The sequence below is a fragment of the Streptomyces sp. NBC_01241 genome, from assembly GCF_041435435.1.
GTDB lineage: Bacteria > Actinomycetota > Actinomycetes > Streptomycetales > Streptomycetaceae > Streptomyces.
Map to the genome: position 1 here is coordinate 3098778 of NZ_CP108494.1, position 115343 is coordinate 3214120.

The 115343-nt window shown below is 70.1% G+C and carries 95 protein-coding genes, 1 tRNA gene, 1 other RNA gene and 2 pseudogenes (2 of these 99 cut by a window edge); 35 read left to right on the forward strand and 64 right to left on the reverse strand.

Going from position 1 to position 115343, the window contains the following annotated elements:
* From OG306_RS13555 to clpS, 4 genes are all read right to left on the reverse strand, one after another.
* Nucleotides 1-261: the 5' portion of a M67 family metallopeptidase gene (locus OG306_RS13555; protein WP_266746434.1), read on the reverse strand. Its footprint begins 171 nt before the window's first position; only the first 261 of its 432 coding nucleotides appear in the window; the start codon lies at nt 259-261; the stop codon falls past the left edge of the window.
* A 135-nt stretch (nt 262-396) separates the two neighbouring features.
* Nucleotides 397-1836: an amino acid permease gene (locus tag OG306_RS13560; protein WP_266746435.1), complete on the reverse strand. Its 1440-nt coding sequence runs from the start codon at nt 1834-1836 to the stop codon at nt 397-399.
* Between the two features lie 323 nt (nt 1837-2159).
* Nucleotides 2160-2744 (reverse strand): DUF2017 domain-containing protein, encoded by a 585-nt coding sequence (locus OG306_RS13565; protein ID WP_266746436.1) that lies wholly within the window; start codon nt 2742-2744, stop codon nt 2160-2162.
* Nucleotides 2745-2831: 87 nt separating this feature from the next.
* The gene (clpS, locus tag OG306_RS13570) at nt 2832-3146 is read right to left on the reverse strand and encodes an ATP-dependent Clp protease adapter ClpS (protein WP_266906545.1); all 315 of its coding nucleotides are present in this window, start codon (nt 3144-3146) and stop codon (nt 2832-2834) included.
* Nucleotides 3147-3224: 78 nt separating this feature from the next.
* Between clpS and OG306_RS13575 the strand changes: the two genes are divergently transcribed.
* Both OG306_RS13575 and OG306_RS13580 read left to right on the forward strand, forming a co-directional pair.
* The gene (locus OG306_RS13575) at nt 3225-4553 is read left to right on the forward strand and encodes a nicotinate phosphoribosyltransferase (RefSeq protein ID WP_371665339.1); all 1329 of its coding nucleotides are present in this window, start codon (nt 3225-3227) and stop codon (nt 4551-4553) included.
* 235 nt (nt 4554-4788) lie between these two features.
* Nucleotides 4789-5373, forward strand: coding sequence for a nicotinamidase (locus tag OG306_RS13580; protein ID WP_327349778.1), 585 nt, complete (start codon nt 4789-4791; stop codon nt 5371-5373).
* Nucleotides 5374-5443: 70 nt separating this feature from the next.
* Here the strand turns inward: OG306_RS13580 and OG306_RS13585 are convergent, their stop codons facing one another.
* Both OG306_RS13585 and OG306_RS13590 read right to left on the reverse strand, forming a co-directional pair.
* Nucleotides 5444-5842 (reverse strand): hypothetical protein, encoded by a 399-nt coding sequence (locus OG306_RS13585; RefSeq protein ID WP_266906539.1) that lies wholly within the window; start codon nt 5840-5842, stop codon nt 5444-5446.
* Between the two features lie 124 nt (nt 5843-5966).
* On the reverse strand, nt 5967-8366 hold the full coding sequence (locus OG306_RS13590; RefSeq protein WP_371665340.1) for an immune inhibitor A domain-containing protein: 2400 nt from the start codon (nt 8364-8366) through the stop codon (nt 5967-5969).
* 371 nt (nt 8367-8737) lie between these two features.
* On the opposite strand from OG306_RS13590, the gene OG306_RS13595 reads away from it, so the two are divergent.
* Nucleotides 8738-9103: a hypothetical protein gene (locus tag OG306_RS13595; RefSeq protein ID WP_266746442.1), complete on the forward strand. Its 366-nt coding sequence runs from the start codon at nt 8738-8740 to the stop codon at nt 9101-9103.
* Nucleotides 9104-9184: 81 nt separating this feature from the next.
* Here OG306_RS13595 and OG306_RS13600 read toward each other — a convergent pair whose 3' ends face one another.
* Nucleotides 9185-9919: an RDD family protein gene (locus OG306_RS13600; protein ID WP_371665341.1), complete on the reverse strand. Its 735-nt coding sequence runs from the start codon at nt 9917-9919 to the stop codon at nt 9185-9187.
* 299 nt (nt 9920-10218) lie between these two features.
* Entirely contained in the window at nt 10219-11874 is a 1656-nt protein-coding gene (locus OG306_RS13605; RefSeq protein ID WP_371665342.1) for an RDD family protein, read from the reverse strand.
* 212 nt (nt 11875-12086) lie between these two features.
* Here OG306_RS13605 and OG306_RS13610 point away from each other — a divergent pair, with 212 nt between their 5' ends.
* On the forward strand, nt 12087-12563 hold the full coding sequence (locus tag OG306_RS13610; protein WP_266746445.1) for an SsgA family sporulation/cell division regulator: 477 nt from the start codon (nt 12087-12089) through the stop codon (nt 12561-12563).
* Between the two features lie 29 nt (nt 12564-12592).
* Here the strand turns inward: OG306_RS13610 and OG306_RS13615 are convergent, their stop codons facing one another.
* A complete protein-coding gene (locus tag OG306_RS13615) occupies nt 12593-13960 on the reverse strand; it encodes an FAD-binding oxidoreductase (RefSeq protein ID WP_266906532.1) in 1368 nt (455 codons plus the stop codon).
* A 97-nt stretch (nt 13961-14057) separates the two neighbouring features.
* Here OG306_RS13615 and OG306_RS13620 point away from each other — a divergent pair, with 97 nt between their 5' ends.
* Nucleotides 14058-15683, forward strand: coding sequence for a tetratricopeptide repeat protein (locus tag OG306_RS13620; RefSeq protein WP_371665343.1), 1626 nt, complete (start codon nt 14058-14060; stop codon nt 15681-15683).
* Between the two features lie 239 nt (nt 15684-15922).
* Here the strand turns inward: OG306_RS13620 and OG306_RS13625 are convergent, their stop codons facing one another.
* The 4 genes from OG306_RS13625 to hppD form a co-directional block, all read right to left on the reverse strand.
* Entirely contained in the window at nt 15923-17410 is a 1488-nt protein-coding gene (locus tag OG306_RS13625; protein WP_266746447.1) for a multicopper oxidase family protein, read from the reverse strand.
* 264 nt (nt 17411-17674) lie between these two features.
* Complete coding sequence (locus tag OG306_RS13630; RefSeq protein ID WP_406735274.1) at nt 17675-19531, reverse strand: DUF305 domain-containing protein; 1857 nt, start codon at nt 19529-19531, stop codon at nt 17675-17677.
* 388 nt (nt 19532-19919) lie between these two features.
* Nucleotides 19920-20834: a GNAT family N-acetyltransferase gene (locus tag OG306_RS13635; RefSeq protein WP_371665345.1), complete on the reverse strand. Its 915-nt coding sequence runs from the start codon at nt 20832-20834 to the stop codon at nt 19920-19922.
* A 129-nt stretch (nt 20835-20963) separates the two neighbouring features.
* Nucleotides 20964-22109, reverse strand: coding sequence for a 4-hydroxyphenylpyruvate dioxygenase (gene hppD, locus OG306_RS13640; RefSeq protein WP_266746450.1), 1146 nt, complete (start codon nt 22107-22109; stop codon nt 20964-20966).
* Between the two features lie 134 nt (nt 22110-22243).
* Between hppD and OG306_RS13645 the strand changes: the two genes are divergently transcribed.
* The 8 genes from OG306_RS13645 to OG306_RS13680 all read left to right on the forward strand — a co-directional run bounded on the left by OG306_RS13645 (nt 22244) and on the right by OG306_RS13680 (nt 28921).
* The gene (locus OG306_RS13645) at nt 22244-22717 is read left to right on the forward strand and encodes an Lrp/AsnC family transcriptional regulator (RefSeq protein ID WP_266746451.1); all 474 of its coding nucleotides are present in this window, start codon (nt 22244-22246) and stop codon (nt 22715-22717) included.
* Between the two features lie 15 nt (nt 22718-22732).
* A complete protein-coding gene (locus OG306_RS13650) occupies nt 22733-23380 on the forward strand; it encodes an ABC transporter permease (protein WP_266746452.1) in 648 nt (215 codons plus the stop codon).
* A gap of 88 nt (nt 23381-23468) precedes the next feature.
* The gene (locus OG306_RS13655; RefSeq protein ID WP_266752193.1) at nt 23469-24668 is read left to right on the forward strand and encodes an ABC transporter ATP-binding protein; all 1200 of its coding nucleotides are present in this window, start codon (nt 23469-23471) and stop codon (nt 24666-24668) included.
* Entirely contained in the window at nt 24665-25564 is a 900-nt protein-coding gene (locus tag OG306_RS13660) for an ABC transporter permease (RefSeq protein WP_266746453.1), read from the forward strand. The genes OG306_RS13655 and OG306_RS13660 overlap by 4 nt, the downstream gene beginning before the upstream one ends.
* 64 nt (nt 25565-25628) lie before the next feature.
* Nucleotides 25629-26579 carry a glycine betaine ABC transporter substrate-binding protein gene (locus OG306_RS13665; protein ID WP_371666234.1) on the forward strand — a complete coding sequence of 317 codons (951 nt, stop codon included), beginning with the start codon at nt 25629-25631 and terminating at the stop codon, nt 26577-26579.
* Between the two features lie 104 nt (nt 26580-26683).
* On the forward strand, nt 26684-27292 hold the full coding sequence (locus tag OG306_RS13670; protein ID WP_266746454.1) for a winged helix-turn-helix domain-containing protein: 609 nt from the start codon (nt 26684-26686) through the stop codon (nt 27290-27292).
* Nucleotides 27293-27315: 23 nt separating this feature from the next.
* On the forward strand, nt 27316-27513 hold the full coding sequence (locus OG306_RS13675; RefSeq protein ID WP_266746455.1) for a hypothetical protein: 198 nt from the start codon (nt 27316-27318) through the stop codon (nt 27511-27513).
* 136 nt (nt 27514-27649) lie between these two features.
* The gene (locus OG306_RS13680) at nt 27650-28921 is read left to right on the forward strand and encodes an MFS transporter (RefSeq protein WP_371666235.1); all 1272 of its coding nucleotides are present in this window, start codon (nt 27650-27652) and stop codon (nt 28919-28921) included.
* Here the strand turns inward: OG306_RS13680 and OG306_RS13685 are convergent.
* The 4 genes from OG306_RS13685 to OG306_RS13700 all read right to left on the reverse strand — a co-directional run bounded on the left by OG306_RS13685 (nt 28911) and on the right by OG306_RS13700 (nt 34768).
* Nucleotides 28911-29699, reverse strand: a complete 789-nt coding sequence (locus OG306_RS13685; protein ID WP_266746456.1) for a S16 family serine protease — start codon at nt 29697-29699, stop codon at nt 28911-28913. The genes OG306_RS13680 and OG306_RS13685 overlap by 11 nt on opposite strands.
* 303 nt (nt 29700-30002) lie before the next feature.
* On the reverse strand, nt 30003-30644 hold the full coding sequence (locus tag OG306_RS13690; protein WP_266746457.1) for an IclR family transcriptional regulator: 642 nt from the start codon (nt 30642-30644) through the stop codon (nt 30003-30005).
* A 333-nt stretch (nt 30645-30977) separates the two neighbouring features.
* Nucleotides 30978-32948, reverse strand: a complete 1971-nt coding sequence (locus OG306_RS13695) for a hypothetical protein (protein WP_266746458.1) — start codon at nt 32946-32948, stop codon at nt 30978-30980.
* Between the two features lie 203 nt (nt 32949-33151).
* Nucleotides 33152-34768, reverse strand: a complete 1617-nt coding sequence (locus tag OG306_RS13700) for a WxL domain-containing protein (protein WP_266746459.1) — start codon at nt 34766-34768, stop codon at nt 33152-33154.
* Nucleotides 34769-35080: 312 nt separating this feature from the next.
* Between OG306_RS13700 and OG306_RS13705 the strand changes: the two genes are divergently transcribed.
* Nucleotides 35081-35659: a hypothetical protein gene (locus OG306_RS13705; RefSeq protein WP_266906513.1), complete on the forward strand. Its 579-nt coding sequence runs from the start codon at nt 35081-35083 to the stop codon at nt 35657-35659.
* A gap of 181 nt (nt 35660-35840) precedes the next feature.
* Here OG306_RS13705 and OG306_RS13710 read toward each other — a convergent pair whose 3' ends face one another.
* From OG306_RS13710 to OG306_RS13725, 4 genes are all read right to left on the reverse strand, one after another.
* Nucleotides 35841-37622, reverse strand: a complete 1782-nt coding sequence (locus OG306_RS13710) for a DEAD/DEAH box helicase (RefSeq protein ID WP_266746461.1) — start codon at nt 37620-37622, stop codon at nt 35841-35843.
* A 151-nt stretch (nt 37623-37773) separates the two neighbouring features.
* Complete coding sequence (locus tag OG306_RS13715; RefSeq protein ID WP_266746462.1) at nt 37774-38163, reverse strand: type II toxin-antitoxin system death-on-curing family toxin; 390 nt, start codon at nt 38161-38163, stop codon at nt 37774-37776.
* Complete coding sequence (locus tag OG306_RS13720) at nt 38160-38360, reverse strand: ribbon-helix-helix protein, CopG family (RefSeq protein ID WP_026290595.1); 201 nt, start codon at nt 38358-38360, stop codon at nt 38160-38162. Before OG306_RS13720 ends, OG306_RS13715 begins: the two co-directional genes overlap by 4 nt.
* A gap of 40 nt (nt 38361-38400) precedes the next feature.
* Entirely contained in the window at nt 38401-39879 is a 1479-nt protein-coding gene (locus tag OG306_RS13725; RefSeq protein ID WP_266746463.1) for an MFS transporter, read from the reverse strand.
* 186 nt (nt 39880-40065) lie between these two features.
* Here OG306_RS13725 and OG306_RS13730 point away from each other — a divergent pair.
* A tRNA-Cys gene (locus tag OG306_RS13730) sits at nt 40066-40140 on the forward strand.
* A gap of 97 nt (nt 40141-40237) precedes the next feature.
* Here OG306_RS13730 and OG306_RS13735 read toward each other — a convergent pair.
* Together OG306_RS13735 and OG306_RS13740 are read right to left on the reverse strand one after the other, a co-directional pair.
* Complete coding sequence (locus OG306_RS13735) at nt 40238-41098, reverse strand: alkaline phosphatase family protein (RefSeq protein ID WP_323183858.1); 861 nt, start codon at nt 41096-41098, stop codon at nt 40238-40240.
* A 43-nt stretch (nt 41099-41141) separates the two neighbouring features.
* Nucleotides 41142-43259 (reverse strand): alpha-galactosidase, encoded by a 2118-nt coding sequence (locus tag OG306_RS13740; RefSeq protein WP_266746464.1) that lies wholly within the window; start codon nt 43257-43259, stop codon nt 41142-41144.
* A 155-nt stretch (nt 43260-43414) separates the two neighbouring features.
* On the opposite strand from OG306_RS13740, the gene OG306_RS13745 reads away from it, so the two are divergent.
* The 9 genes and pseudogenes from OG306_RS13745 to OG306_RS13785 all read left to right on the forward strand — a co-directional run.
* The gene (locus tag OG306_RS13745) at nt 43415-44572 is read left to right on the forward strand and encodes an ROK family transcriptional regulator (RefSeq protein ID WP_266746465.1); all 1158 of its coding nucleotides are present in this window, start codon (nt 43415-43417) and stop codon (nt 44570-44572) included.
* A gap of 138 nt (nt 44573-44710) precedes the next feature.
* Complete coding sequence (locus OG306_RS13750; RefSeq protein ID WP_266746466.1) at nt 44711-45988, forward strand: ABC transporter substrate-binding protein; 1278 nt, start codon at nt 44711-44713, stop codon at nt 45986-45988.
* Entirely contained in the window at nt 45985-46974 is a 990-nt protein-coding gene (locus OG306_RS13755; RefSeq protein ID WP_266746467.1) for a carbohydrate ABC transporter permease, read from the forward strand. The genes OG306_RS13750 and OG306_RS13755 overlap by 4 nt, the downstream gene beginning before the upstream one ends.
* Before the next feature lie 5 nt (nt 46975-46979).
* Nucleotides 46980-47825 (forward strand): carbohydrate ABC transporter permease, encoded by an 846-nt coding sequence (locus OG306_RS13760; RefSeq protein WP_266746468.1) that lies wholly within the window; start codon nt 46980-46982, stop codon nt 47823-47825.
* 83 nt (nt 47826-47908) lie between these two features.
* A complete protein-coding gene (locus OG306_RS13765) occupies nt 47909-49873 on the forward strand; it encodes a glycoside hydrolase family 5 protein (protein WP_266746469.1) in 1965 nt (654 codons plus the stop codon).
* Nucleotides 49874-49939: 66 nt separating this feature from the next.
* Nucleotides 49940-51694: a glycoside hydrolase family 35 protein gene (locus tag OG306_RS13770; RefSeq protein ID WP_266746470.1), complete on the forward strand. Its 1755-nt coding sequence runs from the start codon at nt 49940-49942 to the stop codon at nt 51692-51694.
* 81 nt (nt 51695-51775) lie between these two features.
* Entirely contained in the window at nt 51776-52039 is a 264-nt protein-coding gene (locus tag OG306_RS13775) for a hypothetical protein (protein ID WP_371666236.1), read from the forward strand.
* Between the two features lie 79 nt (nt 52040-52118).
* Nucleotides 52119-55160 (forward strand): alpha-mannosidase, encoded by a 3042-nt coding sequence (locus OG306_RS13780; protein ID WP_327259195.1) that lies wholly within the window; start codon nt 52119-52121, stop codon nt 55158-55160.
* Nucleotides 55161-55276: 116 nt separating this feature from the next.
* Nucleotides 55277-55825 (forward strand): annotated as a pseudogene (locus tag OG306_RS13785) (HAD family hydrolase); the annotation flags it as partial.
* 141 nt (nt 55826-55966) lie between these two features.
* Here OG306_RS13785 and OG306_RS13790 read toward each other — a convergent pair.
* The 5 genes from OG306_RS13790 to OG306_RS13810 all read right to left on the reverse strand — a co-directional run bounded on the left by OG306_RS13790 (nt 55967) and on the right by OG306_RS13810 (nt 58861).
* Entirely contained in the window at nt 55967-56377 is a 411-nt protein-coding gene (locus OG306_RS13790) for a RidA family protein (RefSeq protein WP_371665346.1), read from the reverse strand.
* A gap of 273 nt (nt 56378-56650) precedes the next feature.
* The gene (locus tag OG306_RS13795) at nt 56651-57166 is read right to left on the reverse strand and encodes a DUF1269 domain-containing protein (RefSeq protein WP_266746473.1); all 516 of its coding nucleotides are present in this window, start codon (nt 57164-57166) and stop codon (nt 56651-56653) included.
* A 98-nt stretch (nt 57167-57264) separates the two neighbouring features.
* Nucleotides 57265-57828, reverse strand: coding sequence for an AAA family ATPase (locus tag OG306_RS13800; protein WP_266746474.1), 564 nt, complete (start codon nt 57826-57828; stop codon nt 57265-57267).
* 11 nt (nt 57829-57839) lie between these two features.
* On the reverse strand, nt 57840-58088 hold the full coding sequence (locus OG306_RS13805) for a DUF397 domain-containing protein (RefSeq protein WP_266746475.1): 249 nt from the start codon (nt 58086-58088) through the stop codon (nt 57840-57842).
* The gene (locus OG306_RS13810; protein ID WP_266746476.1) at nt 58085-58861 is read right to left on the reverse strand and encodes a helix-turn-helix domain-containing protein; all 777 of its coding nucleotides are present in this window, start codon (nt 58859-58861) and stop codon (nt 58085-58087) included. Before OG306_RS13810 ends, OG306_RS13805 begins: the two co-directional genes overlap by 4 nt.
* 123 nt (nt 58862-58984) lie before the next feature.
* Between OG306_RS13810 and OG306_RS13815 the strand changes: the two genes are divergently transcribed.
* Complete coding sequence (locus OG306_RS13815) at nt 58985-59410, forward strand: hypothetical protein (RefSeq protein WP_266746477.1); 426 nt, start codon at nt 58985-58987, stop codon at nt 59408-59410.
* A 260-nt stretch (nt 59411-59670) separates the two neighbouring features.
* Here the strand turns inward: OG306_RS13815 and OG306_RS13820 are convergent, their stop codons facing one another.
* The 12 genes from OG306_RS13820 to OG306_RS13875 form a co-directional block, all read right to left on the reverse strand.
* Entirely contained in the window at nt 59671-60516 is an 846-nt protein-coding gene (locus OG306_RS13820) for a hypothetical protein (protein ID WP_327349767.1), read from the reverse strand.
* Nucleotides 60517-60629: 113 nt separating this feature from the next.
* Nucleotides 60630-61067, reverse strand: a complete 438-nt coding sequence (locus OG306_RS13825) for an alpha/beta hydrolase (protein WP_327349766.1) — start codon at nt 61065-61067, stop codon at nt 60630-60632.
* 72 nt (nt 61068-61139) lie between these two features.
* Nucleotides 61140-61757, reverse strand: coding sequence for a hypothetical protein (locus OG306_RS13830; RefSeq protein WP_371665347.1), 618 nt, complete (start codon nt 61755-61757; stop codon nt 61140-61142).
* A gap of 5 nt (nt 61758-61762) precedes the next feature.
* A complete protein-coding gene (locus OG306_RS13835; RefSeq protein WP_327350195.1) occupies nt 61763-62317 on the reverse strand; it encodes an alpha/beta hydrolase in 555 nt (184 codons plus the stop codon).
* A 32-nt stretch (nt 62318-62349) separates the two neighbouring features.
* Complete coding sequence (locus OG306_RS13840) at nt 62350-62829, reverse strand: hypothetical protein (RefSeq protein WP_327349764.1); 480 nt, start codon at nt 62827-62829, stop codon at nt 62350-62352.
* Nucleotides 62830-62921: 92 nt separating this feature from the next.
* Nucleotides 62922-64724 carry an alpha/beta hydrolase gene (locus tag OG306_RS13845; RefSeq protein WP_327349763.1) on the reverse strand — a complete coding sequence of 601 codons (1803 nt, stop codon included), beginning with the start codon at nt 64722-64724 and terminating at the stop codon, nt 62922-62924.
* Nucleotides 64721-64891, reverse strand: coding sequence for a hypothetical protein (locus OG306_RS13850; RefSeq protein WP_327349762.1), 171 nt, complete (start codon nt 64889-64891; stop codon nt 64721-64723). The genes OG306_RS13845 and OG306_RS13850 overlap by 4 nt, the downstream gene beginning before the upstream one ends.
* Before the next feature lie 630 nt (nt 64892-65521).
* Entirely contained in the window at nt 65522-65701 is a 180-nt protein-coding gene (locus tag OG306_RS13855; RefSeq protein WP_327259191.1) for a hypothetical protein, read from the reverse strand.
* A 125-nt stretch (nt 65702-65826) separates the two neighbouring features.
* Nucleotides 65827-68163, reverse strand: coding sequence for a xanthine dehydrogenase family protein molybdopterin-binding subunit (locus OG306_RS13860; RefSeq protein WP_266746483.1), 2337 nt, complete (start codon nt 68161-68163; stop codon nt 65827-65829).
* Nucleotides 68160-70064 (reverse strand): (2Fe-2S)-binding protein, encoded by a 1905-nt coding sequence (locus OG306_RS13865; protein ID WP_327259189.1) that lies wholly within the window; start codon nt 70062-70064, stop codon nt 68160-68162. The genes OG306_RS13860 and OG306_RS13865 overlap by 4 nt, the downstream gene beginning before the upstream one ends.
* A complete protein-coding gene (locus tag OG306_RS13870) occupies nt 70061-70957 on the reverse strand; it encodes an FAD binding domain-containing protein (RefSeq protein ID WP_266746485.1) in 897 nt (298 codons plus the stop codon). Before OG306_RS13870 ends, OG306_RS13865 begins: the two co-directional genes overlap by 4 nt.
* A 321-nt stretch (nt 70958-71278) precedes the next feature.
* Complete coding sequence (locus OG306_RS13875; protein ID WP_266746486.1) at nt 71279-72904, reverse strand: beta-N-acetylhexosaminidase; 1626 nt, start codon at nt 72902-72904, stop codon at nt 71279-71281.
* Nucleotides 72905-73316: 412 nt separating this feature from the next.
* Here OG306_RS13875 and OG306_RS13880 point away from each other — a divergent pair, with 412 nt between their 5' ends.
* Nucleotides 73317-74603 carry an RNA-guided endonuclease InsQ/TnpB family protein gene (locus OG306_RS13880; protein ID WP_266746487.1) on the forward strand — a complete coding sequence of 429 codons (1287 nt, stop codon included), beginning with the start codon at nt 73317-73319 and terminating at the stop codon, nt 74601-74603.
* Between the two features lie 40 nt (nt 74604-74643).
* Here the strand turns inward: OG306_RS13880 and OG306_RS13885 are convergent, their stop codons facing one another.
* Together OG306_RS13885 and OG306_RS13890 are read right to left on the reverse strand one after the other, a co-directional pair.
* Nucleotides 74644-74937, reverse strand: a complete 294-nt coding sequence (locus OG306_RS13885; RefSeq protein ID WP_093900254.1) for a DUF3039 domain-containing protein — start codon at nt 74935-74937, stop codon at nt 74644-74646.
* Nucleotides 74938-74967: 30 nt separating this feature from the next.
* Nucleotides 74968-75528 carry a YqgE/AlgH family protein gene (locus OG306_RS13890; RefSeq protein ID WP_266746488.1) on the reverse strand — a complete coding sequence of 187 codons (561 nt, stop codon included), beginning with the start codon at nt 75526-75528 and terminating at the stop codon, nt 74968-74970.
* Between the two features lie 287 nt (nt 75529-75815).
* On the opposite strand from OG306_RS13890, the gene murA reads away from it, so the two are divergent.
* Nucleotides 75816-77156, forward strand: a complete 1341-nt coding sequence (gene murA / locus OG306_RS13895; protein ID WP_266746489.1) for a UDP-N-acetylglucosamine 1-carboxyvinyltransferase — start codon at nt 75816-75818, stop codon at nt 77154-77156.
* Between the two features lie 273 nt (nt 77157-77429).
* On the opposite strand, the gene OG306_RS13900 is transcribed toward murA, so the two are convergent.
* The 9 genes and pseudogenes from OG306_RS13900 to OG306_RS13940 all read right to left on the reverse strand — a co-directional run bounded on the left by OG306_RS13900 (nt 77430) and on the right by OG306_RS13940 (nt 87121).
* Nucleotides 77430-77711 carry an HU family DNA-binding protein gene (locus OG306_RS13900; RefSeq protein ID WP_003968811.1) on the reverse strand — a complete coding sequence of 94 codons (282 nt, stop codon included), beginning with the start codon at nt 77709-77711 and terminating at the stop codon, nt 77430-77432.
* Nucleotides 77712-78024: 313 nt separating this feature from the next.
* Nucleotides 78025-79458, reverse strand: a complete 1434-nt coding sequence (locus OG306_RS13905; RefSeq protein WP_266746490.1) for an NAD-dependent malic enzyme — start codon at nt 79456-79458, stop codon at nt 78025-78027.
* A gap of 460 nt (nt 79459-79918) precedes the next feature.
* Complete coding sequence (locus OG306_RS13910; protein ID WP_327349759.1) at nt 79919-82372, reverse strand: HelD family protein; 2454 nt, start codon at nt 82370-82372, stop codon at nt 79919-79921.
* Between the two features lie 78 nt (nt 82373-82450).
* On the reverse strand, nt 82451-83302 hold the full coding sequence (locus tag OG306_RS13915; RefSeq protein WP_327259187.1) for a zf-HC2 domain-containing protein: 852 nt from the start codon (nt 83300-83302) through the stop codon (nt 82451-82453).
* Nucleotides 83299-83892 (reverse strand): sigma-70 family RNA polymerase sigma factor, encoded by a 594-nt coding sequence (locus OG306_RS13920; protein WP_266746493.1) that lies wholly within the window; start codon nt 83890-83892, stop codon nt 83299-83301. Before OG306_RS13920 ends, OG306_RS13915 begins: the two co-directional genes overlap by 4 nt.
* 217 nt (nt 83893-84109) lie before the next feature.
* Nucleotides 84110-84766 carry a CGNR zinc finger domain-containing protein gene (locus OG306_RS13925; protein WP_266746494.1) on the reverse strand — a complete coding sequence of 219 codons (657 nt, stop codon included), beginning with the start codon at nt 84764-84766 and terminating at the stop codon, nt 84110-84112.
* A gap of 260 nt (nt 84767-85026) precedes the next feature.
* Nucleotides 85027-85593, reverse strand: coding sequence for a GNAT family N-acetyltransferase (locus OG306_RS13930; protein ID WP_266746495.1), 567 nt, complete (start codon nt 85591-85593; stop codon nt 85027-85029).
* Between the two features lie 23 nt (nt 85594-85616).
* A pseudogene (locus OG306_RS13935) lies at nt 85617-86081 on the reverse strand (winged helix-turn-helix domain-containing protein); the annotation flags it as partial.
* 38 nt (nt 86082-86119) lie between these two features.
* A complete protein-coding gene (locus tag OG306_RS13940) occupies nt 86120-87121 on the reverse strand; it encodes a LysR family transcriptional regulator (protein ID WP_266746496.1) in 1002 nt (333 codons plus the stop codon).
* Nucleotides 87122-87204: 83 nt separating this feature from the next.
* On the opposite strand from OG306_RS13940, the gene OG306_RS13945 reads away from it, so the two are divergent.
* Nucleotides 87205-88461 (forward strand): MFS transporter, encoded by a 1257-nt coding sequence (locus OG306_RS13945; protein ID WP_266746497.1) that lies wholly within the window; start codon nt 87205-87207, stop codon nt 88459-88461.
* A 98-nt stretch (nt 88462-88559) separates the two neighbouring features.
* On the opposite strand, the gene ssrA is transcribed toward OG306_RS13945, so the two are convergent.
* The 5 genes from ssrA to ftsE form a co-directional block, all read right to left on the reverse strand.
* Nucleotides 88560-88948: a transfer-messenger RNA gene (gene ssrA, locus OG306_RS13950) on the reverse strand.
* Nucleotides 88949-89083: 135 nt separating this feature from the next.
* A complete protein-coding gene (gene smpB, locus OG306_RS13955) occupies nt 89084-89572 on the reverse strand; it encodes an SsrA-binding protein SmpB (protein ID WP_266746498.1) in 489 nt (162 codons plus the stop codon).
* Nucleotides 89573-89590: 18 nt separating this feature from the next.
* Nucleotides 89591-90778 (reverse strand): S41 family peptidase, encoded by a 1188-nt coding sequence (locus tag OG306_RS13960; RefSeq protein WP_266746499.1) that lies wholly within the window; start codon nt 90776-90778, stop codon nt 89591-89593.
* Nucleotides 90779-90845: 67 nt separating this feature from the next.
* On the reverse strand, nt 90846-91763 hold the full coding sequence (ftsX, locus tag OG306_RS13965) for a permease-like cell division protein FtsX (RefSeq protein WP_266746500.1): 918 nt from the start codon (nt 91761-91763) through the stop codon (nt 90846-90848).
* Nucleotides 91764-91786: 23 nt separating this feature from the next.
* A complete protein-coding gene (gene ftsE, locus OG306_RS13970; RefSeq protein ID WP_266746501.1) occupies nt 91787-92476 on the reverse strand; it encodes a cell division ATP-binding protein FtsE in 690 nt (229 codons plus the stop codon).
* Nucleotides 92477-92744: 268 nt separating this feature from the next.
* Here ftsE and OG306_RS13975 point away from each other — a divergent pair, with 268 nt between their 5' ends.
* Entirely contained in the window at nt 92745-92945 is a 201-nt protein-coding gene (locus OG306_RS13975; RefSeq protein ID WP_266746502.1) for a hypothetical protein, read from the forward strand.
* Nucleotides 92946-93065: 120 nt separating this feature from the next.
* Here the strand turns inward: OG306_RS13975 and OG306_RS13980 are convergent, their stop codons facing one another.
* The 4 genes from OG306_RS13980 to OG306_RS13995 form a co-directional block, all read right to left on the reverse strand.
* Nucleotides 93066-93854, reverse strand: a complete 789-nt coding sequence (locus OG306_RS13980) for an LPXTG cell wall anchor domain-containing protein (RefSeq protein ID WP_371665348.1) — start codon at nt 93852-93854, stop codon at nt 93066-93068.
* Between the two features lie 404 nt (nt 93855-94258).
* The gene (prfB, locus tag OG306_RS13985; protein WP_266746504.1) at nt 94259-95365 is read right to left on the reverse strand and encodes a peptide chain release factor 2; all 1107 of its coding nucleotides are present in this window, start codon (nt 95363-95365) and stop codon (nt 94259-94261) included.
* A gap of 161 nt (nt 95366-95526) precedes the next feature.
* Nucleotides 95527-96768, reverse strand: coding sequence for a serine/threonine-protein kinase (locus OG306_RS13990; protein WP_266746505.1), 1242 nt, complete (start codon nt 96766-96768; stop codon nt 95527-95529).
* A gap of 180 nt (nt 96769-96948) precedes the next feature.
* Nucleotides 96949-98604: a serine/threonine-protein kinase gene (locus tag OG306_RS13995; RefSeq protein ID WP_371666237.1), complete on the reverse strand. Its 1656-nt coding sequence runs from the start codon at nt 98602-98604 to the stop codon at nt 96949-96951.
* 479 nt (nt 98605-99083) lie between these two features.
* On the opposite strand from OG306_RS13995, the gene OG306_RS14000 reads away from it, so the two are divergent.
* The 6 genes from OG306_RS14000 to OG306_RS14025 all read left to right on the forward strand — a co-directional run bounded on the left by OG306_RS14000 (nt 99084) and on the right by OG306_RS14025 (nt 111309).
* Complete coding sequence (locus tag OG306_RS14000; protein WP_266746506.1) at nt 99084-102740, forward strand: FHA domain-containing protein; 3657 nt, start codon at nt 99084-99086, stop codon at nt 102738-102740.
* A gap of 139 nt (nt 102741-102879) precedes the next feature.
* Complete coding sequence (locus OG306_RS14005) at nt 102880-104244, forward strand: ABC transporter substrate-binding protein (protein ID WP_266746507.1); 1365 nt, start codon at nt 102880-102882, stop codon at nt 104242-104244.
* A gap of 4 nt (nt 104245-104248) precedes the next feature.
* The gene (locus OG306_RS14010; RefSeq protein ID WP_266746508.1) at nt 104249-105667 is read left to right on the forward strand and encodes a carbohydrate ABC transporter permease; all 1419 of its coding nucleotides are present in this window, start codon (nt 104249-104251) and stop codon (nt 105665-105667) included.
* Nucleotides 105664-106575 carry a carbohydrate ABC transporter permease gene (locus OG306_RS14015; RefSeq protein ID WP_266746509.1) on the forward strand — a complete coding sequence of 304 codons (912 nt, stop codon included), beginning with the start codon at nt 105664-105666 and terminating at the stop codon, nt 106573-106575. The genes OG306_RS14010 and OG306_RS14015 overlap by 4 nt, the downstream gene beginning before the upstream one ends.
* Nucleotides 106576-106755: 180 nt before the next feature.
* Complete coding sequence (locus tag OG306_RS14020) at nt 106756-109074, forward strand: bifunctional glycosyltransferase/CDP-glycerol:glycerophosphate glycerophosphotransferase (RefSeq protein WP_266906487.1); 2319 nt, start codon at nt 106756-106758, stop codon at nt 109072-109074.
* A 51-nt stretch (nt 109075-109125) separates the two neighbouring features.
* Nucleotides 109126-111309, forward strand: a complete 2184-nt coding sequence (locus OG306_RS14025; protein WP_266746511.1) for a bifunctional glycosyltransferase/CDP-glycerol:glycerophosphate glycerophosphotransferase — start codon at nt 109126-109128, stop codon at nt 111307-111309.
* Between the two features lie 27 nt (nt 111310-111336).
* On the opposite strand, the gene OG306_RS14030 is transcribed toward OG306_RS14025, so the two are convergent.
* The 4 genes from OG306_RS14030 to OG306_RS14045 all read right to left on the reverse strand — a co-directional run.
* Entirely contained in the window at nt 111337-111705 is a 369-nt protein-coding gene (locus tag OG306_RS14030) for an EamA family transporter (RefSeq protein ID WP_266746512.1), read from the reverse strand.
* Nucleotides 111706-111775: 70 nt separating this feature from the next.
* Nucleotides 111776-113290: a methyltransferase domain-containing protein gene (locus tag OG306_RS14035; RefSeq protein ID WP_371665349.1), complete on the reverse strand. Its 1515-nt coding sequence runs from the start codon at nt 113288-113290 to the stop codon at nt 111776-111778.
* 71 nt (nt 113291-113361) lie between these two features.
* A complete protein-coding gene (locus OG306_RS14040; RefSeq protein WP_266746514.1) occupies nt 113362-114570 on the reverse strand; it encodes a hypothetical protein in 1209 nt (402 codons plus the stop codon).
* 157 nt (nt 114571-114727) lie between these two features.
* Nucleotides 114728-115343: the final stretch of a bifunctional glycosyltransferase/CDP-glycerol:glycerophosphate glycerophosphotransferase gene (locus tag OG306_RS14045; RefSeq protein ID WP_371666238.1), read on the reverse strand. Its footprint extends 2990 nt past the window's final position; 616 of the gene's 3606 nt are visible here — the last part of the coding sequence; the start codon falls outside the window, past its right edge; it ends in the stop codon at nt 114728-114730.

Sequence of the window (115343 nt, forward strand, 5' to 3'; positions counted from 1 at the left end):
ATAGGCCTCGGTCGCGGTGTGGGAGTGGTAGATGATCACCGGCTCCTCGTCGCGGTCGTCCAGCTCGCGGTAGAGCTTGAGGAGGTCGGCCGAGTCGAACTCGTAGAAGGTGGGCGAGCGGGCGGCGTTGAGCATGGGGATGAACCGTTCGGCCCGGCCGGTTCCGGCCGGGCCCGCGACCACGCCGCACGCCTCGTCGGGGTGGTCGGCGCGGGAATGCGCGACGATCTGGTCGTAGAGCGCCTGGGTGATGGTCAGCATGGCGCCAGGATAGGCATGCGGGCCCCGGCGTACCGAGGGGTGGTACGCGGAGGCCCGCATGGTGGACGCGACTGCGGGGCGGCCGGTACGCCGGGGCGGCTCGACGGTGGATCGGGGGCTCGCCCACGGGTGGTCTCAGCTCTTCTCGAAGGCCTTGTTCGCGGGGTTGCGGGCTTTGAGCACCACGTACGAGATGCCGAGCAGGAGCGCCCAGAGCGGGGCACAGTACAGCGAGATCCTGGTGTCCTTGTCGATGCCCATCATCACGATGACCAAGCCGATGAAGGCCAGTGCGAAGACGCTGGTGTACGGGGCGCCTGGGGCCCGGAACGTGGACCGCGGGAGCACGCCGCGGTCGGCGAGGCCGCGGTAGCGGATCTGGCAGCAGAGGATCATGATCCAGGCCCACATGCCGGAGATGGTGGCGAAGGAGACGACGTAGGTGAAGGCGTCGCCGGGCCACTGGTAGTTGATCCAGACGCCGACGAGCATCAGGGCGGCGGAGAAGGTGGTGCCGATGAGCGGGGTGCCGCTCCCGGTGAGCCGGGTGAAGAACTGCGGGCCCTGGCCGTTGAGCGCGAGGTCGCGGAGCATGCGGCCGGTGGAGTACATGCCGGAGTTGCAGGAGGAGAGGGCCGCGGTCAGCACGACGAAGTTGACGATTCCGGCGCCGACGACGAGGCCCATTTCCTCGAACGCGGCGACGAACGGTGAGATGCCGGGCTTGAACGCGGTCCACGGGACCACGGAGAGGATCATGACGAGGGCGCCGACGTAGAAGACGGCGATGCGCCACGGCACGGTGTTGATGGCCTTGGGCAGGACGGTCTTCGGGTCCTTGGACTCACCCGCGGTGACGCCGACGAGTTCCACGGCGAGGAAGGCGAACATCACGATCTGCAGGGTCATCAGGGTGCCCTTGATGCCGTGCGGGAAGAAGCCGCCGTCGGCCCAGAGGTGGGTGACGGACGCGGTGTCCCCGGCGTCGGAGAAGCCGAGGGTGAGAATCCCGGCGCAGATGAGGATCATGCCGACGATGGCGGTCACCTTGACCATCGAGAACCAGAATTCGAGTTCCCCGAAGAGCTTTACGGAGATCAGGTTCACGCCGTACAGAATGACCGTGAAGACCAGTGCCGAGACCCATTGCGGAAGGGCGAACCAGAACGTCATGTACTGGGCTGCCGCGGTGACTTCGGTGATTCCGGTGACGACCCAGAACAGCCAGTAGGTCCACCCGGTGACAAAGCCGGCGAAGGGGCCGATGAATTCGCGGGCGTACTCCGAGAAGGAGCCCGACACCGGGCGGTACATGAGGAGTTCGCCCAGGGCGCGCATGATGAAGAAGATCACCAGACCCGCGACGGCATAGGCCAGGACGAGACTGGGTCCGGCTTTCGAGATCGCCTTTCCCGCACCGAGGAAGAGGCCGGTGCCGATGGCTCCGCCGATGGCGATCATCTGGATCTGCCGGGCGCCGAGGGCCCGCCGGTATCCCTCGCCCGCCGGGCCGGCATCCGTGACCGCCGCGGCCGGCCGGCCGTCCTGTCCCTCGTCCACCTGCGCCGATGTCATGTGCCGCTCCCCACCGATCCGTGCCGTGCCCTTGGGAACAGGGTCGGTGTCCTCGGGCGACCGTGAACACTTGTCGGAGGCAGACGGGTGACGCACCGGACGTGGTCCGGCCTACGGCGAGGGAAGAACGACCGGGAATTTCCGGTCACCATGAAAGTGGCCGTTCAGGTGGCCGTTCAGGTGACGCGTACGCCCATCGCGTGCACGAGCACCCGTCGCGCGGCCTCGGGACATCCACGCGCAACCAGGGAACTGCGGAACCGCGAACCCGCAGAACTACGAAATCCGGAACTATGGAACTGCGGAACTATGGAACTGCGGAACTACGGCATCAGGGTTTCCACGAGGGTTTCCTGGAGCGCGCCGAGCCAGAGATAGGCCATGACCATCGGCTTGCGCGGATCGCTGTCGGGCAGCCGGTAGAGGGAGCCTGCCTCTCCCTCGTCGTCGTCGGTGACCTCCAGTCGGGTGCCGATGGTCAGCCGGAGGTCGTTGAGGGCGCCGAGCCAGTTGCGGCATTCGTCGGCGGAGAGAGTGAGTACGGCGCCGCCGTCCCTCTCGGCCGTGAGGGCGTCCAGGGTGCGTACGACCGTGAGGGCGTCCTCGCGCTTGCGGGCGCGCAGATCGTTCTCGGTGAAGCGGCGGAACTCGGCGGACGCGGCGCGCACCTCGGTGTCCTCGTCGCCGTACGCCTCGGGGAAGAGGCGGGCCAGGGCGGGGTCGGCGGGCGGTTCGCTGGGTCCCTCGGCGAAGAGCGCGGCGAGCGGGTCCTCGCCCTCGGCGGGTTCGTCGCCGGGGCCGATCAGTTCCAGCAGCTGGACGGCGAGGGAGCGCAGGATCGCGATCTCCACCTCGTCGAGCGCGACGGCCGCGCCGCCGTCGGGGGTGGCCTTGAAGTGGCCGGCCATGGGTTCTCTCCGATGGTGGGTCGGGCGGGGCAGAGGAGGATCGGACCGGCCCGGCACCCCTGCGGGCACACCTGGCCGGTCACGGCACTAGTTGCGGTCCTGGGTGAGGGTGGCCCACAGTCCGTAGCGGTGCATGGCCTGGACGTCGCGTTCCATCTCCTCGCGGCTGCCGCTGGAGACGACGGCCCGGCCCTTGTGGTGGACGTCCAGCATCAGCTTGTGGGCCTTGTCCTTGGAGTAGCCGAAGTAGGCCTGGAAGACATAGGTCACATAGCTCATGAGATTGACCGGGTCGTTGTGGACCAGCGTCACCCAGGGGACGTCGGGCTCGGGGACGACGCGGCTGTCCTCGGCCGATTCGGGACGCTCGATCTCTGTAGGGGCGACACTCACCCACCCCATGCTGCCACCCAGGAGGGGTCATCGCACAAACGACCCGAGATCTCGTCACTCTGACGAAATAGGGGTAGCATCCGGACCATGAACTCTGCGGACCTTGGGCGACGGGTCGGTGTGCCGTCGACCGCGCTCTTCACCGACCAGTACGAGCTCACGATGGTGCAGGCCGCGCTGAAGGCCGGTACGGCCGAGCGGCACTCGGTCTTCGAGGCGTTCACCCGCCGGCTGCCGGAGGGGCGCCGCTACGGCGTCGTCGCGGGCATCGGACGCGTGCTGGACGCGGTGGAGAACTTCCACTTCGACGACGAGATGCTCACCTTCCTGCGCGAACAGGACGTCGTCGACGGACCCACGCTCGACTGGCTGGCCGACAACCGCTTCAGCGGTGACATCTGGGGCTACCCGGAGGGCGAGGTGTACTTCCCCGGCTCGCCCATCCTGCGGGTCGAGGGCTCCTTCGCCGAGTGTGTGCTGCTGGAGACGGTGATCCTGTCGATCCTCAACCACGACTCGGCGATCGCCGCCGCTGCGTCGCGGATGTCCGCCGCCGCGGGCGGCCGCGGGCTGATCGAGATGGGTGCACGGCGCACCCACGAGCTGTCGGCGGTGGCCTCCGCGCGTGCCGCGTACATCGGCGGCTTCGACACCACCTCCGACCTGGCCGCAGGCTTCCGCTACAACATCCCGACCGTCGGGACGAGCGCCCACGCCTTCACGCTGCTCCACGACACCGAGCGCGACGCGTTCCGGGCGCAGGTGGACTCGCTGGGCCGGGGCACGACGCTGCTGGTCGACACGTACGACGTCGCCGAGGCGGTCCGTACGGCGGTCGAGGTCGCCGGGACGGAACTGGGTGCGGTACGGATCGACTCCGGGGACCTGCTGCTGGTCGCGCACCGGGTGCGGCAGCAACTGGACGAGCTGGGCGCCACCGGGACGAAGATCGTGGTGACGTCCGATCTGGACGAGTACGCGATCGCCTCGCTGGCCGCCGCCCCGGTCGACGCGTACGGGGTGGGCACGCAGCTGGTGACCGGCAGCGGGCAGCCGACCTGCTCGATGGTCTACAAGCTGGTCGCCCGCGCCGGATCGGCCGACCCGGCGGAGCCGCTGCGCGCGGTCGCCAAGAAGTCGCTCAGTTCGAAGTCGTCGGTGGGCGGTCGCAAGTGGGCGGCGCGCCGGCTGGACGAGAGCGGGGTGGCCGAGGCCGAGGTGATCGGCACCGGTCCCGTACCGGCGGAGCTGGCCGAGCGGCAGCTGCTGGTCGAACTGGTCAGGGGCGGTGAGGTGATCGCCCGCGAGCCGTTGGACGCGGCGCGCGAGCGGCACATGGCGGCGCGGGCGGGGCTGCCGATGTCCGCGATGCAGCTGTCCCGCGGCGAGCCCGTCATTCCCACGGAGTACATCTGAGTACGTCTGTGTACATCCGACGGAGCCGGGAACGGGGGCGGGGACGGGGCGGGTGAGCCGGAACGGGACTGGTGAGGAGGGTGCGACCGGGGCCGTTCGGTGGCCGGTTCGTCTGCGATCGCCGGAATCACCGCAGACGCTTGACTACGTCACCTCCCGTAGCCGCTCCCGAGTCTCTAGGCTCGAATACGCCCCCCATGACCCGCCGACCGTCCCCCACCGAAGGACACCCGCCATGCACCGCGCCTTGATCGTCGTGGACGTACAGAACGACTTCTGCGAGGGCGGGAGTCTCGCCGTGGCGGGGGGCTCCGATGTCGCCGCCGCCATCACCGACCTGATCGGCGAGGCCCAGGCCGGGTACCGCCACGTGGTGGCCACCCGCGACCACCACATCGACCCGGGCAGCCACTTCTCCGACCAGCCGGACTTCGAGCGCTCCTGGCCGCCGCACTGCGTCGCCGGTACGGAGGGGGTGGGCTTCCACCCGAATTTCGCCCCCGCGGTCGCGTCGGGGGCGATCGACGCGGTGTTCGACAAGGGGGCCTACGCCGCGGCGTACAGCGGCTTCGAGGGCCTCGACGAGAACGGCGTCGGGCTGGCGGACTGGCTGCGGGACCGCCGGGTCACCGAGGTCGACGTGGTCGGCATCGCGACCGACCACTGCGTGCGGGCGACGGCGCTGGACGCGGTCCGGGCGGGCTTCACCACGCATGTGCTGCTCGACCTGACCGCCGGGGTCGCCGAGGCGTCCACGGACCGGGCACTGGAGGAGCTCCGCAGGGTGGGCGTGAAGCTCTCCGGCAAGCCGGTGGTGTAAGAGCCCTCACGCCCCGCACGGAGCGCGCCGCCCGCGCCCCCACGGCGCCTCATCAGGCATCAGGCTCAGCTCAGGCCGGACGGCGGGCGGGTAGGGCGCGCATGCCCGGCACGGACGCCCCCGCAGGCCCGGGCGACACGGCCGTCACGGCCGTTACGGCCGGGCGGAGCAGCGCGCGGATCGGGTGCCAGAGCTCCTGGGCCCGCTCCGGTCTCGCCCGCCAGAGCACCCCGTCCGGGTGGTGCAGCACGGCGGTGATCTCGTCCGGGGTGGGCGGCTCGGCGTTGCCCCGCAGGTAGACGGCGCGCAGGCCCAGATTGCGCAGCCGGGTCAGCGCGCGGGCCCGGTTGACCGCGTGCACCAGGACCCGGATCGGGGCGCCCGGACCCGCTCCGTCCGTCGGGCCGGTCAGGGTGATCGCGACGACCACGCTGCCGTTCGGCAGCTTGCTGAACCCTCCGCCTGCCATGTTCTGCGCTCCCCCGTGAGACGTCGTGTCAATAAGGATCTGACCAAGAGGCACCTAAACACGATCGGCCGCCGCCCGCTAGAGGGCGACGGCCGATCAAGCTCTGACCTGTGGTGATGCCGGACTACTTGTGCGAGGCCTCAACCTTGACGATCATCTTCGAGCCGTCGTTCGGCTCGCTGACGACCGTGATCCGGGTGTTCGTGTCAGTGACCTGAACACTTCCGGTCTTGTTCTCCTCGTACCAGTAGGTTCCCTTGTGGTCGTCGAAGACCGGGACGCCGGGCTGCGACTTGATCTGCACCGGCACGTCGGCGTTGTGCAGCGTGAAGCCGTCGGTCGCGCGCTGGCTGAAGGGCGCGTCGAAGGGCTGGATCTTGTTGCGGATGACCGTGCCGTTCGCCCACTTCAGCGGCTTGGCGTGCGCGTCGATCGGCAGGATCAGGCCCTTGCCCGGATGGGTGGAGACGTTGTTGTCCTTCTGGGAGGTGTCCCACTGCCAGATGAGCAGACCGTTCTGGTACGGGTAGTGCTCGACCCAGTCCGGACGGGTCGTGGAGAAGCCGAAGTTGTACGGGCCGACCTTGAGGGTCTGGTCGTAGCTGACGTACTGGCGGTTCTCCGCGATGTAGTACTGCGGGTAGTCCTTGGTGAACGAGTCGCCGACGCGGGAGAAGCCCTTGGCGGTCCAGCCGTTGTCGTCGCCCTCGGCGTTGTCCGAGAAGATCACGGTGCCGTCGGCGGTGACCGAGATGGTGTCGGCCGCGAAGCCGATGCCGCCCGCGCCGCCGTCGGTGGTGTACCGGAAGCGGATGTCGATCTTCTTGCCCGCGTAGGCGTCCAGCGGGTAGGAGAGCTGCTGGTACGTGCCGGAGACGTCGGTCAGGGCCGGCTTGTCACTGGCGTCGCGCGGGATCGCCTTGCCGTCGGCCGTGCCGTCGATCGCGGTCCAGCTGGTGCCGCCGTTGTCCGACACCTCGGTGTAGAGGAAGTCGTAGTCCTTCTCGATGTCCCAGAAGCCCGCGAGGTCCAGGGATGCCTTGGACTTGCCGGTCAGGTCGACCGAACGGGTGAGGGTGTTGTTCAGGTTGTCGCCCATGTCGCTCCACCACTGCTTGGAGCCCTCGGCGGGCTTCGTGACAGCGGTGGTGACGGGCTTTTCGGGCAGCGTGACGAGGAGCGCCTGCTTGTCCTTGGTGTTGTACTCGGACACGCCCAGCTTGTGGGTGGACTTCGTCGCGGCCTTGGCCTCGTCGTAGTCGAGCCAGCCCAGTTGGAGCTTGTCCCAGGCGGTCATGTCGCCGGGCGTGTCACCGATCTGGCCCTTGCCCGTGCCGAGCCAGGAGCCGGCCGACATCAGGGACCAGAATCCGACCGAGTTCTCGGCGCGGTTGGTGGTGTCGTACAGGTCGGGCAGGCCCAGGTCGTGGCCGTACTCGTGGGCGAAGACACCCAGGCCGCCGTTCTCGGGCTGCGCGGTGTAGTCGCCGACCCACATGCCGGTGTCACCGATCTCGGTGCCGCCGGCCTTGTTGTAGGCCGGGCCGGTCGCGCCGGCGTCGGTGCCGTAGGCGTACCAGCGGTGCGCCCAGACGGCGTCGGTGCCCTGCACGCCGCCGCCCGCGGACTCGTCCTCACCGGCGTGGACGATCTGGAAGTGGTCGATGTAGCCGTCCGGCTCGTTGAAGTCGCCGTCGTTGTCGTAGTCGTAGCGGTCCCACTGGTCGTACTGCGCCAGGTCGGCCTTGATCTGGTCCGCGGTACGGCCCTTGGCCTTCTGGTCGGCGGCCCAGGCGTTCACGCCGTCGCGGACCATGTCCCAGACGCTGGCGCAGTTGGTCGAGCCGCAGTAGTTGGACCCGTAACGAGCCTCGTTGTACGGCACCTTGACCCAGTCGGAGACCTGGCCGTCGACCGAGTAGCGCCCGGAGGACGTCTTCTCGTAGTACGTCTTCAGCGAGTTCTTGCCGGCACCCGTACCGAAGTAGAGGTCCTGGAAGTGCGCCTGGTTGTAGTCGGCCTGCCAGGCGGTGCTGTTGTCCTTCTTGGGGTCCGGCTTGGCTATCTGGTTGTGCGCCGGGCCGGGCGTGCCGCCGTACTTCGGAACGGCCGGCGCGGGGCCGTCGCCGTCCGGGTCGTACATGGTCGTGTTGTCGACCTTGTCGCCGAAGTCGACCAGGATCGTGAAGATCTTGTCGGTCTTCTCGCGGCCGAGTTCGACGTACTTCTTGTCGTCGAGCTTGACGACCTTGGAGCCGTCGCGGGTCGACACCTTCTTGTCGCCCGCTATGACCTGCTCCAGGGCGGCCTGACGCTGGGCGTCCTGCTGCTTGCTGAAGGGGCCCTGCAGGTCGTGCGAGTCGCCCTTGGCCGAGCCCGGATCGCGGCGCTCGACCACGGGTGCCTTCGCCCCCGACGTGTGGTCATCTGCCTGGGCTGTGGCGAAAGCCGACGCCGTAGCGGCGGTCGCGGCCATGGCCACGACAACCGCAGCGGCGCGAAGCGCCCGTCTGTTACTGGTCACTTGATGCAGTCCTCCCCGGCGCCCGCGGCTGCGGCCTGGCGTGGAGTAGAGGGGCCGCGCGCGGATACGCGTCACAAGTGACGACATTCGACCGGAGTTGCGAGAGAAAAGACAGATCTTGACTTGAACAGACCAAGTGCACTATGCAGGAGCACATTTCCGTTATTCGAACGCTCCCCATGCGGGCAACCGGCGCGTCATAGCCGAGGGTTGAAGCACGGAATGACTCCGTGCGCCCCCCGTGCACCGGTACCGTGGGTTAGGCGATGCTTACTACCGGTTCCGCTCGGGCATCCACCGTCGTAGAGTCGCTTGACAGTGCGACCGTGTCGAGAGACTGCCCATCCGATGCCCCGAGGACGGATACCGCCATGCCGCGTATCACTGCCGCACAGCTCTCCTACGGTTCGGCCACCGTCGTCTTCTCGACCCTCGCCATGCTGCTGCTCTCCCGTACGGGTTCGGGCCTCGGCATCGCCGTCATCGGGACCGTAGCTCTCGCGCTCGGCCTGCTGGTGGCCGTGACCGTACCCCACCCGTCCCAGGCGAAAACAACGAAGTCCGCGAAGGCCGGGGCCGCAGCGCGCACGAACCACGATCCGGTCTCCGCCGCCGTCGAGGCCGAGGGCCTCGCCCGCGACGACGTCCGGGCCCCGGTCCCGCAGGCCCGCACGGCCGGACAGCGCGCCGCGGCGCGGGCGGACGAGCTGATGGGCGAGCATTCCCTGCGGCGCTGAGCACGGACACGGCCCCGGTCTCCGTACGGGCTCGATGACCGAGCCGGTACGGAGACCGAGGCCGTAGGGCGCGGCAGCGACTCAGTCCGTCTGGACGACCACCGTCTTCGCCGCCTTGTCGTGAAGGCCCTGCCGGTACGGCTTGTCCGTGAACATGAACACGATGTTGATCAGCCACCACACGCAGAAGCAGCACAGCAGCGCCGGCAGCCACAGCACCACGGCCCGCAGAAACGCCGACCCGGTGTCCGGCGCCCGGCCGTCGTTGAGCATCGCGACCCGCAGCTTCAGCAGCCGCTTGCCGACGGTCCGGCCGTCCTTGTGCGTGAAGTACGTGTCGTACGCGACGTAGGCCACCAGACCGATCAGCGACCAGAGCAGCTGGTGCCCGCTGTACGTCTGGCTGAAGACATTGCTGACGCCGTTGTTGCTGCTGTTGTCGTTCATCTCGACCGCCCCGCCCCACGGCAGCGAGATCAGATACAGCGGAATCGAGATGATGAGGAAGTCGATCAGCCGGGCCAGAATCCGCTTGCCGGGCTCGCCCAGCGGCGGCATACCGGCCAGCGGATCCACACCCCCGTACGGGCCACCGCCGCCGTAGGCACCGGGACCGTACGGCGGCGGTGGCCCCGGCGGCGTCCCGGGCGGCGGAGGCGGCGGAGTGCCCCCGTAGGGCGAGCCCGACGACGGCCCCTGCGGCTCTTTCGGTCCTTGGGGCCCCTGCGGCCCCTCCGGCCCTTGAGACCCCTGGGACTTCTTGAGGAACGGGTCCTCCTCGGGCGGCTGACCGGACGTCGGCTGATCGTTGCTCATGGGGGCAGTGCACCCCGGCCCGGAGGTGCCCGCAACGGCTCAGGTGCGTTCGGGGGAACGGGGCATCCGCCGCAGGTCCTCACCCAATGGGCCGTCCGCCGGAGGAGTGCCCTCCACGGGCCGGGGCACGGAGTCAGAGGCTGTCGGGCGACCTCCGGTCGGAAAGCGGACGCGGTCTGGTGCGTGCGATTCCAAGGCGCCGGGATGTCCTCGTAGCGGAGCTACTAGGGCATTTCGGCAACGCGGGAAGCGTGCGTGCCAGGGCGTGGCCGCCCGATCGGAGGTCGCCCGACAGCCTCTCAGCCGGCGACGAAGGTGCGCGCCGCCTTGTCGTGCCAGCACTGGCGCCACGGCCGGTCGATCAGGCACCACAGCACGTTGACCACCCCGACCACCAGGACGCCCAGCAGGCCGTAGACCAGCCAGCGGCGCAGCGCGGCGGCGAAGGACGGGGTCTCGTGGGACTCGATGTCCCGCACGTCGAGTCCGCAGAGCTTCTTGCCGAGCGTACGGCCCCACTTCGCGGTCGGTAGTGCCTCCAGCAGCACACCGAGCACGAAGAACGCGCCGAGCACCGCACCGAACAGACCGGCCGTGGTGGAGTCCACCAGCCAGACGGTGACCGTCTCACCGGACAGCTTCGCCGCGTTGATCTTCTCGTCGATGTGGTCCATCGCGTGTGAGAGGAGCGGGAAGCCGATCGCGCCGACGAGTGCGCCCAGCACGACCGTGTCGACGAGCCGCGCGGCGAACCGCTTCCCGAGCCCGGCGGGCCTGGCCGCCGCCTGGGCCTGTACGAGCTGCTGGAAGGGGTCGTCGACCGGCGGCTTCCAGGGCACGACAGGCTGATCGGGCTGCCCGCCCTGCGCACCGAACTGGGGGTGGGGTTGCCGCGGCTGCAGGGACTGCTGGGGTTGGTGAGCCTGGGGTTGCTGGGGTTGGTGAACCTGGGGCTGCTGGGGTTGGTGAGTCTGTGGCTGGGGGCGGGCCATCTGGTCGGGCTGGGCGAGCTGGTGGACCTGCTGCGCCCAGGGGGTGGCACCGCCGGGGCCGGAAGCGGGGTTCGGGGCGGGGGCGGGAGCGGGAGCGGCGGATTGCGCGGGGGGCTGGGCCGCCGTGCGCCGTGGCACCTGCGGTGGTGTCTGCGCGGGGGTGCCGGGTCCGATCGCGCGGATCGCCATCGTCCCGTCCGCGGGCGCCTGTTCCGCCGACCGGGAAGCAGGTGCGCGGCCCGGGCGGTCGACCCGGATCGCGACGGTGTTCTCGGGGATCTGGCCGCCGCCGTCGCGCAGGGCGGGCAGCGCACCGCCCGTCGGCTCCGGCGAAGCCGGCCGACGCGGGTCCACGGGGGTGAGGTCGGCGGGTGTCCGGAGCGCGGGGGCACGGTCGGCCGGGACCGGATCGGCCGGGGCACGGACCGCGGGGACACGGCCGGCGGGGGTGCGGTCCGCAGGTGTACGCGGATCCCGCCCGGACTCCGCCACCGAGCCGGACTCCGGCGCCGACGGCTCACGCTGATCGCCCTGCCGGTCCGGGTCGCCCTGCCGGTCCGGGTCGCCCTGTGCACCGGCCTGCCCGGTGCCGCCCCAGGAGACCCGTCGGTCGCGTTCGCCGCCGAAGCCGGTCTGCCGGGAGGCGTCGGCCTGCCAAGCGGTGGCCGGTTCCCGGTGGTTGTCCGCGTGCGGTTCCTCGTCGAGGTAGACCGGACCGGTCTCGTCCACCGGCGCGTCGGCCGGCGCGGGCGCCGCGACCGACGGCTGCGGGCTCGGCGGCGGTTCGGCCGCCGCTCCGGCGGGCGAACCGGGCATCGACTCGCCCTGCTGGGGGGCGGGCCGGCTCGTGCCGGGAACCCACGAAGCGCCGTTCCAGTACCGGACATATCCGGGAATGGACGGGTCGGGGTAATACCCCTCATGGGGGCTTTCGTCACCGGGTGCCGGGGTTGGGGCGCTCATCACCGTGGTCCCGTATCTCTTCGAGGCCTCAATACAACGGGTCCACATCTATCAGACGTCCGCCCACCCCCGGGCCGGTCCAGGGGTTTGGACCACTTTTCGGTCACCCGGAAATTCTTTCCGGAAGTCGCGTCATAGTTGGCGTGGAGGGCGCTCTCTCCCTGTGCGGACCGGTCGCGGGACCGGCCCACAGGCACCGAAAGGACGCACTCATGCACACCGTCGTGGAGCGCGAGCTGCAGCTCAAGCTGGTTCTGTCGCCCGATCACAGCATTCCCGTTCCCACCCTGCTGACGTACCGCACGGCGGATCCGTACGCCGTGCACATCGCCTTTCACATCGGCTCCGACTTCCCCGTCCACTGGACGTTCGCCCGCGATCTGCTCATCGAGGGCGTGTTCCGGCCGTGCGGTCACGGGGACGTGCAGATCTGGCCGACGAAGGCCGACCGGCGCAACGTCCTCTTCGTGGCGCTGACTTCGCCCGACGGCGACGCCCTGCTGGAGGTGCCGTCCGCCGCCGTGGCCGCCTGGGTGGAGCGGACCCTGCGGCTGGTTCCGCCGGGTACGGAGACCGAGCGGCTCGGCATCGACGAAGGTCTCGCCGAGCTGCTCGCGCCGCAGCCGGCCGACGACCTGTGGCTCAGCGACCCGTGGGTGGCGGACGATTCGCAGGGCGGCGACGCGTGAGCAGGCGTGGCCGCGCTCCCCGTCGGCCGTCAGAACACCTTGCCCGGGTTGAGCAGCCCCAGCGGGTCGAAGACCTGCTTGATGCCCCGGTGCAGTTCGACGCCCACCTCACCGAGCTCACGCGCGAGCCACTCCTTCTTCAGTACGCCGACGCCGTGTTCACCCGTGATCGTGCCGCCGAGTTCCAGGCCGAGCCCCATGATCTCGTCGAAGGATTCGCGGGCCCGCCGGGACTCGTCGGCGTCCGTGTGGTCGAAGCAGACGACGGGGTGGGTGTTGCCGTCGCCCGCGTGCGCGCAGACGCCGATGGTGAGGCCGTACTTCTCGGCAATGGCGGCGGTGCCTTCGAGCATCGCACCGAGCTTCGAGCGCGGTACGCAGACGTCGTCGATCATCGTGGCCGACTTGACGGTCTCCAGCGCGGTGAGCGACATCCGCCGGGCCTGGAGCAGCATTTCGGACTCGGCGGCATCCTGGGCCGGGACCACCTCGGTGGCGCCCGCCGCGGTGCACAGCTCGCCGACGGCGGCCAGGTCGGCCGACGGGTCCGGGGTGTCGAAGGCGGCGAGCAGGAGTGCCTCGGTGGTGTCGGGCAGGCCCATGTTGGCCATCTTGTTGACGGCGCGGATCGTCGTACGGTCCATCAGTTCGAGGAGTGACGGAGTGTGACCGCGCTCCATGATCCGGCAGATCGCGTCGCACGCGGTCGCCGCGCTCGGGAACTCGGCGGCCAGCACCAGCTGCTGCGGCGGCCGGGGCTTCAGCGCGAGCACGGCCTTGACGACGATGCCGAGGCTGCCCTCCGAGCCGACGAAGAGCCGGGTGAGGTCGTATCCCGCGACGCCCTTCGCGGTGCGGCGGCCGGTGGTGAGCAGGCGCCCGTCGGCGAGGACGACCTCCAGGCCGAGTACGTACTCGGCGGTGACCCCGTACTTCACGCAGCACAGGCCGCCGGACGCGGTGCCGATGTTGCCGCCGATGGTGCACATCTCCCAGCTGGAGGGGTCCGGCGGGTAGTACAGACCCTGTTCGTCGACCGCCCGCGAAAGCACCGCGTTGACGACACCGGGCTCGACGACCGCGATCCGGTCGACCGGGTTGATCTCCAGGATCCGGTCCATCTTCACGAGGGACAGCACGATGCAGCCGTCGGAGGCGTTGGCCGCGCCCGACAGACCGGTACGGGCGCCCTGCGGGACGACCGGGACGCGCAGGGCCGTTGCCGTGCGCATGACGTGCTGGACCTGCTCGACCGTGCGCGGGAGCACGACGACGGCGGGCGTCCCCGCCTCACAGAAGCTCGCCATGTCGTGGGCGTACGAAACAGTGACATCCGGATCGGTGATCAGGGCCTCGGCCGGCAGCCCCGCACGCAGGTGTTCGAGAAGTCCATTCATGATCCAAGCGTGGCACCCGGGCCCATTGGTGTGAACCCGTCTGCGGCAGCCTTCGCAAGGCGCGGTGTGCTCTTCATACTGACGCAGAGTGATCGGCATGGATGTCATGCCGCAGCAGCCCCCCGAGTCCGTCGATTCGACGAAGCCTCCCCCTGACTCTCCCCCTGGCCCGCCCCTTGGCCCTCCCCCTGAGCCCGCAGGAACCGACCCCGTACCCATGGACCCGGCGCCCCTGGACCTGGCGTCCCCGGACCCGGCATCCATGGACCCGGCGCCGCTGGACCTGGCGTCCCCGGACCCGGTGTCGTCGGCCGAGCTGCCGCCCCTCTCGCTGCGTACGACGCTGCGCAGGGCGGCCATGGGTGTGGTGGCGGGGGCGGTGCTGGTGACCGGTGCGGTGGTGGCCGTGCCGGAGGACGAGAAGAAGTCCGCGCCGCCGCCCGCGCCGGGTCCGGTTTCGCGTGCCCTGAAGGCGTCGGACATGGGCTATCCCGCCTCGCTCTCCGATCTGACGGCGCTGATCGGGGACCGGCAGCAGTGGGTGGGTACGCATCCTGCCGACGCGAAGTCGTGGGCGCTGCTCGGCACGGCCTTCGTGGAGTGGGGGCAGCGGTCCGCGGACGAGGCGTACTTCGGCCGGGCCGAGGAGGCGCTGAAGCGCTCGCTGAACGTCGAGCCGGGTGAGAACGGGAACACGGCGGCCTTGGTGGGGCTCGCGACGCTCGCCAACGCCCGGCGCGACTTCGCCCTGGCGAAGAAGTGGGGCGAGACGGTACGGGCGCAGCAGCCGAAGCAGTGGACGGTGTACCCGGCGCTGATCGACGCGTACAACGGCCTCGGCGACTACAAGGCCTCGCGCACGGCGGTGGAGCGGTTCGCGGCACTGCGCCCCGGCGCCGCGGCGCTCCTGCGGACGGCGCGGATGGACCGGGACCGCGGCTGGCGCGAGAACGCGCTGGCGGGCGCGCAGGACGCGGCGGACCGGGCCACCACGGCGGCGCAGAAGGCGCAGTGCCTGCATCTGCTGGGCCAACTGGCCTGGGAACGGGGCGAGCCCGAGGAGGCGGTCACGCAGTACAGCGCGGCGCTGCGGACCGACCGCGACCACTACGCGTCGCTCGCGGGCCGGGCCGCGGCGCTGGCGGCGCTCGGCCGCACGGACGACGCGGAACGCGACTACAAGGCGGCGCTGGCCGGTCTGCCCCGGCCCGAATACCTGCTGGACCTGGGCGAGTTGTACGAGTCGCTGGGCCGGGACGAGGATGCCCAAAGCCAGTACGCGCAGCTCCGCGAGGCTCTCGCGCGCGGCGACGGCCAGGGCGTGGACAACGCCCTCCTGCGCGGCCGTTTCGAGGCCGCTCACGGGGACCCGGCGGCGGCGGTGACCGTGCTGAACGCGGAGTGGGCCCGGCAGCACCGCAGCGCGGCGATGGCGGACGCGCTGGGCTGGGCGCTGCATCTGTCCGGCGACTCGTCCGATGCCCTGCCGTACGCGACGCGTGCGGTCGGCGCGGGGAAGCAGATCGCCTCGTACGCGTCCCATCTGGGCGCGATCCAGCAGGCGTTGAAGGACTACGGCCCGGCGCGCCGCAATCTGGCGGAGGCCCTGCGCATCAACCCGCACTTCTCACCGCTGGAGGGCCCGGCGGCCAAGGAGGCCCTGGACCTGCTGGGCGGCCCTCCGGCGGGCGGCCCTCCGGCCATGGCGCCCGCGAAGCCGTAGCGCGCTTCAGCGGCGCCGAGTCGTCGCTGACGGCGGCCGATCGGTTCGGTCGCCGGAGGGCCCACGATGCGCGGGCCCTCCGGCGGCCTCCCTTCCATGCCACCGGGACCGGCTCGCCGGGAGCGGTGACGTAGCGGGGGCGGCTTCCAGGTCGGGGTGGCCCGCATCGTGGCGTCGGCAGGAGCTGCGTGGATCCCCGGTCCGGCGGCTGAGGCTCGTGTGCCGTCGGCCATCAGCGGTCACTTGCCGGGCGTCTCCTGGTGACGGGCGCGGGGCGGGGCGATGTCGAGGACGGCCATCATGCCCATGTCCTCGTGGTTGAGGATGTGGCAGTGCAGCACCGTCCTGCCGGTGAAATGCGTGAAGTGGACGCGGAGAACGATGGCACCGCGCCTGGGCACGTTCACCGTGTCGTACACGCTGTGGGAGGGATCCTCGGCCTTCCCGTTGGTGCTCATCAACTGGAAGTGGTCGGTGTGCAGGTGGAAGCTGTGGTCCTCGTCGCTGTCGTTGCGGACGGTCCACTCCTCGACGGTGCCGAGGGTGGAGGTGAAGTCGGTCCGTTTCGGGTCGAACGTCCGGCCGTTGATGTAGAAGACCGTGCCCGCCGTGTTCTCCGTGTAGACCATCGTCTTGCGGGCCGCGATCTTCGCGTTGCTCAGGTCCTCCTGCGGGGCGAAACGGCTCGGGATCGCCGCCCGGGGCATGGGCGTGCCGCCGGTGACGACGGTCGCGAGGTCGACCTGGGGGAACTGGTTTCCCGCCGGGCCCGTGTTGTACGGCAGCGTCTCCAGTCGAGCCGTGCCGGGAGCGCCGCCCTGGACCAGAACGTCGAAGCGTGAGGCGGCGGGGATGAGCAGGGTGTCCTTGGCGTAGGTCCTGCGTACTGGAGCACCGTCCTGGGCGATCACATGGAAGCGAGTGCCCGGCAGGTGCAGCTTGTAGTAGATGTTCGCGCCGATGTTGGCCAGACGCCACAGCTGGGTCTCCCCCGGCCGGATGTGGATCACCGGGTTCTGCTGGCCGTTGACCGTGCGGTTGGTGGACGCCCCGATACTCAAGGGGTGGGTCTTGATCGCGTCGCCCTCGACCTGGTCGTCCTTGAGCGCGATGGTGTGCTCGGTGATGCGGCGCAGCGACGGTGGCAGGTACCGCTTCAGGCCCTCGACGACGATGATGCCCGACTCCCCACCGGCGACCTGGGCGGCGGACAGCATGTCGGCGTGTGAGTGGTACCAGAAGGTGCCGGTGGGGTGATCCCGCGGGAGCTGGTAGGCGTAGTGGTACGAGTGCCCGTACTTGATGGAGATGAAGATGTCGTCGGCGGGGGCGCGTGGCGAGACCATGAGTCCGTGCGTGTGCAGGTTGGTGTACTTGTCGGTCTTGTTGACCATGGTCAGGTCGATGCGGTCGCCCGGCCGCACGCGCAAGGTGGGCGGCATGTAGGCACCGTTGTACGTCGTCGCGTACAACTGGCGGTCGCCGACCTGGACCTTGCGCCGCTCCACGACGATGGTCGTCTTGAGCAGGCCACCGCGGCTGACGACCTCCGGCGGGTCCTTGAGCAGAGGGCCGACGCCTCCTTGGGCGGAGCCGGCCGTCGCCGCGAGACCGTACGGGGTGTGGGAGTACTCCGTCGGTGTGTGCCCCGCGCCGCCCGACAGTCCGGCAACGGCGAGCACCGTGACCGTCAGGGGCAGCGGGAAACGGGTGTTGGACCGGGTCACGTCTCTCCCAAGGGGTCCGTGCGGCCGGGCGGGTGACTGCCCAGCCGGGAGCGAATGTCACACTATTGGCGGATCGTATGAATGGCGGGGGTGTCGATGCGCCCAGCCGCACCTGGACGGTGCCGCCGTTCACTCGAATTGCCCTGGCGGCGATCGCCCGTCGGGGATGGGGATTCTCCTGCCTCGTGGGGAGGTTGGAGGGATGGACGGCCTTCACGGTGCCGGTGATACAGGTGATCACACGGTCAACAAGGTGACTGCGCCTCAGCGCCGTATTGCACCCGCGGCGGGGGCCGGTTCCGGTGACGGGCCCGGTGGGGTCGGCATGGAACGGGAGCTCTCCTGCACGGCGACCGGTGTGTCGCTGCCTGCCAGGGTGATGACGAGGAAGCGTCGGCTGGGCTCGGACTTCCCTGGCCCGGGCGGCGTCAGCACCTCGCGGAGCAGCCCGACCGACTGACTGACCTGTGCACCCGCGGCGTTGGCGGTGAACATGGTGAGCGCCTGCTTGTGACCGAAGGGCGCAGTGCGGTGCTCCGTGAGCCAGAGTGTGTACGTCTTACCGGGCGCCAGTCCCGTCGCCGCGGCCTGGAGCAGGTCGAGGGCGCCGAGCGCGTTGACCGAGACGGTGGCATGCGCGCGCCCGCCCTCACCCTTGGGCGCGGAGAGCGTGAGGTGGCCGGCCTGGCCCGCGGTCCCGAGGGGTTGCAGGTTCGCCGTGCCCTTGCCGTACGGGACGGCGTTCGGTACGTACAGCAACTGTTGTGGTTGCTGGCCCACTGGGATCGTGGCGATCACCTTGTTCTTGACGGTGTCGACGGCCGCGACGGCGTCCTGGTTCTCCAGGCCGACGTAGACCCGCGTGCCGTCGCCGGAGCCCCAGATGCCGTGCGGCAGGTCGCCGGTGGGAATGGTGGCCACCAGGGCCGGGGTCCGGCCGCGCCGGTAGACCTTGACCACGTTCTCGCCGCCCACGGTCACGTAGGCGAATCGGCCGGCACGGTTGTCGACGAGTGTGGCGTGGTTGGATATCGGCCCGCTGTCGATGGTCGCGAGGATACGGAAGGGCGGACGGGCACTCATCACCTGGGTCTTGCCACTGTCCTTGAGCGTGAACCACACCTCAGTGCCGTCCCGGCTCACCGCCAGGTTGGGTGAGAACGGACTGGCCTGCGGCACCCGGGCCACGACCCGGTAAGTCCTGGTGTCCACGACGTCCAGCTCCGGGGTGAAGCTGGAGGGCACGAAGGCGTACCTGCCGTCCGGCCGGAACAGAACCATGCCCGGCCCGTTGGCCGTGGTGACGCGGCGCTTCTCCCGTATTCGCACGGGATCGATCACCGACACATAGCTCTCGCCTCGGACGGTGGCCCACAGTTCCTTGCCGTCGGGCGTGAAGAACGCCTCGTGCGGGGAACGGCCGACGTACACGACGCCCTTGACCTTGTTGGTCGCCGTGTCGATGAGGGTCACCGAGTTGGAGCCGATGGAGACGGCGGCCAGCGTCCGGTGGTCCGGGGAGAAGCCCCCACCGTGGACGAGCAGTTGATTGCGGTACAACGGGCTGAGCGATCCGGGCACCGGATCACCTAGGCGAATCACCCCCAGAAGCCGGTTGGCGGCAGGGTCGATCACCGAGACAGTGTTGGAGGTCTGATCGGAGGTGTAGACACGATCCCGGCCCGATATGGGGATCACCCCCGGTGGCTCACCCGGGTCGGCTTCCGGCGCGGGCCTTTCCCTCCCCCCTCGCGTCACTGCCTGAGACGCGTCCCGGTGAGCCACGGGCGTTGCCGCCAGGCGGCTCCTCATCACACCGATCTCCTGCTGCTGGGTGACGATGATCTCCTCGGCCAGCCTGCGCAGGACGGGATCCTTGCCGTGCTCCAGAACCGCCTTGGCCATGGCGATGGCCCCTTGGTGGTGAGGGACCATCATGGCCGCGAAGTCACGGTCGGTGTCACCGGTCATGGGAGCGTCCGCCATGGCCTTCGCCATGGTCTCCATGCTCGCGTCCATCTCTGCGGCGAAGGGGCTGTGCGAGCTGCTCGCGTGAGCCATGTGCGCAGGTGGTGAGTCGGGCGCCTGTCCGGCCTGGCAGGCGATGAGGCCCCACACCATGACTCCCGCTATACCGGTGATACGGAGCCGACGATATGCGCTGTATGCCACAATTTTCTCCCTGCCTTCCGCGCCTGCGTACGGAGCGGCGTCCTGACATCCCCGGACTGAGGGCTGAAACGCCAGTCTTTTCGGTCGCCGAAGGGTTGTCGCCTTCAGGCGCGCAGGCAGGTGACCCGCGGGGCCGCACATGCGAGCCCGCCTCCGATCGGGCTGCACGGACTGCCGGCGCACCAGGCACCAGCCCGCGTCGCTGACCCGGCGCCCCCCCCGGTGATCTCGAATGTCCGCCCGAGCGGATCAGGCGCAGTGGCGGCAGAGAAAGGCCTACGTAGGCTGAGCGGCGTTCCGGCAGCACCGAGCCCACAGCGATGTCTGCGGAGCGGTCCTATACGCCGAGGTCCTTGCGGAAGACCGTGGAGCTGTGCCGGACCGTCATGCCGACTCGTAGATAGAGGTCGAGCGCGCCGGTGTCCGAGTGGGTCCACAGGGTGCAGGAGCAAAGGCCCGTGCGATGGAAGGCGCGGAACGTGTGGCGCAGCAGGAGCCGGGCGATGCCGCGGCCGCGGTGGTCGCGGCGTACGGCGACCTGTTCGAGGTAGCCCTCGTTCGTGCCCGGCACGTCCAGCGCCAGGGCCGCGCCCACCAGCTGATCACCGGCGAAGGCCAGGGCGGACCGCTGAGGGGCGAACGTGGGCCGCTCCACGGTGTGGGCGGCCCACTCCTCGTACGTCTGCCGCCGTTCCTGCCACTCGTCGAACGCGTCCTGGACCAGTACGTGCGTGGCGGGCCCGTCGCCGGTGCGGAAGGGTCGCACCGTGATGCCCGCCGGGGGTTCGGGCACCGCGGGCTCGGCCGGCATGGCGAACTCCAGCAGCCAGGCCGTCACCAGCGGCTCGTACCCGTGCGCGCGCAGCAGCGCCACGGCGCCCGTGTCCGCGTCCGGCACGGTCTGCACGACGCGGGCGGTGCCGGCCTGCCGGGCCCGCGCCAGCGTCCAGGCAAGGAGCGCGGCGCCCAGGCCCCGGCCCCGGTGCTCCGGATGCACGTCCACCTCGGAGCGCCGGTCCACCCAGGCGCGGGCGACGAGGCGACCGGCCGGGTCGAGAACGAGGACGGTGTCCGACTCCGGCACCAGGCCCGGCCGCGCGAGATCCGCGGCGACAGCCCCGGCATCGCTCCGACCCCGCCCGTACACCTCCCGCTCGCAGGACGTGACCAGCGCGTGAATCGCCGGGACGTCGTCGGTGGTCGTGGGCCGCGAACGGTAGCCGGGCGGCAGGGACGGGACGAGGGAAGGCACCGGCGGAGGGTAGCCGTGCGCCGGATTTCCTCACAAGAGGGCGAACGTCGCCCGATACGGCACCAGCGACAGTTGAATAGGCGAGCCCACCAGTACCGGGACCCCAGTCCGCCGCCCCGCCCCGGAGGCTCAGAGGTTGCCGCGCCTCTCCTGCTCGCGCTCGATCGCCTCGAACAGGGCCTTGAAGTTGCCCTTGCCGAAGCCCATCGAGCCGTGGCGTTCGATCATCTCGAAGAAGACGGTCGGGCGGTCCTGGACCGGCTTGGTGAAGATCTGGAGCAGGTAGCCGTCCTCGTCGCGGTCGACGAGGATCTTGAGCTCGCGCAGGGTCTCCACGGGGACCCGGGTCTCGCCCGCCCACTCGCCGAGGGTGTCGTAGTACGAGTCGGGGGTGTCCAGGAACTGGACGCCGGCCGCCCGCATCGCGCGTACCGAGGCGACGATGTCGTTCGTGGCGAGCGCGATGTGCTGGACGCCCGCGCCGCCGTAGAACTCCAGGTACTCGTCGATCTGGGACTTCTTCTTGGCGACGGCCGGTTCGTTGATCGGGAACTTGACCTTGAGCGTGCCGTCGGCGACGACCTTGGACATCAGCGCGGAGTACTCGGTGGCGATGTCGTCGCCCACGAACTCCTTCATGTTGGTGAAGCCCATGACGGAGTTGTAGAAGGCGACCCACTCGTTCATCCGGCCGAGTTCCACATTGCCGACGCAGTGGTCGATGGCCTGGAAGAAACGCTTGGCCGGCGGCTCGACGATCGGGGCCGCGGCGACGAATCCGGGGAGGTACGGGCCGTCGTAGCCGGTGCGCTCGACGAGGGTGTGGCGGGTCTTGCCGTACGTGGCGATGGCGGCGAGGACGACCGTGCCGTGCTCGTCCTTGACCTCGTGCGGCTCGGCGAGGCCGAGGGCGCCGTGCTCGACCGCGTACGCGTAGGCCGCGCGGGCGTCCGGGACCTCGATGGCCAGGTCGACGACGCCGTCGCCGTGCTCGGCCACGTGGTCGGCGAGGAAGCGGCCGTGGTCGGTGGACGCCTTGATGACGGAGGTGAGGACGAACCGGGCCGAGCCGTTGGTCAGGACGTAACTCGCCGTCTCACGGCTGCCGTTCTCCGGTCCGGAGTAGGCGACCAGCTTCATGCCGAAGGCCGTCGAGTAGTAGTGCGCGGCCTGCTTGGCGTTGCCGACGGCGAAGACGACCGCGTCCATTCCCTTCACCGGGAAGGGGTCGGCCTGCCGGGCAGTGTCGGGGGTGGTGTGCAGAGTCTCAGTCATGTCCGAAGGCTCTCGCCGCTTCGCAAGGTGCGCAACAGTTCGCGAATCCGCTGGGCAATCTGCACAGTGGATGGGCATGATGGCCGGGCTATCTGTACATGATGACCATCACAATGACCCCCCGGAGGCGCACCATGGCGATCGACCATCTGGACGGCCGGCTCATCGTACTGCTGGCGCGCGAACCCCGCATCGGCGTCCTGGAGGCCTCGCGCCGGCTCGGCGTGGCGCGGGGGACGGTGCAGGCGCGCCTCGACCGTCTTCAGTCGAATGGAGTCATCCGCGGATTCGGCCCGACCGTCGATCCGGCGGCGCTCGGCTACCCGGTCACGGCGTTCGCCACGCTGGAGATCAAGCAGGGTCAAGGGGCGGACGTACGGGCGCACTTGGCCGGTGTTCCGGAGGTGCTGGAGCTGCACACCACCACCGGGCACGGCGACATGCTCTGCCGGCTCGTGGCGCGTTCCAACGCCGATCTCCAGCGGGTGATCGACCGGGTTGTCGGTTTTGATGGCATCGTCCGGGCCTCCACGGCCATCGTCATGGAGAACCCGGTCCCGCTGCGCGTCATCCCGCTCGTCGAGCAGGCCGCGGAGGACGACGACTGAGCCGAGGAGTGGCGTGTGAGCTTCTGGGAGTATCTGGGCAACCGGCACCAACAGCTGCTCACCGACGCGTTCCAGCACATCAGCGCGGTGTTCCAGTGCATGGTCATCGCCACCGTGCTGGGCATCCTGATCGGGGTCGTCACCTATCGCAGCGGGTGGGCGGGGGCGCTGGCGATCACGTCGACGGCGACGATCCTCACCATTCCGTCCCTCGCCGCGATCGGTCTGCTCATCCCGCTGGTCGGGCTGGGGGTCCCGCCGACGGTGGTCACTCTGACGCTGTACGGGCTGCTGCCGATCGTCCGCAACTCCATCGTGGGGCTGCGCGGGGTCGATCCGGCGCTCGTCGACGCGGCGAAGGGCATCGGGATGTCGCGGCCCGCCCGGCTGTTCCGGGTGGAGCTGCCGATCGCCTGGCCGCCGATCCTCACCGGCATCCGGGTCTCCACCCAGATGCTGATGGGCATCGCCGCCATCGCCGCGTACGCGTCGGGCCCGGGCCTGGGCAATGAGATCTTCCGCGGCATCGCCTCGCTGGGCAGCGCCAACGCGATCAATCAGGTGCTCGCGGGCACGCTCGGCATCGTCATCCTCGCCCTGCTGTTCGACGCCGCGTACGTCCTGCTCGGACGGCTCACCATTCCCAGGGGGATTCGTGCCTGAGAGCGCCGACGCCGGGACGACGGGGTCCGGGCCCGCCGGGAGCACCGCCTACCGTGCCGGGACGACACACACCACCTCCGGCGCCACCATCCATCTGGACAATCTGACCAAGCGCTACCCGGGCAATCCGAACCCGGCGGTGGACAACGTCACGCTGGACATCAAGGCGGGCGAGACCGTGATCTTCGTCGGCCCGTCCGGCTGCGGGAAGTCCACCACCCTGAAGATGATCAACAGGCTGATCGAGCCGACGTCCGGGCGGATCAGGATCAACGACGAGGACGTCACCGACATCGACCCGGTGAGGCTGCGCCGCAAGATCGGTTACGCGATCCAGTCGTCCGGGCTCTTCCCGCACATGACGGTCGCGGAGAACATCGCCCTGGTACCGAAGATGGTGGGCTGGTCGAAGTCGAAGGTGAAGGACCGGGTCGAGGAGATGCTCGATCTCGTCGGCCTCGATCCCCGGGAGTTCCACGGCCGCTACCCGCGTGCGCTCTCCGGCGGACAGCAGCAGCGGGTGGGCGTGGCAAGGGCCCTGGCGGCCGACCCGCCGGTGCTGCTGATGGACGAGCCGTTCGGCGCGGTCGACCCGATCACCCGCGACCATCTCCAGGACGAGCTGATCCGGCTCCAGCACGAGCTGCACAAGACGATCGTCTTCGTCACCCACGACTTCGACGAGGCGATCAAGCTGGGTGACCGGATCGCCGTACTGCGGGAGCGTTCGCACATCGCACAGTTCGACACCCCGGAGGCGATCCTCACCAACCCGACGGACGACTTCGTCTCGGGTTTCGTCGGTGCCGGGGCGGCGCTGAAACGGCTCAACCTCACCCGCGTACGGGATGTGGAGATCGCCCAGTTCCCGACGGTGACGGTCGACGACCCGCTCCAGTCGATCTTCAACACGCTGCGCAGCAGTCTGCACAACGAGCTCCTGATGCTGGACCGCAGGAACCGCCCGTACAAGTGGCTGCGGCGCGGCGATCTGATGCGGGCCCGGGGTTCGCTGGCGCGGGCCGGGCAGCTGGTCCATGACACGGTGACGCGCGACGCGACGCTGCACGACGCGCTGGAGGCGGTGCTGATCGACAGCGGGGGGCGGGTCGCGGTGACCGGGCGGCGCGGCGAGTTCATCGGGGTCGTCGACATGCACACCCTGATGAATTCCGTCCATGAGCTGCTGGAGGCCGACCGGCTCACCGCCATCGAGCACCAGCACGACCTGGAGGAACTCCGCTCCCACCAGACCGAACAGGAGCTGGAGGGTGGTGCGGAAGCATGAATCCCAACTCCCCGCTCGATTCCGGTTCGGCGCGTACGGCGCGCTCACCCCGCCGGGCGCCCGCGTCCGACAAGGACCGTCCGCCCGGCGAGCACGACGTCAAGGGCCACGCCTTCCGCGACGAGGAGCAGGAACCCCCGCCGCCACCGGAACGGCAGCGGCGCCGGATCACCTGGCAGAAGCTGGTGCTGCTGCCGGCCGCGCTCGTGGTCGTCCTGGTCATCACCTATCTGTGGATCACCAACATCCCCCTCGACTCGATCGCGAGGAATTCACTCACCGGCGGCAATGTGCAGTTGCGCTGGTGGCAGCATGTGAGGCTGACCGCGATCTCGACGTTCTGGGTGCTGATCATCGCCATCCCGCTGGGGATCGCGATGACCCGGCGCAGGCTGCGCGGGGGCGCCCCGCTGGTCACGGCGCTCGCCAACATCGGGCAGGCGACCCCGGCGATCGGTCTGCTGGCGCTGCTGGTGATCTGGCTGGGCATCGGCCCGTCGACGGCGATCATCGGCATGGTGATCTACGCGGTGCTGCCGGTGTTCTCCAACACGGTGGCCGGTCTGAAGGCGATCGCACCGGACCTGGTGGAGGCCTCGCGCGGCATCGGTATGTCGGCGATGGGGACGCTCGCGAAGGTCGAACTGCCGCTCGCCGTCCCGCTGATCCTGGCCGGTGTACGGACGGCGCTGGTGCTCAATGTCGGCACCGCGACCCTGGCCACCTTCGTCGGCGGCGGCGGCCTCGGGGACCTGATCACCTCGGGCATCCAGACCCAGCGGATGCCGGTGCTGGTGCTCGGTTCCGTACTGACGGTGGTGCTGGCGCTGCTGGTGGACTGGCTGGCGTCGCTGGTCGAGGTGGCGCTGACCCCGCGCGGGCTGGAGGTGGGGTGAGATGGGCGCCGGGACGAGGCGAAGTGCGACGGCCCGGTGGAGGGTGCGTGCCGGGCTCGTCGGAATGGTGGCGCTGACGCTGACGCTCGCCGGGTGCGGGCTGAAGAGCGGCTCACCGATGGTGGACGACGTGGTGCCGGGCTCCGTCGGCCGGGGAAGGCCGCTGGACGGTGCCTCGTTGACCGTCGCCTCCAAGAACTTCAGCGAGAACATCGTCCTGGGCCAGATGATCGGCCTGGTCTTCAAGGCGGCCGGGGCGGAGGTCCTGGACCGGACGAACCTGCCCGGTTCGATCAGTGCGCGCGAGGCGATCGTCAACGGCAGCGCGGACGCGATGTACGAGTACACGGGCACCGGCTGGATCACCTACCTGGGGCACGCGAAGCCGATCGCCGACCCGTTGAAGCAATGGGAGGCGGTCCGGGACGAGGACCGGAAGAACGGGGTGACGTGGCTGCCGCAGTCCACCCTCAACAACACCTACGCGCTCGCCATCAGCCGGAAGAACAACGCGAAATACCACCTGATGACGCTCTCCGACGTCGCCGCGCTGTCGAAGAAGAACCCGTCGGCGGTGACGATCTGCGTGGAGAACGAGTTCGCCTCGCGCGACGACGGACTGCTGGGCATGGAGAAGGCGTACGGGATGTCCCTCCCGGCCGCCAACATCAAGAAGATGGACGCCGGGATCATCTACACCCAGGTCTCGAAGTCGAACTCCTGCCTGCTGGGCGAGGTGTACACCACGGACGGCCGGATCAAGGCCATGGACCTGGAAGTGCTCGTGGACGACAAGCACTTCTTCCCCAACTACAATGCGGCGCCCGTCATCCACACCAAGACCTTCGAGAAGTACCCGCAGATCGCGGGTCTGCTCGACCCGCTCAGCAAGAAGCTGACGACGGAGGTCGCGCGGGAACTCAACGCGAAGGTGGACGTCGAAGGGCAGGACCCGCACGAGGTGGCGAAGGACTGGCTGATCCGGGAGGGGTTCATCGAGAACAAGAAGGGGTGAGAGGTAAGGGGATAAGGGCCGTCGGCGCGGGCTCCCCCGAGTTACAAAGAAGTCGATGCAAAGAAGAGGTTGCAAAGCTATCTTTGCAAGTCTACCGTTGAGGCATGGCAGCGACAGAAGCCGCCGGCCGCGACAACGCCGCCGACGATCCGAAGACCCTCAACATCGATGCCCGCACTCTGCGCGGGCTCGCCCATCCCCTGCGTCTCCGACTGCTCAGCGCACTCCGGGAGTTCGGCCCCGCCACCGCCTCCGGACTCGCCGACCGGCTCGGCGAGTCCAGCGGCGCCACGAGCTATCACCTGCGCCAGCTGGCCACGTACGGCTTCGTAGAGGACGACCCGACGCTCGGCAAGGGGCGCGAGCGGTGGTGGCGGGCGGCGCACTCCGACAGCTCCTTCGACACCAGGTTCATGCGGGACGCCGACCCCGAGGTCCGCGGCGCCATGAACGTCGTACTCCACGAGATCGCCACGACCCATGCCCAGGAGCTCAACACCTGGCTCGGCACGATGCACGAGTGGCCCGAGGAGTGGACCCAGAACTGGGACCTCAGCGACTTCAAGATCCGGCTCACCCCTGAGCTCACCAGCGAACTGGCCTACAAGATCCACGACCTGGTCAACAGCTATCGCGGACGTGTCCCCGAGGGCACCGAGGGCTCGGCCATGGTCCGTACGCACACACACCTCTTCCCCCGCCCCAACGCCTGAACCGACCGAAGGGACCCCTCGCCATGAACGCCGAGACGCACCTGCAGCTACACGCCGCCCGCTCCACCGAACTGCACCACCAGGCCGACGAGTCCCGCCTGGCGCCGCGCGCCCCGCGCAAGGACCTGCGGACCCAATTGGGCTGGACCATGGTCGAGTTGGGCCTGCACCTGATACCGAACCGGCCCACGCTGTCGGCTCACTCGCCTCGTACGGCCTAGAGCCATGGACGGGGGGAAGAACACACACGACAGCGCGCACGACAACACAGACACCGACACACCCGTCGACGCGCCCGCCGAGAGCCGTGACCGCAGGCCGCTCACTTCCGTTCTGGCGGCCAACTCAATCTCGACCATGGGGAGTTCACTCACCCTGATCGGCGTCCCGTGGTTCGTTCTGGAGACCACGGGCAGCGCGGGCCGGGCCGGTGTCGTCGCCTTCTGCGCGACGCTGCCGATCGTCGTCTCCGCACTGATCGGCGGCCCCGTCATCGACCGGATCGGCCGGCGCCGGGTCTCCGTCGCCTCCGACCTGGTGTGCGGCATCGCGGTCGCCGCCATCCCGCTGCTGCACTACGCGGACGCCCTCGCCTTCTGGATGCTGTGCGCGCTGATGGCGGTCAGCGGGCTCCTGCACACCCCCGGCAACACGGCCCGCTACGTCCTCGTACCGGATCTCGCCGAGTACGCCGGCACCACCCTCGCCCGCGCCGCCAGCCTCTTCGACGCCGTCTCACGCGGCGCCCGAATGGTCGGGGCGGCGCTGGCCGGCGTACTGATCGCCCTGGTCGGCGCCGAGACCGTCCTGCTCCTGGACGCCGCGACGTTCCTGACGTCCGCGCTGCTGATCGCCCTCGGGATACGGGGGCTGCGCGCGGCGGAGCCCCGCAAGGCCGCGGCGCCGGTCTCGCTGCGGGCGTACCGCAGCGAACTGCGCGAGGGATACGCCTACTTGCTGAGCAACCGGCTGCTGCTCGCGGTCGTGGTGATGGTCCTCTTCATGAACGGCACCGATCAGGGCTGGAACGCCGTCCTGCTGCCGGTGCACGCCTCCGCCGAGCTGGGCGGGGCCAGGGACATCGGGCTGCTCACCGCGCTGTTCGGCGCGGGCGGGCTGACCGGAGCGCTGCTGTACGGGGCGTTCGGGCACCGCTACTCGCGGCGGGCCGTGTTCACGGTGTGCGTGGTGCTGTGCGGCGCGCCCCGGTACGCGGTCGCGGCGCTGACCGGGACGACGCCGCCGCTCGCCGTGACCATGGCGTTGAGCGGGCTCGCGGGCGGGGTGCTGAACCCGGTCCTGACGACGGTGATCTACGGAAGCGTGCCCGATGAACTGCGCAGCCGGGTCTCCGGGGTCCTCACGGCGGGCGGCGAACTGGCCATGCCGGTGGGCGGTCTCGCGGCGGGCCTGCTGGTGGAGAGCGCGGGCGCGCGGGGTGCGCTGCTGGCGATGGGCGGGGTGTACCTGCTGGCGACGCTGAGCCCGCTGGTGTTCCCGGCGTGGCGCACGATGGACGGGGTGGGGGCGGGGACCGGGGACGAGGCCGGGATCGGGGACGGGGACGGGGACGGGGACGCGGCGGCGGAGGCTGCCGTACATTCCCCGGCAGCCCGGATCAGCAACTAGGGACCTTGCGTCCGTGCTCCAGCGCCTGGAGCGAGGACACCGCGCCCTTCAGGGTCGTGACCGGGATCAGCCGGAGCCCCTTGGGCAGCTCCGCGCCCGCCTCCCTGCACTCGGCCTTCGGGACGAGGAAGACGGTCGCACCGTCACGGCGCGCGGCCTGCGTCTTCAGTGACACCCCACCGACGGCCCCGACCTCGCCGTTCGCCTGGATCGTGCCGGTACCCGCGATGGTGCGGCCACCGGTCAGATCGCCGCCGGAGCCGTCGCCGTCGAGCTTGTCGACGATGCCGAGCGCGAAGAACAGGCCCGCGCTGGGGCCGCCCACGTCGGCGAGGTGCAGGGTGACGTCGACCGAGCCCTTGGGCTTGCCGAGGTAGTTGAGGGCCGCGTCTACGGCAAAGTTCTGCGACTTCCGCATGTCTTCGAGGTTGTGCTTCTCGATCTCCTTCTCGGAGCCGCCGGTCGGGTAGACGGACTCGCGGGGCAGGACCGCCCGGTCCGTACGGAACCAGCCGTCGATCACCTCGCCGACGCCGACATCGGCGTTCGGCCCGGTCGCGATGATCGTCGTCATCCGCAGCTCACCCTTGGTGGGGCGGGTGGGCGCGCCCTTGATGCTGATCACGGGGGTGCCGTGGTCCTTCCCGAGCACGTTCGCGGTCGTGCCGGGCTGCGCCAGTGTGAACGGCAGCGGCGCGAGGGCGGCCACGCCGAACAGGGCGAGGACGGGCAGAGCGCACAGGGCGAGGGTGCGGGGGCGCGAGTGACGAGTGAGCACCCGCCCAATCTAGCCGCCGGGGCGGGATGTGTGGGCCGGGTGGCGGGGCGTCCCGGCCCTGCCCGGACTGCCCGCGCTCCGTGAGCGGCCGGGGTCGTCCGGTCGGCCGCTTTGTCCTCAACCGCCGGACGGGCTTGATTTAGCCACCCCGCCGCAACACGCAACAGGCCGGGCACGCCCGACCCACCGTTTCGCCCCCAACCGCCGGACGGGCTTGATGTGGCCCGCCCGGCCGCAACACGCGACAGGCCGGGTAGGCCGGTCGGCCACGGCACATGCAACCGCCCGGCCCCACCGTTTGCCCTACCGCAGTGCGTCCGCGACCTCGCGGGCCGCGTCCACGACGCGGGGGCCGACGCGTTCGGGTACGGAGTCGGCGAGCATCACCACTCCGACGCTGCCCTCGACGCCCGTCACCCCGACCAGCGCGGCCGCCGCCCCGCTCGCCCCGGCCTCCAGTTCGCCGTGGGTGAGGGTGAAGGCGGTCTCACCCACCGGCTTCTGGCGGGCGGCGAGGATCGCCCGGCCCGCGGCGCCCCGGTCCAGCGGGTGGCGGAAGCCGGCCCGGTAGGCCACGTGGTAGTCGGTCCAGGTCGGCTCGACGACCGCGACGGCCAGCGCGTCGCTGCCGTCGACCAGCGTGAGGTGGGCAGTGGCCCCGATGTCCTCCGCGAGGGACCGCAGCGCGGGCAGCGCGGCTTCCCGTACGAGCGGATGGACCTGGCGGCCCAGGCGCAGCACGCCCAGGCCCACCCTGGCCCGGCCGCCCAGATCCCGGCGTATCAAGGCGTGTTGTTCCAGGGTGGCCAGCAGACGGTAGACCACGGTCCGGTTGACGCCGAGTTTGTTGGACAACTCGGTGACGGTCAGGCCGTGGTCGGTGTCGGCGAGCAGTTTGAGGACCCGTAGTCCCCGGTCGAGCGTCTGGGAGGTCTCCGCGGTCACGACGCCCTCTCCTCTGTGGTGAGCGGCGGCGGCTGGTCCCATGGAATGTACGCCGCCGGTCCCAGCGGCGACGTACGGAGAGGCCGCCGGCCTGGCCAAGGCACCGGCTGCGCTCCGCGGCGGCATTGCCACGGGGCGTTCATTTTTTGGGACAGTAGCGAGCCAGTCCGCTCAGCGGAAGACCTCGTCCAGAATCCGGGCGTCAGCGGAAGTGGAATTGTGGTGAAGAAGCATAAGCGCCGGTCAGTGGCGCGTCGGCCGACCTGAACGTCTACGCGCGTCCAGGTCGGCCGACGGCTCGGCAACACTCCGCACACCAGGCGTGAACGGCCGTTAACCCACCGTGAACGACTGCTGCACAATTTTTCCGTTCACGAGCACCTCGCAGGCCCTGATCGCCCTCGTCGCGGGGTCGCGGACGGTGAAGTTCAGGGCGAAAGTGCCGTCGAGTCCGATGACCCGGGTGACGTACGGGTCGGAGGTCTGCTTCCCGTCGGCGGTGCGGCCGGTCACCGACACCGTGGCGACGGGGGCGAAGCCCCGGCCGGTCACCTGGACCACCGTGCCGACGGGCCCCTCGGGCGGCGACAGCGCGAAGGCCGGCCCGGCGGGGGCGGTCCCGTCCTGGACGGTGAACGCCGCCGTCTCGGTGCGCGGGTTGACGAGGACCTCCCGGACCCGGATCGCGACGGTGTCGGCGGCGTTGACGGTGAAGGTCTGCGAGAAAGCCCCGTCCAGCCCGACCACCTTGGTCTTCGCCGGATCGGACGTCTGTGATCCGTCGGCCCGCAGCCCGACGATGGACACGGTGGCCACCTTCGCGAAGCCCTGGCCAAGGACGGTGACGGCGGTGCCCTTCGGGCCTGCCGACGGGGTGAGGACGACGAAGGTCGGGGCGACGGTCAGCGGGGTGAGGGCCTGCGCTCCCCCGGCGGTGACCTGGAGCGCGTACACGGCGCGCGGGGTGGATCCGGCCACGGTGACCGTACCGGCGAGCGTTCCGTCCGCGTTGATCCGGAGGGTGGAGCCGCTGATCCGGGCACTGTTGCAGGCGCTGCCGTCGGCGGCGCAGAGCGCGGCGGAGGGGGTGGTGCCGGTCGGCCAGTCGCCGCCCGAGAGGGTGATCGTCCCGCCGGGTTTGACCTTCGCCGCGCCCGCGGAGAGCGTCGCGGAGGCGTCGGTCACGGTGAACGGTGTGGTCAGTACGGTGTCCGGGTCGTTGCCCTCGTCGACCTGGATCGAGGTGATGGCCGGGTCGGAGACGGCGAAGTCGACGCTGAACGTGCCCTCGGCGGTGCTCTTCACGTAGACGGCGGTTTCGTCGAGCGTCGTGCCGCTCGCGTCCAGGCCGACGGTGTTGATCCACCGGTCCTGGAAGTAGTTGCTGCCGGTGACCTCGATGACGCTGCCCAGCGGGGCGCCGGAACGGGAGAGCGCGATGGTCCGCGGGCCGCCGGGGACGTACGCCTTGACGGTCAGGGGTGCGGTCGCCTCCTTCGTGCCGTCGCCGACCTTCACCAGGTACGAGCCGTCGGGCACCGTGCCCGCGGCAGCGAGCACCGCGTTTCCGGTCAGTTCGCCCGAGCCGCTGATCGCGAGGGTGCCGGAGACGAACTTGCCGGGGTCGCAGCCCCCGCCGTCCGCCGCGCACAGGGACGGTACGGGGGTGGCGCCGGCGGTCCACAGGCTGCCGGACAGGGTGACCGCGGTGGACGGCCGGACGGCGGTGGTCGGCGCGGTCAAAGTGGCGGGCAGGCCCGCGGTGCCCTCGGCGTCCACGGTGCCGATGGAGCCGCCGCCGCCGACCACGTCGCACGGGGTCTCGTAGGTGGAGCCGAGCACCTTCGTCCGTGTCAGATTGCGCACCGGGGTGAAGGAGATCGGTCCACTCGCGTTGGCGGGGATGATGAAGTCCCCTTCGTACGGCGGGATTTCGATGGGCTTCCCGGACGGGATGTTGAGGTTGATCTGGGGTCCGGTGACGGTGACCGTGCCGGTCGCGCCGCCCGACATGGCGAAGTCGATGCTGGGGGTGGTGGGCACATCGCTCAGGCTGAGTCCGCTGGTGGCGGGCGACGGGCCGAGGGTGACCTTGGCGTGGACCTTGCCGCCCGGGTCGACGACGGCCGGCGAGAGGTCGACGCTCATCTGCTGCGGACCGGTGGCCTGACCCTGACCGGCCGGCAGGGTGCAGTGGACGGTCGGCGTGACGGTGCCGGCGTGGGCGGCGGGGGCGAGTGCGACGGCTCCGCCGGTCCAGACGAGCACGGCTCCGGTGGTGAGGGCGACGGCCCGGCGAAACACCGCACCCGGCCTTTCCGTTCTTCTCGATCTCGGCAGTAACGACATGCGGCTCCTTGGTGATTACGGGAAATCTCCTGCTACGGGATCTCCGAATTCGACATGGGCGACGCCCGCCTGCTCCTTGCGAAACGGAGCGGGCGGGCGTCTCCGGGTACGCGCCTTTCCTTCCTTTCCCTGGCGGGCTCTCGGATCCCTGGCGGCCCTCAGAGAAGGGTGAGCGTCAGGGTGGCGCTGTAATCTCCGGGCCGGGTGGTTGTGGGTACCGTCAGTACGAGATCGGCGTCGGCGTCGAACCGGCCGCCGGTGAACGGGCGGGAGCCGTCCGGATTCATCCGGCAGAGACTCGCCGCCTCGCTCCCGAGCGAGGCGGGCGCTCCGGCCACCGGCACGCCCACGCTCCCGTTCTGCGCCGCGCACTTGGGCGTCCACCGGACGGCGCTCGCCGGGATGGTGTCCCCGCCGGCGCTGGTGAATCCGGTGAGGGTGGCGGTCAGGGACCAGCCGCTGTTGACGCCGCGGGCGTCCTCCACCTCGACCCGGTTGAGCCGGGCGCGCTGCACCCCGCTGCCGGTGCCCAGGACCGTCGTACCGAAGTCGACGGTGTCGCCGTCCTGGACCATGGACAGCGTCCCGGCCCGGACCGAGGTGTTCAGCTTCTGGTCGGCGCTGCCACCGCCCCCTCCCCCGTCCGTGGTGACGGTGAACGGGCTGGTCCGTACGGTGGCGGGGTCGTTGCCCTCGTCGGCCTGGACGGCGACGACGGCATCGGAGATCACGGTGAACTCGACGGCGAACGTGCCGTCCGAGGCGCTCTTGACGTACACCGCGCTGTCATCGAGCCCGGTGCCCGTCGCGTCGAGGCCGATGACATTGATCCAGCGGTCCGGGTTGTAGTTCTTTCCGCTGACCGTGATCACGCTGCCGACGGGTCCGCTGCTCCGCGAGAGCGAGATCTCGCGGTCGCCGGCCGCGACGGCCTTGACGGTGAGGGGAGCGGTGGCTTCCTTCGTGCCGTCGTTGACCTTCACCTCGTACGTGCCGTCCGGCACCGCCCCGGCCTCCGCGAGGGTGGCCGTGCCGTGCAGCGTTCCGTAGCTGTCGATGGTGAGGGTGTGGCTCCCGAACTTCAGCGGGTCGCAGCCGCCGCCGCCCTTCGCGCAGAGCGAGGGTACGGGGCTGCCGCCCGGCGTCCAGCCCGAACCACCCAGAGTGACAGGGGTGTTGGGGCGTACGGGGTCGGCGGGGGCAGTCAGGGTGGCGGGCTCGGAGCCGGTGCCCTCCGCCGTGACGGTGCCGATCGAGCCGCTGCCGTCGACCACGTCGCAGGGCGTCTCGAAGACCGAGCCGAGCACCTTGGTCTGCGTCAGCGTACGGACCGGGGCGAAGGAGATCTCCCCCGAGGCGTTCGCGGGGACCAGGAAGTCGCCCTCGTACGGCGGGATTTCGATGGGCGTCCCGGACGGGATGTCCATCGTGAACTCGGCGCCCCGCACGGTGACGGTGCCGGTGGCCCCGCCCGACATCGCGAGGTCGAGGCTGGGGATGGTCGGCACGTCTTCCAGCGGCAGACCACTGGTGGCGGGGGACGGACCCAGCGTGACCTTGGCGTGCACCTTGCCACCCGGAGCGACGACCGCGGGCGACAGCTCGACGGTCATCTCCTGCGGGCCGGTCGCCTCGCCCTGGCCGGCGGGCAGCGTGCAGTGGACGGTCGGGGTGACCGTACCGGCGGCCTGCGACTTCACCGCCCCGGCTGCCTGGGCGGTGGCCCCGACACAGCTCAGGCACAGTACGAAGCAGGCAGCGAGCAGACCGGTCACGCCAGGTCTTCGTCGTCGAATCACCAGACACCCCTCCATGGCCCATTGATTTGCGCACATTGAGGAGGTCGCACGCAGAGAAGTCAAGAGAGAATTGACTGATCGTCATCCGGAGACTGATCGTTATCTGAAATGCCCGAAAAGCATTTCCGCAGGTACTTTCCACGCACCTGTTGACATCTCTTGACATCTCTGAAGATCACAGTTTCACTGCACCCGACATGCCGGGCCCGGCACGCAGATCCGCAAGAAGATCGCAAACGGCGATTTCTTCGAATCCGCGGAATTCAACCGGAAGGAGTTCCTCCCGTCATGTCAATCCCTTCAGTACGGTCATCGGCCGTACGGACGGCGGCCCCGCACTCGCCGGGCCGAAGACGCCTCCCGTTGGTGCTGGCCGCAGCCTGTGCCGTGGTCGGCGCCCTCGCTCTGGCCCCGACGGCCCAGGCGGTGACCCCGGCTTACGTAACGGCCACTTACGACTGCGGAACCTGGGGCCACGGTCAGGCCAGACTGACCCCCGCCGACTCGGGCACGTCCAAGACCATCAAGATCACCTCCTCCGAGATCACCATGCCGCCCGGCACCAGTGCCGACCCGAACAGCATCACAGCGACGCTCAAGCTCACCAAGACCTCGGGCGGCGCCACCAGTCAGGTGCAGTTCTCCGGAAAGCTCAACCCCGGCATGGCCTACCCCAACCCGATCACCCTGGGGCCGCTGAAGCTCACCTCCGGCACCCTGGCCGCGGGTGACACCACGAACTCCGTGGTGCTGTCCGGTGCGCCGAGCGCCACCAACTGGTCACTGCAGATCGTGGCCTCGTCCCCGACGTCGGCCACGGTTCCGTGTGTGGCCACGACCATCCAGTCCGCACCGATCGTCTGGTAGCCGTCTCGACGTCCCGTCCGTTGTCCGTTCCCTGTCGCGTCCGGCTGCCGCACCCCTCCGCACCCGGTCCGTACGCGATCCGCACCTGACCCGCACCCCATCCGCACTGACGACGCCGGCCCGGGGCGAGGACTGTTGTCCCCGCCCCGGGCCGGCACCCGTACACCCCTGACGCGCCACCTCACGTCATGCGGGTGGCCCACTCCTGGACCTTCTGGATCCGCTGCTGGATCTGCCCGGCCGTCGCCTCCGCGCTCGGCGGCCCGCCACACACCCGGCGCAGCTCGGTGTGGATCACCCCGTGCGGCTTTCCGCTCTGATGCGTGTATGCCGACACCATCGTGTTGAGCTGCTTGCGCAGCCCCAGCAGCTGCTTGTGCGTGACCACCGGCCGCGCCTCGGCCGGCTTCTCCAGCAGGTCGGCCTCCCCGGCCGGCTTCTGGCGGCTGTGCGCGATCTGCCGGGTCTGCCGCTTCTGGAGCAGCAGCTGCACCTGGTCGGGTTCGAGCAGTCCGGGAATCCCCAGGTAGTCCTGCTCCTCCTCGCTCCCGGGGTGGGCCTGCATGCCGAATTCGGCACCGTCGTAGAGCACCCGGTCGAAGACCGCGTCGGATTCGAGGGCCTCGAAGGGCAGCTGCTCCTCGGTCTCCTCGTCCTCCAGCTTCTCGGCGTCGGAGAGGAGCTTGTCCTCCTCCGCGAACGGGTTCTCCTCGTCGCTGCCCTTCTTGGGCTTGTCGAGGACGTGGTCCCGTTCGACCTCCATCTCGTTGGCGAAGTCGAGCAGCATCGGGATGGTCGGCACGAAGACCGAGGCCGTCTCGCCGCGCCTGCGCGAACGCACGAAACGCCCGACGGCCTGCGCGAAGAAGAGCGGCGTGGAGATGGTGGTGGCGTACACGCCCACGGCGAGGCGCGGCACGTCGACGCCCTCCGACACCATGCGGACGGCGACCATCCAGCGCGATCCGTCCTCGCTGAACTTGTCGATCCTCTTCGACGCGGCCTTCTCGTCGGAGAGGACCACGGTGGCCTTCTCGCCGGTGACCTTCTTCAGGATCTTCGCGTACTCGCGCGCCGATTCCTGGTCGGTGGCGATGACGAGCCCACCCGCGTCCGGGATGCCCTTGCGGACCTCGGTCAGCCGCTTGTCGGCGGCGCTGAGCACATTGGGGATCCAGTCCCCGGTGGGCGACAGGGCGGTGCGCCAGGCCTGTCCGATGGCGTCCTTGGTCATCGGCTCGCCGAGCCGGGCCGCGATCTCGTCCCCGGCCTTGGTGCGCCAGCGCATGTTGCCGCTGTAGCTGAGGAAGATCACGGGCCGGACGACGCCGTCGGCGAGCGCGTTGCCGTAGCCATAGGTGTAGTCGGCCGAGGAGCGCCGGATGCCGTCGTTGCCCTCCTCGTACACGACGAAGGGGATCGGGTTGGTGTCGGACCGGAACGGCGTACCGGTGAGCGCGAGCCGCCGGGTGGCCGGGTCGAACGCCTCCTGGCAGGCCTCGCCCCAGGACTTCGAGTCACCGGCGTGGTGGATCTCGTCGAGGATCACGAGGGTCTTGCGCTGCTCGCACCGGTTGCGGTGCAGCATCGGCCGGACGCCGACACCCGCGTAGGTGACCGCGACGCCGTCGTACTCCTTGCTCAGCGGGCCCGCGCTGTACTCGGGGTCGAGCTTGATCCCTATCCGGGCCGCTGCCTCGGCCCACTGCTTCTTCAGATGCTCGGTCGGCGCGACGACGGTGATCTGCTGCACGACGTGGTGGTGCAGCAGCCATGACGCGAGGGTCAGCGCGAAGGTGGTCTTCCCCGCGCCGGGGGTGGCGACCGCGAGGAAGTCGCGCGGCTGCTCCTGGATGTACTTCTCCATGGCGCCCTGCTGCCAGGCTCGCAGCTTGCCGGCCGTGCCCCAGGGGGCGCGGCCGGGATAGGCGGGTGAGAGGTGGTGGGAGGCGGTAGTAGTCACGGTCTCCGGTTCGGGTCTCTCGGGTACGTGGGGCGCTGCCCGTACGGGCCGGGACGGACTCGTACGCGATACGACAACCGGGCCACCCTACCGGGGAGCCCGGCGTAAACCGTCTCGAACTACGTCGCCCCGCACGGAATTGCGATGGCTGTCACACCTCGTCGACGACCAGCGCGCGCAGCCCCTGAGAGATCGTTTTCACCTCGTCCATTTCCCCGGTGGCCACCGCGATGACCAGGCGCTCCGCTGCATCGATGTCCGGGCACAGATCTACCCCGTTCATCGCCAGGAAGGTCACGCACGACAGCCAGGCCGTGCGTTTGTTGCCATCGAAGAACGGACGGTTGATCGCCAAGGACTGCAGAAGCGCGGCGGCCTTGTCGATCAGGTCCGGGTAGGCCTCCTCACCGAACATGGCCGCGGAGGGGCGGTGTGCCGCCGATTCGAGGAGCCCGGCATCGCGTACGACGATGTGCATGTCCGCGCAGGCGTGCTCGGCGATGACGAGGATGTCCTCGGAAGTCAGGTAGACACAGTTCACTTGAGCCGCTCCATGAGCTCGCTCCACTTGGCCGCCTGCTCCTTGGCCGTCTTGCGGACGATGGCCTGCTGAGCGGTCCTGGCCAGGTAGTCGTCCACGGCCTGCAGCAGTATGGCGTGCATGCTGGTCCCCTCCTGCTCCGCGCGCTGCTTGAGGGCTTCGGTCTGATCGTCACGAAGACGCAGGTTCATGGCCATACCAAAACAGTACCACCGAGTGGGGCCAACTTGGTACCAGCTAGCGCGTCCGCACCCGCGCCGCCACCCACGCCCCCACCAGCGCCACCCCCGCCATCGGCAGGAAGACCACCGCGAACGCCCCCGGATGAGTCCCCGAGGCCCCCGCCTCCGCCGCCCCGTGCACGGCCCCCACGGCCCCGCCGCCGAGCGCGGCGAAGGCCGCCCCGCCCGCGGCCAGCAGCAGGACGTTCGACAGCCCGTCGGAGATCTGGAGCGCGGCCGAGTTCGCCCCCGCCTCCTCCGGCGCCGACAGCTTCAGCAGCAGCACGCTCGTCGACGCGATCACCATGCCCATGCCGAAGCACCCGAAGGCCCAGGCCACGGCGACGGTCCAGACCGGCACCGAGTCGATCAGCACGGACGGCGCGGCCGCGATCGCCGCGGCGACCAGCACCATGCCGCCCACCATCAGACGCTCCCGGTACGGTTCGAGGCGCGGCCGGGACTGTACGTACGAGCCGAGCGCCCAGGTCCCGCCCCCGGCCGCGAGCGAGAGCCCGGCCAGCGTGGGGCTCAGCCCGCGCTGGGTCACCAGCATCAGCGGTACGAACGACTCGGCGGCGATGAACGACCCGGCCGCGACCCCGCGCAGCAGCACCACCGAGGGCAGCCCGCGCGCCGCCCGGCCCGTGCCCGGGGGCAGCAGTCCGCGCACGGCGGGGACGAGCAGCCCGAACCCGACGACCGCCGGCAGCAGCGCGAACCAGTTCCGCTCCTGCCCGGCGTACTGGAGCAGCCCCGCCCCCAGCGAGATCCCGAGCGCGAGAAGGATGCGGCGCCGGTCGTACGGCTCGACGGGTGCCGCGGGATCGGCCGGCCCCGACGCCCGGCGCCGGATCGCGGGCAGCGCGAGCGCCAGCGGGAACACCACGAGGACGGGGATGCCGATGAAGACCCACCGCCACCCCAGGTGCTCGGTCACGCTCCCGGCGGCGAGCGGCCCGACGACGGACGGGATCACCCAGCTCGCGGCGAACGCGGCCATGATCGACGGCCGCAGGCGCTCCGGATAGGCCCGGCTGATCACCACGTACAACGCCACGATCACCAGCCCGCCGCCGAGCCCCTGGACGGCCCGCCCGGCGACGAACATCCACATGGCCCCGGCGGTCCCGGAGAGCAGCAGCCCGACCGCGAACGCGCTGATCCCGGCGGCGAGCGGCCCGAGCGGCCCCCGTCGGTCCGCCCACTGCCCGGACAGGACCATGGCGAACAGGCTGGTGGTGAAGTACGCGGAGAACGCGAACGCGTAGAGCGGAATGCCGTGCAGCTCACGGGCGGCGACCGGCATCGCGGTCCCCACGGCCGTCGCCTCGAAGGCGATCAGGAACACCACGGAGACGATGCCGACGCTGAGCGCCCGATAGGTCCGCCCGAGCACTCCGCCGGACGCGGCATCCGGAACGGGCGACGCCGCATCGGCATTGATCCCGGTGTCGGTGTCGGTGTCGGCGGCTCGTGGTTCCAGGGCACTCATGAGCCCAAGAGTAAGGGGCAAGATCTCGGTTGAGCCCTGTCGCGAGGCGGTCCGCCGCTCGTCCGTTGGTCGTAGGACCGCGGAGCCGATCGTGAACGGAACATGGCAGTCGCGTTGCGGCCCGGCCCGCGCTCTTGAGCAGCGCGGACACCCGCCCCTACGGTCGAACCACAACGAGGAACACACGGCCGTGTGCCCGAGTGGTTCAGGGGCTCGACTGCAACTCGAGTTACACCGGTTCGAATCCGGTCACGGCCTCCAGTTTCCGGCAGGTAACCGAAACGGCCGCCCCGGCGCGGGGCGGCCTTGTGGCCGGCTGCCGCGCCCGGGGTCGCCGGCCGGCGGTTTCCTGCCTGCGTCAGGCGGTCTGCGGTGTGAGGGAGGGGAAGGGCTGTCCGTCGAGCGTCCAGTGCGGGTCGGGCGTGATGCCCAGGGCGGCGTAGACGTGGGCGGCGACATCGGCGTGGCGGAGGCTGTCCGGTGGGGTGGTGGAGGCGATGCCGGGGCCGTTCGCAGCGATCCAGGCGGTGCGCTCCAATGTGCTGCGACCGCCGTGGCCGCCTTCGTCGCGGTGGCCGTGGTCGGTCACCACGATGACGGTCCACTCCTCGGACCGGGCGTCGGGACGTTCGCGTACCGCGGTGAGGAGCTGTCCGAGTCGTCGGTCGGCGGTCTCGATCGCGCGCTGGTACTCGGGGCCGCAGCCGAGGTAGTGGGCGGTCTCGTCGACGGCGCCGAGGTAGACGAAGGAGGCGTCCAGGTCTTCGCCGGAGCTGAGAACCCTTACGGCTTCGTCGGTCACGCTCTGGTCGCATTCCTCCCAGGCCTGCGGGGTGTCCTCGCGCGGGGCGATGTAGGCGAGCCTGCTCGGGGCCGCGAAGACCGGGCCGCCCTGCCGGGCCAGGAACAGGGGTTCCCAACCGCCGGCCGCGAAGGTCCGCTTCCCGCGCTCGGCGGCCAGCCGGGTGGTGAAGTCGGGGAACACCCCAAGCCGGTTTCCGGTGAAGTTGTTGCCCCAGACTCCGTGCTTGGCCACGCCGGCACCGGTGACGATCGTGGTCCAGCAGGGGCCCGACATGGTCGGTGTGTCGTCGTCGATGTGGACGGGCGCGAGGAAGCCGGCGTTCGCGACTTCGTCGAGGTTGGGCGTTTCCAGCATCGGCAGCAGATCGAGGCGGACGCCGTCGATTCCGACGACCAGGACGCGGGGTGTGGGCATGTTCTCGGTTCTTTCGTGGGTCGGGCAGAGAAGGGGGCGGCAGTCAGACGGTCCGGCGCAGCCGGATCAGACGGCTGGCGTAGTCGCCGGTGGGCAGCCGCAGGTCGATGCCCCGCCGGGTCAGGACGGCGCCGCTGTGGGTGCTGCCCTCGTCGATGTCGACGTAGTGCGCCGCGGGGTCCAGGGCCGGCAGCGCGAGCCCGCGGGGCTGGTGGCCGAAGCGGGTTGCGGGGCGCCAGGCAAGGACGGCGTGCTCGGTGTCGTCCTGGGACGCGTAGTGCACGGCTGTCACTCCGTCGAGGCCGTGGAGGCGGTGCTGGCGGCCGTGCTGGACCAGGGGACGGATCTGCTTGTACTGGGCAACGAGTGCGGTGGCCTCGTCGAGCTCCTCCTCGGACCAGGTGGTGAGGTCCCCGCCGATGCCGAGCGCTCCGGCCATGGCGGAGTGGAAGCGGAACCGGAGAGGGGTGGTGCGACCGGTGGTGATGTTGGGGTTGTCGGTCACCCAGGCGGCCATGGCCTGGGCGGGGAAGAGCTGGCTGAAGCCGTGCTGGATGCCGATCCGGTCGACGGGATCGGTGTTGTCGGAGGTCCAGGCCTGGTCGGTGCGGGCCAGGATGCCGAGGTCGACCCGTCCGCCGCCGCCCGCGCACGCCTCGATGCGAAGGCCGGGGTGGTCAGCGCGGAGGCGGTCCATGATCCGGTAGACGGCGCGGGTGTGGTCGATCCATAGCCGGTCGGGATCCGGGTGGCCGGCCCATCCGGCTTCGGTGACGACCCGGTTGGCATCCCACTTGAACCAGTCGATGCCGTTGTCGCGCACCAGCTGGTCCAGGGTCCGGTGGGCCCAGGCCTCGACCTCCGGGCGGGCGAAGTTCAGCATGAGCTGGTTGCGCAGTTCGGTGGCGTCCCGAGTCGGCGCGTGGACGACCCATTCGGGATGGGCGCGGTAGAGGTCACTGTCGGGGTTGACCATCTCCGGCTCGACCCACAGTCCGAACTCCATGCCCAGGCGGTGCACTTCGTCGGCCAGGGGGCGCAGTCCGTCGGGGAACGCCCCGGGCCGGGGGGTCCAGTCGCCGAGGCCCGCATGGTCGCTGGTACGGGCGCCGAACCAGCCGTCGTCGAGGACGAAGAGTTCGGCGCCCAGACGTGCGGCCAGCCCGGCCAGGCGCAGTTGGCCGGGCCCGTCCACGTCGAAGCCGGTGGCTTCCCACGAGTTGTAGAGGACGGGCCGGTCGCGTTCGGTGGCGGGCAGGACGGTGGTGCGGATGTGGTGGTGCCAGGCCCGGCTGGCGGCGCCGAAGCCGCCGGGGGTGTAGAGGCCGGCGAAGACGGGTGTGTGCAGGCTCTGGCCGGGCCGGACGGTCCAGCTGAGTCCTTCGTGGCCGAAGCCGCCGGTCCAGGTGGTCCGGCCGACCGGGTCGCGGTGCACGGTGATGCGCCAGCTTCCGCTCCAGGCCAGGGCGGTGCTCCAGACCTCGCCGTGTTCCTCGTCGGCGGTGCCGTCGTCGAGGGCGAGCCAGGGGTTGGCGTGGTGGCTGGTGACGCCGCGACGGCTGGTGAGCACGGTCTCGGTGACCGGGAGGCGGTCGCGGTTCAGCTGGAACTCGCTGTTCCAGCCGCCCACGAGGTGGCTGAGCCGGTAATCGGGAAGCGCCGGCAGCGTCCAGGAAGCCGAGTCCAGCCGGTCGACGGTGATGGGGTCCGAGTCGTCGGCTCCGGTGTGGGTGAGTTCCACCCAACGCTCGACGACGTCACTGCCGGGGCGGACGCGGTAGCACAGCTCAGCGGCCAACGGGTAGCGGCGGTCAGCCAGTTGCAGGCGGAGTTCTCCGTCCCGGACCGTGTGGCCGGTGAAGGTCCACTGGGCGCCGCGGGTGCCGTCGGCGAACCGTACCTGGAGGCCGGCCGGTCCGAACCGGGCACCGGTCTGCGGGGCCAGTTCGTCCGGGGCGGCATCCGCCTCGAAGCTGCTCGCGGCAGGCGAGTTGGCCACGAGCAGCTCACCGAGGGCTTCGGTGTCGAGCTTCTCCCCCCAGTGCAGATGCCGGGGGCTGCCGTCTGCGCCGATGCGCACGGCGTAGACGCTGTTCGGGGTCCGCAGGACCGCCAGCCCGCAGGCGGGATCGAAGGAAACGGACGAGGGCGTGGGAGGCACAGGAGGTCCCGAGGGGTGTCGAGCGTCGGTGAGGACCGGGCGGGCGGCCATGGCTAACAACAGTGACCGCACCCGGAGTTGGGCCAGAGCGTAGGACTTGCCGAACAGGAAAATCAATACTGGACGAAGTTATTTATTTATCGTAGGTTTCCGCCGTGTTTCCAAACCACTCTCGGCCACTGGTCACCGCACCGGCCGAAACCGCCATCCTCGCCCTGCTGTTGGCCGAGAGTCCGCTCAGCCGGGTGGAGCTGGCCCGCCGCACGGGTCTGTCCTCGACCGCTGTGACCAAGGCCGCGCGACCGCTCATCGACGACGGATACCTGCACGAACTCCCCCCGGAGCGCACCGCTCCAGGGGCCGGACGCCCCGTGAACCCGCTGGCCGTCACTCCCGACCGGGAGTTCGTCGTCGGTGTGAAGATCAGTGCCGACACCCTCTTCGGCGCGGTCTGCGACCTGCGGGCCCACATGCGCACCACCGCCAGCCGGCCGTTGGGCGACCGCGACCCGGCTGCCGTATGCGGGCTACTGGCCGATCTCGTCGCCGAACTTCTCGACGCGAAACCCGAGTACCGGGCCCGTACCCGGCATCTGGGCATCGCGGTCTCGGGCGACGTGGACCGCCCCGCCGGGCGGGTCCGCTACTCCGTGCTCCCCAGCTGGCGCGACGTGCCGCTGGCCGATACCCTCGCCGCGGCGACCGGCCTGACCGTCACCGTGGAGAACGACGTCAAGGCCATCACCGCGGCCGAGCACTGGTTCGGCGAGGGCATCGGTACCGAGTACTTCGCGCTGGTCACCATCGGAGCCGGGATCGGTTCCGGGATCGTCATCAACGGTGAGCTGGTCGCCGGCGCGTACGGTGTCGCCGGAGAGATGGGGCACATCAGCATCGACCCGGCCGGGCCGCGGTGCCACTGCGGCCAGGTCGGCTGCGTCGAGGCCATCGCCTCCAGCGACGCCATCCTCGCCGCCATCCGCTGCGCCACCGACGACCCGGACCTGGACTTCGACGGCGCCGTTCAGCTCGCCCGTGGTGGAGACCCCGCCGCGCAGAGCGCCTTCGCCAGAGCGGGCCACGCCATCGGCGTCGGCATAGCCACGCTGGTGAACCTCGTAGGTCCCGAGCGCGTCGTCGTCACCGGCGAGGGGCTCGACACCTACGACCTTTTCGGAATGCACATCAAGGACGCCTACGCCGCGCACTGCTTCAAAGCAGCGGCGAAATGCCCGCTGACCCTGCGTCCGCTCCCCTGGGAGGAGTGGGCCCGGGGCGCCGCCGTCGTCGGCATCCAGGCCCTCTTCCCCTGAGCAAGCGTCACCATCCCGATCGCCGGCCCGAGCTTCCGGCACGGCCGATGTCCGTCACCGTCTGCCAACTGTGAATGTCGGACACCGGCTGCGCCGGACAGCAACACGTACGCCCAACCCTCAACTGAAGGATGCCAAGTGAGCGCACAGAGCGCCAAGCTTAGCCGCAGAGGATTCCTCGGCGGATCCATTCTGTTCGTCGCCGGAGCGGCGGTCGGCTGCAGTTCCGACCCGGTCGGCGGGTCCTCCTCCGGGGCGAAGACCACCCTGAACGTCTGGTCCCACGCCTACGGCGAGGCCGGCACCCAGCAGGCCCTCACCCGTTATGCCAAGGCGTTCACCAAGGCCAACCCGGACATCGCGGTCAAGGTCACCTGGACCCCTGGCGACTACTCCGCCAAGCTCAACGCGACCCTGCTCACCGACTCCGCCCCGGACGTCTTCGAGATAGGCGACTTCAGCGAGAGCTTCGCCCGGCAGGGCCAGATAGCCCAGCTGGACGACATCTACGGCAGCGCCAAGTCCGACTTCAACCCGGGCGCCCGCGAGATGGTGACCGTCGACGGCAAGCTCTACGGCGTCAAGACCCTCGACGACGTCATGATGCTCTACTTCCGGAAGAGCGTGCTGTCCAAGGCCGGCATCACCCCGCCCGCCACCTTCGACGCGCTCGTCGACGCGGCCAAGGCCCTGAGCTCCAAGAAGACCAAGGGGCTGTTCGTCGGCCAGGACGGTCTGGGCGACAGCGCCATCCTGTCCGTGTTCTCCAACGGCGGTGACCTCGTTACCCACGACGGCAAGGCGGCCTTCGGCTCCGCCCAGGCCGCCGAGGCCGTGGCCGGGCTCAAGCGCCTCCACGACGACAAGTCCCTGCTGCTCGGATTCACCACCGACTGGTGGGATCCCGCCGCCCTCACCCAGAACGTCGTCCCGATGCAGTGGGGCGGCCTCTGGTCGATGCCCGCCATCAAGACCGCGCTCGGCGACGACTTCGGCGTCCTGCCCTGGCCCGCCTTCAAGTCCGGCGGCAAGCCCGCGGTCCGCGTCGGCGGCTGGAGCACCTGCGTCAACGCCAGGGGCAAGAACGTGGAAGCGGCCAAGAAGTTCGTCCAGTGGCTCTGGGTCCAGCAGACCGACCTCCAGACGGACTGGTCGCAGAGCTACGGCCTCCACATCCCGCCGCGCAAGTCCGTCGCCGCCACCGCCAGCAAGCTCACCCAGGGCCCCGCCAAGGAGACCGTCGAGCTGGCCGCCAAGTACGGCAGGAACAACCCCAGCACCTGGAACAAGACCGTGAGCGACCTCTTCGCCGCGGCTGCGGCGAAGATCGTCAACGGGCAGGGCGATGCGGAAAAGCTCCTGGCCGACGCGGCCAAGCGGGCCCAGAGTGACATCGACAAGCAGCGCGCATCATGACGTCCGCGCCTCCATCCACGCTTGACCACGAGCGTGTCGGGTGCCCCGCGGCTGAGCCGCGGGGCACCGCCCCCCTCCGCCGTTCCCACACGGACTGGCGTGCCTGGGGAGCGTTCGCGCTGCTCGCCGGACCCCTGCTGATCGGCCTGGGCCTCTTCAAGTACGTCGCCATCGGCTGGAGCTTCCTGCTCAGCCTCAGTGAGGCCCGCGGCACCATCTCCCTGGGGCACTGGGTCGGCCTGGACAACTACCAGACGCTGCTCTCCGATGCGGTGTTCCGCAAGTCGCTCGGCCAGATCCTGCTGTTCACGGTGTTCATCGTGCCGCTGACGTTCGCCGCCTCGCTGGGACTGGCGCTGCTGGTGCACCGGATCCGGCGCGGCCGGGCCGTACTGCGCACCGCCTTCCTGATCCCGGCCGCCGTCTCCTACGTCGCAGCCTCCCTGCTGTGGAAGATGAGCCTGTTCAACGGGTTGCCGAGCGGCATCGCCAACACCCTCGGCGGCTGGTTCGGCATGGACGCCCAACCATGGCTGCAGACCACCTCGCCGCCGCTGTACTGGGTCGCCCTCGTCACCCTCCGCCTCTGGCTCCAGGTCGGCTTCTACATGGTGCTCTTCCTGGCCGGACTCCAGGGCATCCCCAAGGAGATGTACGAGGCCGCCGCCCTCGACGGCGCCACCGGCCTGCGCCTGTTGCGCAGGATCACCCTGCCGATGCTGCGCAACACCTCGGTGGCCGTCCTGATGCTGCAGTTCATCGCCGCGTTCCAGGCGTTCGACGAGTTCTACAACCTGTTCAACAGCGGGCAGTCCGGCGGGTCGGGGGCCCCGGTCCGAACCCCGCTGGGCTATCTCTACGACACCGCGATGGGTTCCCAGAACTACGGCCTCGGGTCGGCCGGAGCCTTCGTGCTCACCGCCCTCATCGTCTGCGTGACCCTGATCCAGGGCCGGATCACCGGCTTCGGAAAGGGTGAGGAGTGAGCAACATGACAACCGCCCGACACCTGCCGCAGGTGCTGCGCCGGTCCGTGCGCGGCGTGCTGGCCGGCCTGCTGACGGCAGTGTTCCTGGCGCCCTTCTATCTGATGCTGCGTAATGCTCTGATGGACACACAGGGCCTGACGTCACCGCACTGGACCTGGTGGCCGTCGACGATGCACTGGGACAACTTCACCTCGCTCTTCAGCGATCCCACGCTGCACATGGGCCAGGCCCTCGGCAACTCGTTGCTGATCGCCGCGATCACCGCCCCGGTGTCGACGCTCCTCGCCTCGGCCGCCGGGTACGCCCTCGCGCGGATCCCGGTACCCGGACGGGGCGTCCTGCTCGCCCTGGTGGTGGCCACGCTGATGATCCCCGGCTCGGTGACGTTCGTCCCCACCTTCGTCGTCGTGGGCTCCATGGGCGGGGTCAACACCCTGTGGGGAATCATCGCGCCCGGGCTCTTCAACCCCTTCGCCGTTCTGCTCTTCCGAAACTTCTATCTCCAGTTCCCCAGCGAGATCGAGGAGGCCGGACGCCTGGACGGGCTGGGCTGGCTCGGCCTCTACCGCCGGATCGCGTTGCCGTCGTCCGGAGCAATGCTCGCCTCGCTCGGCGCGCTCGCCTTCATCGACAGCTGGAACGCCTTCCTGTGGCCGCTGGTCATCGGGCAGGACCCGTCCTCGTGGACGGCCCAGATCGCCCTGTCGACCTTCCTCACCTCACAGACCGTCAACCTGCCCGGACTGTTCGCCGGAGCCGTCGTGACCATCGCACCACTGGTGGCCATGTTCCTGGTCGCCCAGCGTTACATCGTCGAAGGCATCGCCACCAGCGGACTCAAGGGCTGAGCCGCACCTGACTCCGGACCACCGGTCCGGGCCGCACCACCTGAAGATCCCCCCCACCACCCCCACCCTTGAAGGGGACCATCATGAGATCCGACAGGTCGGCTCCCGCCGTCAGAAAATTCTTCTCCCGAATCCTGCCTGCCACGGCAGCCGCGGTTACCCTCGTCCTCGCGGGAACCTCCGGTTCCGTCGCAGCGTCCCCCACCGCCACCACCGCCACCACCGCCGCTCCAATGACCGGACCGCAGTTGGCAGCCTCCTGGACGGGACCGCTGAGTACCCGCGGGCGTTACATCGTCGACGCCAACGGCAACCGCTTCAAGCTGAAGGCCGGCAACTGGGCGGGCGCCCAGGGCACCTGGGAAGGCAGCGGAGATGTCAACGACCCCGCGAACCACCAGGCGGACCAGATGTCGCACAACATCCCGCTGGGCCTGGACCGCGCGCCGATGACGCAGATCATGGCCGACTTCCACGAGCTCGGGCTGAACAGCATCCGCCTGCCGTTCGCCAACGCGATGATGCGCGACACCACGGTCGTACCGGACTCCGCGGTCGCGGCCAACCCGCAGCTGAAGGGCAAGACCCCGCTGCAGGTGTACGACGCGGTGGTGGCTGCCCTGACCGCCGACGGTTTCGCGGTCGTCCTCAACAACCACACCACCACCTACCGCTTCTGCTGCGGCCTGGACGGCAACGAGCGCTGGAACAGCGGCCAGTCCGCCCAGCAGTGGCAGGAGGACTGGCTCTTCCTGGTGAACCGCTACAAGGCGAACAAGCGTGTCGTCGGCGCCGATCTGCGCAACGAGATCCGCCGCGACACCTGGGACGACCCCAACTGGGGCTGGGGTGACGACCACGACACCTACGCGGCCTTCGAGCTGGCGGGCACCCGCATCCTGGGAGCCGACCCCGACATGCTGGTCATCATGGAGGGCATCAACTGGTACGGCATCCCGCTGGACGGGCTCAACTACGGCAGGCCGATGCTGACCCCGGTCCGTGAACTCTCCAACACCCTGATCGCCTCGGGGAAGCTGGTCTACGCCGCGCACTTCTACGGCTACACCGGCCCGAACTACACGGGTGCCGGCAACGGACCGGGGCACACCAACGACTGGCCGTACGAGGACTTCCCGCTCGACAAGCTCAAGCAACTGGTGCACGACGAGGCCCTGTTCGTCACCCAGGCCGGCCAGCACTTCACCGCCCCGGTCTGGATCAGCGAGTTCGGTGCCGGCGGCCGGGGGTCGAACGACACCAAGGAAAAGACCTGGTTCGGCAACTTCACCGACATCCTGGTCGAGAACGACACCGACTTCGCCATCTGGCCGCTGGTCGGATGGACCGGCGCCAACGGCGCGCCGCAGGACAACTGGGCCCTGATCTCCTACGACGCCGCCGGTAAGCGTCAGAGCCTCAGCGACCCCGGTGACTGGCGGTCCGCCGACTGGAACAAGCTGGTCAACGCCTCTGGCGTCTCCGGTCCGGTCGCACAGGTCGACCACTGGAACATGCTCAACCTCGACTTCCGGGACCACAACGTCTCCTCCCGCATGCTCGCCCAGAGCGACTGGAGTCCCGGCTACCGCAAGGGCAACTGCCCCGACAGCCAGCGCCTGGTCGGCCTCGGCCGCAGCGACAAGCGCGGGCTGTGCACCGACGCGAACCAGCCCGCCAAGGGAGCCGGGGCCTGGGTGGCCGTCCATGACGAGCGCTACGTCACCCACGGTGACTGGGCCTCGGGCTACAACAAACTCCAGTGCCCCGACAACACCTTCGCCGTCGGTTACAGCGTCAACGGCAAATCGATGGCCGGCCTGCTCTGCGCGCCGTCCGCCGCGCCGCTGCCGCTGAACGGACGCAACGTCTGGTTCGATCACGGCGACAACCGCCCCGCCACGGGCGGCTCGGTCGGAAGCGACTGGGCCCCCGGCTACTACAAGGGTCAGTGCACCGACAACGAGTACGTCGCCGGCGTCGCCTTCACCTGGCAGCGGAACAACGGCGGTGTCCCCGACGCACTGCTCTGCCGTCCGCTGAGCTGACCCACCCCCATCAGTTCCATCAGTTCCATCAGTTCCATCAGTTCCATCATCGAGGAGACCACGGCCATGCCACGACTCGAGGTTGCCGCAGACGGCTTCCGTCTCGACGACCGACCGCTGCGGATCATCTCCGGCGGGCTGCACTACTTCCGGATCCATCCGGAACAGTGGGCCGACCGGCTTCGCAAGGCGCGCCTGATGGGACTGAACACGATCGAGACCTACGTCCCATGGAACCTTCATTCGCCCCATCCGGGTGAGTTCCGGCTGGACGCAGGTCTCGATCTCCCCCGGTTCCTCGACCTGGCCGCCGCCGAAGACCTGCATGTGCTGCTCCGCCCCGGACCGTACATCTGCGCCGAGTGGGAGGGCGGCGGCTTGCCCTCCTGGCTGCTCGCCGACGAGGACATCGAACTGCGCAGCCGCGACCCGCGCTATCTGAAGGCGGTGGACGGCTACCTCGGCGCCCTGCTGCCGCCCGTCCTTCCCTACCTCTCCACGCGCGGCGGCCCGATTCTCGCCGTCCAGCTGGAGAACGAATACGGCGCGTACGGCGACGACTCCGGCTACCTGGAGAATCTGGCGGAGCAACTGCACCGACACGGAATCGACGTGCCGCTGTTCACGTGCGACCAGCCCTCCGATCTGGAACGCGGCGGCCTCGACGGCGTCCTGCGCACCGTCAATCTCGGCAGCCGGGTGGACGCCGGGCTCGCCGAACTGCGCAGGCATCAGCCGTCCGGGCCGCTGATGTGCAGCGAGTTCTGGATCGGCTGGTTCGACCGCTGGGGCGGCACCCATGTCACCCGCAGCACGGCCGACGCCGCGGCGGACCTCGACCGGCTGCTCGCGGCCGGTGCCTCGGTCAACATCTACATGTTCCACGGCGGTACCAACTTCGGTTTCACCAACGGCGCCAACGACAAGGGCACGTACCGCGCCACCGTCACGTCGTACGACTACGACGCGCCTCTGGACGAGGCCGGCGACCCCGCCCCCAAATACGCCGCCTTCCGCGAGGTCATCGCCCGGTACGCGCCCGTCCCCGAGGAACCGGTACCCGCCCCCGCACCCAGGCTCACCCCCGCCGTCGCCGAACTCACCGCATGCGCAAGTCTCCTGGACCAGCGCGAACGGCTCGGCAGCGCGGTGCACGCCGACCGCCCGCAGGTCATGGAGCAGCTCGGCCAGTCCTTCGGATTCATCCTGTACGAGACGGAGCTCTTGACGGCCGGGCCGACCGTCCTCCGCATCGCCGAGGTGCACGATCGCGCCCAGGTCTTCGTCGACGGCCAGCCGGTCGGCGTCCTGGAACGCGAGAACCATGAGCACATCCTCACCTTCCACGCTTCCCGGCGGGGCGCGCAGTTGGCCGTGTTGGTGGAGAACCAGGGCAGGGTCAACTACGGGCAGGGCATGCACGACCGCAAGGGGCTGCTCGGCGAGGTCACCCTCAACGCGCTGGCCCCGGACGGCTGGTACAGCCGGCCGCTGCCTCTCGACGATCTGGGCCGACTGTCCTTCGCCGCGTTCGAGCCCGCCTCGCCCCCGGTCGGCCCCGCGTTCCACCGTGGACACCTGGACATCGAGCAGCCGGCCGACGGCTACATCGCCCTGGACGGCTGGACCAAGGGCCACGTCTGGATCAACGGCTTCGCACTCGGCCGCTACTGGTCCCGAGGACCGCAGACCACTCTCTACGTCCCCGCGCCGATCCTGAACGCCGGCCGGAACGAGATCACGGTCCTCGAACTGCACGGTTCCACCACCCGCGCGGTGGAACTGCGGGGCACTCCCGATCTGGGCCCCACCGAGGACTGACGTCCGCGACACCGGACAGCACGCTGCAACCGGGTTGGACCGACCGGCCACGCCGAAACGAACCTCCACTCGACGCTTGAGCTGTACCGCAGTGCGCTCGCGGTACAGCGGGCGCACCCGGGGCTCGGCGCGGGTGACGCCGTCGAATGGACCGACGCGCCTGCGGGCGTGCTCGTCTTCCGCCGTCAAAACTTCGTCTGCACGATGAACACCACCGATGAGGCGGTACGCATCCCCGCACCCGGGCGTCTGCTGCTCGCCGGCTCCCCGGTCGGCCCCACCAACGGCTCCCACGGCGCGAGCTTGGAGCCGGCCGCGAACACCACGGTGTGGTGGGCGGTCTGACGTACCCGTCTCCGCACCACTCCTGACGGCCGGTCGGCCGCAACAAGATCACCGTCCTCCATCGACGACAGAGGAATCCATGCACAGCAAGCGACGCCTCACCGAGCAGCGGCTCGACCGGGTGCTGAACCAGCGCATCCGGCCCGCGGTCCACGCCCGTACCGTCCCGGTCGAGATCGCGATCTGGAACGCGCCGGGCGAGCCGGTCCCCGTGGCCGACGGCCTGGCCGCACCGTACGAACCCGTGACGCTCGGGCACCGGTGGGGGCCGCCCTGGTCCACGAGCTGGTTCAGGATCAGCGGCAGGGTTCCGGAGGAGTGGGCCGGCCTGCGGGTCGAGGCGGTCATCGACCTCGGCTTCAACGTCACCGGCGCGGGCTTCTCCACCGAGGGCCTGGTCTACCGGGCGGACGGCAGCGTGGTGAAAGCCCTCAACCCCCGCAACGCCTATATCCCGGTCGCCGACCCGGCGGTCGGCGGCGAGGATTTCACCTACTACGTCGAGGCCGCCGCCAACCCCAACCTGGTCGATGACCACATCCCGTCCCGGACCGGGGACCAACCCTCCTGGATGACGGGAGTCGGCCCCGAGAGCGCACCCTTGTACCAGCTGCTCCGGCTGGATTTGGCGGTCTTCGACGCGCAGGTGTGGGAACTCGCCCAGGACCTGGACGTCCTCGGGGGGCTCATGCGCGAACTGCCCGAGGCCGACCCGCGCCGCTGGCAGCTCCTGCACACCATCGAGCGGGCCCTGGACGCAGTCGACCTGCAGGACATCGCCGGCAGCGCCACCGCCGCCCGCGAGGTGCTGCGCCCGGCGTTCGCCGCCCCCGCGGCCGCCGGCGCCCACCGCATGTCCGCCATCGGACACGCCCACATCGACACCGCCTGGCTGTGGCCGCTGCGTGAGACCGTCCGCAAGGTTGCCAGGACGCTCTCCAACGTCACCCATCTCATGGACGACCACCCGGGCTTCCTCTTCGCCATGTCCCAGGCCCAGCAGCTGGCCTGGCTCAAGGAGCACCGCCCCGAGGTCTACGGCCGGGTCCAGGAGAAGGCGAAGAAGGGGCAGTTCCTCCCCGTCGGCAGCCTGTGGGTGGAACCCGACACCAACATCACCGGCGGCGAGGCCCTCGCCCGGCAGCTGATCCATGGAAAGCGCTTCTACCTCGACGAGTTCGGCGTCGAGACCGAGGAGATGTGGCTGCCCGACACCTTCGGCTACAACGCGGCCATGCCGCAGCTGATGAAACTGGCCGGGGTCCGGTGGTTCCTCACCCAGAAGATCTCCTGGAACACCACCAACAAGTTCCCGCACCACACCTTCTGGTGGGAGGGCATCGACGGCACCAGGATCTTCAGCCACTTCCCGCCGGTCGACACCTACAACGCCGAGATCACCGGCGCCGAACTCGCCCATGCCGTCAGCAACTTCCAGGACAAGGAGGCAGCCAACAGCTCGCTGCTCCCGTTCGGCTACGGAGACGGCGGCGGCGGCCCCACCCGGGAGATGCTGGCCCGGGCCGAGCGTCTTGTCGACCTGGAGGGCTCGGCCAGGGTCGTCATCGAGCGCCCGGCGGACTTCTTCGAGCGGGCACACGCCGAATACCCCGACGCGCCGGTGTGGCAGGGGGAGCTGTACCTGGAGTTCCACCGCGGCACGCTGACCAGCCAGCTGAGGACCAAGCAGGGCAACCGGCGCAGCGAGCACCTGCTGCGAGAGGCCGAGCTGTGGTCGGCGACCGCCGCCGTGCGCACCGGATTCGCGTACCCCTACCAGGCCCTGGACCGGCTGTGGAAGACGGTCCTGCTGCACCAGTTCCACGACATCCTGCCCGGCTCCTCCATCGCCTGGGTGCACCGGGAGGCGGAGCAGACCTATGCCGCCGTCACCGCCGAGCTGTGCGCGATCACGGACGCCGCCCAGCGGGCCCTGGCCGGCGAAGGCGACCTGCCCGTGGTCTTCAACGCCGCTCCGTTCGCCCGCGGCGGTGTCCCCGCACTCGGCGCCACGCTCCGCACCCGGCCGCCGGGCCGACCCGTCGCCCCGGTCCGGAGCGGGGACGGTTTCGTGCTGGACAACGGCCTGGTCCGCGTCCGGATCGATGCCCAGGGCCTGGTGACCTCGGCGTACGACATCGCGGCCGACCGCGAAGCGCTGGCTCCCGGCGCCGCCGGGGGCCTCCTCCAGCTGCACCAGGACTTCCCCAACGAGTACGACGCCTGGGACATCGACGCCTTCTACCGCAACACCGTTCACAACCTCCTCGACGCCGACTCGGTCGGGGCAAAGGAAGGCGGTGTCCGGATCGTGCGGACCTTCGGCGACTCCCGCATCGAACAGCTGGTCTCCCTGCCCGAAGACTCCCGACGTCTGGACATCGACACCGAGATCGACTGGCACGAGAAGGAGAAGCTCCTCAAGGCCGCCTTCCCGCTCGACGTGCGGGCCGACCACTCCAGTGCGGAGATCCCCTTCGGACATGTCCGGCGCCCCACCCACACCAACACCAGTTGGGACGCCGCCAAGTTCGAGATCTGCGCCCACCGCTTCCTGCACCTCGGCGAACGGGGGTGGGGCGCGGCTGTGGTCAACGACTCGACCTACGGGCACGAGGTCACCCGAGACGTCCGCGCCGACGGCGGCACCACCACCACCGTCCGGCTCTCCCTGCTCCGCGCTCCCCGCTTCCCCGACCCGGATGCCGACCAGGGCCACCACCGCCTGCGCTACGGGTTCGTCATCGGCGCCGACATCGCCGACACCGTCCGCGAGGGCTACGCGTTCAACCAGCCGGAGCGCAGCCTCCCCGGCTCGACCGAGGTCCAACCGCTCGTCACCGCGGACAACGAGGCCGTCGTCATCGAGACGGTCAAACTTGCCGACGATCGTTCCGGCGACATCGTCGTACGCCTCTACGAGGCCCACGGCGGACGCGCCCGAACCGTCCTGACCGCCGGCTTCCCGCTTGCGTCGGCGGCCGAGACCGATCTGCTGGAGCGCGAACTCGACCCGCGCGAGAACGTGGACGCCGTACAAGCGGACGGTCGAAGGGTGCTCCTGGCACTCCGCCCGTTCCAGATCCTTACTCTTCGGCTGAGGCCCCGAACGGGTGACTGACCGAGACCCTCCGGAACGGGCCGTCTCCACCGCCCGCAGCATGCCGGCCATGGAGCCCCGGGGCCACCGACCTTACGAGTGATCAGTCAACCCACGACCAAAAAGGTAGGACTGCCGTGCCTGCACTCCCCGCCGCCGTCCTGTTCGACATGGACGGCACGCTGGTCGACACCGAGCACCTCTGGCTCCAGACCACCGCCGAACTCGCCGCCGGCCTCGGCCACACCCTCACCGAGGAGGACCTGCCCGAGGTGCTCGGCCGCGCCGTCGACCACACTGCCGCCCACCTGTACCGCATGACCCGGACCAGGTTCACTGTGGATGCCTTGGCTGAACTCCTCAACGACGCGTTCAGCAGCAAGGTCGCCGCCGAGGTCGTCCCCCGGCCCGGCGCACTGGCGCTGCTCGCCGAACTGCGCGACGCCGGCGTGCCTACCGCCCTGGTCTCGGCCTCCCCCCGCCGCGTAGTGGACCTGGTCCTCGGCAGCCTCGGCGATCACTGGTTCACCGTCACCCTCGCCGCCGAGGACACCGAGCGCACCAAGCCCGACCCCGCCCCCTACCTGGCCGCCGCCGATCGACTCGGGCTGGACCCTGCCGCCTGCGTGGCCGTCGAGGACACTCCGACCGGGGTCGCCTCCGCGCGCGCCGCCGGCTGCTCGGTGCTGGCTGTTCCCTCCATCGCGCCGATCGCCGGGGCCGACCGGATCACCCTGCTGGACAGCCTCGAACAGGCCGATCTGGCGCTGCTCTCCGCGCTGACCGCGCCAACGAGGCCCTGTTCTCGTATCGCTGCACCGCCAGACTCAGTCAGGCAGCGCCACGGTGAGATCCACCTCGACGAGTTGTCCGGAAAAGCCCAACTGGGTGACGCCCAGCATCGTGCTAGCGGTGGTGAACGCCGGGCCGATGGCAGAGTCGATGAGCCGATCCCACACAGCCCCCAGGACGTCCCTGTCGTCGCTCCGCCCGTAGATCACTGACCGCACTACATGTTGCGGCTGAGCGCTCACGGCTGCGAGAGCAACGGACGCATTCGCCACAACCTGGTCGACCTGTGTCTCAAAGGAGCCGGCTCCGACGAGGGCACCATTTCCATCAAGCGGACACTGCCCCGCAAGATGGGCCGTGCGGCCGGCCTCAACCACGGTGACATGGTGGTAGCCAGGCGTCTGATGCAACTGCTCGGGGTTGATACGAGTGATCTTCTCAGTCATGCCTGCGAGTCTGACCAGTACGCATGCCGGCATGCACCTCAATTCCACCCACCGGCAGGCACTCTGCAGCGGCCCAAAGTTAAAAACAAGATGAGTACCTGTACCTATGTGCAGGGCGAGTTGGAGCCAGGGGGAGCGGTCGGAGGGGGTGTATAGCCCGGGTGCGTGGGCTCGACACGTATCGCCTCGCTGTCTGCACCGGGTCCGCACATACGAAAGGCGACCACCCTGCGCGCGGCGCGGGCAGTCGCCTTCTCTCGTACGGTCCGGAGATCAGGAGGCGATCGTCGGCTCTTCCTTGAGCGCTTCCTTCACCATTTCCCGCAGGTGTGCCTCGTCCTCCTTGCTGAGCGAGGTCTGCACGAGCTGACCGCCGAACTTGACGATCTCGGGGACGACCCTGTCGCGGACGGATGTCTTGACGAGCACGAAGACGGCGGCGGCGCCAGGCCGGAGATTGGCGCTCAGCTCCTTCATGAACTTGTCGTTGACACCGGTGTCGACGACGGACCCTCCGGCGGCGCCGGCTGCGGCGCCCACCGCGGCACCGAGGAACGGCACGAGGAAGAGCAGCCCGATGACGCTCCCCCACAGCGCACCGCCCGCGGCACCGGTACCCACGTGGTTGACGGCCTGATGCAGTTTGATCTTGCCGTCCTTCTCACGCCGTTCGACGACGACGACGTCCTCCAGCTCGACAAGGTGCTCGCGGTTCATGGACAGCAGCTTGTCCCGGACCCGGTCGGCGGTGGCGAGATCGTCGTAGGCGATGACGAACAGATTGCTCATGCGGCTGACTCCTCCGGTTGGTGCGTTATCGCACCAACCATAGAGGAACTGTTGTTAAATAAGACATTAGGTCCGAACGTGTCGGCCCTCCAGCCGCTTCAGCTCTCCGCCGCTCCCACCACCCGCGCCCGGCCGAGCTCCGCGAGGACCGTGTCGACCGTCTGCTCCACGGTCTGCCCGGTCGTGTCCAGCCAGAGCCCGATCCGCGGCGTCTCCTCCCGCAGCACCCGGTCCAGCGCCTCGACCGTCCACCCGGCCCCGTAACCGCTCTTGCCCCGCCCCGCCTCCCGCTCGGCAACGGCCTGCGGCTCGGGAGCGAGCACGACGACGTACAGCGGCCGGGTCCGTACGAGTTCGACGTACGCGGCCAACTCCTCCCCCAGCACCACGTCCTGCACCACCGCGGTCCAGCCCTCACCCGCGTACGCATCGGCTGTCATCGCGGACAGCCGGTAGCGCAGCCGCAGTTGCGCGGCGGCTTCCTCGTACGCCCCCGGCACCATCTCGGCCCGCCCGGACACCACCATCCGCCGAAACACGTCCCCGCGCACATGAACGGCCCGTGGCAGCCGCTCGGCGAGAGCCTGGGCGACGGTGGACTTGCCGGAGGCCATCACGCCGGTGATGAGGACGACGGCAGGGCCGGGATCAGCAGCTCGCAACACGTTCGCGGTCAGCCCGCGACTGCACCGACCAGGAAGGCAGTCCAGGCGGCGGGAGCGACGGCGAAGGTCGGGCCGTCGGTGACCTTGGAGTCGCGGACGCGGACGGTGTGGGGGCAGGTGGCGACCTCGACGCAGGCTTCGCCCTCGTTGTTGCTGTAGCTGGGCTTGCGCCAGTCGTAGGCGACTTCGACGCAGGCGCCGCCCTCGTTGTTGCTGTAGCTGGACTTGAACCAGAAGAGCTCGGGCCCAGTGGTCACAGTTGCCTCGCCTTCGTTTCGATGATCTCCGCCGACTTCCAGGGGTTGAGCGCCTGGGCCCGCAGGATGCCGAAGAGGTCGAACGTGTCGCCCACCTGCTCCGGCCTGGCGATCAACCTATCGCCGCCCTGGCTCTCCGCGAACACCAGATTGCGGCCTTCCGCCGTACACATCAACTGCATCGGCCCGTTCAATCCCGCGTGCGTGTGCTGATCCGAGGGCATCACCTGAACGGTGAGGTGGTTCATCCGCCGCATGCACTCCAGGAGATGCAGCAACTGCTCCTTCAACACCTCGGCACCTCCGAGCGTCCGTTCCAGGATCGACTCCTCGATGACAAACCCGACGTACGGCGGTGGCGTGCGCATCAGCACTGCCTGCCGTTCCAGTCGCGCCTCGACATGCCGGACGATCTCGTCCTCGGTGTACGCGGGTTTGCGTGCCCGGTAGAGGGCGTACGCGTACGCCTCTGTCTGGATCAGCCCCGGGATCAGCATCGTCTCGTACGCGCTGATGACCCGCGCCTGCCGTTCCAGCCGCGCCCAGTCCAGGAACTTCGCCGGGTACTTCTCCTCGTCGACCAGCTCGATACACGCCTTCAGCGCACCGCCCGCGACGAAGACCCGGTCCGCGTCGGCCAGCAGCTCCAGCGACGGAATGCGCTCCGCCCGCTCGACCGCCCCCATCAGCGACTCCGAGATCAACAGCTTGTCCGCCGCGTCCTTCTGCGTGAGCCCGGCCCGCACCCGATGGATACGGATCAGTTCACCCACGAGCCTCCGCACCTGCGACGGCTCACCACTCGTCCCCACAGCCACCCTCACCCTCCCCACATCGCGTCGATGTGGACCGCGTCCTCCTGGTCACGCTATGCAGCCGCCGGGATGCTTGGGGTCATGACGAGCAAGAAACGCCCCGAATGGGTACCCGCCGCCGGGCACCAACTCCACTTGACCGGCATCCACTTCGACGCCATCCGCCTGCGGGGCGTACGGGGCGAGGCAGTGCTGCACCACCTCGGGACGCTCACGGAGGGCGAACCCGGCCCGGTCGTGCGGGAGATCGCGGGAGCCCGGTGGACGTACTTCCTGGTCCCGCCCGGGTCGAGCAAGGAGTACGACTGGCCGCCGGGGGCCAGGTGCTTCGGGCCGGCCGCCTGTGACCAGTACGTGGGAATCCCCGCACCGGACGGCAACACGTACCCGCTGAGCTGGCGGTGCGGAGCACCACGGGAAGGGGAGTTCGTGGACGTGGAGTTGCTGTACGGGCTGGTGATGGCGCAGTTGGCCCCGGACGGGCACGGGGAAGATCGCACGGCATAGACGGTGTACGTACGGCCGACGAACCACCAGCACAGCGCGCTCCGGCTCGCCTGATGGAGCGAAGCCCCATCGGCCGGCTCAGGTGGAGGTCGCGGCCGGCCTGCACGACGGTGCGAGAGCCGCCGCAGACCGCGGCCCCTGCCGCCTGGCGCAGGGCCCGAGTGGTCCGCATCCCTTCGGGCACCGCGCGTATCGCCTCGGTGAACGAGCCGCGTGGGATCACGCCCAGATCTCGCGCCGGCGGCACGTGGGGCCGGCTGTCATACGTCTGCGGACGCCGGACCGTTGACGGGCGTCGTAACCGCGACGCGCACGGCGCCCGTGGTCGAGGCTGCGACCTGTGCGATCGTGCCCTCTTCGGGGTGGCGGGCGACGACGGCGGGGGTGCCCTCACGCGTCGGCACGTGGCGCACGCTCCATCCCGCGCTCCGGAAGTACGCCTGCGCGCGCGCCAGGGCCCGTACCGTCTCGTCCTCCGGCAGCGGCTCGGTCGACCAGGTGTGATGGACCGCGGTCCCGGACTCGTCCTGGACCGTGCTGAGACCTTCCCCGGGCTGCGTGGGCGCCGACCCGACCCGCAGAGCGTCGTAGATCCGGCTGGAGTGGCCGAGGGCGCGATGCCGAGCGGGATCGTCGGCCTGCGGCTCCTCCAGTGCGGCGGGGTCGGCCGCGGTCGACGCCGAGGACTTCCCCGGCGGGAGGAAGCAGGGCGATGTCACGCCGAGAGATGCGAGGCCCTCGCCCTTGGCGCGATCCAGCACGCCGGTCATGGCGTCCATCCAGAAATCGTCGGGCTCCGTACGCATGTAGACCGTGGGAAAGGGGCCGGCCCAGTCGACCTCTCCCGACGAGTTGTACTTGTAGCCCTGCTTCAGCCAGGCGTCCCGTGCCTGCCGCACGAGGTTCTGGGCCTCGGGCCCCGGAACACCGGTCAGTTTGTAAGCGACGGTGACCTGCACGCGGTCGTCAGGGCCATGGTCGTCCCTGGCGATGCAGGAGCCGACGGGCGCGTGGCCCATGCGTTCCAGTGTCGGCTTGGGGGACATGCCGTCCACCGCCTGGTTGATGATTTCCTCTGCACGGTCGATCGCCTGCTGCTCATTCATCGCGACCTGCTTCGATGCTCTTCCGCCAGTTTGTCGTCCGTCCCCCTGCGCCCCGCACGCGGTCACCATCGTCATGGCCAGCAGTGCGACAGCCGGGGCCATTCTGCTCAGATTCACGGCCGTCCTCCGGTAACAATCCTTGCCAGGCTGACGAGGGGCTTTTCGTCCCAGTACTGGGAGTGCGCGGGCATCGTCTCCCAGTCCGAGCCCGGAAGCTTCCCGTCGGGGACGTCGAAGACCACGCCGCCGAAGTCGTCGGAGACCGGGTCGGTTCCGTGGACGATCGAGTGATCGTCGAAAAGCCTCATGTACGCCTTCGGGTTGAGGGGGGCCAGGGGGCCCGCCGGGGGCGGGGCGACGTTGATGAGGTCGTTCTTGGCCGTGGCCGCGAAGACATGATCCGCCGGGATGTTCAGGTCCTTCGCGTGATCCACGCCCACGCCCGGACTGCCCACCATGATCGCGTTGTCGACCGGCAGATCTATGTGACTTCTCATCGTCTGCCCTGCCACCAGGGACCCATAACTGTGACCCAGGAGCGTCTGGTTCACGCCGCTGTCGCGATGGTTGGCTTCCTCGATGACCGGACGTGCCCCGGGATGCGCGCCTCCGCGGTTCCCCAGCTACTGGCGAAGCGGCTCGTTGGAGGACCAAAAGGCCGAATGCTCCCGTGGCCTCAGCTCCTCCGCCTTCGGCCCGCCGGGGTGGCCGGGTGTCCCCGTCGGATAGGTCATCGCAGAGTTCTCGGCACAGCCGAGTCCCGCACTGACGGAGACGTTGCCGATATTGCCGACTTCCAGGGAGACGGTGAATCCATCGGCATCCCTGGCCCGGATCCGTGGCATGTCCTTATCGGAGTTGGCGCTGACAACCCGGAAGCCCTGCCGTTCCCAGTATCGCTGGACGAGTCCCAACAGATTGCCGCGTCGCTGCTCGGAGACCACGGTGAGGATGTTCCTGCTGCGGGTGACGGTCGTGGTGTCGGTCGGCTCGTTGAGACCGGTGCTGCACGCCGCTTCCGCAGGGGCACCGTAGGCCCATTTCACCGACGGATGGATGGCAGCCAGCGTGCCGTCGAGAATCGCTTCCGAGCGCTGCCCAGCCTGCTGCATGTCCATCGTGGGTGCCTTCCGTTCTTTCTTGCCCTGACCCTCCGTGCCGTTTTGCCCACCGCCGGCTCCACAGGCGGCGAGCGCCGCCACCAGCAGCGCACACCCCAGCAGTTGCACTGGTCTACTCACGCGCGTCACCTCGGTTCCACCGTCTGGATCTTGTCACCGTGACCAGCCACGACGCTCGCGATGTTGTTCAGGGAATCACCACCCTCGACCGGGTCGAAGTAGATCGAATGCGCGGGCAGGTCTCCGGTCATGAGCCCCGTGAGGCCGGTGTCCTCGCCGGGGGCGACGCTGAAGTGATGACCTCCAAAATGGTTGTCGGCCGGGTCAGTGCCGAACCAGTTCTTCTTAGGACCGTACTCGCTCCCCGGAGCGACGTACTCCAGAAGGTTGGGCGTGGGAAGGTTGGTCACCTGGTCGTTCTCCGCCGCCCCAACGTAGACGTGGTCGGCGCCCACGCCGAGGTCGGCGGTGTCGACGCCGACACCGGGGCTGCCGACGAGGACCACGTCGTCGGCGGGGATTCCGCCGGGTTGCGGAGTGGCCTGGCCCACGGTCAAGGATCCGTATGAGTGACCAATGGCCGTCACATGCGGTGATCCGGATTCCCGAATGCCGTCCAAGAAACTGTCGTAGGCCGGGGCGCCGACCTTGGCGTTGTCATCGTCCTGAGCGTCCTCGATGCATCAACAGTGTGGGCCGCGACGCGTCAACGTCAGCCGGGGCTCGGAGTCGCCGAAGGAAGCGGAGTTTCTACCGACCAAAAGTCGGAGTGCACGTTGGGACGAGGAATCTCCACGCCTTCATAGGCGGGGCCGTTGGGCTGAGTGGTGGGGGCGGCGACCTCGGACTTTTCGACACAGGGGCTGTTGACCTCGAAGTGCGCCTGCCCCTTGTCCGCAATGGACAAATTGATACCGAATCCGTCGGGCGTCCTGGCGAAGATGGCCGGAAATTTCCTGCTCGAATTCACTGAATGGACCTTATAGCCGCTTTTCTTCCAGAACCGCTCGACCATTCCCAAGAAGTTTCCACGTCGCTGCTCGGAAATAACTGTCATCACTGTCCGAATGCGGCTCACGTCACAGCTTCCAGTTGATGTATCGTCATGGGCCCACTGGACCTCCGGCCTGATGGCTCCGATGGTCGCATCCAGCATTTTATCCGCATGCTCCGCCGCTTCTTGCATGTTCATGGCCGTCGCGACTCCCTTCTTTTCCAGGATTCCACATCCAGCGAGCAATATAACTACCGAGGCAACGGGTGCAGCCCACTTCACCAATCGATTCACCGCCATTCCTCCGTCTGAATGTCTTGAGGCTTCCCCGCGACGATCTGGGCGATATTCCGCGCGGACACGTCATCCTTCTCTGGCGTGAAGTATTGAGAATGGGCATCGAATCCACCCAGATCAAGGATGGGACGAGGCCCGTCGTCGACCTTGAAGCGCCTCGCGCCGAAGGCCTCGCTGGCCGGATCCTTGCCAAAGTAAAGGTCGTCGTCACCCTGGTCGGCGATGTCCCCGGCCACGTACGCGGCCGGTGGCCCTCCAACCATTAGCCCCATGAAGCCCGCCACGACCTGCTGTTTCGAAGGGAACTTGGTCACCGGATCGTTCTCCGCCGCTCCAACGAACACGTGGTCCTTGCCGACACCGAGATCCTCGGCCTTGTCGACACCGGTACCAGGGCTGCCGAGAAGGATGATGTCGTCCGCGCCCGGAATACCACCGTCCCGGTGCGCCGCCGTCCCGACGGTGAACGATCCGTAGGAGTGCCCGATCGCTGTCAGGTGCGGGTCCTTGTTCTCGTTGGTGACCTGCAGACTGTCCATGAAGCTGTTGTAGGCGGGGGCACCTTGCTCAGCGTCGCTCGCGCCCATGACATCGACATCCTGCGGGGCGTCGTAGCCGAGCCAGACAATGGCCGCACTGGACGAGTCAAACTTTCGCGCCCCCTTCGCGGTGTCCATGCCCCGCTGCAAGGTGTCATCGACGAAGTCTTTGTCCAACTTGGTCTGGAATCCCGGCACATACGCCGAGACATTGCGCGAGGTATCCGGATTCCCGTACGCCACAATGACTCGGCCATTGCCCTCATCGCCGATGCCCAGCAGGTACATCGGCACCTTGGAGGGCTCACTGAGCTTGGTCTGGATCCCCCGGAGCGCCTCAAGCTTGGTCTGGGCATCTGTGCCGCCCTGCCGCTCCAACGTGTCGATGAGCACCGGAAGATGGTTCCGGTTCGCCTCGTCCCGCGCCACAGCCGGAATACCGTCGAGGTTCCCGACGAGGTCCGGAGCGACCTCAAGGTACTCCTGCCGCTGCTCCTCGGTCAGACCGTCCCACCACTCCTTGCGCTGGGCAGGCGACTTGTCCTGCGGAACGCCGTGCCTCAGATACGTGTCAGCGGTGGAACGCACCGCCGCCGTGTCGTGGTGTACGTCCTCCAGCGTTGCCGTGGTGACATCGAGTCCCTTGGCTGCTTTGAGCTTGCTCAGGACCTCCGCGTACCGGCCATCGATCTCTGCAGCGGACCGAACCGCCCGCGAGATATTGTCCGCGATGCCCTGAGCCTTCGCGGCATTCGGGTTGGGGTCGAAGCGCCCTCCAGGGACCCCGGGCTGCTCACTCAGTCCCGGCGCTTCCAGCGGGAGCCGTGCGCTGCCCCGGGCGGACCCTCCCGGGGCTTCCTTCTCCCCGAGAAGTGTCTCGCCGGCCGCTGCCGGATAGCTCACCGAGCCGTCTGCGTGAACGGTGAACTTCAGGTTCTCCGCGTCCTCCAGAGCCTGCATGAGCTGCTTCTGCGGACCGGCGAGTTCTGAGGCGAGGCCGTTGAGTGCCGTCCGGATCAGGCCGGCCTCAGTATGCACGTACTGGAAATTTCGGCTCAGCCGCTCCAACCGCTTGATGGCGGCCCCCGCCGACTCGCTCTTCTGCGTCTCACGCAGTTTCGCCGTCATCGCCCTGTCGGTCGTTGCCCGATCGGAATCAGCCCGGCCCGAGACCTCGTTCCAGCCGTCGCCGGCATCTTCGAACACCAATGGCTTCAGGTCTCGCAACAGCTGCCAGGTCAGCGTCGTGCCGGTCACCGGCGATCACCCTTTTTCATCGCACCGAAAGAGTTCTTCACCGCGGTCTCGGTCTCGCCCATCTCCTTTGCGACCTTCGACAACGCTCCCTCCAGGAACCCGCATTCGTCCCGCAGACTGGCAAGCCGCTCCTCCCAGGACTCCCGTACCGCCGTCATCGCTGTCAAGGACGAGAGTCCTTTCGCCCCGGAAGCAACACCCTCACGCGCGGTGCCGAGACGATTGCGGCTCAGTGCCGTGTTGGTCCGCAAGGTGCCCGCGGCACCGGACGCGCTGGTCCAAGGTCCTTCACTGTGCTTCAGACCTTCCCCGCCGCCCTCAACCGCAGGCGTGGGCGAGCCTCCCGAACGATCGGGACCAGCAGAAGCCAGTGCCATACGCGCCGTTGCCCCATCGGCTGTCCCAGTCCTGGGCCGATCCGCGAGATCGAGCAATTCCTGCCACTGGTCCGAATACTGCACAGCCACAATCCCCCGATTCTTCCCCAACGCGCCTCTATCGCCGTCCGGGTGACGGTAACTGGTCACCCCACATGGTGTGCAAGCGCGAAGAGGACTCACCGCCAGATATGACTCCGCGGACGTAGCACCTGCTGAGCAGGGCACACAAGAGCGATCGTCCTCGGATCAAGAGTCCCCAGGTCTCCGTATCCGTACTTGCTCGCAAGTTGACGCCCGCACCTCGGGCCTCGCCTTCCTGTTGACCACCATCCGCCAGGGTTCGCTCACCGAGCGCCGGAGCTCATACGTCTTCCCGAACGGCTGATCGACTCGGCAGAGGTAGACGTCCGGGCGTGGTCACCCTTGAGGGAAAGCTGTTTCGCGGAGTTCTCGGGCCATGTCACCGAGCTTCCCGAACCGATCAACGTGGATGGCGATCTCACCCTCGATTCCACCGCTGCCCGGCCCGCCATGCGCGGGCAACGCGAGCAGCTTGGAGAGCGACTCCAGCTCCGTGATCACCGTCCGGTACGACATGAACAGCGAAGCCGCCTCGGCCCACTGGTTCTGGCTTCAGCGCGGAGCGATCACTGTAGTCAGCGCCGGTAACACAGCGCCCCAGGGTTGCATCCGCAACCCGGAGCACACCATCCGTGCAGGGCTCAGGACTTGGGGGTCGCCACCGCCGCCTGGGGTCTGATGGGGAGGCGGTTGATCGGGCGGCCGGTGGCGGATCGTACGGCTGCGGCTACGGCTGCCGGGGAGGTGACCACCGGGATCGCCGAGGCGGGCTTGGCGCCGAAGGGAGCCACCACGTCACGTTCTTCGACGAGTTCGACGATGCGGATGTCCGGGGCGTCCAGGGCGGTCGGGAGCGCGTAGCCGGTGAGGTCGGGGTGACGGATCAGGCCGCGGGCGCTGCGGAGGTTCTCGGTGAGGGCGGCGCCGATGCCCTGGGTGATGCCCGCCTCGATGCGGGTCGCGAGCTGGGACGGGTTGAGGACCCGGCCGACGTCCTGGGCGACCGCCATCTCGACGACCCGTACGGAGCCGAGTTCGATGTCGACGTCCACCACCGCGCGGATCGCGCAGAAGGCGAGGCCGACGAAGGCGTCGCCCTGGCCCGACTCGTCCAGGGGTTCGGTCGGGTGGGGGCGGCACTGGGCGGTGGCCCAGAGTTCCTTGCCGTCCATCGCCTCCGTGACCGTCGTGGACAGCACCCCGTCGTACGAGGTGATCCTGCCGCCGGAGATCTGCAGCAGCTCCGTGGACATGCCGAACTGGTGGGCCAGGGGCTGGAGCAGCTGCGTACGGACCATCTTGGCCGCGCGTTCCACCGCTCCGGCCGAGACCCAGGTGTGGCGGCCGTGCGTCGCCGGGCCCGCCGGGGGCTGGTCGGTGTCGACGGACGCCACGTGGACCTCTTCGATGCCCAGCGTCTCCTGGACCACCTGGCGGGCGAGGGTCGAGAAGCCCTGGCCCGTCTCGACCGCGGCGCAGATGACCGTGGCGATGCCGTCGTGGACCCGGACCGTGGCCGTCGAGACCTCGTCGGTGCCCTCCGCGCCGAGCATGTGGACCATGCCGAGCGCGTAGCCGACGCCTCGGCGCACCGCGCCGGGTTCGCCCGCGCCCTCCGGGCCGCCGGGGAGCAGCCAGTCGTCCTCCGGAGCGTCCTTGGGGAGGGACGGGAGCGGGAAGTCCCGTACGGCGGTGAGCAGTTCGGACACCGGCGCCGGGCACGTCACTGTCTGGCCCGTGGGCAGGATGTCGCCGGTGGACAGGACGTTGCGCAGGCGCAGCTCGGCCGGGTCGATGCCGAGCTTGGCGGCCAGCTTGTCCATCTGGCCCTCGTACGCAGCGCAGACCTGCATCGCGCCCTCGCCGCGCACATGGCCCGACGGCGGGTTGTTCGTACGCACCGCCCAGCCCTCGATGAAGGCGTGCGGGACGACGTACGGGCCGCAGGCGAACGCGACCGCCGCGGCCAGCGACTCGGACGAGGCGTCGGCGTACGCGCCCGCGTCGAGCAGGATCTGCGCCTCGACCTTCACCAGCCGGCCCTCGGCGTCCGCGTGGTGGCGGTAGCGCAGGAGCGTGGGGTGGCGGTGGGCGTGGCCGAGGAAGGACTCCTCGCGGGTGGCGGCCAGTTTGACCGGGCAGCCGGTACGCAGCGCGAGCAGTCCCAGCGGCAGCTGGAAGCCGGGGTCCTCGCGGTCGCCGGTGGCGCCGGGGACTCCGGTGACGACGACCTTCACCCGGTCCGGTTCGAGGCCGAAGCAGGCGGCGGCGAGATCGCGGTCGGTGTGCGGGTCGGTGGAGGCCGTGTAGATCTCCACGCCGCCGTCGGGACGGGGCACGGCGAGCCCGGCCTCGGCGCCGATCGGGGCCGGGTCCTGGCGGCCGATGCGGTAGAGGCCCTCGACGACGACCTCGCCAGTGGCCTCCGGATCGCCGTAACGCAGCGGGATGTGGCGGATCAGATTGCCGTCGGGGTGCAGCGGTTCGGCGGCGAAGGCCTTCTCCGGGTCCGTGACCGGTTCGAGCACCTCGTACTCGACGGCGATGGCCGCGGCGGCGAGACGTGCCGTGTCGGGGTGGTCGGCGGCGACCGCGGCGATCGGCTCGCCGTGGTGGCGGACCAGGTCGGAGGCGAAGACCGGGCGGTCGACGACCTTGCGCCCGTACACACCCTCCCCGGGGACGTCCTCGTGCGTGACGACGGCCCGTACCCCCGGCATCTCGACGGCGCCCGAGGTGTCGATGGACAGGATGCGGGCGTGCGGGTGCGGGGAACGGAGTACGGCCGCCCACAGCAGGCCCTCGGCCCAGAGATCGGCGGCGTACGGGAAGGTGCCCTCGGTCTTCGCACGCGCGTCGGCGGGCAGGAGGGAGACGCCCAGGCCGAGCGCGGTCGGCTCGGTGTCGGGTCCGTCGGACGCCGGGGTGGTGATCCGTGTGCTGGTCGCGTTGGCCGCGGTGGCCGCGTCGTTGCTCACGCCATGCCTCCGTCCTGCGAGTGCGGCTGAACCCGGCCGGCGCCCGGGGCCGCCTGGTGGGGAATGCGGGCCTCGTCGGACTCCGGGGACGAGGAGTCCGACGAGGCTGCCGGGTCGGCGCTTGCCTCGCGGCCCGCGATGACCTCGTTCACGGCGTCGAGGACACCCCGGTAGCCGGAGCAGCGGCAGAGGTTGCCGCAGAGCGCCTGGCGCGTCTCCAGTTCGCTGGGGGCGTGGTTTCCCTCCAGCAGATCGTGGACGGTCATCGCCATGCCGGGGATGCAGAAACCGCACTGGACGGCTCCGCACTTGGCGAGGGCGCGCTGGACGTCGGACGGCTCGCCGTCCACGGCCAGGCCCTCGACCGTACGGACCTCGCTGCCGGCCGCGGTCGCCGCCGGGACCAGACAGGAGGCGACCAGCCGGCCGTCCACCTGGACGTTGCAGGCACCGCACTCACCTTGCGAGCAGCCGTCCTTGGCCCCGGCGAGGCCGAGGCGCTCGCGCAGCACGTAGAGGAGCGACTCGCCGATCCAGGCATCGGTGACGGGGCGGTCGGCGCCGTTCACATGCAGGACGTAGGAGGCGGCCGGGTGCTCACTGGGGAGATCGACGGGCCGGGTGTCGGACGGCTGGACTTCGAGGGGCTGGGACTCGGAGGACTGGGACTCGGAGGGCCGGGACTCGGGGGGTTGCCCTTCGGAGAGCTCGGCTTCGAGTGGCGGGGCTTCCAGCGGGGCGTTCGGCAGTGGCGTGTCGGTCGGCGACTGCTCGCCAGGATGCTCGGCCGGAGCGTCGTCCGGTACGGCGGTGTGGGGGGCCAGGGCCTGCGCGAGGTCCGCGTCGAGAACGGGGGTGCCTCCCGCGTCTCCCGCGTCTCCGGCGTCTCCGGCCGCCGGTACGGGGCCGTCCTCGGCGGACGTCTCCGGTGGCGGTGCCTCGTACGCCACGGAGGACGCCACGGACGACGCCACGGAGGGCATCTCGGAAAGCAACGGGGAGTACGCCTCGGAGAGCTCCGCCACGGGCTCCATGACAGGCGCGAAATCGGCTCCCGGCGCGTGCTCCGGCTCGATGTCCGCTCCGGGAGCCGGCTCCACCGCCGGCGCGGGCTCGGGCTCGGGTTCCGCGACCGGCTGCTGTGTCGCCCACGGTGCGGGCGCACCGCCCGGCAGCGTGGCCGGTGGAGTCCGGTCCGCGTACCACTGGGAGGCCAGCGCCGAGGCGGCGAACTCGCCGGATTCCTCCGGGAGATCACCGTCGGCGACCGGAATCGTCCACTGGCCGGTGTGGCCGACGTGATCGGTGTGATCGGTGTGGGTGGTGTGGGCGGTGCGGTCGGTGTGACCGCCGTGGTCGGGCTGTACGCCGTGCTCGGTGTGGCCGACATGGGCGGTGTGGTCGGTGTGACCGCCGTGGTCGGGCTGTACGCCGTGCTCGGTGTGGTCGACGTGGGCGGCGTGGTCGGCCTGCTGGGCGAACGCGGTGGGCTCCGTGAAGTTCCACTGGCCCGTCGCGTCCGGTGTCTCCCGGTACTGCTCCTGCTGCGGGTACTCGTACCCGTACTGCGTCTGCTGCTGGTTCGGGTCCGGCCAGTGCACCGCGCCGGGGGCCGGCTGCTCCGGTTCCGCGGCCCGCTCCTGCTGGCTCTGCGTCTGTACGACCCAGCTGCCCGTGGCCGACGGGTCGAGACCGGCCGCGGGTGTCAGCGGCACGATCATCGGCGGTACATAGCCCTGGCCGGGCGCGGCCAGCGGGATGTTCGCCAGGTCCTCCGGCGGCAGGTGGACGAAGGCGGTCGCCTCGGCGTCGTACTCGCCGCCCTGCGGCGTCGGCTGCCAGCCCCCGTGCTGCGGCTGCTCCCGCTGCCCGTGGTGTTCGTTGTGGTCCTCGTTGCTCACGACAGTGCCCTCCCCAGCGCGCGTCGGGCCAGCGCGGCGACGGTGCGCCGCAGATGCAGTACGGCGGGGGGCAGCGGTGGTGCCTCTCCCCCGTCGGCGGGCGGTGCCTCGTCCGGGATGCAGGCCGCGGCGACGTACTCGCCGAAGGCGGCCAGCGCGTCGGAGGCCAGGCCCCGTTCGCCGTCCCAGTCGATCAGTGAGGCGATCCAGCGTTCGGCCTCCAGCGGCCGCAGCGGCATCGGCGCGATGGCACCGACCGCGCAGCGCACCCCGCGCCGGGCCGGATCGAGCACGATCGCGACGGACGCGGTGGCGCGGCCGGGACCGGTACGGCCGGTGGCCTTCAGGAAGACCTGGGGGGCGTGCAGCAGCGGTACGCGGACGAAGCCGATCAGTTCGGCGGGTTCGAGCATGTCGCGGCCGGCCAGCAGGTGCGAGACCGGGATCTCGCGGCGGGCGCCGCCCGGGCCCGCGATGACGAGTTCGGCCTCCAGTGCGGCGAGCACCGGCAGGGCGTCGCCGGTCGGGGCCGCGGTGGCGATGTTGCCGCCGAGCGTTCCGGCGTTACGGATCTGGGGCGGGCCCGCGGCGCGCGCGGACGCGGCCAGGGCGGGGATGAGGGCGGCGAAGTCGGGCCGCCCCATGCGTGCGTGGGTGAGTCCGGCGCCGAGCAGGGCGTGACCGTCCTGGTAGTGCCAGCCGCGCAGCTCGCTGATCCGGCCGAGGCCGACCAGTCCCGAGGGGCGCAGCAGCCCCTTGTTGACGGCCGCCATCAGGTCCGTCCCACCCGCCACGGGAACGGCTGCAGGCATCGCGCCGAGTGCCGCCACGGCCTCGTCGAGCGAGGCCGGCAGCGTCACGGACTGCGTCGCCTGCGGTGCGTGCATGGTCAACCCAGCTGCCCCTTCCCGGTGTCCCGGCTGTCCGGCTCGTTTCGCCGTACGGTACGTGCTCAAAGCCTGGACGTGGCAACTCTGGCACATCTTCCGATCGGACCGACGCGAGGGTCCACGAAGGGCATATCCGTCCCCTACCAGGGGGATGATCCTGATTCGCCCTGTCTTCGGCGCGGAGTGCGCATTGCCACTCTTCGGCGAGCCCTGGGCGGGTTGTTCGGTTCCGGCTGTGCCTGTGCGGATGACCGTCGCGGACCATGACCGCCGGCCGGCCCGCTCCCGGGGAGCGGGCCGGCCGGACCCGGAGCGCGGACGGAATCACACGTTCGGGGGCGGCCCCTCAAGGGGGCGCCCGAGGACGCCGGGACGCTGCTGCCGGGGCAACGGGCCGCTCGGTGGCCGGTAGTCGACGCCGAGGGCGTCAAGTCGGGCGTAGTGCACGGTCATTCGCCGTTCGAATTCCGTGAAGTCACGGTCGGCGGAGGCGGGCAGGGGCGACCAGGCGACCTCGGCGAACGCCGCGAGGCGCGGGAAGACCTGGTAGTCGACACGGGACCGGTTCTGCATGACCTCGGTCCAGACATTGGCCTGGGTGCCGAGGATGTGACGGGCCGCCCCCTCGGAGAGGCCCGCCGGTACGGGTTCGAAGCGGTAGACGTCCTCCAGGGTGCGGATGAAGCCGATGGGCATCGGTTCGTCGGGGCCGCCGCCTTGACGGTGGTCCAGGTAGACGTACTGTTCCGGGCACATCACGACGTCATGGCCGGCCTCGGCGGCCGTGATACCTCCCCGGTATCCCCGCCAGGACGACACGGCGGCGCCCGCCGGGAGGCCGCCTTCGAGGATCTCGTCCCAGCCGATGAGCCGGCGGCCGCGGGCGGTGAGCCAGGTGTCGAAGTGCCGGATGACCCAGGACTGCAGCTCGTCCTCGTTGGCCAGGCCGAATTCGTCGATCCGGGCCTGGGCGGCCGGGGACTCCTTCCACTGGTCCTTGCGGCACTCGTCGCCGCCGATGTGGATGAACGGCGAGGTGGCTGCGGGGAAGAGTTCCAGGACCTCTTCGAGGACGTTCTCGAAGAAGCGAAGGGTGTTGTCAGTGGGGGCGAGTACGTTGGCGTTGATGCCCCAGGTGTCCCAGACGGAGAGGGTGGTGGTGTCGATGACGTCGGTGTTGCCCAGCTCGGGGTACGCGGCGATGGCGGCCTGCGAATGGCCCGGGATGTCGATCTCGGGGACGACCCGGATGTGCCGCTCGGTGGCGTACGCGACGATCTCGCGGATGTCGTCCTGCGTGTAGTAACCGCCGTGCGGGGTCTCGTCCCAGAGCTCGGAGGCCCGGTGGCCGTGCTTGGTACGGGACCGCCAGGAGCCGACCTCGGTGAGCCGGGGGTAGCGCTTGATCTCGATGCGCCAGCCCTGGTCGTCGGTGAGGTGGAAGTGGAAGACGTTCAGCTTGTGCGCGGCGAGGAGGTCGAGATAGCGCAGGACGTCGTCCTTGGGCAGGAAGTGCCGCGCCACGTCGAGCATCATGCCGCGCCAGGGGAAGCGGGGGCCGTCCTCGATGTCTGTGAAGGGGATGACCCACTTCTTGTTGGAGTGGACAGGCGCGCGGCGGAAAGCGTCGGGGCCAAGGAGCTGACGCAGGGTCTGGGCGCCCCAGAAAACCCCCGCCGCGCTGCCGCCGCGGATCTCAATGCCCTGGCTCCGGACCCCAAGCCTGTACGCCTCGGGCTCCAGAGCGTCGTCGATGCGCAGCGCGACCGAATTCCTGGCCCTTTCATCTCCCGGCACCAGCTGCAGACCGAGGGCGGGACCAACCATGGAACGCAGCCAGCGCTCCGTGGTCTCTGTGCCGGGCGCCGCGTAAAGCGTGGTGCTCCGGTCCAGCAGGAAACCATCGGGGGCCAGGCCTTCAACGGCGACGGGCGCGGGGATCAGATCCATGGGTTCAGCGTCTCAGATGAACTTGTGCCATCCCGGGTGAGGCTGGTTGTTCGGGCGAGTGCGCGCAGCAGTCCCCGACCAGCGCCGATACACGCGCCGGGGCCTTCGCCCGTCAATCGGCGAAGAGCGGCACCCGCTACCGACGATTCATGCGCAGTTCTCAGTCCTTCGGGTTGGAGGTGAAGCACTTCTGGCGCAGGCGGCGGGAGGAGCCGCCTTGAGCAAGCTGACCAACTCGGAGAAGGCGGCCTTTCAGGCGGAAGGCACATGAGCCTGTGGACGTGGCTGTTCTCGCTCTGGACTCCAGCAGTCCGGCCTCAAGATTCGTAAGCAGGTTCGACATTGGGTACGGGAGTGCGAATTATGTGCTCCGGCAGGGCAGTTACCTGCACTGATGCGTACGGTCTGCGGTGTGAAAGCAGACATGGGGCGCCGGTACCGGTTGTATCCCACCATCGTTCAGGAGCAGGTCCTGACCAGGTGGGGGCATACCGCGCGCGCCCTGTGGAATGTCGCCCTCGCACAGCGCGTCCACGTATACGAGCAGCGCGGCCGCAGTGTCCGTGCCGTGGAGCAGTGCCGGTATCTCACCGAGGCGCGCGCCGAGAGCGAGCTAACCTCGCTGGCCGAACTCCCCGCGCAGGCCGGCCAGCAGGTGCTGCGGCAACTGGACGCGGCGTTCGACAACTTCTTCAACTCTGTACACCCGGCCCGGTTCCCGGCGTTCAAGAAACGCGGGCACCGGTTGTCTGTCCCGCTGCCGGGGCAAGCGGTTGAGACACGCAAGCTGAACCGGCACTGGGCCGAGGTGCGCTTGCCGAAACTTGGCTGGGTCCGCTTCCGCCTCTCCCGCACTGTGGGAGGTGCAATTCGTAACGCCACCGTCTCTCGGGACGGGACCGGCTGGCACATCGCCTTCGGCGTCGCCACCGGGACCAAGACTGCCGCTCCGAACGGCCGACCGGGCTGCGGCGTCGACTTCGGTGTCGCCGCCTCCGCCTATGTATCCACAGAGTCTGTGCCGCGCATCAAGCCTCCAGGCCTGACCGAGCACGAGCGAGCCCGGCTGCGTTGCTTGGAGCAGCGCAAAGCCCGCCAGATCACCTACGCCCAGAAGCACAACCAAGGCAAGTACAGCAACCGGCTACGCCGCACCATCGCGCAGATCGCGAAACTGAAAACTCGGGAAGCAAACCGGCGCCAGAATTTCACACACCAGCTCACTACCGATCTCGCCAAAAATCACGGCTTCGTCGGTATCGAGGACCTGCGCGTGATGAATATGACCGCCAGCGCCAAAGGCACCGCAAAGCAACCCGGCCGCAGCGTAAGGCAGAAGGCCGGACTCAACCGATCCATCCTCGACAACTGCCCCGGTGAACGCAGGCGGCAACTGGAATACAAATGCCGCCTGTACGGCTCCGAACTGCGGCCGGTGCCGCCGTTTCACACCTCGCAGACCTGCGCGGCCTGCGGCCGAACGGATCCGCAGTCCCGCAAGGGCTGCGGCCGACTGTTCGCGTGCGTGCACTGCGGGCACGAGGACGACGCTGACCACAACGCCTCGGTCGAGATCGAGGCCCGAGCCCGCCGGACGGGTGGCTCGGTCAACAACAGCACGCGCAGGCACCCTTTGGTGCCGAGTCCCGCCCTCCGGCGGAGGCGGACGCGTGAAACCCAACCGGCCACTTTCGGGTAGCCAAAGGGAATCTCCCGGCTTCAGAGCCGGGAGAGGATCGTCAATTCTTGTCCTTGCCGCCCTTGCCCTTGTCCTTGTCGCCGCCGGCGCCCATGGACTCGTAGATCTCCTTGCACATGGGACAGACCGGATACTTCTTCGGGTCGCGGCCCGGTACCCAGACCTTGCCGCACAGTGCGACCACGGGGGTGCCCTCCAGGGCGCTCGCCATGATCTTGTCCTTCTGGACGTAATGGGCGTAGCGCTCGTGGTCGCCGTCGCCGTTCGACACCTGTGGCGTCGGCTCTACGAGGGTGCCCGTACCTGCCCCGCGCTCGGGCTCAAGAGTGCTCATGGACCCCAAGGGTACTGAAGGCCGGGACCATCAGTTCAGCGAAGGGTCGTCCGGATAGGTGGCGATCATCGCCAGTTCGCTGCGCTGGCGGCGCAGAACCGCCCGCCAGAGGTGCTCCGGACGCGGGGAGGAGACGTCACCGGGCTCGGACTCGACGACGTACCAGGCGCCCTCGGCCAGTTCCTTGTCCAGCTGTCCGGGGCCCCAGCCGGCGTATCCGGCGAAGATCCGCAGCGAGCCGAGCGCCGCGGCCAGCAGCTCCGGCGGGGCCTCCAGGTTGACCAGGCCGATCGCCCCGTACACCCGGCGCCAGCCGAGGGGGCCCTCGTCGCCGGGGATGACGGCCACGCCGAGCGCGGAGTCGAGCGAGACCGGGCCGCCCTGGAAGACGACGCCCGGTTCACCGGTCAGACCGGCCCAGGACGTGAGGATGTCACCGACGCCGACGGGCGTCGGGCGGTTCAGGACCACACCGAGCGAGCCCTCCTCGTCGTGGTCGAGGAGCAGCACCACCGCGCGGTCGAAATTCGGGTCCGCGAGCGCGGGTGTGGCCACGAGCAGTCGCCCTGTGAGCGAGGACACCTCGGTCATGGCAGAAATGATCCCGCATCTTCGGTCTCCACGGGGACCAAGCGGGCCACCCGGTCACCGAAAGGTCCGCGCACGGCTCGGGGCGCAGCTCAGGGCGCACGGACGCACGGGGAGCGCACCGCCCGGAGGGCTTTGCGGACGGTAACCCTCCGCAAGACCCGGGCAGCAGAGCGTGTTGTGGCGAATTCATGACGTTCGCGTACCCCCCGTCCCCTTACGGAAGGGGGGCGGTGGGCCATTACCCTTTCGGTTGGCCCCCTGCCCGACCACTCCGGAACGCGAGATTCATGACCGGCACAGACGATGTCCTGCTTGTCCACGGCGGAACCCCGCTGGAGGGCGAGATCCGCGTCAGAGGCGCCAAGAACCTGGTGCCGAAGGCAATGGTCGCCGCGCTGCTCGGCAGCGGGCCGAGCCGGCTGCGCAACGTGCCCGACATCCGCGACGTGCGGGTGGTGCGAGGGCTGCTGCAGCTGCACGGTGTGACGGTCCGGCCGGGTGACGAACCGGGCGAACTGATCCTGGACCCGACCCATGTCGAGAGCGCCAATGTCGCCGACATCGATGCCCACGCGGGCTCGTCGCGCATCCCGATCCTCTTCTGCGGCCCGCTGCTGCACCGGCTGGGTCACGCGTTCATTCCCGGGCTCGGCGGCTGCGACATCGGCGGCCGGCCGATCGACTTCCACTTCGACGTGCTGCGGCAGTTCGGCGCGACGATCGAGAAGCGGGCGGACGGCCAGTACCTGGAGGCCCCGCAGCGGCTGCGCGGCACGAAGATCCGGCTGCCGTACCCGTCGGTGGGCTCCACCGAGCAGGTGCTGCTGACGGCGGTGCTCGCCGAGGGCGTCACCGAGCTGTCCAACGCGGCCGTGGAGCCGGAGATCGAGGACCTCATCTGCGTACTGCAGAAGATGGGCGCGATCATCTCGATGGACACCGACCGGACGATCCGGATCACCGGTGTCGACCGGCTGGACGGATATACGCACCGGGCCATCCCGGACCGTCTGGAGGCGGCCTCCTGGGCGTCCGCGGCGCTGGCCACCGAGGGCAACATCTACGTACGGGGCGCACAGCAGCGTTCGATGATGACGTTTCTGAACACCTTCCGCCGGGTCGGCGGGGCGTTCGAGATCGACGACGAGGGCATCCGCTTCTGGCACCCGGGCGGCGCGCTCGACGCCATCGCCCTGGAGACGGACGTGCACCCCGGTTTCCAGACCGACTGGCAGCAGCCGCTGGTCGTGGCCCTGACGCAGGCCTCGGGCCTGTCGATCGTCCACGAGACGGTGTACGAGTCCCGGCTCGGCTTCACCTCCGCGCTGAACCAGATGGGCGCACACATCCAGCTCTACCGCGAGTGCCTGGGCGGCTCCGACTGCCGCTTCGGTCAGCGGAACTTCCTGCACTCGGCGGTCGTGTCCGGGCCGACGAAGCTGCAGGGCGCGGATCTGGTCATCCCGGACCTGCGCGGTGGTTTCTCGTACCTGATCGCCGCACTGGCGGCGCAGGGAACGTCGCGGGTGCACGGTATCGACCTGATCAACCGCGGCTACGAGAACTTCATGGAGAAGCTGGAGAAGCTCGGCGCGAAGGTGGAACTGCCGGGCGGCGCGCTGGTCTGAGACGGGCGGGCGGGCCGGTCCGGCCCGGGCAGCGCGCCGGTCCGAAGAGACCGGCGGGCTGCCCGGGCCGGGCGGTCCCAGGGCTGCTGACGGGGGTTCGGGACCGTTGTCCCGGGCCCCCGTTCGGCTTCCGGGACGGCCACGAAACGGCGCGGAGGCCGGAGGGGTCCGCTCGGCAAGGGCTGCAGAGGCCCGGAACGGGCCCTCTCGCGCCGGTACACGGAAGGGCGGTCACCCTGGTCGGGTGACCGCCCTTCCGCACGCCTGTGGGGCTTACTTGCCCTTGGCGGCTTCCTTGAGCTTGGAGCCCGCGGAGACCTTCACGCTGTAGCCGGCCGGGATGTTGATCGGGTCGCCGGTCTGCGGGTTGCGAGCGGTGCGAGCGGCACGGTGGGTGCGCTCGAAGGTCAGGAAGCCGGGGATGGTGACCTTCTCGTCGCCCTTGGCGACGATCTCACCGACGGTCTCGGCGAGGGCGGCCAGCACGGCGTCGGCGTCCTTGCGGGTCACCTCGGCGCGGTCGGCCAGGGCGGCCACCAGCTCACTGCGGTTCATGTTGTTACTCCCGTGTTCTTCTTGCCTGTGAGGCGTGAGATCGAAGCCGATGCTGCCAGGGCCCTTGGACAGTCCCCGGACCCGGGTCTGTCGTCAGACCCTCGCGCCCGATTACGCATCCTGCCCCCACCTGCGGCGGTAACGCCAATCCGGCACCCTCCGGAGTCACACGAAAAGCACCCTCGCCTCGTCGTGGTGACGTTCCGTCGACTCTCCGAAAGCAGTCCGCAGTGGATGCGGAGCTCTGCGGGACGCGCCGCCCGCCCACCCTAAAGGGGCGTTTGGGGCGCCGCGACCCGCGACGCGCCGTAGCTCAGGCCAAGCCCGTGCCCGCCGCACCGCCGCCCGCGGTCTTCGCCGCTTCGCGGACCGCACCGGCGACCGCTCCCGCGACTCTGTCGTTGAAGACCGATGGGATGATGTAGTTCGCGTTCAGTTCGTCCTCGGCGACGGTCTCGGCGAGGGCGCCCGCCGCGGCGAGCATCATCTCCGTGTTGACGGTGCGGGACTGGGCGTCCAGCAGACCGCGGAAGACACCCGGGAAGACCAGCACGTTGTTGATCTGGTTCGGGAAGTCGGAGCGGCCGGTGGCGACAACTGCCGCCGACTGGCGGGCGATCGCCGGGTCCACCTCGGGGTCCGGGTTCGCGAGCGCGAACACGATCGCGCCGTCCGCCATGGCGGCGACATCGGTGCCGTCCAGCACGTTCGGGGCGGAGACGCCGATGAAGACGTCGGCGCCGACCACGGCCTCCTTGAGGGTGCCGGTGACGGACTCGGGGTTGGTGTTGTCGGCGATCCAGCGCAGCGGCGAGTCGGCGTCGGCGGAGACGAGGTCCTCGCGGCCCGCGTGCACCACTCCGTGGATGTCTGCAACGACGGCGTGCTTGACGCCCGCGGCGATGAGAAGCTTCAGGATGGCCGTGCCGGCCGCGCCGGCGCCGGACATGACGACCCGTACGTCCCCGATTCCCTTGCCCACCACGCGCAGTGCGTTGGTCAGCGCGGCCAGGACCACGATCGCGGTGCCGTGCTGGTCGTCGTGGAAGACGGGGATGTCGAGGGCCTCGCGCAGCCGTGCCTCGATCTCGAAGCAGCGGGGGGCGGAGATGTCCTCCAGGTTGATGCCCGCGAAGCCGGGGGCGATCGCCTTGACGATCTCGACGATGGCGTCGGTGTCCTGGGTGTCCAGGCAGATCGGCCAGGCGTCGATGCCGGCGAACCGCTTGAAGAGGGCCGCCTTGCCCTCCATCACCGGGAGGGCGGCCATCGGGCCGATGTTGCCGAGGCCGAGCACCGCGGAACCGTCCGTCACAACTGCGACGGCGTTGCGCTTGATGGTGAGGCGGCGGGCGTCCTCGGGGTTCTCGGCAATCGCCATGCAGACCCGGGCCACACCCGGGGTGTAGATCATCGAGAGGTCGTCACGGTTGCGGATGGGGTGCTTGGACGCCATCTCGATCTTGCCGCCGAGGTGCATCAGGAACGTACGGTCGGAGACCTTGCCCAGCACAACACCCTCGATGCCGCGCAGGTTTTCGACGATCTCGTCCGCGTGCGCGGTGGAGGTGGCCGCGATGGTGACGTCGATCCGCAGCTTCTCGTGGCCGGAGGCGGTCACATCGAGGCCGGTGACCGAACCGCCGGAGGACTCCACGGCCGTGGTGAGCTGGGAGACCGCTGTGCCGCTCGCGGGCACCTCCAGCCTGACCGTCATCGAGTACGAGACGCTGGGCGCCGTTGCCATGGCCGAGTCCTTCGCTTTCCTTAGCTTCTTTGCCGCGCGGCCGGGGCGCTCACCTCGGTCACGCTTCCCGATCGTCGCACCTACTGGCCGGTAGCCGGTAATGAGTGCCGCGGTTCGGAAAGCAGTTTCCACCATACGAGAGATGGCCGCTTCGGCGGAACCCCCAACGACCCGCGGCATCCGGTCCGGAGTCCGGAGTCCGCGGTCCGTGGTCCCGTAAACAAGAACAGACCCGCGCCACCGGAAGGTGACGCGGGTCTGTCTTCTTGGTCAAGCAGCACCGACCCGCCATGCTCGCCTCGCGGCAAGTGGTCGCTCGAAGCGACGAAGGTTGGGCCCGGGGGCTTGGATCGAGCCGGTGCCGACACCAGGCTAACAAACACCCCGGGGATGCGATTCCCGTAGGACGGACGGATTCGGAAATCCGTCCGCCCGGCGGTACCTCCGCCCTCGTCCCGGCTCAGTCCCTCAGCAGGTCCGGGACGCCGTCCTCGTCGGGCAGGTCCCGCTCCCCCGAAACCACCGTGAGCTGCTGCGTCGCACGCGTCAGCGCCACATACAGCACCCGCAGGCCGGCCGGGGACTCGTCCGCGATCTCCGCGGGCGAGACGACCACCGTGGCGTCGTACTCCAGGCCCTTCGCCTCCAGGCTGCCCAGCGCCACCACCCGCTCACCGAGCTCGGCGAGCCACTCGCGGGCCTGCGCCCGGCGGTTCATCGCGACGACCACGCCCACCGTGCCGTCCACCTCGGCCAGCAGCCGGCGCGCCTCCTCGCGCACCGAGGCGGCCAGATCGCCGTCCCGTACGGTCTCGAAGCGCGGCTTCACGCCCGTGGAACGGACCGCGGCCGGTGACTCCATGCCGGGCATCGCGAGCGCCAGGACCTTCGAGGCCAGCTCGGCGATCTCCGCCGGGTTGCGGTAGTTGACCGTGAGGGTGAAGCGGCGGCGCGGCCGGTTGCCGAGCGCCTCGTCGCGCGCCCGGGCGGCCTCGTCCGGATCGGACCAGGAGGACTGCGCCGGGTCTCCGACGATCGTCCAGGTGGCGTGCCGGCCCCGGCGACCGACCATGCGCCACTGCATGGGCGTGAGGTCCTGCGCCTCGTCGACGATGACGTGCGCGTACTCCGTACGCTCCGCGGCCAGCCGCTCGGCCCGCTCGCGCTGGGTCTCCTCGCGCTGCGACATGAGCTCCTCCAGACCGGAGAGCTGGTCCAGCGGGTCGAGTTCGCGCTTCTTCTTCGGCCGGTACGGGGTGCCGAGCAGCATCTGCAACTCGTCGAGGATCGCCACGTCGTGCACGGAGAGCGGCCCGTTGCCTTTTCTGTCGAGCCGCTTCAGGGAGCGGGCGAGCCGGCGCACCTCGCCCTGGTTGAGGACCCGGCGCGCCCAGCGGCCGAGCCGCTTCTCGTCGGCCATCGCGGCGAGCACCCCGCGGGGGGTGAGTTCGGGCCACCAGGCGTTCAGGAAGTCGAGGAAGGGCGCCTCGGTGGAGACGTCCTCGTCGAAGGAGGAGCGCAGCTCGGCGGCCAGTTCGGGGTCGGTGTAGCGGCCCCGGCCGGAGGACTTGTTCCACAGGGCGTCCAGGAGCATTCTGCGGGCGCGCGGGCGCAGCAGGTTGACCGGGGCGGTGCCGCCGAGGACGGACTGCCGGATGCGGTGCAGTTCGTCGGCGTTCAGCTCGACCCGGGCGCCGAAGGCGACGACCCGCAGTCGGGTGGGGGTGGCCGGGGGCTCACCGGGGCGGCCGGCCGCCCCGGACTCATCGGATACGCCGGTTGCGCCGGTTCCTTCGGCTGCGTCGGCCCCTTCGGCCGCGTCGCCGAAGGACAGCTGGCCGTCCCGGTCCGCCGCCGCCCTGCGCGCGGTACCGGGCTGTTCCAGTGCGCCGCGTGCCGCCTTGCGCAGGACGTGGAGCATCCGGGAGGAGCCCTTGATCCGGGCGACGGCGGGTTCGTCGTACGTGGTGGCGCCCTCGGCGCCGGCCGCCTCGTCGGAGAGCGAGCCGACCGCCCGGATCGCGACCTGCCCCTCCTCGCCCAGCGACGGCAGCACGCCTTCGGTGTACGCGACGAGGAGCGGAGTCGGCGAGACGACGAGGATGCCGCCCGCGTACCGGCGCCGGTCCTGGTAGAGGAGGTACGCGGCACGGTGCAGGGCAACAGCGGTCTTGCCGGTGCCGGGGCCGCCGGAGACCTCGGTGACGGACGCGGCGGGGGCCCTGATCACCAGGTCCTGCTCGGCCTGGATGGAGGAGACGATGTCCCGCATGGTGTGGCTGCGGGCCTGCCCGAGCGCCGCCATCAGGGCGCCGTCGCCGATGACGGGGAGCTTTTCACCGCCCAGGCACACGCTCAGCTCGGGGCGCATCAGGTCGTCCTCGACACCGAGGACCTTGCGGCCCTTGGAGCGGATGACCCGGCGGCGGACCACCCGGCCCGGCTCCTTCGGCGTCGACCGGTAGAACGGTGCGGCGGCCGGTGCGCGCCAGTCGATGACCAGGGGCGCGTAATCGGCGTCGAGGACCCCGATCCGGCCGATGTGCAGCGTCTCCGCGATGTCGGCGGAATTGTCGTCGCGTACGGCGTCGTCGGCCGCTTCGACGGAGGTGTACGCGCCGTCCGGGCCGCGTTCGCCGTCCTTGCCGAGCAGCAGATCGATCCTTCCGAAGAGGAAGTCCTCGAACTCGCTGTTCAGGCGGTTGAGGTGGATCCCGGCCCGGAACACCTGGGCGTCACGCTCCGCGAGCGCTCCCGGGGTACCGACCTGGCCGCGCTTGACGGCGTCGTTCATGAGAAATTCCGCCTCGTGGATCTTCTCTTCGAGGCGGTGATAAACACGGTCGAGATGTTCCTGCTCGACACCGATTTCCCGGTCCCGCAACGAATCGACAGCGGCATCCTGCGCGGCCACCGAGGCCCCCTTCTGACGTGCATTTGGGCAGCCGTCAACTTTATGCGAAAGGGTGGCCGCCGCGCACCTGCCATACCATCACGCCTTGATCTCCACCAGCCGCCTGCCCTCGAACGTACGCACCTCGAAGTGGTCGATGTCGCCGCGGTCCATGGCCGCGCCGCCGTGCACACGGAGTGGGTACGTCGCGGCCCGGTGCGGGAATTTCTCGATGCCGTACCCCCACTTCGGTACGGACCAGGAGGTGACGGCCTCCTCCTCGCCGGACTTCGACACCGCGATCAGCCGGCATTTCTCCGGGCCCGTGACGTTCCTGAGCTCCAGCACGGTGTCGGTGCCCCAGGCCTTCTTCTCCATGCCGATGGTGGCGTCGACCTTGGTGGTGGGGTCGGTGGCCCGCACCTTGTCCGTCATGCGGGAGAAGGGGGTGTCGTCGGCGGAGCCGGTGGGGTGCGGGTCGGCCACCCGGGCAGAGGTGCCGTCGCCGCCGGTCGCCAGGACGGCGGCGGCCGGACCACCGATGATCAGCGCCGCTGCCACCGCCACCAGATACCTGGAGCGGCGCCTGCGCCCGGCCCGCTCGCGGGCCACCTCCTCGATCAGCCGGTCGAGCATCCGGGGCGCGGGCGGCTGCGCGACGTACGGGACAAGGCGGGCGCCCGGCCCGGCGGCCGGGGCCTCGGCGAGCACCGCGAGCACGGGTTCCAGTCCGGCGAACTCGTCGAGACGGGCGCCGCACAGGTCGCAGCCGGCCAGATGCGTCTCGAAGGCGGACGTCTCGGCGTCGTCCAGCACGCCGAGGAGATACGCACCGGCGGCGTCATGTCCGGGCTCGTCGTTCCGGAGACCACCGGGGCTGCCAGGGTTGTGGGGGCTGGAGGGACCCGTGGTGGGCCGGGGGCCGAACGGCTCCCATTCGTCGTCGCTCATGCCGTGATCCCCCTCTCTTCGAGTGCGAGCTTCATCGAGCGCAGTGCGTAGAAGACCCGGGAGCGCACCGTCCCGCTCGGAACGCCCAGCACATCGGCGGCCTCGTTGACCGTACGGCCCTTGAAGTACGTCTCGACCAGTGCTTCCCGGTGGGCGGGGGTCAAATCGTCGAGCGCGTCCGAGAGCGTCATCAGCCGCAACGCCCTGTCCAGCTCGTCCGCGGCGGGAATGACCTCCAGCCGCGACGGATCGACCTCGTGCGGCCGGGCCTGCCTGCTGCGGTGGCCGTCGATGACGATGCGCCGGGCCACCGTCACCAGCCACGGGCGGACGGAGCCGGTGGCCCCGTCCAGCCGACCGGCGTTCTTCCAGGCGCGGATGAGCGTTTCCTGCACCACGTCCTCGGCGCGCTGCCGGTCGCCGGCGACCAGGCGCAGCACGTACGCGAGCAGAGGTCCGGCGTGTTCACGGTAGAGCGCCCGCATCAGCTCCTCGTCGGGGACGTCGGGGGAGGACCGGGGCGGCCCACTGCGATGCCGGGCCCTGTGCGGACGGTCATCGGCCACGGCCGCATCCTTGCGCACCCGCACCTCCCGGTCGAGACCCTGTGGAGCTCCCTGGCCATCGAGTACGGAGGGGGACCGCGATCCATTCAAACCGGTCTCAAGATTCTTTCCGGTCTCAAGATTCTTTCCGGTCCCGAGATTCTTTACCGTCTCAGGACTCTTCGCGGTCTCAGGACTCTTCGCGGTCTCAGGACTCTTCGCGGTCTCAGGACTCTTCGCGGTCTCAGGACTCTTCGCGGTCTCAGGACTCTTCGCGGTGCGGCGCTCCCGCGCCGGCTCCCGCGACCGCTTCCAGAGCCGCGTCCACAGCCGCCACGGCCGCCGCCCTGCGCCGGTGCCGGGCCACCCGTTCGCGGTTGCCGCACACCTCGCTGGAGCACCAGCGGCGACGGTGGCCGCGCGAGGTGTCCAGGTAGAGGCGGTGGCAGTTGTCGGCCTCGCAGCGGCGCAGCCCGGCGCGTGCCTCGGGGTCGGTCAGGAGCTCGACGGCGTCGCGGGCAACGGCGGCCAGCAGCGCCCCGCAATCCGGTTCGGCGCTCAGTGTCCGTACCAGCGTGCCGCTCCTGCCGCGCACGGCCCGCAGTCCCGGGGGCGCGGCCGCGGCGAGCGCGTTGACCCGCTCCAGGGCGCTCTCGGCTCTGCGGCCGCCGAGTTCGGCGGCCAGCAGGCCCTCGACGCCGGCCCTCAGTTGCCGGAAGCGCACCACCCAGGTGTCATCCACCGCGTCGAGGCGGGTGCCGCTCGGTACGAGTCCGGCGGCGACCAGCCACTCCGCGAGCCGCTCGGCGCCGTCGAGCAGTTCGCAGGCGCCGGAGGTGCCGGCTGCCGTCGCCACCAGGTCCAGGCAGGGCCGGCCGGAGTCGAACCGCCGGTCGTACGAGCGCTTGCCCGCCGCCATGCGTGAGTCACCGCCTCAGGGTCTCCGGTCCGGGTCTCCCCCAGAGTGCCCCTCAAGGCGCCCGGCCGGAACCCCTGCCACCGCGCGGTTCGGTACGGGCGGGGCCGTACGGTGTCAACAACGAGGCGTCCTGCCGGGCCGCGGAGAAGTACGGTTACGGCTTCGCGGAGGTTCTTCCGGCGCAGCCGCCGTGGCCGTCGGCCGGACACCGCCATGAGCGGGTGCGTACCGACGGCGCCCGATAGCCGTTCCGGCGGCCCTTACGCCCGCAGCGACGAACCGTCGTACAGGATCCGCTGGAACAGCCGGTGGTCGCGCCAGTCGCCGTTGATGTGCAGGAAGCGCGGGGCCACGCCGTACTGCTCGAAGCCACACTTGGCGAGCACCCGCTGCGACGCGACGTTGTCCAGCACCGTCCCCGCCTCGACGCGGTGCAGGCGCAGCCCGTCCCTGGCCACCTCGCAGACCCGCTGCACGGCGGCCGTGGCCAGACCACGGCCCGCGTGCTCGACATCGACCCAGTAGCCCAGAGTCGCACTGCGGGAGGGCCCGAGCACCAGGGCGTTGAGGTTGAACCCGCCCACCGCGCGGTCCTGTTCATCGGCGAGGACCCAGGCCATGGCCCGTCCCGCGTCACGGTCCGCGAGCAGACCGGCCAGCCGTTCCCGCTGGCCCTGCTCGGTGTAGAAGGCGTCGGGCCGCACGGGCTCCCAGGGCTGCATGTACGCGCGGCTGCGGGTCAGCGACACGGCGAGGGAGGCGGCGTCGGCCAGGGTCGGGGGACGAAGTCGTATCTCCGCGTCGATCCGGTGGATGTCGTTCAGCATCCCCTCACATTATCCGGACCCGGTCAGGCGCCGTCCTCGTCAACCGGGCCGTCCCCCGTCGTATCGAGCGCCGGCCGGTAGCCGCGGTTGACGACCGTCTGGACGAGGCGGGGCGCGCCCAGTGCCGTACGCAGCCGCGCCATGGCCGTCTCCACCGCGTGTTCGTCCGTGCCTCTGCCGGGCAGCGCGCAGCAGGTCGGCGCGGGCCACCACCCAGCCCGGCCGGCGGGCCGGGGCGTGCAGGAGGGCCATTCCCGCAGGCTGCACCGGACGCAGTGCGCCGTCGACGATCACGGCGTGGCCGCGGATCTCGACCCGGTGTCCGGCGATCGGCAACGGCCGCACCCTGGCGGGGAGTTCGTGGCACAGCAGCTGACGAGCGGGGCGAGCCGGAAGCGTTCCGGCTGGACGGTGTCGATGCCGCGGGCCCGCAGCGGCAGGGCGGTGACCGGTCCGGCGCAGGCCACGAGGACGTCGTCCCGCAGTCCGGCGACGGTATACCGCCCTCGGCGCCGCGCGACGCCGCTCAGGCGGTCGTCAGCATGAGCGACGCGTCGATCTCGGGCAGCCAGCTTCCGGCGGGCCGCTCCATCCACCCTTCCTCGGCACCCAGTTGAGCCGCGGCTTCGCGCAGGGCGTCGAGACCGGGGTGACGCAGCCCCTTGCGCCAGACCAGCAGGAACGGGGAGAGCGGCACGGGCCGGACCAGCGGTCGCAGCACGGTGCCGGGCATCGGAGGGAAGTCGATCATGCACAGGATCGGGTAGCGCGGCGACTTGGCCATGACCCGTTGGAACTCGGCCACACCGATCGCGAGGGGGACGGGGGGCGCCAGAGCGATGCCCCATTCGGCGAAGAGCAGCCGGGCGAGGTCCGTCCACTCCGGGGTGCGGGGGTTCCCGGCGCCCGCGTAGACGGTCTCGCCCGCCAGATCGTCCAGCGCGACGGTCTCGTGCGCGGCGAGGGGGTGATCGGCGGGGAACAGCACGGCCATCGGCTCGTACCGCACCGGCTGCACACCGAGCCGCGCCAGCACCGCCGGATCGAGTCCGGCGGCCCGGCCGAACGAGACATCGAGCCGCCCGGCGAGGATCTCCCCCGCGGCCCAGGTGAGTCCGCTCTCGAAGCGCGCCATCAGCTCGCACGCCGGGGCCAGCTCCCGTGCGCGGGCGAGGACACGGGCGGCGGTCATGCCGTCGGTGTTGAGGTCGACGAAGAGCGGTCTGACCGCGGGATCGGCGAAGGCGGCGGCGAGATCGTCGTGCGCCTCCAGCACCCGCCGCGCGTACGGGAGGAGCCGGTCACCGTCCGGGGTGAGCGAGACCTGCCGGGTGGTCCGTACGAACAGCTCGGCGCCCAGTTCGCGCTCCAGTCTGCGGATGTCCCGGCTCAGCGCCTGCTGGGCAATATAGAGCCGGGCCGCGGCACGGGTGAAATGCAGTTCCTCGGCGACGGCGACGAAGGCCCGGAGCAGCCGGGGGTCGGTATGGGTATACGTCTGGGTGCCCGTATCGGCGGAGGAGTCCACCTCCAAAATTTACAACACAGATGCGTTAATCGGTACGGCGAAGGTGTTGGACCCCATGGGCCGTGCGCCCCGAGGGTGGATCCATGCCGTACGAGAGAACGCCGCCCGCCACCCCTCTGCTCACCGTCTCCGGGGACCTGCTGGTCATCGCCCCGCGCACCGCCGCCCCCGCCCGGCCGGCGCCCACCAACCCGTACCGCCGGCTGCTCGCCACCCCGGGCGCCCGCGCCTTCACCGCGGGCAATCTGCTCGCCCGGCTCCCCATGGGCATGTTCAGCGTCAGCGCGGTGATCATGATCGCCGGATCGCGCGGCTCGTACGCGCTGGCCGGTGCCGTCACCGCGACCGGTCTCGCCGCGACGGCCGTGGTCGCCCCCTGGACGGCCCGGCTCGTCGACCGGTACGGGCAGGCCCGCATCGCCGTGCCCGCCACCGCGATCGCCATGCTCGGCTCGCTCGCGCTGCTGCTCTGCGTGCACTACGGCGCCCCGGCCTGGACCCTCTTCGCCTCCTACGCGGCGACGGCCACCACCCCCAACACCGGCGGGATGTCCCGGGCCCGCTGGGCCCATCTGCACCGGGGCGATCCGGCCGCCCTGCATACCGCGAACTCCTTCGAGCAGGCCGTCGACGAGCTCTGCTTCATGCTCGGCCCGGCCCTCGCCGCCCTGCTGTGCGCGGCGCTCTTCCCGGAGGCCGGAACGCTCGTCGGGGCGATCCTGCTGATGACCGGCGTACTGATCTTCGCCGCCCAGCGCGCCACCGAACCACCGGTGGCGCCCCGCACCACCCGCTCCGGCTCACCGCTCCGCGCCCCCGGCATGCCGGCCCTGCTCGCCGTGTTCCTCGCCACCGGGGCGGTCTTCGGCTCGATGGAGGTCGTCACGATCGCCCACGCCGGGGGCGCGATCCTGGCCCTCCAGGCGGCGGGATCGTGCGTGGCGGGGCTGCTGTACGGATCGCTGCGCCCGGCCGGGGACATCCGGCGCCGGCTGCTGGGCTGCCTGGCGGGAATGACGGCACTGATGTCCCTGCCGCTGCTCGCCACGGCCTCCGCCGATTCGCTCCTCGCCCTCGCGGGCGCGCTGCTGCTGGCCGGCGCGGCGACGGCCCCGACGATGGTCACCGGCATGACTCTGGTGCAGCGCCTCACCCCCGAAGGCCAACTGAACGAGGGCATGACCCTGGCCGTGACGGCGCTGCTGGGCGGGATCGCCACGGGTTCGGCGGCCGGAGGCTGGCTGGTGGAGCACACGGCCCCGGTGTCGGGTTACGCCGCACCGGTGTGCGCGGCGGGGCTGGCGCTGGCCGTCGCGGCGGCCGGGGTCCGGCGGAGGTAGGGCCTCTCGTTCGGATCGCGCCGGGCACGCTGTGGACGGCGGGACCAAAACGAGGACCCCGTTGCCGATGGGCAACGGGGTCCTCGTTCACATGGGAATTGTGGAGATGGCGGGAATCGAACCCGCGTCCAACGGTGCAGAATCAGGGCTTCTCCGAGCGCAGTTCGCTGCGATTTTCTCGGCCCCGGAGATCTCGCGAACAAGTCTCCGACGGGCTCAGTCACTGTTTGATTTCCCACCGACCCCCGTGACCGGGATCAGTGGTTTAGTCCCCTAGATTATGCCAGGGTCCGGGTCGGGAACACCCCCGGGCTGACACCCATTAAGGGTCCCTCACTCACTGCTTATTAGGCAGCGAGGGCGAAGGACTGGGAATCGCTCTTGGAATTGGCGATTATTGGTTGCGACATATGGTTTACGAGATCATTGCCGCTTCCTCGGCTCGCTTCCCCTGCTTCGACATCCGCTGTCGAAACCGATCATCCCCATGTTGTTGTATTCAATTGTCAACAGCTCAAAACGCGCACCCGCTGTCGAGTGCAGTCCCATCGTACGTGACCAACGCACGACGATGCCAGCCTATTCCTGCGGGCCGCTGCCGGCCCCGCCCGTACGGTCCCGGCTACGCGCTGCGCTGGCGCCGGCGCGCTGCCGAGATCGCACGGTTCGTCTCCCGCAGGTCCTGCTTCTCGCGCAGGGTCTGCCGCTTGTCGTACTCCTTCTTGCCCTTGGCGAGCGCGATCTCCACCTTCACCCGGCCGTCCTTGAAGTACAGCGCGAGCGGCACGATCGTGTGACCCGTCTCGCCGGACTTCGACTCCAGCTTGTCGATCTCCGCCCGGTGCATCAGCAGCTTGCGCTTCCGCTTGGCCGAGTGGTTGGTCCAGGTCCCCTGCACGTACTCCGGGACGTGGATGTTGTGCAACCATGCCTCGCCGCCGTCGATCTGGACGAAGCCGTCCACGAGCGAGGCCCGGCCCAGCCGCAGCGATTTGACCTCGGTACCCATGAGTACGAGACCGCACTCGTAGGTGTCGATGATGTGGTAGTCGTGCCGCGCCTTCTTGTTCTGCGCGATGAGCTTGCGCCCGGTGTCCTTTTCCTTAGCCATAGTGCAGCCATTTTCGCACTACGACCCACCCCCGAGGCCACTCAATACTGTCTCGGCCCGCCGCTCGGCCCTGGACGTGACCGCGAGGTCCGGGGTTATGCCGTGTCCGTCGACGCCGCGGCCCGCCGGGGTGCGGTAGTGGCCGACGGTCAGCTCGGCCACCGAGCCGCCCGGAAGCTTGCTGGGCATCTGGACGGAACCCTTGCCGAAGGTGCGCGAGCCGACCGTGACGGCACGTCCCCGGTCCTGGAGCGCGCCGGTGAGAAGCTCGGCGGCGCTCATTGTGCCGCCGTCGATGAGGACGACGAGGGGGCGGACGGTGTCGCCGCCCGGCTGCGCGTAGAGGGCGCGCTGCTCTCCGTGCACGTCGTACGTGGCGACCAGACCGCCGTCCAGGAAGGCGGAGGCGGCGGTGACGGCCTCGGTGACCAGGCCGCCGGAGTTGCCGCGGAGGTCGAGGAGCACCCCGGCACCCGCCGGTGCGTCCCGGACCGCGTCGCGGACCCTGTCGCCCGAACCCCTGGTGAACGAGTCCACCTCGATCAGTACGGCCGGCGCGGGATCGGAACGGTCCGGTCCGATGCGCCGGACGGTGACGGCCTCGGTGCTGAGCGTGGCCCGGCGCAGCGTCTCGGTCCGGAGCGCCGCGCCCCGCTGCACACCCAGTACGACGGTGCTGCCCGCGGATGCCTCCGTACGGTCTCCGCGCAGCAGGGCGACGACCTCGGCGACGGGTCGTTCGTCGACCCGGTGGCCGTCGACCGTACGGAGCAGATCGCCCGGCTCGATGCCCGCGCGGTCGGCGGGGCTGCCGGGCTGGACCCTGGCCACCTCGACCCGTCCCTCGGCGGAGCGCCTGGCGGCGATCCCCACGCCCGTGTACGAGCCGTCGAGGGCCTGCTCGAACTCCTCGTACTGCCGCTCGTCGTACACCGCGCCCCAGCGGTCGCCGCTGCGGCTGACGACCTCCTCGGCCGCCTCCTTGCCGGACTTGCCGTCGGCCACGGCCCGGGCGGCGGCGTCGGCCACCTTGTCGCTTTCGATGGTGGAGGCGGCGTAACGGGTCGCGGTGTCCGAGGACTTCGCCGCGCCGTGCGGCAGCGAGCCGGTGGCCGCGGCGGTGGCCAGCACGGTGGCGAAAACCAAGGTCAGGGCCGCCCCGCGGCGCACACCGCGGGGCCCGAAACACTGCGCAGGACCCGACATGGCGACGAGTGTAGGACAACGCCCTTGTGGCGCACGGCCGGTTGGCCGTGCGCCACAAGGGCGCTTGTCACACCTTCAGGTACTTGCGCAACGCGAAGAGAGCGGCAACGGCGGGCATCAGCAGGCCGATCGCCAGGACCAGGGGCAGCTTGGTGAAGACCGCGTCCCAGCCGATGAAGTCGATCAGGTTCAGCTTGCTCTGCAGCGCCAGACCGCCGTCGATCAGGAAGTACCGGCCGGCCAGCAGCATCACGCAGGCGAGCACGCCACCGATGAGACCGGCGAACGCGGCCTCCATGATGAACGGCATCTGGATGTAGAACCCGGAGGCGCCGACGAGCCGCATGATGCCCGTTTCGCGCCGCCGGCTGAACGCGGACACCCGGACGGTGTTCACGATCAGCATCAGCGCGATGACCAGCATCAGTGCCATCACGAAGAGGGCGGCCACATTCATGCCGTTCATCAGCCCGAAGAGGTTGTCCAGGATGGATCTCTGGTCCTGGACGGACTGCACCCCGTCCCGGCCGGCGAAGGCGGTGGCGACGACCTTGTACTTCTTGGGGTCGTGGAGCTTGACCCGGAACGACTCCTGCATCTGGTCCGGCGTGATGTTGCTCGCCATGGGCGAGTCGCCGAACTGCTCCTGGTAGTGCTTGTACGCCTGGTCGGCCGACTCGTAGGTGACCGTGTCGACGGCGTCCATCTTGTTGAGGTCGCCCTCGATCTGCTTCTTCTGATCGGCGGTGACCGCACCCTTGGCGCACTTGGGCGTTGAGGTCACATCACTCTTGCTGCACAGGAAGATCGAGACGTTGACCTTGTCGTACCAGTAGTCCTTCATCGTGCTGACCTGCTCGCGCATGAGCAGCGCGCCGCCGAACAGGGCGAGCGAGAGGGCGACGGAGACGACGACGGCGAAGGTCATCGTGAGGTTGCGACGGAGGCCGACGCCGATCTCCGACAGGACGAACTGGGCGCGCATGGCGTCCTTTCAGTGCTCGATGCTCAGTGCTGGTAGCCGTAGACGCCGCGGGCCTGGTCACGTACGAGACGGCCCTGCTCCAGCTCGATGACGCGCTTGCGCATCTGGTCGACGATGTTCTGGTCGTGGGTCGCCATGATCACGGTGGTGCCGGTCCGGTTGATCCGGTCCAGCAGCTTCATGATGCCGACGGAGGTCTGCGGGTCGAGGTTGCCGGTCGGCTCGTCCGCGATCAGCAGCATGGGACGGTTCACGAACGCCCGCGCGATCGCCACGCGCTGCTGCTCACCACCGGAGAGTTCGCCGGGCCTCCGGTCCTCCTTGCCGCCGAGGCCGACCAGGTCGAGGACCTGCGGCACCGCCTTGCGGATCTCGCCGCGCGGCTTGCCGATGACCTCCTGCGCGAACGCCACGTTCTCCGCAACGGTCTTGTTGGGGAGAAGTCTGAAGTCCTGGAAAACCGTGCCCAGCTGGCGGCGCATGTGCGGCACCTTCCAGTTGGACAGGCGCGCGAGGTCCTTGCCCAGGACGTGGACCATGCCCTGACTGGCGCGCTCTTCGCGCAGGATGAGTCGCATGAAGGTGGACTTGCCGGAGCCGGAGGAGCCCACCAGGAAGACGAACTCACCCTTCTCGATATCGAGAGACACATCCCGTAGAGCGGGACGGCTCTGCTTCGGGTAGGTCTTGGAGACGTTGTCGAATCGGATCACGGATGCACCACGGTCGGCCGGGAGTAGGTGTGCGTGACCATACGCGAACCGGCCTGACGCGTGCAGGCGCGCGTCCGGGGATGGGTGATTTATGGCGGAACCGCACGGCCGGGTGCGGGGCCGAAGTGCTACGAAACGGGCGCTGTCCGGCGGGCCGCGCCGAAATCCGCGCGAGCTGGCACAGTGGGAGGGGGAACGGATGCGTTCCCATGAGCGTTGTGCGGAGAGAAGACGTATGCGGCTCCGCCGCGCGGGAGGAGGAAAGCGCATGACCTATGACCGATTGGTGTGCGCAAACTGCGCGGCGCCCGTGAACGAAGGCCGCTGCCCCGTGTGCCGGGCAAGCCGTGAGCGGCTGCAGCAGGAACAGGAGCAGGGAATCTTCGCGGGACTGAGCCCCGTGACGCTGGTGGCCCTGCTGGTGGTGCTGCTGGGCGCGCTGGCATTGCTGGCACACCAGACCGTGTAGCCGCGGGAGAGCCCGTCCGTCCGCCTGCGAGAGCGGTACGTGTACGCAGAGGGGCCCGGGATGCCTGTAGCAGACGTCCCGGGCCCCTCTGTGCGTACCTGTGCCGCCAGCGGGCCCTTATCAGGCGACCGTACGGCCGTTCATGAGGCGCGGCAAAATCCGGAAGCCGATGCCTCCGGCAATCATCGTCGCGGCGCCGACCAGCAGGAACGTGGTCTCGGCGGCACCGGTCTCGGCGAGCTCGTCCTTGCCCTTGCCCTGCTCGACCGGCTGGTTGCCGGCCGAGTCGGGGGTGGTGTTGTCCGCGCACTTCGCGCCGTCGAGGTCGACGGTGCAGTTGTCGGCGTCGCCGCCACCGGTCACGGTGCCTGCGGAGGCGTTACCCGTGGTACCACCGTTGCCGGAGGTGCCGGAGGAGCCGTTGCCGCCGTTGCCGTTGCCGCCGGACTGGTGGCCGCCGTTGCCGTTGCCGCCGTTGCCGTTGCCGCCGGACTGGTGGCCGCCGTTGCCACCGTTCCCGTTGCCACCGTTCCCGTTGCCACCGTTCCCGTTGCCACCGTTGCCGTTACCCGGGTTGGTCGGGTCCGTCGGCTCCGTGGTCGGCGGGTCCGTCGGCTCGGTGGTCGGCGGGTCCGTCGGCTCGGTGGTCGGCGGGTCCGTCGGCTCGGTGGTCGGCGGGTCCGTCGGCTCGGTGGTCGGCGGGTCCGTCGGCTCGGGCTCGCATCGCGGGTCGACCGGGCTGCACGGCTCGCCGTCGCCGTCCACCGTCTGGATGCCAACCTGGACACCCGCGACCTTGACACCGATACCGGCGGCCGACGCCGCACCGGCGGCGGTGAGCGAGGCGCCCGCGGCGATCACCGCACCCGCGGCGATCCGCGCGACGCGTACTCGCGTCTTCTTCGTCATGTGCTGCTACCCCCAGTAGCTGTTCTCGTCAGTGGAGCAGCCATATGCGGGCCCCGGTTCTGCGGGGTTTGCTCCGAACGGCGCCACATCGAGCCGTGGCCGTGCCGCCCGCCCCCGTTCACACCCGTCCCATGCATACGCATGCTGCCCTAGCACCCTGTCCACAGTTAAGGACTACGTCAAGGCCGTTCCGTGCAATCTGCACCGATTTGGCGGGAGTTGATCTCCATTCGGAATCACGACTGTGACGCACTCACCACGCCGCCTCCGCAACCCGCCCCCCAACTCCCTTTCGCGCGCCGCCTCGTACGCGTCCGCAACGAGAACGGCGGTGCCGGAACCCCATAGGGATTCCGGCACCGCCGTTCGAAGAACAGGGAGACAGGCCGCGTCGGCCCGCCCGCCTACTTCTCCCGCTGCTTGCGCCAGCGGATGCCCGCCTCCAGGAAGCCGTCGATCTCGCCGTTGAAGACCGCTTCCGGGTTGCCCATCTCGAACTCCGTACGCAGGTCCTTGACCATCTGGTACGGGTGCAGGACGTACGACCGCATCTGGTTGCCCCAGGAGTTGCCGCCGTCGCCCTTGAGGGCGTCCATCTTGGCCTGCTCCTCCTGGCGGCGGCGCTCAAGGAGCTTCGCCTGGAGGACGTTCATCGCGGACGCCTTGTTCTGGATCTGCGAGCGCTCGTTCTGGCAGGAGACGACGATGCCGGTCGGGAGGTGGGTCAGGCGCACCGCGGAGTCCGTGGTGTTGACGCCCTGGCCGCCGGGGCCCGACGAGCGGTACACGTCGACGCGCAGTTCGGACTCGTCGATCTCGATGTGGTCGGTCTGCTCGACCACGGGCAGCACCTCGACACCCGCGAAGGACGTCTGGCGGCGGCCCTGGTTGTCGAAGGGCGAGATCCGGACGAGCCGGTGGGTGCCCTGCTCGACGGAGAGCGTGCCGTAGGCGTACGGCACCTGGACGGCGAAGGTGGTCGACTTGATGCCGGCCTCTTCCGCGTACGACGTCTCGTAGACCTCGGTCTTGTAGCCGTGCCGCTCGGCCCAGCGGATGTACATGCGCTGGAGCTTCTCGGCGAAGTCGGCGGCGTCCACGCCACCGGCCTCGGCGCGGATGTTGACCAGGGCCTCGCGGGAGTCGTACTCGCCGGAGAGGAGGGTACGGACCTCCATCTCGTCCAGCGCCTTCCTGACCGAATTCAGCTCGGACTCGGCCTCGGCGAGGGCGTCCGCATCGCCCTCGTCCTGGGCGAGCTCGAAGAGGATTTCGAGATCGTCGATCCGGCCGCGGAGAGCCTCGGTCTTACGGACCTCGGCCTGGAGGTGCGAAAGCTTGCTGGTGATCTTCTGCGCCGCCTCCGGGTCGTCCCAGAGGGAAGGCGCTGCCGCCTGCTCCTCGAGCGCGGCAATGTCCGCCCTCAGCGCATCCAGGTCCAGGACGGCCTCGATCGACCCCATGGTCGAGGAGAGGGACTTCAGCTCTTCGGAAATATCGACGACTGCCACGGGTCCAGCGTAACGGCTGTCGGCACGGACGTTCCTCGGGCCGCATGATCACGACTCGGTGACCGGGTGTCCGGCGTCTGCCCGGACCGTACGGCGAGGGGGTGCGCCCCTGGGTTCCGCCGGGGCCGCAAGCCGCCGGGGAACCACCTCCGGGCCCCGGCTCAGGGTGGGGTTCCCGGCGCCGAGTTCTTCGTGTCCTGCGCGGGCACGTCCGCGCTGTCGCCGCCCAGCGCCAGCCGGCCGCCCACGCCGAGGGCCACCACCAGCACCAGCGCCGCGGCGCCCAGCGTCAGGCGGCGCTTGCGGACGGCCGCGGACTTGTTGCGGGCCGAGCCGGGGCGGGGCCGGCCCGGGGAGCGGGGGGCCCTGGCCGTGCCCCGGGGGCCGCCGGACAGCTCGTCGGGGGCCGGGACGCGCATGCTCGTGTGGGTGTCGCGGTTGGAGTCCGTGGACGAGCCGGGGACCAGGGGGACCGCGCCGCGGCGGCGGGGCTCCTCGGACGCGGGGGTGTACTGCTGCTCGTCGTACGTCTGCGGTTCCGGTTCGGTGTCCGGCTCGTCCACGTCCAGCGGCGGGATGCCGGCCAGCTGCGGGAGCTGCTCGCGCAGCCGGGCCGCGAGCTCGGAGGCGCGCAGCCGGGAGGCCGGGGCCTTGGCCAGGCACTGGACGAGGAGCTGCCAGAGCTCCTCGGGGATGCCCGGGAGCGGGACGACGGTCTCCGTGACGTGGCGGCGCAGGACCGCGCCGGGGTGTCCGCCGCCGAAGGGCGTGAAGCCGGCGAGGAGCTCGTAGAGGACCGTGGCGAGGGCGTAGATGTCGACGGCGGCGCGGGGCGGCAGGCCCTCGACTATCTCGGGAGCGAGGTAGTCCGGCGTACCGATGATCTTGCTGGCCTTGGTGCGGCGCGGGGTGTCGATCAGCTTGGCCACGCCGAAGTCGGTGAGCAGCGCCGGGTGCGAGCCGCCGGGGCCGAGCGGGCCCTCCATATCGAGCAGGATGTTCTCCGGCTTGACGTCGCGGTGGACCACTCCGGCGGCGTGCGCGGCGGCCAGGCCGTCGGCGACGTCCGCGATGATCGCGACGGCGGCCTCGGGCGCGAGCCGGCGTTCGCGGTCGAGGCGGGTGCGCAGGTCCGTGCCGCGGATCAGGTTCATGACCAGCGCCAGATCGTTGCCGTCGACCACGAGGTCGCGGACGGCGACCACGCGCGGGTGGTCCAGGCCGAGCAGGGCGGTGCGCTCCTGGACGAAGCGGCCCACGAGCTCCTGGTCGGACGCGAGGTCCTCGCGCAGGAGCTTGATGGCCACCGGGCCCTCGGGCCCGTCGCCGAGCCACACCGTGCCGGCGCTGCCACGCCCCAGGATCTGGTGGGCGGTGTACCGGCTGCCGATATTCCGTGCCAAGACTGCTCCCTCAGCGGCTGGCGATGGACCGTCGCTCATGACCCCCGGTCGACAAAGTTACGCGTCGATCGGGGTGTTGAGTGCCCGGGATGGCGCCAACGTTCACTTCTGCGGGCGATATGCGTGGAAACTCGCCCGCAGAAGTCGATATAGCTACAGAGTTGATGGGGTGTCAGCCACTCAGGGCCCGCTGCTTCCGCCCAGTTTCGAAACCCAGTCGGTCACGGTGGAGACAGTGTCGCCGATGGCCTGCCAGTAGCTCTTGCCCTGGCCGATCCAGTCCTGCAGCGGCGTCAGTTCCCAGATCAGCCAGCCCGCGACGAACAGCAGGACCAGGGTGAACAGGCAGCCCTTGAGGCAGCCGAGGCCGGGAATCTTCATCGGGTTGGCGCTGCGCTGCCTCGGCTCGCGGGGCTGTCGCGGGGCCGGCTGCTGCGGCGGCGGCTGCTGCGGCGGCGGCTGCTGCGGGGGCGCGTACTGCTGCTGTTGGGGCTGTTGCCGTTGATGGTGCTGGGGTTGCGGCTGGTACTGCTGCTGCCGGGGCTGGGGGTACTGCTGATGCTGCGGCGGCTGCTGGCGTCGCTGGGGCTGCTGCGACTGCTGCTGCTGAGGCTGGGGCCGCTGGGGACGGCGGCGCAGCGGGTCCTGGCCGGGGTCGAGGTACTGGACCTGCGTCTGCTCGTTGCGGTCACGGGCCGCCTGGAGCTGGGACTGCCAGGGGTGCGGCCCGTCGGGCTGCGGACGGTTGTCCGGATGCGGCGGTACGGGCGGCATGACCGAGGTCGGGTCGGCGTGCCCGCCCGCGCCCTGGCCGGGGGCGTGCTGCATGACGCTGGTCGCGGCGTTCGGATCGTACGAGCCCGCGTTGCTCGGCAGCACCTGCGTCGGGTCGGCCGCGCCGGGGGTCTGCGGCACGGCCGCGGGCGCCGGGTCGGGTGCGAGCAGGGCGCCCACGCCGTCGGCCGCCGCGATCTGGGCGGCGTTGGCGTGCACGCCGATGCCGGCCGCGACGGTGCGCAGTCCGCGGGCCAGGTTCTCGGCGCTGGGCCGCTGGTCCGGGTCCTTGCTCAGGCAGCGCTCTATCACCGTCCACAGCGGCGCCGGGACGGTGGTGGGGCGGCGGGGTTCCTCGCTGAGGTGCCGGTGCAGGACTTCGAGGGCGGTGCCGCCGGAGAACGGCGGGCGGCCGGTGACCAGTTCGTACAGCAGGATGCCCGCGCCGTAGATGTCGACGGCCGAGGTCTGCGGGCGGCCCTCGGCGGACTCGGGCGCCACGTAGGCGGGCGTGCCGACGAACTCGTGGGTCCGGGTGAGCCCCGGGGAGTCGGCCAGGCGCGCGATACCGAAGTCCGTGAGCATCGGGTGCATCTGGCCGTCGCGCTCGTCGAGCAGGACGTTGGCGGGCTTCAGGTCGCGGTGGACGACGCCGTCGGCGTGGCTGGCGGCCAGCGCGTCCGCGATCTGCGCGGTGAGCAGCGCGGCGGCGACCGGGGTGAGCGGGCCGTTCTCGCGGAGGTAGCGGTGCAGGTCGGGGCCGTCGATGAGGTCCATGACGAGGGCGAGGAGATCGCCCTCGACGACCAGGTCGCGGGTGCGCACGATGTTCTCGTGGGTGAGCCGGAGCAGCACCGAGCGCTCGCGCAGGAACCGCATCACGATGTCCGCGTCGTTGGCGAGCTCCTCCTTCAGGACCTTGATCGCCACGGTCTCGCCGGGCTGGCCGGCGACGGCCGCCTCGGAGCCTGCGGTCTCCCGCTGGCGGGCACGCCAGACGGTGCCCGTGGCGCCGCGTCCCAGCGGCTCCTCGAGCAGGTACTTGCTGCCTACCGGCCGCACGTCATGCGCTCCCTGCGATCGTGGTGTCTGCGGTACTCCCGGATCCGCCCGGGAGTTGCGGCCCACTCTAGTGGGGTGACCGGCGAGGTCGGGGCGCTCATCCTCGCCGCCCTCGTCCACCGTGGCCGGCGCCTCCCAGGGAGGTGACAACCGGTTGCGGAACAAGACGCTCACACCGGGCGGATGGTTGCCGCACATACGTGCGACCCATGATGCCGGACGCCCTCCCGGGCAGGTACGGAAGAACCTTCCAAGCAGGCAGGTATGGGCACACAGCAGACGTTTCAAGATCACTTAGTGGTGACCCGCGGGCGGGTTGTCAGTGGCAGGTGCGAGGATGCCTGCAGCACGGACTGTCGGGTAGGGAGCCTTGCGGTGCGTGACGAACCTGTACCGGACGACGCGTCCGTGTCGGGTGGGGGGAATCACAGGCCGTTTCCCCTGCCCGGCACCCCGCGCAGAAGGGACCGCTGACGGCGATGCAGATCCGGCTGACCGTCCTCGCGCCGCGCAGCGGCCAGACCCCGGCGCGCGCCTGCGACGTGCTGGTCACCGCCCCGTCGGGGACCGCGCTCGCCACCGTGGCGTCCCCGCTGGCCGCGGCCGTCTCCGGGCCCGACGGCTCGCTCGGCAGCGGCGCGGTGGTGCTGTTCGCCGGGCGTGAGCGGCTCGACGCGCAGCGGTGCGCGCTGGGTGAGCCCCCGCTGGTCGACGGAGCGGTGCTCTCGCTCCAGGTCCCGGGCGAGGACGAGGCGGCGGACGACGCCGTCCCGGCGCAGCTGCACGTGGTCGCGGGGCCCGACGCGGGCGGGGTCCACCTGCTGCACGGCGGCCGGGTCCGGATCGGCCGCTCCGCCGACGCGGACGTCCCGCTCGACGACCCCGATGTGTCCCGGCTGCACTGCGCGGTGACGGTCTCCGCGGACGGCCTGGTCTCGGTGGCGGACCTGGGCTCCACCAACGGCACCCTGCTCGACGGCGCCGCGGTCCGCGACCGCCCGGTCCGCCTGCAGCCCGGCGCGCTGCTGCGGCTGGGCGAATCGACGCTCCGGCTGACCTCCGGCGCGCGTACGCCGACGCTGTCGACGGCCCCGGACGGCGAGGGTCATCTGCGGGTGTCCGGTACGGCGGGCGGCTTCGCCGAGGAGCACGGCTCCGGCCACGGCTACGCGCCGGCCGCCGCCCCCGGTTCCGGCCCCGCCCCGCACGAAGGACCCGGCGCCCCCGACCCGTACGGCAGTGGCGACGACGGGCCCGCCGACACCCGCCGCCACTCCGGAGCCGGGCGCCCGGCACCCTTTCCGGGCGACGAGACACCCCGGCGCGGCGGGATAGGGGCCTGGGCGCGCAGACTCGCGGGCAACAAGGGCGAGCCGGTCCATGACGCGACACCCGACGAGACGGGCGCCGACGGGCCGCCCTTCCCGGCCGCCGCCCCGGTGACACCCGCGGGGGCCGCCGCGGGGAGCGTCTGGCCCGACCCCGCGGCCGTGCTGCTGACCGCGCTCGGCCCCGGCCCCCGGCTCTGGGAGCGCGACGTCGCACACCCGGAGGCGCTCGTGGTGCGCCTGGGAACGACCGACCGGGCCGAGCTGCCCGCCGTGCCGGTGACCGTGGGGCTGCGGGAGGCCGGCTCCCTCGGGCTCGCCGGACCGCGGACCCGGCTGGCCGGACTCGCCCGCTCGACGGTCGCGCAGCTCGCCGCGCTGCACTCCCCCGCCGATCTGGAGATCGTGCTGATCAGCACGGACCGCGCCCGCGGCGCGGACGAGCGCAGACGCGAGTGGGCCTGGCTCGGCTGGCTGCCGCACGTGCGCCCGATGCACGGCCAGGACTGCCGGCTGCTCCTCGCGTACGACCGTGAGCAGGCCCTCGCCCGTACGGCGGAGCTGGCGCGCCGGCTGGACGAGGGGCCGCTCGGGCCCGGCTGGCCGAGCCTGGACCGGGACACGGTCGCCGAGGCCGCCGGCCGGTACGCGGGCCCGTACACCGTGCTGATCGTCGACGGCGACCCCGGCTCGGCGGTGCTGCGCGAGAACACCGCCCGGCTGGCCGCCGCGGGTGCCGCCGCCGGGATCCATCTGATCTGTCTGGCCGAGACCCCGGCCGCCACCCCCACGTCACCGGTCGCGGCGACGTACGAGGCCGCCTGCCACGCGTCGATCGCGTTCCGGGAGTGCGGGGCGGTGGCGATGCTGAGCGGCGATGTGGCGACGGCCCTGCGGCTGCTGCGCACGGCGGACGGCCGGGCCGCGGGCCGGGGCACGGTCGCGACCGTGGACGCGGTGTCGGCGCACTGGGCCGAGCGGTTCGGCCGGGCGCTGGCCCCGCTGCGCACGGAAGGTTCGGTGACGGCCCACGGCCGTCCGGTGTCGGCCGCGCTCCCGACGACGGCCCGGCTGCTGGACGAGCTGGGCCTGGCGCGTGCCACCCCCGCCTCGCTGATGGCCCGCTGGGCGTCGACGGCCGATGACCAGCCCGGCGCCACCGTCAGCGGTGCGGGCCGCTGGGCGGGCGGGCCGGGGGGCGCCGCCGGCGGTGCGGACGCGGCCTCCCGCGGTTCGGGCCGTACGGAGTACCCGCGCGGTGCGGGCCCCCGCGTGGGCGCCCAGCGCACGGGCGGCGGCCCGGGTGGATACGCCCCGGGCTCAGGTCGCACCCCGTACTACCCCAACGGCGACACCGCCACGCACGTCGGCACGGCGGGCTACGGCCTCGTGCGCGACGAGGACCGCGACATCCATGGCTCCGGGCGCACCCCGTACCCCGGCACCGCCGCGCCCCGCGTCAGTGGCGGGCGCTACGGCGCCTCGCCCGGGGACACCCCGAGTTCCCGCACCGTCCCCGGGTCCGGTTCCTGGGGCGGCGGCGATGTCCAGGGCACCGACAGTCTCCGTTCGGCCGGGCCGGGGCGGACGTCGAACCGGGTGAGCGGGCCGCGTGGCACCGAAACGCCCCCGATCGCGGCGCGAGCCGCCATGGACCCGAACACAGCCACGAACACGGGCGCAAACACCGGCCCGAACGCACCCGCACCCGCCGCGTCCGCCCCCGCCGAAGGCACCGCACCCGCCGCGTCCGCCGAAGGCACCGCCCCCGTGGCCGTCGGCCGGCCCGTCGTGGTGCTCGGGGCCGGGCCCCGGGGCGCGGTCAGTGTGGATCTGTCGGCGGAAGGCCCCCATCTCCTCATCGAGGGTCCGGCCGGCAGCGGACGTACGGAGCTGCTGCGGGCCGTCGCCGCCTCGCTGGCCGCCGCCGCCCGGCCCGACCGCCTGGGCATCCTCCTGGTCGACGGCGCCGGGGGCGAGCGCGGCGAGAGCCTGGGCCCGTGCACCGAGCTCCCGCACGCGTTCACGCACCTCGTGGCCTCCGATCCGGTACGGATGCGGGAGTTCGCGCAGGCGCTGGGCGGCGAGCTGAAGCGGCGCGCCGAGCTGCTCGGCCCGTACGACTTCACCGAGTGGCACCACCGGCACGAGGTGGCGCAGCGGATGGCCGGCCGGCGCCCGCCGACCGCCGCGGAACAGCGCGGTGACGTGGACTCCGCGCTGAGCGGGACGCTCCGCCTGCGCCCCGCCGCGCGGTCCACGGACCCCGGCCCGTCCCCGCTGCCCCGGCTCGTCGTCCTCGTCGACGACTTCGACGCGCTGGTCGCCCCGGCGCTCGGCAGCCCCGGCCGGCCCGCCGCCGGTTCGGTCGTACGGGCCCTGGAGGCCGTGGCCAGGGAGGGCGGCCGGCTCGGCGTCCACCTGGTCGCGACGTCCGCCCGCCCGGACCGTACGGAGGACACGGACCTGGCCCACGGCGCCCGGCTGCGCATCGTGCTCGACGCACCGGTCGTCCCGCCGTCGCCGGAGGATCCGGCGCCCGGACGCGGCAGGCTGGGGCATCCGGACGGGCGGGTGACCCCCTTCCAGGGCGGCCGGGTGACGGGGCGCATTCCGCGTACGGCGACGCTGCGCCCCACCGTCGTCCCGCTGGAGTGGGAGCGGATGGGCGATCCTCCGACCCGGCGCCCGGTCCGCGAACTGGGCAACGGTCCGACGGACCTGGCGCTGCTGGCCAGTGCGCTGGAGCGGGCGGCCCGTTCGGTGAACGCCGAGCCGATAGCCCCGTTCGGACCCGTCCACTCCTGAGTGCCGACCCAGCGCTTCTGCCGATCACACGTCACGAGCCCATCACGATCGATGAGTTGACACCTAAAGTGGTATTGCGGGCGCCCGTACACCCAGCGTAGGACTGTGCGCACACGACGATGTGAGAGACGGGGCAGCGATGCGCACAACCCTTCGGATCAGCAGGGCCGCCATGGTGTTCACCGCCATCGGAGCACTGGCCCTCACCGGTTGCAGCGACAGCGGCAGCGGAAAAGACAAGTCGAACAAGAGCCCCGGGAACGACAAGGGGAGCCCGGCGAGCGTCGCACTGCCGAAACTGGATGGCGAGAAACTCTCGGTCGCGGCGGTCTGGACCGGAGCCGAGCAGGCCAACTTCGTCAAGGTCCTCAAGGAGTTCGAGCGCCGCACGGGGGCGACGGTCACCTTCGTCCCGGCGCAGGACCCGATCGTCAACTTCCTCGGTACGAAGATCGCGGGAGGGCAGCCGCCGGACGTCGCGATGATCCCGCAGGTCGGCGCGATCCGGCAGGCCGCCGAGAAGAAGTGGGCCAAGCCGGTCGGCGCCGAGGCCCAGGCCCAGCTGACCAAGAACTACGGGAAGGTCTGGCAGGATCTCGGCGCGGTCGACGGCACCCAGTACGGCGTCTACTTCAAGGCCGCCAACAAGTCCCTGATCTGGTACAACGCCAAGGCGTTCGAGAACGCGGGCGCGGCGGAGCCGAAGACCTGGAAGGAGTTCCTGGCGACGGCCGAGGCGGTGTCCGCCTCCGGCGTCACCCCGGTCTCGGTCGGCGGTGCGGACGGCTGGACGCTCACCGACTGGTTCGAGAACATCTATCTCTCCCAGGCCGGCCCGGAGAAGTACGACCAGCTGGCCCAGCACGAGATCAAGTGGACGGACCCGTCCGTCAAGGACGCGCTGACCACGCTCGCGCAGCTCTTCGGCAAGCCGTCGCTCATCGCGGGTGGCGCGGACGGCGCGCTGCAGACGGAGTTCCCGGCCTCGGTCACCCAGACCTTCACCGGCGGTGACCAGCCGAAGGCCGCGATGGTCTACGAGGGCGACTTCGTGGCCGTCACCATCGCGCAGACGAAGGCGAAGATCGGGACGGACGCCAAGGTGTTCCCGTTCCCGGCGGTCGGCGCCGAGTCCCCGGTCGTGACGGGCGGCGACGCGGCGGTGGCCCTGAAGGACGGCAAGGGCGCCCAGGCCCTGCTGACCTGGCTGGGCTCGACCGACGCGGCGAAGATCATGGCCGAACAGGGCGGGTTCCTCTCGCCGAACAAGGCCCTGGACGCCGCCGCGTATCCGAACGAGGTGCAGCGCACGATGGCCAAGGCGCTGATCGCGGCGGGTGACGCCGTCCGGTTCGACATGTCCGACCAGGCCCCGCAGTCGTTCGGCGGGACGCCCGGGAAGGGCGAGTGGAAGACTCTCCAGGACTTCCTGAAGAACCCGAAGGACATCGCGGGGACTCAGGCGAAGCTGGAGTCCGACGCGGCCAAGGCATACAAGAGCTGACGCGATGACGACAGCCGCAGCGGGGGGCGCCGACGCGGTGCCCCCCGCCGACAAGCATCCGTCCATACCGCCGTCCGTACCCGTGCCCAGGAAGTCGTCCGACGGTCCGGCCGGCGGCCCGGGCCGCAGCCGCAGAAGTGTGACCGGTACCCGCCGGGTCATCGCGGCGCTCTTCCTGGCGCCCGCGCTGGTGCTGCTGGGCGCGCTCGTGGTCTATCCGATCGTCTACTCCGTCTACCGGTCGTTCTTCGACCAGGCGGGTACGGGCTTCGCCGGATTCGGCAACTACAAGGCGCTGTTCACGGACGACACCATCCGTACGGCGATCAAGAACAACGCGATCTGGGTCGTGTTCGCGCCGACGGTCTCCACGGTCCTCGGGCTGATCTTCGCCGTGCTGACCGAGCGCATCCGCTGGGGTACGGCGTTCAAGCTGATCGTCTTCATGCCGATGGCGATCTCCATGCTCGCCGCCGGCATCATCTTCCGGCTGGTGTACGACGCGAACCCGGAGCGCGGGGTCGCCAACGCCGTGTGGGTGGGCGTGCACGACACGTTCGCCGATTCGGCGGGCTATCCGAAGGCGCATCCGCTGCCCGTCCACCCGCTCAAGGCGGGCGGCGGCGGTTCGTTCGTCACCAAGGCGCCGGTACGGGCCGGGCAGCCGGTGCAGTTGCCGCTGGTCGGTGTGGCACCGGCGAAGATGCCGTCGAGCGCGAAGCCCGCGAAGGCCGCCACCGCGGAGCCCGGGAAGGTCACCGGCACGGCGTGGCTGGACTTCACCAAGGGCGGCGGCGGCAGCCCCAACGTCATCGACGCCAAGGAGCTGGGGCTCAAAGGCATCAAGGTGGAGGCGGTCAAGGACGGCAAGGTCATCGCCTCGGCAAAGGCCGGCGCGGACGGTACGTTCACCCTGCCCGCTTCGGCCGACGGCGCCGAAATCCGGCTCCCCGCCTCGAACTTCAGGGAGCCGTACAACGGAGTCGAGTGGCTCGGCCCGACCCTCGTGACGCCGGGGATCATCGGCTCCTACGTCTGGATGTGGGCAGGGTTCGCGATGGTGCTGATCGCCGCCGGCCTGGCGGGTCTGCCGCGTGAACTCCTCGAAGCGGCCCGGGTGGACGGCGCGAACGAATGGCAGGTGTTCCGCCGGATCACGGTGCCGATGCTCGCCCCTGTGCTCTCCGTGGTGCTCGTCACGTTGATGATCAACGTCCTCAAAGTCTTCGACCTGGTCTTCATCATCTCGCCGGGGTCCTCGCTGGCCGACGCGAACGTGCTGGCGCTCCAGCTCTACCGCTCCTCGTTCGGCACGGACGCCGACCTCGGGATCGGCAGCGCCATCGCCGTACTCCTGCTGCTGCTGGTACTCCCGGTGATGTACGTCAACATCCGCCGGATCCGGAAGGAGGGGCGCCGATGACGACAGCGTCGAACACGGCCACGAGCACGACTACCGAAACCGGGCCGGTGAAGGCCGAGCGTTCCCTCGGCGCACGCATCGCGGCTCGCGCCGGCGGCGGGGTGATGCGGGTCATCCTCATCCTGGTGGGCCTGTTCTGGCTGATGCCGACCGTCGGGCTGCTGCTGTCCTCGTTGCGCAGCGCGGACAACATCGCGTCGAGCGGCTGGTGGAAGATCTTCACGGCCCCCTCGCAGCTCACCTTCGACAACTACGCGCGGCTGCTGGACAATTCGACCATCACCCACTCCCTCCTCAGTACGGTCATGATCACCGTCCCGGCGACCGTTCTGGTCGTCGTGATCGGTTCACTGGCCGGATACGCCTTCGCCTGGATGGACTTCCCCGGCCGCGACTGGTGGTTCCTGGTGGTCGTGGGGCTGTTGGTGGTGCCGGTACAGGTCGCTCTCGTCCCCGTCTCCAAGCTCTTCGGTGCGATCGGGATCTTCGAGACGACCTTCGGCGTGGTCATCTTCCACACGGCCTTCGGCCTGCCCTTCGCGATCTTCCTGCTGCGGAACTTCTTCGCGGAGATCCCGCGGGAGCTGCTGGAGGCGGCCCGGCTCGACGGGGCGGGCGAGATCCGGCTCTTCACCCGGGTCGTGATGCCGCTGGGCGGTCCGGCGATCGCCTCGCTCGGGATCTTCCAGTTCCTCTGGGTGTGGAACGACATGCTGGTCGCGCTGATCTTCGCGGACTCCGGCTCGCCGCCGATCACGGTGGCCCTGCAGCAGCAGGTCCGGCAGTTCGGCAACAACATCGACGTGCTGGCGCCCGGCGCCTTCGTGTCGATGGTGATTCCGCTGGCGGTCTTCTTCGCCTTCCAGCGCCAGTTCGTCTCCGGCGTGATGGCGGGCGCGGTGAAGTAGTACGCACAGCCGTACGTCAATGCGCACTGCAGTACGTCAAACACGGGGTGGCCCTGTTCACCGCAACAGGACCACCCCACCTGCACTTTCACAGATTTGCCACATTTTGACGTAACTCCGTCACTCCATCGGCCGTTTGCGGACCGCCCACACGCGCTGCGAACGCCCCTTGGATGTGATGTGCCCCGGTTCAGTGTCATCGTGCCCGCGTACCGGGTCCAGGCATATCTGCACGAGTGCCTGGACTCGGTGCTCACCCAGTCCTTCGAGGACTTCGAGCTGATCGCGGTCGACGACTGCTCCCCCGATGCCTGCGGCGCCGTCATCGACGAGTTCGCCGCCCGGGATCCCCGGGTGCGGGCCGTGCACCTGCCGGAGAACGTGGGCCTGGGCCGGGCCCGCAACGCCGGGATCGCCCAGGCCACCGGCGACTATCTGATCTTCCTGGACAGCGACGACACCCTCGCCCCCGGCGCCCTGCGGGCCGTCGCCGACCGGATCGGAGCGACCGGGGAACCGGACGTCCTGGTCTACGACTACGCCCGTACGTACTGGACGGGCGAGAGCGTACGCAACACCTTCGCCGAGCACCTCGACGAGACCGGCCCCGCCACCTTCACGCTCACCGGCCGGCCCGGGCTGCTGAAGGTCCTGATGGTCGTCTGGAACAAGGCGTACCGCCGCGCGTTCGTCGAGGCCGAGGGGTTCGCCTTCCCGCCCGGCTACTACGAGGACACCCCGTGGACCTACCCGGTGCTGATGGCCGCCCGCTCGATCGCGGTCCTCGACCGGGTGTGCGTCGGCTACCGGCAGCGGCGCCGGGGCAACATCCTGGCCACCACCAGCCGCAAGCACTTCGACGTCTTCGAACAGTACGACCGGGTCTTCGCGTTCATCGACGCCCGCCCCGAACTCGCGCCGTGGCGGCCGGTGATCCACCGCAGGATGCTCGACCACTTCTGCACGCTGTTCACCGCCCGGGGCCGGCTGCCGCACGACAGCCGCGCGGAGTTCTTCCGCCGGGCCCGCGCCCACTGCGCCCGCTACCGCACGCCCGGCGCCCCCGTCCCGCGCCGCGCCCGGCTGCGCCACGGCCTGATCCGGCTGGGCGCGCACCGCACGTACCGGGCGCTGTGGACCGCGCAGTCGCTGCTCGGCCGGCTGCGGAAGACCGGCGGAGCCGTCCGCCGGGTGCTGCGGGCCGCCGCCCTCCAGGCGTACTACCGCGTCCAGTTGCGGCTGCCCGTCCAGGCGGACCGGGCCGTGTTCGCCGCGTACTGGCACGGCGGGTACGCCTGCAACCCGGCGGCGATCGAGGCGAAGGCCCGCGAACTGGTCCCCGGCCTGCGGACCGCCTGGATCTGCCGCCCCGAGGACGCGCAGACCCTGCCCACCGCAACGCGCCGGATCACCCCCGGGACGTACGGCTACTGGCGGGCGCTGGCCCGCTCCGGGTATCTGGTGAACAACGTCAACTTCGACCGGCGGCTGGTCAAGCGGCGCGGCCAGGTGCTGCTCCAGACCCACCACGGCACCCCGCTCAAGACCATGGGCCTCGATCTCCAGGACCGGCCGGCCGCGGCCCGCGGGACGGACTTCGGGCAGCTGCTCGCCAATGTCGACAAGTGGGACTTCTCCCTCTCCGCGAACCGGCACTCCACCCTCGTCTGGGAGAAGGCCTATCCGTCGGCCTCCGAGAGCTGCGCGACGCTGGAGTACGGGTATCCGCGCAATGACATCTACCAGCGGGCCACCGCCGGCGACGTGGCGCGGCTGCGCGCGTCGCTCGGCATCCCCGAGGGCGCCCTGGCCCTGCTGTACGCGCCCACGCACCGCGACTACCGGCGCGGCCGGCCATCCCTGCTCGACCTGGTACCTCTGCTGCGGGTCCTCGGCCCGGGCTCCGTGATCCTGCACCGCGCGCACTACTCGTACGGCGCCGCGCCGGTCCTCGAACCGCACCCGCGGATCATCGACGTCGGCGGCCACCCCTGTGTCGAGGCGCTCGCGCTCGCCTCGGACGCGCTGCTCACGGACTACTCGTCGCTGATGTTCGACTACGCCAATCTGGACCGGCCCGTCGTCATCCACTGCGGCGACCGCGAGGCGTACGAAGCGGCCCGCGGCACCTACTTCGACCTGCGCGCCTGCCCGCCCGGCGCGATCGCGCACAACGAGGACGAGCTGCTGGACATCTTCGCGACCGGCCACTGGTGCGGCGCCCGCGCCGCCCGGCTGCGCGCGGCGTTCCGGGACCGTTTCTGTCCGTACGACGACGGGCACGCGGCGGAACGAGTGGTGCGCCGGGTCTTCCTGGGCGACACGGCCGTGCGACCGCCCGCGATCGCGCCGGCCCTGCGGCAGCCGGTACCGGCGGTGGGCCGTCCGGCGCAGGTCCCGGCAGCGCTCCCCGGGCCGGCCGCCGCCACGGTCCCCGCGGACCGGCAGGCGTCCGCGGACCTCGGCCTCGCCGGCCCCCGGCCCGCCGACCGCCCCTGACGGCGCCCCTCCCCCGAACCCCCAAGAATCCCCGTCCGAGAAAGAGCCCGTATGCCCCGGCTGAGTGTCATCATCCCCGTCCGCCGCGCCCGAGGGCAGCTGCGCGAGTGCCTGGAGTCGGTGCTCGGCCAGTCGTTCACGGACATCGAGGTGATCGGGGTCGACGACGGTGCGCCGGACGGTTCGGGGCTGCTCCTCGACGAGTTCGCCGCCCGGGACAGCCGGGTCCAGGCGATCCATCTGCCGCCGGGGGCGGGCGCGGACGGGCGGCGCAACGCCGGGGCCGAGCGGGCCGTCGGCGACTACCTCCTCTTCCTGGAGGGCACCTTCGTCCAGCTGCCGGGTGCCCTGCGGGCCGTCGCCGACCGGCTGGACGCCGCCGGCGACCCCGAACTGCTGCTGTTCGGCCACCACAGGCGCCCGTTCCGGGGCCATCCCCGGCCGACCCGGTCGCTGGAGCTGCTCGGCGAACTGCCCGCGGACCGGCTCACCCTCACCGAGCACCCCGTCCTCCTGGACATCGCCCCGGTCTCCTGGAACCGCGCCGTGCGCCGCGCCCTCCACGAGGGCGAGAAATTGGCCTTCGGGCCGGGGCCGCACGGCGAGCGGAGGTACGCGCTCCAGACCCTCGCCGCGGCCGGATCCGTCGCCGTACTCCCCACCGCCTGCGTCGAACACCGCGGCGGGCGCCGGCTTCCCGTTCCGGTCGACGGAACGGAACCGGCGGACGGCTCGACACCGCACGAACTCGTCGACGCGTACGCCGCCCTGATGGAGTTCGTACGGGACCGGCCGCCGCTGCACCCCGTGCGCCCCCTGCTCTTCGAGCGGGCCGTCCAGGAACTCCTCGCCGCATACCCGTCGGTGACCCGGCGACGCAGGCGCTACGTACGGTCCGCGGCCGCGTTCATCCGCGCGCACCGGCCCGAGGGGCACCGCTTCCCGGGCGGCGCCAGGGGGCTGCGACCGCGGCTGATGGGCGACGGCCGGTACGCCGCGCTCGGCGCCCTCGACATGGTCCTGGCCATGCGCCGGAGCCTGCGGGCGGCGCCCGGCGCGGTCCGGGCGTGGGCCGGGCGCACCCTCGCCTCGCGCTACTACTGGTGGCAGCGCCGGCTTCCGCTGGACCCCGGGCTCGCCGTCTACGCCGCCTACTGGAACCGCGGGGTGAGCTGCAATCCGGAGGCCGTGTTCCGCAAGGCCCAGGAGCTGGCCCCGCAGGTGCGAGGCGTGTGGGTGGTGGCGAAGAACCACCTGGACGCGATGGACCGGGACGTCGACCACGTGGTGCCGGGAACCCGCCGCTACTGGCGGCTGCTGGCCCGGGCCACGTACTTCTTCAACAACGTCAACTTCCCCGACCACCTGGTCAAACGCCCCGGCCAGGTCCATGTGATGACCCACCACGGCACCCCGCTGAAACTCATGGGGCTGGACCAGCAGGACTACCCGGCGGCGGCCCAGGGCCTGAACTTCGACCGGCTGCTCCAGCGCGTCGACCGGTGGGACTGGAGCGTCGCCGCGAATCCGCACTCCGCCGAGGTCTGGGCCCGCGCCTATCCGGGCGCCGCCCGGTCCCTGGAATCGGGCTACCCGCGCAATGACGTCTTCGCAACAGCGACCGACGAGCGGATCGCACAGATCCGCGAGGGCCTCGGCATCCGGCCCGGCCGGCGCGCCATCCTGTACGCGCCGACGCACCGCGACTACGAGGCGGCGTTCACCAGCCGACTCGATCTGGTCCGGTTCTGCGATGCGCTCGGCCCGGACACCGTGGTGCTGGTCCGCGCCCACTACTTCTACGAGGGTGCCGGGCTGCCGGAGCACCCTTCGCTCCTCGACGTCTGCGACCATCCGCGGATCGAGGAGCTGTGCCTGGCGGCGGACGCGCTGGTGACGGACTACTCGTCGGTGATGTTCGACTACGCGCATCTGGACCGCCCGATCGTGGTGCACGCCCCCGACTGGGAGACGTACCGCACGGTTCGCGGGGTCTGCTTCGACCTGCTGTCCCACAAGCCCGGCGACACCCCCGGCGCGGTCTCCGCCGACACGGACGAGCTGGCCCGGATCTTCCTCGACGGCAGCTGGGAGAGCCCGGCGAACGAGGCGCTGCGGGCCGCGTTCCGGGCCCGGTTCTGTCCGTACGACGACGGGCGGGCCGCGGAGCGGGTGGTGCGGACGGTGCTGCTGGGGGAGAGTGCGGTGCCGGGCCCGTCCGGCGGCGCGCCCTGAATCGCCGGACGGGCGTGGTTCTCGGTGTTACTGGCCGGCCATCACCGTGACGAGGCCGATGACCACGAGCAGCGAGCCGCACCAGGTCCACATCGAGGTCCGCTCGTGCAGCACGGTCGCCCCGGCCAGCACGATCAGCAGATATCCGAGGGCGTTGAACGGGTAGGCGATGGACAGCGGCACCGTGGCCAGGGTGGTCATCCAGGCGAGGGCGGACACCGCGAAGACCAGCAGGCCGAGGACGACCCACGGGCTGCTCGCGGCGCGCAGGGCGACGGAACCGCCGCCGTGCGCGGCGGCGGCCGCGGCGCCCTTCATCCCGTGCTTGAGCATGATCTGCCCACCCGCCGACGAGAACACGGCGAACAGCAGCAGCATCAGACTGGGGAGGGTCATGGCCATGCTCCTGACTGCGGCGACCGGGGTGTCGGACGCCGGGGCGGGGGTGGGACGGGGGACGGCGGCCTCAGACGCCGGCCCGGTCGGCAGTGGCGTACTGTCGGTTGAGGATGTCCTGTACATCGACGTGCTCTCCAGCGAAGATCGTCTCGGCCGCGTGCGGGGTGAGCAGGGCGACGTGCTGATAGCCGAACAGCGTCGGCCGGATCCGGGTGAGCAGCTTCGACATCCCGCCGAGGACCACGGGGAGCGGTCCGCCGCCGAGGAGCGCCCAGAACGGGGCCCCGGTGGAGGTGATGTGGAGGACGTCGTAGCCGGCGTTCCTGACCGTCCGGCGCAGGCTGGCCCGGGTGAAGAAGCGCAGATGCGTTTCGTCGAGGATGCCGCGCCGGTCGTAGTCGAAGACTCCGAGCGCGACCCGCAGCCTGGAGTACCAGTGGCTGAAGTTCGGTACGGAGAGCAGCACATGGCCGCCGGGCCGCAGCACGGTGGCGGCCTCGGCGAGCACCCGCTCGGGGCGGGAGAGGTGCTCGATGACATCGCCCGCGACCACGTAGTCGTAGTCGGCGCCGATCTCCAGGGGCAGCCCCTCCTCCAGGTCGGCGAGGTGGAAGCGGGTGCATTTCTCGCGTACGCCGGGGACTTCGACGTAGTCCACGCCCGTCACCTCGTGACCGAGAGCTTCGAGGCGCTGCGCGAAGAGACCGCCGGAGCAGCCGAGGTCGAGGACCCGGCCGGGCGGGAGGCCGCGCATCTTCTCCAGGATGACGGCGTGCGAGGAACCGTCGCCCTCCTTGAACGCGTACTCGACGGGTTTGGGGATCCAGGCGCAGGTGCCGAACCCCTTGACGGCGAGCCGGTATTCGAGGACGTCCTTGACGACGTCCTTCGCGTACTTCATGCCGTTGACGTAGCAGATCTCGTCGCCGTAGTAGGTGGGGACGGGGATCTCCTTGATCCGCATTCCTTCGTTGAGCAGCTGGACGATGATCTGGGTGTCGAAGTCGAACGCGTCGGTGTTGCGGTGGATCGGCAGCTTCTTGAGCGCGGCGACGCTGTAGGCGCGGTACCCGGAGTGGAATTCGGTGAGCCGCGAGCCGAGAAGGGCGTTCTCCAGGCGGGTGAGAATGCGGTTGCCGAGCCATTTGTACACCGGCATGCCGCCCTTGAGAGCGGATCCGGATTTCATCATCCGTGAGCCGAACACGGCCTCGCATTCGCCGCGTTCGATCGGTGCGACCATGTCGGGCAGGAATTCGGGGGCGTACTGCCCGTCGCCGTGCAGCAGCACGATGATGTCGAGTCCGTGTTCGGCGGCCAGTGCGTATCCGGCCTTCTGGTTTCCGCCGTAGCCGAGGTTCTTGGTGTGCCGCATCACCACCGTCCGCGGCATTCCCTCCGTCTGCGACCAGCGGCAGCCCGCAGTGAAGGTCGCGTCATGGCTCGCGTCGTCGAGAATGAGGACCTCGGCGACCTTGGACCGGAAGTCTTCCGGAATGCGGTCGAGGGTCCTCTCCAGTGTCGTCTCGGCGTTGTACGCGACCACCAGGATGCCGATCCTGGGGCTCGGGCTTTCCTTCACGGGACGTTCTCCAGTTGTGCTCGGTGCTCGGTGCTCTGCGCTCGGCGAAATCGGGGCTCTGAAGGGGGTGGTCAGTTGACGGCGGAGCCGGTGGGGTGCGAGGTGCGGGGCGCCTTGACCAGGGGCCGCTCGGCGCAGGATTGCGGGCGTACGGCCGCCGGTGCGGCGAGGATCTTGCGGATTCCGCTGAGAAGAGCGGCGGCGAGGACGAACCAGCCGGCCTCGCCGAAGTGCAGCGCCGTTTCGCTCCAGTGCACGGCCGAGCGCCCGCGGTAGCCGAGGACCGCCGTCAGGCCGAGCAGGCAGCTGTACGTGGCGCCTTCCCAGAACCCGATGACGAACAGCCCGGCGGCGGCCCAGGTCAGGTACTGCAGCGCGGAAGCGGTGGAGAGCAGCAGCAGGAGGCCCATCGTGACGCCGACGACACCGGGCAGTTGCGCGGGCCGCAGCCAGGCGAGCCAGACCCCGGCTGCCACGCAGACCAGTACGAAGAGGAAGTGGCCCTCGCCCTGCACGAAGGTGATGAAGGACTGCGGCAGGCCGAGCGCGTCGGCGAACCGGACGATGCCCCAGAGGCGGTAGTTGCCGCCCGCGTACTCCAGGACGTTCTCCGTGAGGTTCCGCGGCACGGTCGCCAGGACCGGCCCCCAGACGAGGGCGATCAGGGCGGTGAACCCCGCGGTGAAACGGAGGAGTGCGGGCCGGCCGGCCCGCAGCGCGACGACGAACAGCGCCGGGATCGCCACCACCGGGATGAACTTGATGCTGATCGAGAGCGCCGCGCTCACCCCGGCGGCCAGCGGTGCCTTCCGGTCGACGAGCAGATGGGCGGCGGCCAGGGCGAACGTGATGGCGACCGCGTCGGTGTTGCCGTGGTAGCCGGAGGTGGCGATCAGTACGGGGCTGAAGGCCACGCCCACACCGCAGGCGACCGCCGCGCCGAGGGAACCGCGCCGCCGCACGATTTCGAACACGATGAGCGCGCAGCAGAAGTCGGCGATCGAGGCGGGCGATCTGATCAGCGTTCCGAACGGAATTCCGAGTTCGGAGAGGTCGTTCAGGCCGAGAAGCATCCAGCCGGCCAGGGGCGGATGGTTGTAGACGGGAAGTCCCGGCAGCGGCTGTTCGTAAATCCGAATGGGGCCGTAACGCACGATGGCCCGGGCGAAACCGTGAAAGATCCGCACATCGGCCGGGCCCGGCATATTCGCCGCGATCAGCATTCGGGTCAGGAGCCCGATGGCCGCGGCGACGAGCACCACCGCTCTCGCCCGTCGCACGTCCCAGGTTTCGCATCGCATTCGGATACCCATGAAAACAGAACGTAGCAACCCGGGGACGTCGAGTGACGCAGCGTTGGCCGTATGTGCGGGGTTCACGGCTTCAGTGCCCTTCGAATGTGTACAGATTTCCGAATTCCCGTATCACTCGAATGGTTCAGACGGTGCCCGCCGCCCCTGGCCGTTCGGGGCCGGTCGGGGCCGGTCCGGGGTCCCGGAGCATCCGGTCGACCACGCCCGCCGCCGCGTGTCCGTCGTCGAGGTCGCAGAAGTCCCGGCGAAATGCCTCGTACGCCTGTGTGTGTCCCCTGGTGGCCCGTTCCGGGTCGCGCAGCGCCTCGATCAGCCCGGCGGAGCCCGGGATCAGCGGGCCGGGCGCGCGGGTCTCGAAGTCGAAGCAGAAGCCGCGCAGCGTGTCGCGGTAGTGCGCCAGGTCGTGGGTGTGGAAGAGCATGGGGCGGCCGGTCTGGGCGAAGTCGAACATCAGTGAGGAGTAGTCGGTGACCAGCGCGTCGCTGATCAGCATCAGCTCGCCGACGTCCCCGTAGCGCGAGACGTCACGGACGAAGCCGCTGCCGCTGTCCGGCAGCCGGTCGGTGACCAGGTAGTGGCGGCGCACCAACAGGACGGTGTCCGCACCGAGTTCGCGTTCGGCGACGGCCAGGTCGATGCGCAGGTCGAGGGCGTAGCGGCCGCCGCCCTGCGGCCGGTCCTCGCGCCAGGTCGGCGCGTACAGCACGACCCGCTTGGCGTCGGGGATACCGAGCCTCCCC

Coding starts and splice junctions, on each gene's coding strand:
- OG306_RS13610 (WP_266746445.1), top strand. CDS start 12,087: ATGCACACCGTCGTGGAGCGCGAGCTGCAGCTCAAGCTGGTTCTGTCG.
- OG306_RS13885 (WP_093900254.1), bottom strand. CDS start 74,937: ATGAGCACTCTTGAGCCCGAGCGCGGGGCAGGTACGGGCACCCTCGTA.
- OG306_RS13665 (WP_371666234.1), top strand. CDS start 25,629: ATGGTGGCGCTGACGCTGACGCTCGCCGGGTGCGGGCTGAAGAGCGGC.
- OG306_RS14030 (WP_266746512.1), bottom strand. CDS start 111,705: ATGACCCTCCCCAGTCTGATGCTGCTGCTGTTCGCCGTGTTCTCGTCG.
- OG306_RS14000 (WP_266746506.1), top strand. CDS start 99,084: ATGCAGATCCGGCTGACCGTCCTCGCGCCGCGCAGCGGCCAGACCCCG.
- OG306_RS13900 (WP_003968811.1), bottom strand. CDS start 77,711: ATGAACCGCAGTGAGCTGGTGGCCGCCCTGGCCGACCGCGCCGAGGTG.
- OG306_RS13600 (WP_371665341.1), bottom strand. CDS start 9,919: ATGAGCAACGATCAGCCGACGTCCGGTCAGCCGCCCGAGGAGGACCCG.
- OG306_RS14010 (WP_266746508.1), top strand. CDS start 104,249: ATGACGACAGCCGCAGCGGGGGGCGCCGACGCGGTGCCCCCCGCCGAC.
- OG306_RS13575 (WP_371665339.1), top strand. CDS start 3,225: ATGAACTCTGCGGACCTTGGGCGACGGGTCGGTGTGCCGTCGACCGCG.
- OG306_RS13980 (WP_371665348.1), bottom strand. CDS start 93,854: ATGACGAAGAAGACGCGAGTACGCGTCGCGCGGATCGCCGCGGGTGCG.
- OG306_RS13875 (WP_266746486.1), bottom strand. CDS start 72,904: ATGGATCTGATCCCCGCGCCCGTCGCCGTTGAAGGCCTGGCCCCCGAT.
- OG306_RS13890 (WP_266746488.1), bottom strand. CDS start 75,528: ATGACCGAGGTGTCCTCGCTCACAGGGCGACTGCTCGTGGCCACACCC.
- OG306_RS13780 (WP_327259195.1), top strand. CDS start 52,119: ATGCACAGCAAGCGACGCCTCACCGAGCAGCGGCTCGACCGGGTGCTG.
- OG306_RS13660 (WP_266746453.1), top strand. CDS start 24,665: ATGAATCCCAACTCCCCGCTCGATTCCGGTTCGGCGCGTACGGCGCGC.
- OG306_RS13735 (WP_323183858.1), bottom strand. CDS start 41,098: ATGCCCACACCCCGCGTCCTGGTCGTCGGAATCGACGGCGTCCGCCTC.
- OG306_RS13705 (WP_266906513.1), top strand. CDS start 35,081: ATGTCAATCCCTTCAGTACGGTCATCGGCCGTACGGACGGCGGCCCCG.
- OG306_RS13630 (WP_406735274.1), bottom strand. CDS start 19,531: ATGGTGTGGGGCCTCATCGCCTGCCAGGCCGGACAGGCGCCCGACTCA.
- OG306_RS13725 (WP_266746463.1), bottom strand. CDS start 39,879: ATGAGTGCCCTGGAACCACGAGCCGCCGACACCGACACCGACACCGGG.
- OG306_RS13560 (WP_266746435.1), bottom strand. CDS start 1,836: ATGACATCGGCGCAGGTGGACGAGGGACAGGACGGCCGGCCGGCCGCG.
- OG306_RS13820 (WP_327349767.1), bottom strand. CDS start 60,516: ATGAATGAGCAGCAGGCGATCGACCGTGCAGAGGAAATCATCAACCAG.
- OG306_RS13855 (WP_327259191.1), bottom strand. CDS start 65,701: ATGTCGTACCGGACGGTGATCACGGAGCTGGAGTCGCTCTCCAAGCTG.
- OG306_RS13645 (WP_266746451.1), top strand. CDS start 22,244: ATGGCGATCGACCATCTGGACGGCCGGCTCATCGTACTGCTGGCGCGC.
- OG306_RS13675 (WP_266746455.1), top strand. CDS start 27,316: ATGAACGCCGAGACGCACCTGCAGCTACACGCCGCCCGCTCCACCGAA.
- OG306_RS13840 (WP_327349764.1), bottom strand. CDS start 62,829: ATGAACATGCAAGAAGCGGCGGAGCATGCGGATAAAATGCTGGATGCG.
- OG306_RS13975 (WP_266746502.1), top strand. CDS start 92,745: ATGACCTATGACCGATTGGTGTGCGCAAACTGCGCGGCGCCCGTGAAC.
- OG306_RS13580 (WP_327349778.1), top strand. CDS start 4,789: ATGCACCGCGCCTTGATCGTCGTGGACGTACAGAACGACTTCTGCGAG.
- OG306_RS13565 (WP_266746436.1), bottom strand. CDS start 2,744: ATGGCCGGCCACTTCAAGGCCACCCCCGACGGCGGCGCGGCCGTCGCG.
- OG306_RS13815 (WP_266746477.1), top strand. CDS start 58,985: ATGACGAGCAAGAAACGCCCCGAATGGGTACCCGCCGCCGGGCACCAA.
- OG306_RS13925 (WP_266746494.1), bottom strand. CDS start 84,766: ATGGCGGCGGGCAAGCGCTCGTACGACCGGCGGTTCGACTCCGGCCGG.
- OG306_RS13960 (WP_266746499.1), bottom strand. CDS start 90,778: ATGTCGGGTCCTGCGCAGTGTTTCGGGCCCCGCGGTGTGCGCCGCGGG.
- OG306_RS13720 (WP_026290595.1), bottom strand. CDS start 38,360: ATGGCCATGAACCTGCGTCTTCGTGACGATCAGACCGAAGCCCTCAAG.
- OG306_RS13605 (WP_371665342.1), bottom strand. CDS start 11,874: ATGAGCGCCCCAACCCCGGCACCCGGTGACGAAAGCCCCCATGAGGGG.
- murA (WP_266746489.1), top strand. CDS start 75,816: ATGACCGGCACAGACGATGTCCTGCTTGTCCACGGCGGAACCCCGCTG.
- OG306_RS13585 (WP_266906539.1), bottom strand. CDS start 5,842: ATGGCAGGCGGAGGGTTCAGCAAGCTGCCGAACGGCAGCGTGGTCGTC.
- OG306_RS13620 (WP_371665343.1), top strand. CDS start 14,058: ATGGATGTCATGCCGCAGCAGCCCCCCGAGTCCGTCGATTCGACGAAG.
- OG306_RS13790 (WP_371665346.1), bottom strand. CDS start 56,377: ATGACTGAGAAGATCACTCGTATCAACCCCGAGCAGTTGCATCAGACG.
- OG306_RS14015 (WP_266746509.1), top strand. CDS start 105,664: ATGACGACAGCGTCGAACACGGCCACGAGCACGACTACCGAAACCGGG.
- OG306_RS13770 (WP_266746470.1), top strand. CDS start 49,940: ATGCCACGACTCGAGGTTGCCGCAGACGGCTTCCGTCTCGACGACCGA.
- OG306_RS13795 (WP_266746473.1), bottom strand. CDS start 57,166: ATGAGCAATCTGTTCGTCATCGCCTACGACGATCTCGCCACCGCCGAC.
- clpS (WP_266906545.1), bottom strand. CDS start 3,146: ATGGGGTGGGTGAGTGTCGCCCCTACAGAGATCGAGCGTCCCGAATCG.
- hppD (WP_266746450.1), bottom strand. CDS start 22,109: ATGACTGAGACTCTGCACACCACCCCCGACACTGCCCGGCAGGCCGAC.
- OG306_RS13680 (WP_371666235.1), top strand. CDS start 27,650: ATGGGGAGTTCACTCACCCTGATCGGCGTCCCGTGGTTCGTTCTGGAG.
- OG306_RS13930 (WP_266746495.1), bottom strand. CDS start 85,593: ATGCTGAACGACATCCACCGGATCGACGCGGAGATACGACTTCGTCCC.
- smpB (WP_266746498.1), bottom strand. CDS start 89,572: ATGGCTAAGGAAAAGGACACCGGGCGCAAGCTCATCGCGCAGAACAAG.
- OG306_RS14025 (WP_266746511.1), top strand. CDS start 109,126: ATGCCCCGGCTGAGTGTCATCATCCCCGTCCGCCGCGCCCGAGGGCAG.
- OG306_RS13760 (WP_266746468.1), top strand. CDS start 46,980: ATGACAACCGCCCGACACCTGCCGCAGGTGCTGCGCCGGTCCGTGCGC.
- OG306_RS14005 (WP_266746507.1), top strand. CDS start 102,880: ATGCGCACAACCCTTCGGATCAGCAGGGCCGCCATGGTGTTCACCGCC.
- OG306_RS13615 (WP_266906532.1), bottom strand. CDS start 13,960: ATGAATGGACTTCTCGAACACCTGCGTGCGGGGCTGCCGGCCGAGGCC.
- OG306_RS13915 (WP_327259187.1), bottom strand. CDS start 83,302: ATGAGCGACGACGAATGGGAGCCGTTCGGCCCCCGGCCCACCACGGGT.
- ftsX (WP_266746500.1), bottom strand. CDS start 91,763: ATGCGCGCCCAGTTCGTCCTGTCGGAGATCGGCGTCGGCCTCCGTCGC.
- OG306_RS13905 (WP_266746490.1), bottom strand. CDS start 79,458: ATGGCAACGGCGCCCAGCGTCTCGTACTCGATGACGGTCAGGCTGGAG.
- OG306_RS13595 (WP_266746442.1), top strand. CDS start 8,738: ATGCCGCGTATCACTGCCGCACAGCTCTCCTACGGTTCGGCCACCGTC.
- OG306_RS13755 (WP_266746467.1), top strand. CDS start 45,985: ATGACGTCCGCGCCTCCATCCACGCTTGACCACGAGCGTGTCGGGTGC.
- OG306_RS13670 (WP_266746454.1), top strand. CDS start 26,684: ATGGCAGCGACAGAAGCCGCCGGCCGCGACAACGCCGCCGACGATCCG.
- OG306_RS13765 (WP_266746469.1), top strand. CDS start 47,909: ATGAGATCCGACAGGTCGGCTCCCGCCGTCAGAAAATTCTTCTCCCGA.
- OG306_RS13945 (WP_266746497.1), top strand. CDS start 87,205: ATGCCGTACGAGAGAACGCCGCCCGCCACCCCTCTGCTCACCGTCTCC.